Below are 114372 nucleotides of genomic sequence, written 5' to 3' on the forward strand. Positions count from 1 at the left end.
AGGCCCTCGCGGATGTCGTCGCCGGTGAGGTTGTCGTCCTTCTCCCGCAGCAGCTTCTTGTCCCGGGCGTACTTGTTGACCAGCGAGGTCAGCGCAGCCCGGAAACCCTCCTCGTGGGTACCGCCCTCATGCGTGTGGATCGTGTTCGCGAAGGAGTACACCCCCTCGCTGTACTGCGAGTTCCACTGCATCGCGATCTCGACCGAGAGCATCCGCTCCTTGTCCTCGGCCTCGACGTCGATCACCGTCGGGTGGATCAGCTCGCCCTTGCGCGAGTTGAGGTACTTCACGAAGTCGACGATGCCGCCCTCGTAGTGGTACTTCACCGTCCGCGCCCGGCCGTCGTCCGCCTCGTCCGCGGAGTCCGCGCCCACCGTGGCCTTCGCGGACTCCCGCTCGTCGGTCAGCGTCAGGGTGAGGCCCTTGTTGAGGAAGGCCATCTCCTGGAACCGGCGGGAGAGCGTCTCGAAGGAGTACTCGGTGGTCTCGAAGATGTCCGGGTCCGCCCAGAACGTCACCGAGGTCCCGTGCTCCGCGGTCTCCTCGTTGCGCGCCAGGGCCGCCGTGGGGGCGCCCAACTTGTAGTCCTGGGACCAGCGGTAGCCGTCCCGGCGCACCTCGACCGCGACCTTCGTCGACAGCGCGTTCACCACGGACACACCCACACCGTGCAGACCGCCCGACACGGCGTAGCCGCCGCCGCCGAACTTGCCGCCCGCGTGCAGCACCGTCAGCACGACCTCCAGCGCCGGCTTGCCCTCGGAGGGGACGATGTCGACCGGGATACCGCGGCCGTTGTCCACCACCCGCACACCGCCGTCGGCGAGGATCGTGACGTCGATGGTGTCGGCGTGCCCGGCCAGTGCCTCGTCGACCGAGTTGTCGACGACCTCGTACACGAGGTGGTGGAGTCCGCGCTCTCCGGTCGAGCCGATGTACATACCGGGCCGCTTGCGCACGGCATCCAGGCCCTCAAGGACCTGGATGTTGCTGCCGGTGTACTGGTTGTTCTCGTTGGGGTTGCCGGAATCGGCCACGAAGCGCCCTTTCTGGCACAGCACAGGCCGTACTCCGGGCCGGCAGGCATGCAGGCGGGAGCGGCTGCGTCGATCTGCGTTTGGTCGATCTGCGTTTGTCAGCGTGAGTCATCCCGCCAAAGGAGCGGGACTTCCCCCCAGTCTACCGGTAGCGCTGACATGAATGGGGGTTTGCCGGTCCCTGAGTCCGCATGTGCCGCCCTGAACCTCCCTCTCCCGACTCCCCATATTCAGGACGGGGCTCAAAGAGGCTCACACGGGCACCCAGCGCTTCGGGCTGTCAACCTCCGGCTACCGTGAGGGACGCCACTGGCGCGCCGGGGGTTCCTACCCCCAGGTGTCGCCCGGACCCGTGCTCCCGGGCGCCCGCAGCGGCCCGTACGAACGCGGCCGGCCGCCCGGTCCCTGCACCTTGATCAGCCGTACCGTGCCCTGGCCCAGCTCCCGGTTCAGCCGGGCCACCAGCTCCGGGGCCAGCAGCTTCAGCTGCGCCGCCCAGGCCGAGGAGTCGCAGCGCACGCTCAGCTCGCGCTCCTCGTACTTCTCCGGCACACAGTGCGCGGCGATCTCCGGGCCCACGATCTCCGGCCAGCGCTCCATCACCCCGGCCACCGCCATCGGCATCTCCCAGCCGCGCTCCGTGCGCAGCCGGTCCAGGGCCGCCATCAGCGGCATCGGGTCCCGCCCGTCCGCCCTGGCCCCCGACCTCAGCCCCGGCTGGTTCTGCCGCTTCCGGCCGGCCGCGCCCTGGCCCCGGGCCCGGGCCGCCTCTCGGGCCGCCGCCAGCGCCTGCCGCGCCAGGTCCACCCCGGAGGGCTCAGGCGCCCGGCGCCGGTCCGCGCCCGCCCCGCCGCCCGTGCCGGCACCACCCGCACCACGGCCCGTACCGGCGCCGCCCGTACCGGCGCCGGGTTCCGGTTCCCGCTCGGTTCCGCTCACAGCCGGGTCACCTCTCCGCCCGAGACCGCGAACCGGGTCCCGGCCAGCGCCCCCGGCACGTCGTCGTCCACCGCCGCCGTCACCAGCACCTGCTCACCGCCGGCCACCAGCTCCGCCAGCCGCTCCCGGCGCCGGGCGTCCAGCTCCGCGAACACGTCGTCCAGCACCAGCACCGGCTCGTTGCCCTCGGAGCGCAGCAGGTCGTAGGAGGCCAGCCGCAGCGCCAGCGCGTACGACCAGGACTCCCCGTGGCTCGCGTACCCCTTCGCCGGCAGCTCCCCGAGCTTGAGCAGCAGCTCGTCCCGGTGCGGGCCGACCAGGGTCACCCCCCGCTCGATCTCCTGCTTGCGGGCCTCCGCCAGCGCCCCGACCAGCACCTCGTACAGCTCCTCCCGGGACCGCGCCCCGGCCGGCTCCGCACTGCCCCGGTAGGCCAGGCCCAGCGGGCCGCCGCCCGGCGCCAGCTGCTCGTACGCCTTGTCCGCCAGCGGCTGGAGGGTCTCGATCAGGTCCAGCCGCTGCGCCAGCAGCTCCGCGCCCACCCGGGCCAGATGCTGGTCCCACACGTCCAGGGTGGACATGTCCATGGAGCGTCCGCCGTGCCGGCGGGCCATCGCCGCCGACTTCAGCAGGGTGTTCCGCTGCTTCAGGACCCGCTCGTAGTCGGACCGGACCGCCGACATCCGCGGGGACCGCAAGGTGATCAGCTCGTCCAGGAACCGCCGGCGCTCGCCCGGATCGCCCTTGACCAGCGCCAGGTCCTCGGGGGCGAACAGCACCGTCCGCACGATGCCCAGCACGTCCCGCGGCCGCACCTGCGAGGAACGGTTGATCCGCGCCCGGTTCGCCCGCCCCGGGTTCAGCTCCAGCTCCACCAGCTGCTGCCGCTCCCCCTGGCGCACCTGGGCCCGGATCACCGCCCGCTCGGACCCCAGCCGCACCAGCGGGGCGTCCGAGGACACCCGGTGGCTGCCCAGGGTCGCCAGATATCCCACGGCCTCGACCAGATTGGTCTTGCCCTGCCCGTTGGGGCCCACGAACGCGGTGACGCCCGGGTCGAGGGGAACCTCGGCCCGGGCGTACGAGCGGAAGTCGGCGAGCGACAGATGCGATACGTGCATGACGGCGCCGACCTCCCCCGGCTGCTGCGGTACTGCTGTGCTGCTCCGCAGCGGTTGGCGCGGAGTCGTTACTTCTTCTCGACCGCGTGGCCGCCGAACTGGTTGCGCAGCGCGGCGATCATCTTCATCTGCGGGGAGTCCTCCTGGCGGGAGGCGAACCGGGCGAACAGCGAGGCGGTGATCGCCGGCAGCGGCACCGCGTTGTCGATCGCGGCCTCGACGGTCCAGCGGCCCTCGCCGGAGTCCTGCGCGAAACCGCGCAGCTGCTCCAGGTGCTCGTCCTCGTCCAGCGCGTTGACGGCCAGGTCCAGCAGCCAGGAGCGGATGACCGTCCCCTCCTGCCAGGACCGGAACACCTCGCGGACGTCGGTGACCGAGTCCACCTTCTCCAGCAGCTCCCAGCCCTCGGCGTAGGCCTGCATCATGGCGTACTCGATGCCGTTGTGGACCATCTTGGCGAAGTGCCCGGCGCCCACCTTGCCCGCGTGCACCGCGCCGAAGTCGCCGGGCGGCTTGAGGGCGTCGAAGACCGGCTGGACGCGGGCCACGTTGTCGGCCTCGCCGCCGTACATCAGCGCGTAGCCGTTCTCCAGGCCCCAGACACCGCCGGAGACACCGCAGTCCACGAAGCCGATGCCCTTGGCGGCCAGCTCGGCGGCGTGCTTCTCGTCGTCCGTCCAGCGGGAGTTGCCGCCGTCCACGACGATGTCCCCGGGGGACAGGAGTTCCGCGAGTTCGTCGATGGTCGACTGGGTGGCGGCGCCCGCGGGCACCATCACCCACACCACCCGCGGACCCTTCAGCGCATCCACAAGCTCCGCCAGGCTGTGGACATCCGCCAGGTCGGGGTTGCGGTCGTATCCGATGACGGTGTGGCCTGCGCGGCGGATGCGCTCGCGCATGTTGCCGCCCATCTTGCCGAGGCCGACGAGACCGAGCTCCATCAGGTGGTTCCTTACCGTGTGTGTGCAGTTTCGTACCCGCGTCCGAGCCTACGCCCGGACGCGGATGCACACCTGTGGGATCAGCCGGACAGCCGAACGGGCATGATCAGGTACTTGTAGGCCTCGTCGGCCTCCGCGTCCACCGCCGGGCGGCCGGAGAGCAGCGCCGGCTTGGTGGAGGTGGTGAAGCTGAGCTGCGCGGCGGGGGAGTCGATCGCGCTCAGACCGTCCAGCAGGAAGGTCGGATTGAAGGCGATCGAGATGTCGTCGCCCTCCAGCTTGGCGTCGACCCGCTCCACAGCCTGTGCGTCGTCGGAGGAGCCGGCCTCCAGGATCAGCACGCCCTGCTCGAAGCTCAGCCGCACCGGGGTGTTGCGCTCGGCGACCAGGGCCACGCGCTTGACGGCCTCCACGAAGGGGGCGGTCTCGATCACGGCGACGGAGTTGAACTCGGTCGGGAACAGCGTGCGGTACTTGGGCAGGTCGCCTTCGAGGAGGCGGGTGGTGGTGCGGCGGCCGGCGCCCTCGAAACCGATCAGGCCCTCGCCCGCACCGGAGCCGGAGAGCGCCAGGGTGACCGTGTCACCGCTGGTCAGCGACTTGGCGGTGTCGAGGAGGGTCTTGGCGGGGACCAGCGCGACGGCGGAGGCCTCCGGGTTCTCGGGCTTCCACAGGAACTCGCGGACGGCGAACCGGTAGCGGTCGGTGGAGGCCAGGGTGACCCGGTCGCCCTCGATCTCGATGCGGACACCGGTCAGCACCGGGAGGGTGTCGTCGCGGCCGGCGGCGATGGCCACCTGGGCGGCGGCGGAGGCGAAGACCTCGCCGGGCACGGTGCCGGTGGCGGTGGGCATCGTCGGCAGGGCCGGGTACTCCTCCACGGGCAGGGTGTGGAGGGTGAAGCGGGAGGAGCCGCAGACCACGGTCGCCCGTACACCGTCTGTGGAAATCTCCACCGGGCGGTTGGGGAGGGCGCGGCAGATGTCGGCGAGCAGCCGGCCGGAGACCAGGACGGTGCCGTCCTCCTCGACGTCCGCCTCGACGGAGACGCGGGCCGAGACCTCGTAGTCGAAGCCGGAGAGGCTGAGCGTGCCGTCCTCGGCCTTCAGGAGAAGGCCCGCGAGAACGGGCACCGGCGGCCGGGCCGGAAGGCTACGGGCCGCCCAAGCCACCGCCTCCGCGAGTACGTCGCGCTCCACCCGGATCTTCACCGGAAACCGCCTCCTGCTGTTGCTGGCCTTCGTCGTCGGCTCGATGCCGGAGTCCAGTCTGACGTACGGCGCCGACAGTCGGTGCTGCCGGCCGTCAAGTCGGGAGCGAGGCGTCGGGGCGGTCGACCGACGAGTTGTGCACAGGACCCGCTTGAAAACCGAATCCGAGCTAACTGTCTATGGGAGTAGTAGTAGGGCCTGTGGAAACCGTGGATAACGTTGTTATCGCAGGTCAAGGGGCATTTTTTATCCACCGACCCTGTGGGCGACGCCCGTGGATAACCAGGCCTGTCTGTGGAGAACAGAAAGTTCTGCACAGGCCGTCCACAGATGACCCGCCTTGGTCCACAGCTGCGTCCCCAGGTTTCCCCCGGTACTCCACAATCCAAACGTCACCGTTGGTGTGACCGCTTTCACTCGGGGCGGTGAGAGGGGCTGTGCCGTTGCCGAACAGTGGACAAGGATGTGGATGACAGCCTCGCAGCTGTGCACAGCCGACCCAAAGCTGTGGGCAGCCTGGGGACGGAGACGTGGACAGTGCTGTGGACGAAAAGTTTGTCCACAGCCTGTGGATACCCTTCATCAACAATTCCACAGCCCGGTGAGCTGCCCTGATGGTCCCTCACCAGGCTGCCCTGTGGACAAATTGTGGGTAGCGGTGGGAGTCCCCAGGGTGTGGACGGAAAAAAGTTGGGGAATCTGTGGATAACTCAGGCCGCTGGGGGCGTATTCGAACAGGTCACCGGCGCACGCGCTTCGGAGTGCGCCCCCTCGCCCGGTCGGGCGCCCCCTCCCGGGCGACGAAAAGGGGCGTTGCCGGACCCGGCGGTCCGGCAACGCCCCTTCTGGCTCTACGGGTTCAGGCGGTTTCCAGCGGCTTCCCCAGGCGTCCTGCGGGCGTCCTCAGCCGTTCTTGATGCGGTTGGTGAGCTCGGTGACCTGGTTGTAGATGGAGCGGCGCTCCGCCATCAGGGCCCGGATCTTGCGGTCGGCGTGCATCACCGTGGTGTGGTCCCGGCCGCCGAACTGGGCGCCGATCTTCGGCAGCGACAGGTCGGTCAGCTCCCGGCACAGGTACATGGCGATCTGCCGGGCCGTGACCAGCACCCGGCTGCGGGAGGAGCCGCAGAGGTCGTCCACGGTCAGCCCGAAGTAGTCGGCGGTGGCCGCCATGATGTCCGCCGCGGTGATCTCCGGGGCGGAGTCCTCCCCGCCCGGGATCAGGTTCTTCAGCACGTCCTCGGTGAGCCCCAGGTCCACCGGCTGCCGGTTGAGGCTGGCGAAGGCCGTCACCCGGATCAGCGCCCCCTCCAGCTCGCGGATGTTGCGCGAGATCCGGGAGGCGATGAACTCCAATACCTCCGGCGGGGCGTTGAGCTGCTCCTGCACCGCCTTCTTCCGCAGGATCGCGATCCGGGTCTCCAGCTCGGGCGGCTGGACATCGGTGATCAGACCCCACTCGAAGCGGTTGCGGAGCCGGTCCTCCAGGGTCACCAGCTGCTTGGGCGGCCGGTCCGAGGACAGCACGATCTGCTTGTTGGCGTTGTGGAGCGTGTTGAAGGTGTGGAAGAACTCCTCCTGCGTGGACTCCTTGCTCGCCAGGAACTGGATGTCGTCGACCAGGAGGATGTCCATCTCGCGGTACCGCTTGCGGAAGGCGTCGCCCTTGCCGTCGCGGATGGAGTTGATGAACTCGTTGGTGAACTCCTCGGAGCTCACGTACCGCACCCGGGTGCCCGGGTACAGGCTCCGGGCGTAGTGCCCGATGGCGTGCAGCAGATGGGTCTTGCCCAGGCCCGACTCCCCGTAGACGAAAAGGGGGTTGTAGGCCTTGGCCGGCGCCTCGGCCACCGCGACCGCCGCGGCGTGCGCGAACCGGTTGGAGGCACCGATGACGAAGGTGTCGAACAGGTACTTGGGGTTCAGCCGGGCGGTCGGCTCCACCGGGCCGGAGGAACCGCCGGAGGGCGCCGGGGGCGCCGCGGGCCCCGTCCGACCGGGGCCGGTGCGGCCCGGTGCGGGCCGCTGCGAGGGCTGGTCGTAGGCCGACTGGTCGTAGGCCGGCGGCTGCTCGTAGGACTGCGGCTCATAGGACGCGGGCTCGTAGGACTGCTGGTCGTAGCCGGAGTCGTAGGCCGGATCCGGCTGCTGGAGGTACCCCGGCTGCGGGGAGGCGTACGGATCGCGCTCCGGGAACCCGCCCAGCCGGGGCTGCTGCCAGCCCGGCCAGGCACCCGGCTCGGGGCGCGGCTGCTGGTAGTCCGGATAGGCCGGGCGGGCGGCCGGGAGCTGCTCGCCGTACTGCTCGCGCTGGTCCCCGTAGTCCCGCTGGGGTGCCTGCGGCGGCGGGGCGGGCTCGCCGGCCGAGTCGTCGACGGTGATCGCGATCCGGATCGGCCGGCCGCACTCGCGGCTGAGGGCGTCGCTGATCAGCGGGGCCAGCCGGCCCTCCAGGACGCGCTTGCCCCATTCGTTGGGGACGGCCAGGAGTGCGGTGTCGGCGACGAGGGCCAGGGGCTGGCAGCGCTCGATCCACTGCTTGTCCTTGGGCTCGATGCCCTGCTGCCCCTCCCCGAGGAGCTTCTCGATCACTCGTGGCCACACTGCGGCAAGATCGGCAGGTACGTCAGCCACAGAGCACGCTCTCTCACAGGGGGTCCCACGAATGTGTGGTTCTTTGGGACGGTCGGGACAAAAAAATCCAGGGTCAGGCAACGGTAGTCAGGCTGACGGGTAGGGTTCAAGTCGTTGTCCACAGCCTGTGCACAGTGCGGCCCCCGCGCAATGCGGCAAGGGCTCGGTTTGACCGGATGGCGTAGCCGCGCGTACCGTAACGAGGTCGAGTTGTCGATGGCTGCTGCCGCCTGCCTACCGATGGGCGAAGATCACGGAACGTGATCGTTTAGCGGTGTCCACTCGGGCGATCACGTTAATTACCTCGTGGGCGCACGGTGACAGCCAGGCGATGTCACGCCACAACGATTCATTCTCTGGAGCCCCCGAGTGAGCAAGCGCACCTTCCAGCCGAACAACCGTCGCCGCGCCAAGACCCACGGCTTCCGCCTGCGGATGCGGACCCGTGCCGGCCGCGCGATCCTGGCCGCTCGCCGTGGCAAGGGCCGCGCCGCCCTGTCCGCCTGATCGCACAGGGCATGACGTCGTGCTGTCTCCCGAACAACGGCTGAGGCGGCGCGAGGACTTCGCGAACGCGGTACGCCGAGGCCGCCGGGCAGGACGCCCGCTCCTCGTCGTTCACCTACGTACCAGCGGTGCAACGGACCCGCACGAGCCGGGGGAGATCGCTTCCCCGACGCGTGCGGGTTTCGTCGTCAGCAAGGCCGTGGGACCCGCCGTGGTCCGTAACCGGGTGAAGCGCAGACTGCGTCACCTGATGCGGGACCGGCTGGCCGCACTGCCCGCCGGTAGCCTGGTGGTGGTACGGGCGCTGCCCGGAGCGGGCGACGCCGGCGCCGAGGATCTGGCCCGGGACCTGGATGCCGCTTTCACGCGGCTGCTGGGAGGCGTGGCTCGATGAAGTACCCGCTGCTCGCTTTGATCAAGCTGTACCAGTGGACGATCAGTCCGCTGCTCGGGCCGGTGTGCCGTTACTACCCCTCGTGCTCGCACTACGGGTTCACGGCCATCGACCGACATGGTGCGGTGAAGGGGACGGCCCTGACCGCCTGGCGGATCCTGCGGTGCAATCCGTGGTCCCCGGGCGGCGTGGATCACGTCCCACCCCGGAAACGCCCGCGTTGGCACGAGCAGCTGCGCAGTGCGTTGCGTAGACCTCGCAATGCTCAAGGAGCCTGATTAGTGGACACGATCGCCAGTCTGTTCAGCTTTATCACCTATCCCGTCTCGTGGATCATCGTCCAGTTCCACTCGCTGTACGGGGCCGTCTTCGGGGCGGACAGTGGATGGGCCTGGGGCCTGTCCATCGTGTCCCTGGTGATCATCATCCGTATCTGCCTGATCCCGCTCTTCGTGAAGCAGATCAAGGCGACGCGGGGCATGCAGGCGCTCCAGCCGAAGATGAAGGCGATCCAGGAGCGCTACAAGAACGACAAGCAGCGTCAGTCCGAAGAGATGATGAAGCTGTACAAGGAGACGGGTACCAACCCGCTCTCCTCGTGCCTTCCCATCCTGGCGCAGTCCCCGTTCTTCTTCGCGCTGTACCACGTGCTCTCCAGCATCGCCAGCGGCAAGGAGATCGGTGTCATCGACGGGCCGCTGCTGGCCAGCGCCCGTCAGGCCCACATCTTCGGCGCACCGCTCGCCGCCAAGTTCACCGACAGCGCCGAGAAGGTCGCCTCGCTGAACGCCTCGATCACCGATGTCCGCATCGTCACCGCGGTCATGATCGTCCTGATGTCGCTGTCGCAGTTCTACACCCAGCGCCAGCTGATGCAGAAGAACGTGGACCTCTCGGTCAAGACGCCGTTCATGCAGCAGCAGAAGATGCTGATGTACATCTTCCCGGTGATCTTCGCGGTGATGGGCATCAACTTCCCCGTCGGTGTCCTCGTGTACTGGCTGACCACCAACGTCTGGACCATGGGTCAGCAGATGTACGTGATCAACCAGAACCCCACGCCGGGCAGCAAGGCCCAGGACCAGTACCTGACCCGTCTGATCAAGCAGATCAGCTCGCACGGTGAGCTCAAGGGCCGGAGCAAGAAGAAGGTGGTCGCGGCGATCGTGGCCAAGGGCCCGGACCGTAACGACAACGAGCGCAAGTTCATCACCACGCTCACCAAGCAGGGCATGGCCGCTCAGCCGGACGGCTCGGTGATCAAGAGCGTCGAGGCCACCGCGGACTCCGATGCGGCCAGTGGCGGTGTCGCCAAGCGGCAGCAGCCCAAGCGGCAGTCGAAGTCGCAGCGGACCCCGGGCGGCCCGGGCAAGACCTCGCCCAAGAAGTAACAGCAGACCCCGAAAAGCCAGACCCCGAAAAGCAAGAAGGAGTCATCCCGTGACGGAAGGCACCACCTCCGCGCCCGCCGCCGAGGGTGGCGACACCCTGACCCGCCTTGAGCAGGAGGGTGAGATCGCGGCCGACTACCTTGAGGGTCTGCTCGACATCGCCGACCTGGACGGCGACATCGACATGGACGTCGAGGCCGACCGCGCGGCGGTGTCGATCATCAGCGACTCGTCCGCCCGTGAGCTCCAGAAGCTCGTGGGCCGTGACGGCGAGGTGCTGGAGGCCCTTCAGGAGCTGACCCGGCTGGCCGTCCACCGGGAGACCGGGGACCGCAGCCGGCTGATGCTGGACATCGCGGGCTTCCGGGCGAAGAAGCGCGAGGAGCTCGCCGCCCTGGGTGCGCGCACCGCCGCCGAGGTCAAGGCCTCCGGCGAGCCGGTCAAGCTCGCCCCGATGACCCCGTTCGAGCGCAAGGTGGTCCACGACGCGGTGGCGGCCGCCGGACTGCGCAGTGAGTCGGAGGGCGAGGAGCCGCAGCGCTTCGTCGTTGTGCTCCCGGCCTGACCGGAAGCATGAGTGTTCGGCCCCGTCTGTGTCGCAGACGGGGCCGAAGTTTGTCAGCCTGGTACATCAGAGTGCGGTACGGAAGGACGGTTCCCCGTGACGGAGGCAGCAGCAGAGCTTCCCCCGGCTCCTGAAGAGGCGCGTGCGGTATTCGGTGAGCATTTCCCGGAGGCTGTCCGGTACGCCGAGCTGCTGGCCGACGCGGGGGTCAAGCGCGGCCTGATCGGGCCCCGCGAAGTGCCCCGGCTCTGGGAGCGGCACCTGCTGAACTGCGCGGTGCTCTCGGAGGCCGTCCCCGAAGGGGTCACCGTGTGTGATGTGGGCTCGGGGGCCGGGCTCCCGGGCATCCCGCTGGCCCTGGTCCGCCGGGACCTCAAGATCACCCTGCTGGAGCCGCTGCTCCGGCGCACCACCTTCCTCCAGGAAGCGGTGGAGCTGCTGGGGCTGGACCATGTGACCGTGGTCCGCGGCCGGGCGGAGGAGATGCTGGGCAAGCTCCAGCCCGTCCATGTGGTCACCGCGCGTGCGGTGGCCCCGCTGGACCGGCTGGCCGGCTGGGGTGTCCCGCTGCTGCGTCCCTACGGGGAGATGCTGGCGCTGAAGGGTGATACCGCCGAGGAGGAACTGGTGGCGGCCAAGGCGGCGCTCACCAAGCTTGGTGTGGTGAAGACCTCGGTGCTCCAGGTCGGCGAGGGAGTGGTGGACCCGATGTCCACCCTGGTCCGGGTGGAAGTGGGCGAGAGCCCGGGCGGGGTGCGGTTCGCGGCGAAGCGCGCCAAGGCGGCCCGGACCAGCCGGGTCCGCCGGCGCCGTTGATCCCAGTAGGTACGCATTTCGGAGTGTCGTAGCGGGCGGAAGTCTCCGCCCGTGCATCGTGTTTCACGTGAAACGTCGCTCCCTGCTGCACGGAATCATCAGCCGCGGCCGTGCGGCTGCGTCCCCTCGCCACCACAAGCCGGCCGGGGCCCCCGATCCGGTGGATCCGTTGTCCACAACGGTGGATTCATCCACAGGAGTACGGGCCCCGCTGGTTCGCGACCCCGGAGGCATGGCAGGCTCTGTGCATCGCGAGCCTGATGTCGAGGAGAGTGAACCCGTGCGGTCAGACGCCAACCTCGCGGGGCCGATGGCCGATCCGGTCCCCGGCCCCCGTACCGAAGCGGCGGGCGAGGATGTTTCACGTGAAACGCCGCCCCCGCCCCCGGTGGACATTGACACCCCCATCGGCCGTGCCGCCCAGTTGGCGGTAGAGGCGCTGGGCCGTGCGGGGGAAGGCCTTCCCCGACCCGCCCAGACCCGGGTGATGGTGGTCGCCAACCAGAAGGGTGGCGTCGGCAAGACCACGACCACGGTGAACCTGGCGGCCTCCCTGGCCCTGCACGGTGCCAGGGTGCTGGTGATCGACCTCGATCCACAGGGGAACGCGTCCACGGCCCTGGGAATCGACCACCATGCTGAGGTGCCCTCCATCTACGAGGTCCTGGTGGAGAGCCGGCCCCTGATGGAGGTCGTCCAGCCGGTACCGGACGTGGAGGGCCTGTTCTGCGCCCCGGCCACCATCGACCTGGCCGGCGCCGAGATCGAGCTGGTCTCGCTGGTCGCCCGGGAGAGCCGGCTCCAGCGGGCCATTCAGGCGTACGAGCAGCCGCTGGACTACATCCTGATCGACTGCCCGCCCTCCCTGGGGCTGCTGACGGTCAACGCCCTGGTCGCGGGTGCGGAAGTGCTGATCCCCATCCAGTGCGAGTACTACGCACTGGAGGGGCTGGGACAGCTGCTCCGCAACGTCGACCTGGTGCGGGCGCATCTGAACCCCACCCTGCATGTGTCCACCATCCTGCTGACCATGTACGACGGCAGGACCCGGCTGGCCTCGCAGGTAGCGGAGGAGGTGCGCAGTCACTTCGGGAACGAGGTGCTCAGAACGAGCATTCCGCGGTCGGTGCGCATCTCGGAGGCGCCGAGCTACGGACAGACGGTTCTCACCTATGACCCGGGATCGAGTGGTTCCCTCTCCTATCTGGAGGCGGCGCGGGAGATCGCGCTGCGGGGTTCGAACAGCATGCAGAGTGTGGCGGAGGGGATCCAGTGAGCGAGCGACGTAGGGGGCTGGGGCGGGGGCTCGGTGCGCTGATTCCCGCGGCCCCGCAGGAGAAGGCGGCGGTCCAGACGGTGGGGGCGGGCTCGACCTCCCCCTCGGCGGTGCCGGTGCTGGCGGAACGCGGTGTGGCGGCGGCCAAGCTGGCCGCGCTGGCGCAGGCCGACGGTGTTTCACGTGAAACGGAGATGCTGGCGGCCCTGGAGCCGGAGGCTCCGAACACGGTGGCCGGTGCCACGTTCGCCGAGCTCCCCATCGACGCGATCACCCCGAACCCGCGGCAGCCCCGTGAGGTGTTCGACGAAGACGCGCTGGCCGAGCTGGTCACCTCCATCCAGGAGGTGGGTCTGCTCCAGCCGGTGGTGGTGCGGCAGACCGGGACGGACCGCTATGAGCTCATCATGGGCGAGCGGCGCTGGCGGGCCTGCCGGGAGGCCGGTCTGGAGCGGATTCCGGCGATCGTCCGGGCCACGGACGACGAGAAGCTGCTGCTGGACGCCCTGCTGGAGAACCTGCACCGGGCCCAGCTGAATCCCTTGGAAGAGGCGGCGGCCTATGACCAGCTGCTGAGGGACTTCAACTGCACCCATGACCAGCTGGCCGACCGGATCGGGCGTTCGCGTCCCCAGGTCTCGAACACGCTGCGGCTGCTGAAGCTCTCTCCGCCGGTGCAGCGGCGGGTGGCGGCCGGAGTGCTCTCGGCCGGGCACGCCCGGGCGCTGCTGGGGGTCGCGGAGACCGAGGAGCAGGACCGGCTGGCCCACCGGATCGTGGCCGAGGGGCTCTCGGTGCGTGCGGTCGAGGAGATCGTCACCCTGATGGCCTCCGATCCCGCGGGGCCGGCGAAGCCGCGCGGCCCGCGGGCCGGTACCCGGGTGGCTCCCGCGCTGAGCGAGCTGGCCTCGCGGCTCTCGGACCGGTTCGAGACCCGGGTGAAGGTGGACCTGGGCCAGAAGAAGGGCAAGATCACCGTGGAGTTCGCGTCCATGGAGGATCTGGAGCGGATCCTGGGGACGCTGGCGCCGGGCGAGGGCCGGGTGCTGGAACAGGGCGGCACGGGGGAGTAGCTCCCCCGGGTGAGGGCGGGCCATGCCGGTGATCGACCGGTGCGGCCCGCCTTTCGCCTTATACGATGCGGTCATGGGTCGTCGGCTGGTACCGCTCACGCTGGACAACCTGCGGGACCTGCCGTTGCGTTGCCGGTCCTGCGTGTTCTGGGAGCTGGATCCGGTCAGCGGTGAGGCCGCGGTGAAGGCGGAGACCGCGGAGCAGGAGAAGGAAGCTTGGATCTCCGCCGTGCTCCTGGAATGGGGTTCCTGCGGCCGGGTGGTCTATGTGGACGAGGTCCCGGTGGGTTTCGTGCTGTTCGCCCCGCCCGCGTATGTGCCCCGGGCCACGGCCTTCCCGACCAGTCCGGTCTCCCCCGACGCGGTGCAGCTGATCACCGGGTGGATCATGCCGGGGTACCAGGGCCAGGGGCTGGGCCGGGTGATGGTGCAGACGGTCGCCAAGGACCTGCTGAGACGGGGGTTCCGGGCCATCGAGGCTTTCGGGGACGCCCAGTGGGAGCAGCCGGGCTGTCTGCTGCCGGCGGATCATCTGCTGGCGGTGGGCTTCAAGACGGTGCGGCCCCATCCGGTGAACCCCCGGCTGAGGCTGGAGCTGCGCTCCACGTTGTCCTGGAAGGAGGACGTGGAGCTGGCACTGGACCGGCTGCTGGGTGCGGCCCGGAAGAAGGAGCCGGCGCTGCGGCCGCTCTGAGCGGAAACGGGAGGCGGGGCCGCCCCTGAACAGGGGCGGCCCCGCCTTCGTGTGCCGCGGAGGCGGTCAGCGGGTTCAGCTGACCGGCTTGAGCTCCACGAAACCGTCGAGGTCACGCAGGATGGCGGCCTTCGGCTTGGCGCCGACGATGGTCTTGGCGACCTCGCCACCCTGGTAGACGTTCAGGGTCGGGATGGACATGACCCCGTACTTGGCGGCGGTGGCCGGGTTCTCGTCGATGTTGAGCTTGACGATCTCGATCTGGTCGCCGTACTCGGCGGCGATGGCCTCCAGGGACGGGGCGATCTGGCGGCAGGGGCCGCACCAGGCAGCCCAGAAGTCCACCAGGACGGGCTTGTCGCTGTTCAGAACCTCGGTGTCGAAGTCTGCGTCGGTGACGTTCTTCAGGGCCACAGCGGCCTCCTTCTTCTTCCTGCGGGGTGTGTGGGGTGGGGCGGGTGCTGCGGGTGGCTCAGACGGTGGCGGTGGCCTGCTCGGCATCCGTCAGCGAGGCCAGGAAGCGCTCCGCGTCGAGCGCGGCGGAGCAGCCGGTGCCCGAGGCGGTGATGGCCTGGCGGTAGGTGTGGTCGACCACGTCGCCGGCACCGAAGACGCCGGCGAGGTTGGTGCGGGTGGAGGGGGCGTCGACCTTGAGGTACCCCTCTCCGTCGAGCTCCAGCTGGCCCTTGAACAGTTCGGTCCGCGGGTCGTGGCCGACGGCGATGAACAGCCCGGTGACGGGCAGCTCGGAGGTCTCGCCGGTCTTGGTGTTGCGCAGGGTCAGCTTGGCCAGCTTGTTGTCGCCGTGGATCTCGGCGACCTCGCTGTCCCAGGCGAACTTGATCTTCGGGTCGGCGAAGGCGCGGTCCTGCATGGCCTTGGAGGCGCGCAGGCTGTCGCGGCGGTGCACGATGGTGACGGACTTGGCGAACCGCGAGAGGAAGGTCGCCTCCTCCATGGCGGTGTCTCCGCCGCCGACCACGGCGATGTCCTGGTCCTTGAAGAAGAACCCGTCGCAGGTGGCGCACCAGGAGACGCCGCGCCCGGAGAGGGCGTCCTCGTTGGGCAGACCGAGCTTGCGGTGCTGGGAGCCGGTGGTGACGATCACGGCCTTGGCCCGGTGGACCGTTCCGGCGGTGTCGGTGACGGTCTTGATCTCACCGTTGAGGTCCACGGAGACCACGTCGTCCGGCACCAGCTCGGCGCCGAAGCGCTCGGCCTGGGCGCGCATGTTGTCCATGAGGTCCGGCCCCATGATGCCGTCACGGAAGCCGGGGAAGTTCTCGACCTCGGTGGTGTTCATCAGCGCACCGCCGGCGGTCACGGCACCCTCGAAGACCAGGGGCTTGAGCGAGGCGCGTGCGGTGTACAGGGCGGCCGTGTAGCCGGCCGGCCCGGAGCCGATGATGATCACGTTACGAACGTCGCTCACGGGTACTTTCCTCGTCTCTACGGACTTCTGCTGCCTACCGGGGGCCGGTGCGGACTCTCACCCCACCCAACGGATCCTACGGCGCGTGCATTCCCCGGTGTTGCCGGTGACGGTCCGAGAGGCTCAGGGGCGCGGGTAGTCCTTGGTGAGCAGAAGCTGTCCGGGGCCTGATCCCGGGGTGTTTTCGCAGGTCGAGTCGATGAGATAGGCGTCCACCCGGCTGGGTTCGCCGGGGTGCGGGAGGACGAGCAGATAGACGTCGCGGCCCTGGAAGGTCCCTCGTTCGGCGGCCAGCGGGCGTTCGGTGCGGCCGCTGCCGGCCTGGACGCAGGGGGGCACCGGTGCGCGGCCGGCGGAGCGGCCGTCCTGGGGCAGCAGTCCGGGCGACCCGTCCGGGGTGGCCTGGCCCTCGGCGCTCAGCTCGGAGGGGGCGCTCCGGGCGGTGTCGGCTCCCAGCAGCTGTTGGACGCTGTCCTGGAGCCCGGCGGCGGTGTAGCCGGTGGAGCCCCCGGAGTCGGCGGTCACCTGCTTGGTGGCCGCGTCGTGTGCGGTTCCGCCGGGGAGCTGGGCGGTGAGGTAGATCCCGAGGGCGCAGGTGGCCGCCGCGAGGACGGCGCCCAGGGCGCGCATTCGGCGGCGGGACCGGTTGCGGCCGGGGCCGGTGGCGGCCCGAGGGCGTCCGGCGGGGGCGGTGGGCGCTGTTTCACGTGAAACAGGGGCCGGGGTGTGGGCGGCGGTGGTGCCGGTGTTCTCCCGGGGGGAGTCGGGGGCCGGGGGCGCGGTCCGGTCGAGGAGGGCCTCGGCGGCCAGGGCGGCGTCGATCCGGCCGGCGATGTCCACGGGCATCCTGGCCGGTCCGGGCAGGGTGCCCAGCAGTCCGCGGATCTCCTCCAGGGAGGAGAGGACGTCCGCGCACAGGGCGCAGTCGTCGAGGTGGAGGCGGATCTCGGCCGCCCGGGACGGGGGGAGCAGGCCTTCGGTGAGATCGGAGATCTCCGCTACATCCGGGTGCCGGACCGCTCCGGGTGCGCCGGTAGTGGGGCTCACGTTCGTCCACCTCCGCCCTTCACGACCTTGGGATCCCTTGGTTCTGCTGCCGGTGGGACGGGAGTCCCCTGCGTCCGGTTCCTTCCCCGCTCGATGGCGGTGTTATCCACGGGATCCGCGCGCAGATGAGTGAGCATCGGGAGGAGTTTCGCCCGGCCACGGGCACACCGGCTCTTGATCGTGCCAGCGGGCACATCGAGGACGCGGGCGGCCTCGGCGACCGGGTAGCCCTGCATGTCCACCAGGACCAGGGCGGCCCGCTGGTCGGCGGGAAGGGTGCTCAGAGCGGCCAGCAGCTGGCGGTGGAGGTCCTGGCGCTCGGCCGGTGCCTCGGCGGACTCATGGGGCTCCAGAAGGCGTTCCAGACGCTCGGTGTCCTCCAGTGGGGAGGTCCGGCGGGTGGCCGCCTTGCGTGCCCGGTCCAGGCAGGCGTTCACGGTGATCCGGTGGAGCCAGGTGGTGACGGCCGCGTCCCCGCGGAAGGTGTGCGCGGCCCGGTAGGCGGAGACCAGGGCGTCCTGGACGGCGTCGGCCGCTTCCTCCCGGTCCCCCAGGGTGCGCAGGGCGACGGCCCAGAGCCGGTCCCGGTGCCGGCGGACCAGCTCACCGAAGGCATCGGGGTCCCCGGCGACGTGCCGGGCCAGGAGTTCCTGGTCGGTGTCGCCGCCGGGTGTGGCGTGGTCCAACGGTGGGCCCCTCCCCTGCTGTCGTTCAGCCCGAGAACTTCACGTCCGTGATGCCCTGCTTGTATCCGGCCTTGCTGTAGTCGGTGCGTGCGGCCTGTGGCGCGGCCGTCAGCCAGAGCACCACGTACCGGGTCGCCACCGGCTTCGCGGCGGTCAGGCTCATGGTGGCGTCCTCCGTGGTCCCCCCGACGATCTTCTTCATGTCCCCGATCGAGTCCGAGGCCGAGTCCGCCGCGTAGAGGGTGATGGCGGTGTGGTCACCGGTGTTCAGCAGCCCTATCGAGGCGGCCCGGACCTGCTGCTCGGAGCCGAGGTCGAAGACCAGCCCGACGCCCTCCTTGAAGGGGGCGAGGACGGGCCCGTCGTTGTAGCTCTTGGTCCGCCAGAAGGTGGAGGGGTTGCCGTCGATGGTGCTGACGGCGCCTTCCAGGTTCTGCGGCTTGCCGTCCGTGTAGTACTCCTCGACGCCCTTGATGCCGATCGGGACGGGCTCCTTGACCCCGGGCGCCTTGTCGCCTCCGGGGGCCGGCTGGTTGGTCTGTGTGCCGGTGCCGTTGTCCTGGTCGCTGTAGTCGATGAGCCGGTCGGCGAGCTGCCAGCTGCCCAGCCCGAGGGCGGCGATCAGCATGGCGGCGACGGCCCACTTGAGGGCCCTGCCGGTACGGCTCTGCAGCGGGGGCGGCGGCGGGGCCATCGGTACGGCGGTGGTGGGCGCGCCGGGCCGGGGGGCTCCGTAGCTGCCCTGCTGGTAGGTGGTGTGCTGGTATTCGGGCGGAGCGGTGAACGCGGGCTCCGGGGGCCGGATGCGGGGCATCGCGGCCACGGCCTTGGACAGCTCTTCCGGTGTGGTGAAGGCCGGTTCCTGCTTGGAGGCGGTGGCGCCGTCGTTGGCGAGGGCGCGCATGGCGAGCTCGCCGAGGCCCCGGTGGACTCCGGCGCGGACCTGGTCCGGGGAGATCAGACCGACGTCCTTGGGCAGGCCGGTCAGTCCGTAGGCGTCGGTCTCGTAGGGCCAGCGCTGGGTGAGGGCGGCATAGAGCAGGGCGCCGATCGCCTCGGTGTCGGTGCGCTGCGGGCTGTCGCTGGTGATGCCGCGGAGGGCGGCGTTCACGGCGAGTCCGCGGATCCGGTACTGGCCGGTGGAGGTGCGCAGTATGGCGCCGGGGGTCAGCCGCAGGTGCGCCAGGCCTTCCCGGTGCGCGGCGGCCATGGCCTGGGAGACCTGGCTGACGAGCTGGTAGGCCTCGTGCGGTTCCATCGGTCCGGTGGCGAGGACGGCGGTCAGTTCGGTGGCGTCCGGGAGCCATTCGTGGACCACGTAGACCAGGTCGTTCTCCTCGACGGCGTCGAGGACCTGGACGAACCGGGGGTCGCCGAGCAGGGCGGAGGAGCGGGCCGCGGCCAGGACCGAGCGGGCCCTGGGGTGGTCGGCGGGCAGCAGGTGGACGCCCACCGCACGGCGCAGCTTCTCGTCCATCGCGCGCCAACTGCTGAATCCGTCCAGACGGGTGACGCACTCTTCCAGTCGGTAGCGTCTGGCGAGCTTGTGGCCGCTGTGGAGTTCGGGCGCGGCCGTGGGTGCCGCGGTCTTTCGTTCGCCGTCCGATTCGGGCATGGGCTCGTCCGCGGCTTGTCGGGCGTTCTGGGTTTCCACCCCGTCGGCCGTGGCCTGTTCCGCTTGCGCGGCCAGCGGCTCGTCGCCACTGTTGTCGGCCACGTCGACGGCAGCCGTGCTACGTTCCGCCACCGTCGTTCCTGCCTCCCCATCCGTTGCGCGCTGTCGGCCAGTCTGCGAAGCCAAGCCAATTGTGCCCACAGTCCGGCGCTATGCACGACACACGGTCGGCGCCGATGGTTGTGCGCATCAGCGACCCAGGCGTCCGCGCACCATTCCGACCATGGCGTTGAGCTCTTCGATCCGCATCCGCTTGGCCGCGATCAGGAACACGGCCGCCAGGGCGATTCCACCGGCGAGGAGCGCGGACAGGGAACCGAGGACTCCGCTGCCCAGCAGCCGGGTGATCCCCCAGGCCACGGCGCCGGCCACCAGGGCGGCGGGCACGCAGGCCCCGCCGAGCCGGGTGTAGGTGCGCATCACGTGGGCGCCGTCGAGGTCGCCGCCCAGACGGGTCTTCAGCCGGCGCCAGGCGACGCCGACACCGACCGCGTAGCCCAGTCCGTAGGCGGCGGCCATGCCGACCACGGCCCAGCGGGCGGGCAGGACGAAGAAGGCGATCGCGGAGCCCGCCGCGTTGACGCCGGCCACGATCACGGTGTTGTAGAACGGCGTCCGGGTGTCCTCGTAGGCGTAGAACCCGCGCAGGACCACGTACTGCACGGAGTAGGGGATCAGGCCGAGGCCGAAGGCCATCAGGACGTAGCCGATGTTCTGGGCTCCGGATCCGGATCCCGCGTACAGCAGGGTGGCCATGGGCACGCCGAGCGCGAGGAAGGCGAAGGCGCAGGGGACGATCGCCACGGCCGAGGTGCGCAGACCGTAGGAGATGTCGTCGCGCACGGCGGCCGCGTCGCCGTCGTGCGCGGAGCGGGAGATCCGGGGCAGCACGGCCGTCATGACGGAGACGGTGATGATGGCCTGGGGCATCTGCCAGAGCAGCAGGGCGTAGTTGTAGGCGGTGATGCCGGTGCCGGGGTGGCCCTGCTTCTCGGCGACCGAGCCGGCCCAGGTGGCGAGCTGGGTGACGACCACCAGGCCCACCTGGTTGGCGAGGACGAAGAAGAAGGTCCACTTGGCCAGCCGGGCGGCCTTGCCGAGGCCGTGGCCCCGCCAGTCGAAGCGGAGCTTGGGGCGGAAGCCGGCGTCCCGGAGGTAGGGCAGCATCGCCAGGGCCTGGACGGTCAGACCGAGGAGGGTGCCCAGGCCCAGCAGCCGGATGCCGTCCGAGGTGACCGTGGAGGCGTTCACACCGGAGGTGGTGAACCCGCCGAAGGCCCAGATGAAGGCGCCGAAGGTGGTGATGACCACGATGTTGTTGAGGACCGGGGTCCACATCATCGCGCCGAAGCGGCCCCGGGCGTTGAGGATCTGACCGAGGACCACGTGGACGCCCATGAAGAACATGGTGGGCAGGCAGTAGCGGGCGAAGGCGACGGCCACGTCCATCTGCTGCGGGTCCGATGCGATCTTCGGGGACATCATGGTGATGAACAGCGGGGCGGCCAGCACGCAGACGGTGGTGACACCCGCCAGCAGGACCACCACGAGGGTCAGCAGCCGGTTGGCGTAGGCCTGGCCGCCGTCCTCGTCGTTCTTCATGGCCCGCACCAGCTGCGGGATGAAGACGGCGTTCAGGGCGCCGCCACCGACCAGCACGTAGATCATCGTGGGGAGGGTGTTGGCGATCTGGTAGGTGTCGTTGAAGGTGCCGACACCGATGGCGGCGGCGATCACCAGGGTGCGCAGGAAGCCGGTGATACGGGAGACGATCGTGCCCGCGGCCATCAGGGCGCTGGACTTCAGCACGCTGGAGGCGCGTCCGGCCGGCTTGGCCGGGGCGGGCGCGGCGACCGGGGCCTCCTCCACGACGGCCCGGGGGGCGGCCTGCTGGTCGCGGTAGAGGTGCGCGAAGGCGTCGGGCTGGGGCTCGGCGTCCGCGGCCTCGGTGACCAGGGCGTCCACCCCGACGAACTGGGTGGTGGCGGCGTGCTCTCCGTAGGGCATGTTCCGGGACTGGAAGTCCGGCTCGGGCGGCGGGGTCTGGGCCCAGACCCGGGGGTCCGGGGCGTGCTGCGGTGCCATCGGGGCCGCGTAGAGCGGGCCGGTCTCCCGGTAGGTGCCCGGGGGCGGCGGCGGGTGCGCGGCACGGTCGTAGAGGGCCTCGGTCACCGGGTCCTGGGCGGAGAGGTCCTGGGACCGGTACGGGTCGTAGTCGTAGGCGTCCTGGACATACGGGTCGCGGTCGGGCGCGGGGGCGGGCGGTGGGACCTGTCCGGTCACCGGGTTGCCCGGTGCCGTGCCCTGGGCGGGCGCGGGCCCGCCGGCGCCCTGCGCCCGGTCACCGTCGTACGGCGCGTTCATCGAAACCCCACCTCATCGTCCCCAGGCCGAAAGGCCACGGCGTCGCTCAACGGTCCACTGTCTCACTCGACCCGGACGTGCCGGTGCTTTGCCGTCCGGTGTCCGGGGTCTCGTCACTCGGCTGCGTGCTCTGTACGGCGGCCTCACGGGCGGCGACCCGTTTGCGGGCGGTGTACATCCTGATGCCCGCGAGGACGAGGAGCAGTACTCCGCCGGCGATGACGAGCATCACGGTGGAGGTGATCTCGGTGGCCTCGACGGTGAACGTGCGCGGCTTGCCGTAGGGCACGCCGTCCTTGGTGAACAGCTGCGCGGTGACCTCGACGGGGCCGCTCGCGGTGGCGCTGGCGATGAACTTCACGGTCTGGCTGTGGCCGCCCTGGAGGGACACCTCCTGGCGGTCCTCGCCGTGCTCGTCCTCGAACATCAGCCGGGTGGGGTTGGCCGACTTCAGCCGCAGCACCAGTCCCTGGACGTCCTGGACCAGGCCGTTCTGGACGGTGACCGGGATGGTGGCGCTGTGCCCGGAGAGGGTGATGTCGGACTTCCGGATCAGCCGGACCTTCTCGGTGAGGTCCACCAGGTACTGCTGGACCTCGTCGCGGTAGGTCCGTGCCTCCTGGGGCCGGCCGCGCCAGGAGGTGGACATCTCCCGGTTGATGGTGTTGCCGAAGGGGATCGCGACCCGGTCCGGGGCGCTGAGGATCTCCTTGAAGCGGTCCAGCTCGTTCTGGGTGGTGCGGATCTTCTCGAACGCGGCCTGCGGGAGCTCCGAGCGGCGCAGCGACGCCGGGTAGCGGCCGGCGCCGGGCACCTGGCGGTTGGCCCGGGTGTCGGGCTTGGCCTTGGCGGCCGCCTCCAGGTCCAGCGGGTTGGTCCAGCGGCCGCCCTGGAGGCCGCGGAGGGCCTGCGCCATGCTCTGCACCTGGCTGGTGGTGGGCATCCGCTGGGGGGTGACCACGAAGCTGCGCTGGGCCTCGCCGCGCTGGAGGTTCAGGGCCAGGGTCTGGGCGAGGAACTCCTGGACCGCGAGGGTGGAGCTCTCGGCGGTCAGCATGTCGCCCTGGAAGGCGGTGGAGAGCCGGGCGTCGGCGACGACCGCGGTGGTGCCGGCCCCGATGGGCCGGGCCGCCGAGGGGGTGTAGCCGAGGCTGCCGGTCTCCTGGAGGCTGTCACTGCGGGTGAGCACGTTGTGGGCGCCGGCCGAGGTGGCGACGTTCACGATCGAGGGGTCGATCGCGCCTTCCACGGGCCAGGAGAAGTCGGTGGACGGGGTGATGTGCAGCACCGTCTCGACGGCCTGGGCCGCCTTGTCGGTGGCCGGTCTCAGCTGGCCCAGGCTGCCCGACACGTTCCTGCCGCGATGGGCGAGGGAGGCGATGTCGGGGTCGGCGAACGGCAGGGCCACGACCTTCTTGCCCTGGACGGCGGCCTCCAGGGAGTTCAGCCAGCGCTCGGCGATCGCCCGGCTGGGGCCCTGGACCGTCCCGCCGTCCGGGGTGCGCACCCGGTAGCCCTTGGTCATCGCGTCGACCGTGTAGAGCAGGTCGGGGTCGATGACCCAGGTGACGGGGAGGTCCCGGCCCAGCGAGACCATCTGTTCCAGCCTGCCGCCGGTGTCGAGGTCCGCGGCGAGGCTGTCGTCGAGGAACACCGGGGTCTGGGTCTCGTCGGGCAGGGTCTCGGCGGTGAGCCGGGTGGTGGAGATCAGCGGCCAGACGAAGGTGAGCTGGGAGCGCTTGGCGGCGGCCTCCGGCTGCCAGGGCAGGAAGGTCCGCTCGATGCCGAGGACCTGCTTGGAGGGCCGGCTGGCGGTGCCGCCGGAGAGGGAGACGCCGAGCTGGTAGACCCCGTCCTCGTCCAGGTCCAGCTTGTTCACCGGAACCTTGAGGCTGAACTCGTGGGCGACCTTCGAGGGCAGGGACGGCACGGCCACCGCGAACTCGTCGTCGACCTCCGACGGGTCCACACCGGGCCGGTAGCGGGTCCGCTCGGAGACGTTGTCGATGGCGTCCCTGCTGGTCAGCGGGGCACTGCCGACCCGCAGACCGACATGGGCGCCGGTGATCGTCTCCGATCCGGTGTTGGTCACGGTGCCGGTGATGGTGAGAGTGTCGCCCTTCACCGGGGCGGTGGGCGCCATCGACTGGAGCTGTACGTCCACGCTGCCGGAGGCAGCGGGGGCCGCCTCGGCCTCCGGTGCCGGTGCGTACACCAGGCCGGCCAGTACGGGTGTGCCCGCGAGCAGGACGACGGCGCGCCGCAGCCAGCGGCGCCGGGCAGGGGCGGGGGGCCGCCCCTCGGCGGCTCGCGTGTCTCCCGTGTCTGCCGGATCGGCCAACGCGCTCGCCCGTCCCTCGGTGTCAGTGGTCGTCGTTTGTGCGTCCACGCATGGTAACGAGGCCCGCTGTGCGCGAGTGCCGCGCACTGCTCCACATGATCGGTGCGGGCCGGCGGCGCCGGTGCCCCGGGGTACCGGTAAACGGGGGCGCTCCCCGCGGGCGGGGCACGTACCCTTTTCTGTTGTGCCGAACGCCAACGAAGACAACCCCAGCGCCCTGAGTCAGGTGCAGCACCGCGCGGTGGAAGAACTGCTGCGGGTCGCCCCTGTCGCCGACGAGCTCGGACGCCGTTTCCAGGAGGCGGGCTTCCGCCTCGCCCTGGTCGGCGGCTCCGTCCGAGACGCGCTGCTCGGGCGTCTCGGCAACGATCTCGACTTCACCACCGACGCCCGGCCGGAGGACGTCCTGCGGATCGTCCGCCCCTGGGCGGATTCGGTATGGGATGTCGGTATCGCCTTCGGAACCGTGGGCTGCCAGAAGGAGGCCCGGGTCGGGGACACCGACCGGAGCTTCCAGATCGAGGTCACCACCTACCGGTCCGAGGCCTACGACCGGACCTCCCGCAAGCCCGAGGTCTCCTACGGCGACTCCATCGAGGAGGACCTGGTCCGCCGCGACTTCACGGTCAACGCCATGGCCCTGGCCCTTCCCGAGCAGGAGTTCATCGACCCGCACGGTGGCCTGGACGACCTGGCAGGCCGGATCCTGCGGACCCCGGGCACCCCCGAGGACTCCTTCTCCGACGATCCGCTGCGCATGATGCGGGCCGCCCGGTTCGCCGCCCAGCTCGATTTCGAGGTGGCCCCCGAGGTGGTCGCCGCGATGGAGGCCATGTCCGAGCGGATCGAGATCGTCTCGGCCGAGCGGGTCCAGGCCGAGCTGAACAAGCTGCTGCTCTCGGACCACCCCCGCAAGGGCCTGGGCCTGCTGGTGGACAGCGGGCTGGCCGCCCGGGTGCTGCCCGAGCTGCCGGCCCTGCGGCTGGAGAGCGATGAGCACCACCGGCACAAGGACGTCTACGACCACTCGCTGATCGTGCTGGAGCAGGCCATCGCCCTGGAGGAGGACGGCCCCGACCTGGTGCTGAGGCTGGCCGCCCTGCTGCACGACATCGGCAAGCCGCGTACCCGCCGGTTCGAGTCCGACGGCCGGGTCTCCTTCCACCACCACGAGGTGGTGGGCGCCAAGATGACCCGCAAGCGGCTGACCGCGCTGAAGTACTCCAACGAGATGATCAAGGATGTCTCGCGGCTGGTCGAGCTGCACCTGCGCTTCCACGGATACGGCACCGGGGACTGGACCGACTCCGCGGTCCGCCGCTACGTCCGGGACGCCGGCCCGCTGCTGACCCGGCTCCACAAGCTGACCCGGTCCGACTGCACCACCCGGAACAAGCGCAAGGCCAATGCGCTCTCCCGCGCCTACGACGGGCTGGAGGACCGTATCGCGCAGCTCCAGGAGCAGGAGGAGCTCGACTCGATCCGCCCCGACCTGGACGGCAACGAGATCATGAAGGTCCTCGACGTGGGCCCTGGCCCGGTCATCGGACAGGCCTACGCCTTCCTGCTGGACCTCCGACTGGAGAACGGCCCGATGGAGCGGGAGGCCGCGGTGGCCGCACTCAAGGAGTGGTGGGCCGCCCAGGCCTGACCGGCTCGATGTTTCACGTGAAACAGGGCACCGGAAGACGGCGCTGTTTCACGTGAAACGTCGGCCGTGCCGGGCCAGCCCCACCGCGATCCCCGCGTAGACCGCGGCCACGCCCAGCACCAGCGGCACGGACCTCCCGTCGGGCGGAAGGATCAGCGCGGCCACGGCCGCGGCACTCACGAAGGCGACGTTCACCAGGACGTCGTAGACGGAGAACACCCGGCCGCGGAACCCGTCGTCCACCCGGGACTGGACCTCGGTGTCGGTGGCGATCTTCGCTCCCTGGGTGGCCAGCCCCAGGACGAAGGCGGCCACCAGCATCGGTCCCGGGCGGAAGAACAGCCCCAGGGCCGGCACCAGCACCGAGGCGGCCGCCGCGCAGACGACGATCCAGTTCCGGGTGCCCAGCCGACCCGCGGCCCAGGGGGTGATCAGGGCAGCACCGAAGAACCCGGCCCCCGAGACCCCGACGGCCAGCCCCAGCAGGGCCAGCCCCGCCGACTCGTCCTCCGACCAGGAGTACCGGCAGAGCATCAGCAGCATCACGGTCAGCGCGCCGTAGCAGAACCGCATCAGGGTGACCGAGGCCAGTGCCTGGGCCGCCTCCCGCCGCTCGCCCAGATGCCGCAGCCCGGCGGCCATCCCGCGCACGGTGGAAGCCACTGCCTCCGCCACCGAGGGGGCCCGCCGGCCCGGATCCGGATCCGGGCCCAGAAGATCCACCGGCAGCCGCAGGGAGGTGAGGGCGGACCCCAGATAGAGCGCGGCTCCGAAGAGGACCACCACCGCGTCGGACCCGTCGGCCGGCACCCGCAGCAGGAACGCCGCCCCCGCCCCGGCGGTCGCGGCCAGGGTCCCCGCGGTCGGTGAGAGGGAGTTCGCCGTGACCAGCTGTTCCCGCCCGACCACCCGGGGCAGCGAGGCGGACAGCCCGGCCAGGACGAACCGGTTGACGGCGGTGACCGACAGGGCCGAGGCGTAGAACAGCCAGTCCGGTACCCCCGCGACGATCAGCACTCCGGTCACACAGGCCAGGAAGGCCCTCAGCAGATTGCCGTAGAGGAAGACCTGCCGGCGGCTCCACCGGTCCAGCAGGACCCCGGCAAAGGGGCCGACCAGCGAATAGGGAAGCAGGAGCACCGCCATGGCGGAGGCGATGGCGGCGGGTGAGGTCTGCTTCTCCGGGGAGAACACCACATAGGTGGCCAAGGAGACCTGGTACACCCCGTCGGCCGCCTGGGACAGCAGTCGTACCGCGAGCAGACCACGGAAGTACCTCAGGCGCAGCAGCACGCGCAGATCCCGTACGACAGCCATGTGGGCAAGGTTCACACACGCGGAGGGTCCCCGGGCAAGATGCCCGGGGACCCTCCGCGGAAGACATGGCGAACCCTCGGTCCGCCCGGTCCGTCGTGCTTAGCGCTCGACCTCGCCCTTGATGAACTTCTCGACGTTGGCCAGGGCCTCGTCGTCGAAGTACTGGACCGGCGGGGACTTCATGAAGTAGCTGGAGGCCGACAGGATCGGGCCACCGATACCGCGGTCCTTGGCGATCTTCGCGGCGCGCACGGCGTCGATGATGACACCGGCGGAGTTCGGGGAGTCCCAGACCTCGAGCTTGTACTCAAGGTTCAGCGGGACGTCGCCGAAGGCACGGCCTTCGAGGCGGACGTAGGCCCACTTGCGGTCGTCGAGCCACGCCACGTAGTCGGACGGGCCGATGTGGACGTTCTTCTCGCCGAGCTCGCGGTCGGGGATCTGCGAGGTGACGGCCTGGGTCTTGGAGATCTTCTTGGACTCCAGGCGGTCGCGCTCCAGCATGTTCTTGAAGTCCATGTTGCCGCCCACGTTGAGCTGCATGGTGCGCTCAAGACGGACACCGCGGTCCTCGAACAGCTTGGCCATCACGCGGTGCGTGATGGTCGCGCCGACCTGCGACTTGATGTCGTCGCCGACGATCGGGACACCGGCCTCGGTGAACTTGTCCGCCCACTCCTTGGTGCCGGCGATGAAGACCGGGAGGGCGTTGACGAACGCGACCTTGGCGTCGATGGCGGCCTGCGCGTAGAACTTCGCGGCCTCCTCGGAACCCACGGGCAGGTAGCAGACCAGAACGTCGACCTGCTTGTCCTTGAGGACCTGGACGATGTCGACCGGGGCCTCGGCGGACTCCTCGATGGTCAGGCGGTAGTACTTGCCCAGACCGTCCAGGGTGTGGCCGCGCTGCACGGTCACGCCCTTGCGGGGGACGTCGCAGATCTTGATGGTGTTGTTCTCGCTGGCGCCGATGGCGTCCGAGAGGTCGAGGCCGACCTTCTTCGCGTCGACATCGAAGGCGGCGACGAACTCGACGTCACCGACGTGGTAGTCGCCGAACTGCACGTGCATCAGACCCGGGACCTTGGTGGCCGGGTCGGCGTCCTTGTAGTACTCGACGCCCTGCACCAGCGAGGCGGCGCAGTTGCCCACGCCGACGATGGCTACGCGAACCGAACCCATTCCGGTTGCTCCCTGTTTGTTCTCGGTCGAGGCCTGCAAGCTTGCAGGCCTCACTTTTCGGTTTCGTCGGACGGACCGGGACTTCTCTGGTCCCGTCCCGCCCGCTCACTCTCGATGAGCTCGTTCAGCCAGCGCACTTCGCGCTCCACTGACTCCATGCCGTGGCGCTGGAGTTCGAGCGTGTAGTCGTCGAGGCGCTCCCGGGTGCGGGCGATGGAGCCGCGCATCTTCTCCAGGCGCTCCTCCAGCCGGCTTCGACGGCCCTCCAGCACCCGCATCCGCACTTCTCGTTCGGTCTGGCCGAAGAAGGCGAAGCGGGCGGCGAAGGACTCGTCCTCCCAGGTCTCCGGGCCGGTGTGGGAGAGCAGTTCCTCGAAATGCTCCTTGCCCGCGGCCGTCAACCGGTAGACGATCTTGGCCCGCCGTCCTGCGAGTGAAGCGGCGAGTGCGTCCTCCGGAGCGCTTCCGGGTTCTTCTATCAACCAGCCGTTGGCGACCAGCGTCTTGAGGCAGGGGTAGAGCGTCCCGTAGCTGAAGGCCCGGAATATCCCCAGCGAGGTGTTGAGCCGCTTGCGCAGTTCGTACCCGTGCATGGGGGATTCGCGGAGCAGCCCGAGAACGGCGAATTCGAGGATGCCGGAGCGTCGGCTCACCCGCCAGCTCCCTCCCCCGCCTCAGAGTCCCGTATGTCATGTCGGGCCGATGTATCGACTCGATACATCCAGACGATAGAACGGGTGGCCCCCATCGACAAGGGGAGCCATGGTGACCGGTGTCACATCACTGATTTGCGCTAGGCAAGTTGCCTGATTTGGGGTGAACTTCGGCACTGGTTGGGTTTTGAGCGTGCGTAGTCTGTGCGCCATGAGCGAGCACCGCCGCAGAGCGCCGCAGCCGCAGGGGGGCGGCCGCGCAGCTTCCCGTCGAGCCGGCCAGCGCGGCTCCGGCCGCGATGTCCCGACCGCATCACCCAGTGGTTCCTACGGGGACCCGTACGGCGGTCCGCCCTCGGGCGGCCGTGCCGAGGCCCGCCGGGCGGCCGGCCGAGGCCGTGGCAGTGGTGGCGGAAGCGGTGGGAGCGGCGGCCGTGGCCGCGGTGCGGCGGCCGGGGGCGGACGTCCGGACAAGCGGTTCATCAACTACCCGCGGTCCGACAAGCACGGCTGGCAGCGCTTCGTGCCCTCCTGGAAGCTGGTCGGCGGCACCGCCCTCGGCTTCTTCGCGATCGTGACGGCAGGGGCCGGTATCGGTATCGCGATGGTCAACACCCCGGACGCCCATCTGTCGGCCGAGGCGGAGAACAACGTCTACCTCTGGTCCGACAACTCCCAGATGGCGGCCACCGGAGGCAGCACCAACCGGCAGATCGTGAAGATCGAGCAGATCCCGCTGTCCATGCGGAACGCGGTGATCGCGGCCGAGAACGAGTCCTTCGAGACGGACAAGGGCGTGGACCCGATGGGTGTCGGGCGCGCCGTCTACAACATGGCCACCGGCGGCTCCACCCAGGGCGGCTCGACCATCACCCAGCAGTACGTCAAGAACACCTTCCTGACCTCCGAGCAGACCCTCAAGCGGAAGGTCACCGAGCTCTTCATCTCGATCAAGCTCGGCTTCACGGAGGAGAAGGACGAGGTCCTCGCCGGCTACCTGAACACGGCCTACTACGGCCGTGACGCCTATGGCATCCAGGCCGCCGCCCGTGCCTACTTCGGCAAGGACTGCGAGAAGCTCAACCCCGGAGAGACCGCCTTCCTGGCCCAGATCCTCAAGGGCCCCAACCTCTACAACCCGGACGGTGGCATCGGCAGCGCCGCGACCCCCGAGCTCAACGCGAAGCGGGCCGAGGAGCGCTGGAACTGGGTCCTGGACCGTGAGGTCGAGGTCAAGCGGATGACCTCCGAGGAGCGCGACGAGGTCAAGAAGGCCGGCTTCCCCAAGCTCATCGACTCGGCCGAGGCCCGCTCGCTCACCGGGCAGAAGGGCTATCTGGTCGAGACGGCCAAGCAGTACGTCATGAAGACCACCGGCCTCACCGTCGAGCAGCTCGCCAAGGGCGGCTACCGGATCAAGACGACCTTCGACCGGCAGAAGGTCGAGGCCCTCACCAAGGCCGTCGACGACACCCGCAAGGACTTCCTCGACGAGAAGAAGCGCCCGAACCACGACAAGTTCGTGCAGTTCGGCGCGGCCTCCGTGGACGTCAAGTCCGGCGCCATCGTCGCCCTCTACGGCGGCCCCGGCTGGGACAAGAAGTACTTCAACAACAACGCCAACACCTCAGGCGTCCCGGTCGGCTCCACCTGGAAGCCCTATGTGATGGCCGCGGCCATGGAGTACGGCACCCAGAACTCCGACGGCCAGGGCATCTCGGCGGACAGCAAGTACCAGGCCAACGACCTCACCGTGATCAACAACCGGGACGGCGACCCGCTGCGGGACAAGTACGGCAAGCCGTTCCGGCAGAAGAACGAGAGCCCCACGCGCTTCGGCTGGACCACCCTGAACGAGTCGATGGAGAAGTCCATCAACGTCCCGTTCGCCCAGCTCGTCTTCGATGTCGGCCATGACAAGGTCCGCAAGGTGGCGCAGTCCACCGGCATCCTCGAAGAGTCGATGAACCCGAACAACGACGCCTCCTTCGCGCTCGGCACCTCCACGCCCAGCGCCATCCGGATGGCCAACTCGTACGCGGCCTTCGCCTCCTCGGGCACCCACAACGACCCCTACTCGGTCACCCAGGTGCGGTACAAGGGCGAGGACCTGCCCGGGTTCGACAAGCACCAGCAGACGCGCGCGATGGACAACGCCGTCGCCGACAACATCACCAAGATGCTCCAGAACGTGGTCGAGAACGGCACCGCGACCAAGGCCAAGAAGCTCGGCCGGCCGGCCGCCGGCAAGACCGGCACCACCGACAAGAACAAGTCGGCCTGGTTCGTCGGCTACACCCCTCAGCTCTCCACCGCCGTCACCCTCTTCCGCAGCGACCCCGACGCCAAGGTCAAGACCCTGCTGTCGATGAACGGCACCGGCGGGGTCGACTCCATCCACGGTGGTGACATCCCCACCGTGATCTGGACCGACTACATGAAGGCCGCGCTCAAGGGGCAGCCGAGGACGGAGTTCCCGGAGGCCGAGGACATCGGCGTCAAGGCCGACGGCAAGGGCGCGCCCTCGCCGACCCCCTCCCCCTCGCCGTCTCCCTCCCCGTCGGAGTCCGAGGAGGAGCCCGACCCCTCCCCGACCCCCTCGCCCAGCCGCACCAAGGGCCCCAAGCCCACCTGCAAGCCCTGGCAGTGGGACTGCAACTCCGACGCCGGCACCACCGACGGCCAGGACAACGGCGGCGGGGGCAACGACGGCGGCACCGGTGACGGCGGCGCCGACGGAGGACCCAGCGACGATCCCAGCCCCTCGCCGAGCAGGACCGGCAAGCCGGGCCGCCCCGGCGGCACCACCGACGGCGGTACCGGCGGCAACGACGCCGGGGGCACCGACGGCTCGACCATCTGGGGACCCACCGGGGACTCCGATGGCTGAGCCGGGTGCGGCAGGATGACCGCATGACCCAGGTGCACGAGGACCACCCCGTACCGCCCACCCGCCAGGACGAGGTGGCCGCCGCCGGCAGCGAGATCATCGGCGGCCCGCTCGGCCGGCACGCCCTCTTCGGCGGCCACTGGCTGAACCCGGTACGGGTCGTGGTCCTCGTCGCCATCGGCATGTTCGCCCTGGGCATGGTGCAGAAACTGCCCTGCTACAACTGGGCGTGGTTCCAGGGGGCCAGCTCCCAGTACACCCACGCCTGCTACTCCGACATCCCGCACCTGTACGCGGTCCGCGGCTTCGCCGACAACCTCACCCCGTACTTCGACCGGCTGTCCGGGGACATGGAGTACCTGGAGTACCCGGTGCTCACCGGGCTCTTCATGGAGGTCGCCTCCTGGCTGACCCCGGGCAGCGGCACCATGCAGCACCGCGAGCAGATCTACTGGATGGTCAACGCGGGCATGCTGATGGCCTGCGCCGCCGTCATCGCCGTCTGTGTGGCCCGCACCCACCGCCGCCGCCCCTGGGACGCCCTGCTGTTCGCCCTGGCGCCGGCCTTCGCCCTCACCGCCACCATCAACTGGGACCTGCTGGCGATCGCCCTGACGGCCGCCGCGATGCTCGCCTGGTCCCGGGGGCGGGCCCTGGCCTTCGGCATCCTGATCGGTCTCGCCACCGCCGCCAAGCTGTACCCGGTGCTGCTGCTCGGCCCGCTGTTCGTGCTCTGCTGGCGGGCCGGCAAGTGGCGCCCCCTGGGGACCGCCCTGCTGGGCGCGGCGGGCTCCTGGCTGCTGGTGAACCTGCCGGTGATGCTGGGTGCCTGGCAGGGCTGGACGAAGTTCTACACCTTCAGCCAGGAACGGCCCGTGGACTTCGGTTCGGTCTGGCTGCTGATCTCGCAGCGCTCCGGCAACCCCCTGGACGGCGCCAACACGTATGCCACGGGGCTGACCCTGCTGCTGTGCGCCGGGATCGGGCTGCTGGCCCTGACCGCCCCCCGCCGGCCCCGGTTCGCCCAGCTGGCCTTCCTGGTGGTCGCGGTGTTCATCCTGACCAACAAGGTGTACTCGCCGCAGTACGTGCTCTGGCTGATCCCGCTGGCCGCGCTCGCCCGGCCGCGCTGGCGGGACTTCCTGATCTGGCAGGCCTGCGAGGTCGGCTACTTCCTGGGCATCTGGATGTACCTCGCCTACACCACCAGCGGGGACAAGCACCTGGGCCTGCCGGTGGAGGGCTACCAGCTGGCCATCGCCGCCCATCTGCTCGGCACCCTCTACCTGTGCGCCATGGTCCTGCGGGACATCCTGCGCCCGGAGAAGGACCCGGTCCGCAGGGACGGCGTCGACGACCCCTCCGGCGGTGTCCTGGACGGTGCCGAGGACGTGTTCGTGTTCGGGGACGCGGCGAGGGCGCCGCACGGGGCGGCGCCCTCGGAGGGACAGCGGGTGGACTGGGGTCAGATGTCCACGGACCGGTCGAACTGAGTCGTGGTGTGACGCAGGTGGGCGACCAGCTCGTCGCCCACCTTCGGCTCGGCGGCGTCCGAGGGCACGAACAGGATCGACACCTGCATGTGCGGGGGCTCCGCGAACCACCGCTGCTTTCCGTCCCAGACGAACGGCGAAAGGTTCCGGTTCACCGTGGCCAGGCCGGCCCGGGCCACTCCCTTGGCGCGCGGCATCACACCGTGCAGGGCCTTCGGGGCCTCCAGGCCCACCCCGTGGGAGGTGCCGCCCGCGACGACCACCAGCCAGCCGTCCGAGGCGGTCTTCTGCTGCCGGTAGCCGAACCGGTCGCCCTTGGCCACCCGGGTGACGTCCAGGACCGAGCCCCGGTAGCGGGTCGCCTCGTGGTCGCCCAGCCAGAGCCGGGTGCCGATCCGGGCCCGGAAGCGGGTCTGCGGGAACTGCTGCTGGAGCCTGGCCTGCTCCTCCGCGCGGAGGTGGCTGACGAACATGGTGTGCAGCGGCAGCCGGGCCGCCCGCAGCCGGTCCATCCAGCCGATGACCTCCTCCACCGCGTCCGAGCCGTCCGGTCGGTCCAGCGGGAGGTGCAGGGCGAAGCCCTCCAGCCGGACGTCCTCGATGGCCCCGGCCAGCAGGCCCAGGTCCTGCTCGGACACCCCGTGCCGCTTCATCGAGCTCATGCACTCGATGACCACCCGGGCTCCGACCAGCCCGCGGACCCCGTCCACCGAGGACACCGAGCGGATCACCCGGTCCGGCAGCGGCACCGGTTCCTCGCCCCGCCGGAACGGGGTCAGGACCAGCAGGTCCCCGCTGAACATGTCCTTGATCTTCGCGGCCTCGTAGGTCGTGCCGACCGCGAGGACATCGGTGCCCAGCCGGGTCGCCTCCTCGGCGAGCCGGTCGTGACCGAATCCGTAGCCATTGCCCTTGCAGACCGGGATGAGCCCGGGGAACTGGTCGAACACCTGCTTCTGGTGCGCACGCCAGCGCGCGGTGTCGACGTAGAGCGTGAGCGCCATGCCCGTCGGGACCCCTTCTCTCAGCGGCGCGACATGTAGATGTCGAGCGCCTTGTGCAGCATCTTGTTGAGCGGGAAGTCCCACTCGCCGACGTACTCGACGGCCTCGCCGCCGGTGCCCACCTTGAACTGGATCAGACCGAACAGGTGGTCGTTCTCGTCCAGAGTGTCGCTGATGCCGCGCAGGTCGTAGACGCTGGCCCCGAGCGCGTACGCGTCCCGGAGCATCCGCCACTGCATGGCGTTGGAAGGACGCACCTCGCGCTTGTGGTTGGCCGAGGCCCCGTAGGAGTACCAGACGTGCTGACCGACGGTCAGCATGGTGGCGGCCGCCAGCGGCTCGCCCTCGTGCTGCGCGATGTACAGCCGCATCCGGTTGGGGTCCTCGCTGTTGAGGGCCGTCCACTGGCGCTGGAAGTAGCTGAGCGGGCGCGGGCGGAACTTGTCCCGCTCGGCCGTGATCTCGTACAGGTGCTGCCAGGTGGGCAGGTCGTCGTAGCCGCCCTGGACCACCTCGACGCCGGCCTTCTCGGCCTTCTTGATGTTCCGGCGCCACAGCTGGTTGAAGCCCTTGAGGACGTCGTCCAGGGAGCGGTTGGCCAGCGGCACCTGGAACACGTACCGGGGCTGGACGTCACCGAAGCCGGCGCCGCCGTCCTCGGCCTGCTGCCAGCCCATCCGGCGCAGCTTGTCGGACACCTCGAAGGCGCGCGGCTCGATGTGCGAGGCCTCGACGTCGCGCAGCCGCTTGACGTCCGGGTCCTGGATTCCGGCCTTGATGGCCGTGGAGTTCCAGCGGCGGATGACCACCGGCGGGCCCATCTTCACGGTGAACGCGCCCTGGCGCTTGAGGTGGGCCAGCATCGGCTGGAGCCACTCCTCCAGATTGGGGGCGTACCAGTTGATGACCGGGCCCTCCGGGAGGTAGGCCAGGTAGCGCTTCACCTTGGGCAGCTGGCGGTACAACACCAGGGCGGCGCCGACCAGTTCACCGGACGCGTCGAACCATCCGAGGTTCTCGTTCCGCCATTCGTTCTTGACGTCGGCCCACGCCGGGACCTGGCAGTGACTAGCCGAGGGCAGGCTCTGGAGATAGGCCAGATGCTGCTCTCGGCTGATGGTCCTCAGGGACAGGCTCATGCGGGGCGTCTCCTCCGGCGGCTTCGCTGGTATGCCGCGAAGCCTACTGTGACAAGGGCGCCACCCATCCGGGGGACAAGGGGCGCCCTGCCGGAGAGGTGCCCCGGTCAGCCGATCACGCCGCCGAACAGGCCGCCGTGCGCCATGCCGAGGAAGAAGCCGATCGCGGACGCGCCGAGGCCGATGATCAGTGCGAAGCGCTCGCGTGTCGTCTCGGAGATGAACTGTCCATAGCCGCCGGTGAGGATGCCGATCAGCCCCGTCCAGGAGCTGAGCAGATGCAGGTTGTGGAAGAAGGCCGTGACGAACGCCACGGCGCCGAGGACGAGCGTCACCGCGAGCAGGGTGTCCTGCAGGGGGTGGGGCTTGCCGTCGGTGGCGAGCAGGGAGATGGGGGACTGGCTTGCCTGTGCCATCGCAAGGCACCTCCTGGCTGAGGCGGGCATAGCATCGCGCACACCCGATCCCTACAGATTGTGGTCCTCTCCTGCCGGATTTCAACCGGAAGGAGGTGAGCAGGTACGCTGTACGACTGCACTGGTGTCTGTTGGCACCGTGCGCAACGCATCACGACCCTCCTGCCACGGAACGACCGTGGCCGCTGAGTCCAAAGGAGGTGGGTTCCACATGCGTCACTACGAGGTGATGGTCATCCTCGACCCCGATCTCGAGGAGCGCGCTGTCTCCCCGCTGATCGAGAACTTCCTCTCCGTCGTCCGTGAGGGCAACGGAAAGGTCGAGAAGGTCGACACCTGGGGCCGTCGTCGTCTCGCTTACGAGATCAAGAAGAAGCCCGAGGGCATCTACTCGGTCATCGACCTGCAGGCCGAGCCTGCGGTCGTCAAGGAGCTCGACCGCCAGATGAACCTGAACGAGTCGGTCCTCCGGACCAAGGTCCTCCGCCCCGAGACCCACTGAACCTCGGTTCAGCGTAATCGGGTCCGAGTAGCACTAGCAGCCAGCACACCCCGCCGAGAGGTTCATCCATGGCAGGCGAGACCGTCATCACGGTCGTCGGCAATCTCGTCGACGACCCCGAGCTGCGCTTCACCCCCTCGGGTGCGGCGGTCGCGAAGTTCCGTGTCGCGTCCACCCCCCGCACCTTCGACCGCCAGACCAACGAGTGGAAGGACGGCGAGAGCCTGTTCCTGACCTGCTCGGTGTGGCGGCAGGCGGCCGAGAACGTCGCCGAGTCGCTCCAGCGCGGCATGCGCGTCATCGTGCAGGGCCGGCTGAGGCAGCGGTCGTACGAGGACCGTGAGGGTGTCAAGCGCACGGTCTACGAGCTGGACGTCGAGGAAGTCGGCCCCAGCCTGAAGAACGCCACGGCCAAGGTCGCCAAGACCACCGGCCGCGGTGGCCAGGGTGGATACGGCGGCGGCGGTGGCCAGCAAGGCGGTAACGGTGGTGGCGGCGGCTGGGGTGGAGCCCCCGGCGGCCAGCAGGGCGGCGGCGGAGCTTCCTCCGACGACCCCTGGGCCTCCAGCGCACCGGCCGGCGGCGGCCAGCAGCAGGGCGGCGGGGGTGGCTGGGGTGGAAACTCCGGCGGCTCCGGCGGTTCCGGCGGCGGCTACTCGGACGAGCCGCCCTTCTAGGGCAGCCCGTACCCAAACTTCTTGATCACACAGGAGAAACACCATGGCGAAGCCGCCTGTGCGCAAGCCTAAGAAGAAGGTCTGCGCGTTCTGCAAGGACAAGACCGCTTACGTGGACTACAAGGACACGAACATGCTGCGGAAGTTCATTTCCGACCGCGGCAAGATCCGTGCCCGCCGCGTTACCGGCAACTGCACGCAGCACCAGCGTGACGTCGCCACGGCCGTGAAGAACAGCCGTGAGATGGCTCTGCTGCCCTACACGTCCACCGCGCGCTAAGGAAAGGGTGACCGAATAATGAAGATCATCCTGACCCACGAGGTCTCTGGCCTCGGTACCGCCGGCGATGTCGTCGACGTCAAGGACGGCTACGCTCGCAACTACCTGGTCCCGCGTGGTTTCGCGATCCGCTGGACCAAGGGTGGCGAGAAGGACGTGGCGCAGATCCGCCGCGCCCGCAAGATCCACGCGATCGCGACCATCGAGCAGGCCAACGAGGTCAAGGCCAAGCTTGAGGGCACGAAGGTCCGTCTGGCCACCCGCTCGGGTGACGCCGGCCGCCTCTTCGGCTCCGTGACCCCCTCCGACATCGCCTCGGCGATCGAGGCCTCGGGTGGTCCGAAGGTCGACAAGCGCAGCGTCGAGCTCGGTTCGCCGATCAAGACCCTCGGTTCCTACCAGGTCTCCGTGCGTCTGCACGCCGACGTGGTCGCGAACCTGGGCGTCGAGGTCGTCGCCGCCTGATCGCTGTCCCAGCGATCCGCTCTGCAGTGAAGGGCCGCACCCTCCGGGGTGCGGCCCTTCGCCGTGTGCGCGGCTGTTTCACGTGAAACAGGCACCCGAGGACGGCGCTGTTTCACGTGAAACAGCCCTCAGCGGGTGGCTCCGGTGACCAGCCAGCGGCCCGAGCGCGCCCTCAGCTGGAGGGTGACCATCCGGACCGCCATCAGCAGGGTCATGGCCCACCAGAGCATGGTCAGACCGCCGCCGACCACCGGCACCAGCAGGACGGCCGGGGCGAACACGGCCAGGGTGACCAGCATGGCCCAGGCCAGATAGGGCCCGTCGCCCGCACCGATCAGCACCCCGTCGAGGACGAACACGATGCCCGCGATCGGCTGGGAGACGGCGAGCACCAGAAGGGCGGGCAGCAGGGCCGCCTCCACTGCGGGGTCCGAGGTGAACAGTGGGATGAACAGCGGCCGCGTCAGCACGACCAGGAGGCCCAGCACCACCCCGGAGACGATCCCCCACTGCACCATGCGCCGGCCTACGGCCCGGGCCCCCTCGGTGTCCCCCGCGCCCAGATAGCGGCCGATGATCGACTGGCCGGCGATGGCGATGGCGTCCAGGGAGTAGGCGAGCAGGCTCCACAGCGAGATCAGGATCTGGTGGGCGGCGATATCGGTGTCGCCCAGCCGGGCGGCGACCATCGTGGCGAGCAGCAGCGAGGCCCGCAGCGAGAGCGTGCGGACCAGCAGGGGCGCGCTCGCCCGGGCGCAGGCCCGGATGCCGGAGGAGTCGGGGCGGAGCGAGGCCCCGTGCCGCCGGGCGCCGCGGATCACCACGACCAGGTAGACGGCGGCCATGGCCCACTGGGCGAGCACGGTGCCCCAGGCGGAGCCGGCGATGCCCAGGCCGGCGCCGTAGACCAGCCCGATGTTGAGCAGCAGGTTCACGGTGAACCCGCCGATGGCCACGTACAGCGGTGTACGGGTGTCCTGGAGGCCGCGCAGCACCCCGGTGGCGGCCAGGACCATCAGCATGGCGGGCAGGCCCAGGGCGGAGATCCTGAGATAGGTCAGGGCGTAGGGGGTGGCGGTGTCGGAGGCGCCGAAGGCGGAGACCAGCCAGGAGGCCCCGGCCAGTACGGCGACGACGACGAGGGCCCCGAGCAGCAGGGCCAGCCAGATGCCGTCCATGCCCTGCCGGATGGCGGCCTGAAGGTCGCCGGCCCCGACCCGGCGGGCCACCGCGGCGGTGGTGGCGTAGGCGAGGAAGACGAACACGCTGACACCGGTGGTGAGCAGTGCGGCCGCGATGCCGAGACCGGCGAGCTGGGGGGTACCGAGGTGCCCCACGATGGCGCTGTCGGCCATCACGAAGAGGGGCTCGGCGACGAGGGACCCGAAGGCGGGGACGGCGAGCGCGAAGATCTCGCGGTCGTGTCGCCTCGGTCCGGCCTTGGGTATCTCGGGGGCCAGTGTCATGCGCTCAATCTAATCTTCCACAGGTAATGGATGCAAGGCATTTGGAACCCTTACTGACGGCCTGACGTGGGCGTTCCTCGCAGCCCATCCGGGGCGATCTTCAGGCGGTGGGAAATTATTTTCTCGCCCACAGGGCGTGGACAGGGAAAGCGCAGGTCAGGTGGGGTAACGGGGTGGGTCGCGTGATTTTGTCCACAGCGTCGTCCCCCGGTCCGTACACAGGTGGAACCGAGTTACCCACAGCTTGGGGCCCGTCATCCACATCTCATCCACACACCCTGTGGATAACAAGATTGGCTGACGTCGTCCGCGGCCCTACCGTTGTGCGTTGCCCGACGCGCCGAGCGCGGTTTCGGGTGCCCCAAATGTCAGAGCCGTGTCGTAGAAAGAATGACACGGCGAGGTCCGCTCCGCGGACGTGAGGAGGCGGCCCGGTGAGCGTTCCCGAGCCCATGGACGACCCCTGGGCCGACAGTGGTCCTGGAGACCGTCTGCCCGTCTCCCGTTCGCGCCGAGGCGAGGGCCGGGGCCGGGGCGAGGAGCAGCACGACCGGGGCCGCGAGGGCGGTTCCTGGGACGGCGGAGGCGGGTTCGAGCGGGTCCCCCCGCAGGACCTGGACGCCGAGCAGTCGGTGCTGGGCGGCATGCTGCTGTCCAAGGACGCGATCGCCGACGTGGTCGAGGTCCTCAAGGGCCATGACTTCTACCGGCCCTCGCACGAGACGATCTACCAGGCGATCCTCGACCTCTACGCCAAGGGTGAGCCCGCCGACCCCATCACGGTCGGCGCCGAGCTGACCCGGCGCGGCGAGATCTCCAAGGTGGGCGGCGCCGCCTATCTGCACACCCTGGTCCAGTCGGTCCCCACGGCGGCCAACGCCGAGTACTACGCGGAGATCGTCCACGAGCGGGCGGTGCTCCGGCGGCTGGTGGCAGCCGGCACGAAGATCACCCAGATGGGCTATGCCGCCGACGGGGACGTCGACGAGATCGTCAACAGCGCCCAGGCGGAGATCTACGCGGTCACCGAGCAGCGCACCTCCGAGGACTACCTGCCGCTGGGCGACATCATGGAGGGCGCCCTCGACGAGATCGAGGCGATCGGCTCCCGCAGCGGCCAGATGTCCGGGGTGCCCACCGGGTTCACCGACCTGGACTCGCTGACCAACGGTCTGCACCCGGGCCAGATGATCGTGATCGCGGCCCGTCCCGCGATGGGCAAGTCCACCCTGGCGCTGGACTTCGCCCGGGCCTGCTCGATCAAGAGCAATCTGCCGAGCGTGATCTTCTCCCTGGAAATGGGCCGCAACGAGATCGCGATGCGCCTGCTGTCCGCCGAGGCCCGGGTGGCGCTGCACCACATGCGCTCCGGCACGATGACGGACGACGACTGGACCCGGCTGGCCCGGCGGATGCCGGACGTGTCGGCCGCCCCGCTCTACATCGACGATTCGCCGAACCTGTCGATGATGGAGATCCGGGCGAAGTGCCGGCGGCTGAAGCAGCGGGCCGACCTCCAACTGGTGGTCATCGACTACCTCCAGCTGATGCAGTCGGGTGGTTCCCGGCGGCCCGAGAGCCGCCAGCAGGAGGTCTCGGACATGTCCCGGAACCTGAAGCTGCTGGCCAAGGAGCTGGAGGTCCCGGTGATCGCGCTGTCCCAGCTCAACCGTGGCCCCGAGCAGCGCACGGACAAGAAGCCGATGGTCTCGGACCTGCGTGAATCGGGTTCCATCGAGCAGGACGCGGACATGGTGATCCTGCTGCACCGCGAGGACGCCTACGAGAAGGAGTCCCCGCGGGCCGGCGAGGCGGACCTGATCGTGGCCAAGCACCGAAACGGCCCGACGGCGACCATCACGGTGGCCTTCCAGGGCCATTATTCGCGGTTCGTGGACATGGCCAACACGTAGCATCCGGGGCATGACTGACATGCCAGCGGACACAGCGCTGCTTCCCGGCACCCGGCGGTCCCTGCTGCACCGGATCGCGGTGGCGCAGACGGAGGGGCGGTCCCCTTCGCTGGTGGCCGCCGTGGCCCGGGGCGGGGAGGTGGTCTGGGAGGGCTCCCGGACGATGATGCCCGGGCACGGCCCTGACGGCGGGGTCCAGTACCGCATCGGGTCGATCAGCAAGACCTTCACCGCGGTCCTGGTGATGCGGCTGAGGGACGAGGGGCTGCTGGACCTCTCGGACCCGCTGGACAAGCATCTGCCGGGCACCGGGGTCGGTGAGGTCACCATCGCCCAACTGCTTTCGCACACCGGCGGGCTGGCCGCCGAGACCCCCGGCCCGTGGTGGGAGCGGACCCCGGCCGGGCTGCGGCCGGAGCTCTCCGACGTACTGGGCGGGCAGCCGTTCCTGCACCCGCCGGGGCGCCGGCACCACTACTCCAACCCCGGTTACACCCTGCTGGGTTCGCTGGTCGCCGAGCTGCGCGGGCGACCCTGGGAAGAGGCGCTGCGGGAGGAGGTCCTGGAGCCCCTGGGGCTGGACCGCACCGGAGCGCGGCCGAGTCAGCCCCATGCCGGCGGCTGGGCGGTGCACCCCTGGGCGGACGTGATGCTCCCGGAGCCCGCCGAGGACCTGGGGCTGATGGCCGCCGCCGGTCAACTGTGGTCGACCACAAAGGACTTGGCGAGGTTCGCGATGTTCCTGACCGGCGGGGACGAGCGGGTGCTGAGCGCCGGATCGGTGCGCGAGATGCGGACGGCCGCCTCGCCGCCGGAGCCCGGGATCGCCGAATGGGGCTACGGCCTGGGGCTCCAGCTCCAGGAGTCGGCCGGCCGGCGGCTGGCCGGGCACTCCGGCTCCCTGCCCGGGTTCGTGGCGGGGCTCTGGTTCAGCGAAACCGAGGACCTGGCCGCGGTGGTGCTGGCCAACTGCACCTCGGGGGTGCCGGCCTCCTCGGTGGCGATGGACCTGATCGGGATCGTGGCGGATGCCGAACCGAGGATCCCGGAGCCGTGGAGGCCGTTCCGGGAGGCGGATCCGGTCGCCCTGGAACTGGTCGGCCCCTGGTACTGGGGGACCACCCCGTTCGTGCTGCGGCTGACCGCCGACGGGACCCTGGAACTGGGCCCGGTCGGGGCCATGGGCCGGGCGGCCCGCTTCCGGTCCGCCCCGGAGGGCGCCTGGACCGGGCTGAGCGGCTACTACGCGGGGGAGACCCTGCGGGCGGTACGGGCCCCGGACGGTTCGGTACGCCGGCTCGACCTGGGATCCTTCGCGTTCACCCGGCTTCCCTACGACCCGGAGGCCGAGGTGCCCGGCGGGGTGGACCCGCAGGGCTGGCGGGGCATCGGCTGACCGTTCCCCGCCAGGGGCCGGTTCAGAGCTGGAGCTTGAACCCCACGTGCGAGGCGGTGAACCCGAGGCGCTCGTAGAACCGGTGCGCGTCGGTGCGGGTGACGTCCGAGGTGAGCTGGACCAGCTGGCAGCCCTGCCGGCGGGACTCCGCCACCGCCCACTCGATGAGGACCGTCCCCAGACCGCTGCCGCGCTCCTCGGCGTGCACCCGGACCCCCTCGATGAGGGACCGGGTGGCGCCCTGGCGGGAGAGTCCGGGAATCAGGGTCAGCTGCAGGGTGCCGACCACCCGGTCGGCCCGCTCGGCGACCACCAGGTGCTGATGGGGGTCCCCGGCCAGCCGGGCGAACGCGGCACGGTACGGGGCGAGGTCCCCGGGGGACTCCCGGGTGGCGCCGAGCGGGTCGTCGGCGAGCATCGCCACGATGGCCCCGAGATCGTCCTCGGTGGCGGGCCGGATGCTGAGGTCGCTCACGGCAGGTCCTTTCTAGGCGGCGACGGTGAGGGGGGCGAAGCGGCGGGTCCACTGGCCGGGGAGGTCCGCCAGCGAGCGGGCCATCACGGTGTTCCGGGCGACCGGCTCCAGACCGCGTGCGGTCAGCCAGGCCAGCAGTTCACCGTGCCGCAGGTCCACGTCGGTGCGCAGCGGCCGCTCGGTGCCGGCGGCGAGGGCGGTCACCAGGGACCGGGCGGTGGCGGTGTCGGCGGCGATCAGCGGGCCGATCACATCGCTGTCGGTGTTGCGCCAGGCCGCGGCGAAGCCGACCAGGGCGCCGCTCCGGTCCTCGGCGACCAGCAGTTGTTCGGCGAAGGCCGGGAGCCGCATCAGCAGGTGGGTGCGGTCGGTGCCGAGCACCTCCTGGTCGAGGCGGAGGACGGCCGGGAGGTCGGCGGCGGTGGCGGGGCGGACCCCGGAGGTGTCCACTCCGGGCTCGGGGCGGAAGCTGCCGCGGAGCATCTCCGCATGGCCGAGGGTGCTGAACCCGAGCTGTTCGTAGAGGGGCCGGCCCAGCGGGGTCGCGTGCAGGGTCAGCGGGATTCCCCGGAGGGTCTCGTCGCAGACCTGGGTCATCAGATGCCGGCCCAGGCCCTGGCGTGCGTAGCGCTCGGCGACCAGGACCATTCCGATGGCCGCCAGATCGGGCGAGATCCCGTAGCGGGTGACCGTGCAGGCGGCGGCCAGGCCGTTCCCGTCGGGTGCGTCGATCCCGTAGCCGGTGCCGGCGGTCAGCAGCAGCCCCCATTTGTGGTCCTCGCGGTACCAGCCGCGGTCTTCGGAGAGATCGGCGCAGCGGGGCAGATCGCCCACGGTCAGCGGGCGTACCGGCAGCTCGGTGAGGGGTGATGGTGTCACCGGCCCAGACTGGATCATCACCAGGGGGGCGTCCAGAGGATTTGGTGTTTCACGTGAAACACGCTGTTTCACGTGAAACGCACGCACTAGCCTCGTTCCCATGACCCGCCTGCACCTGTTCGATCTCGACGGCACCCTGATGTACGGCACGGCGGCCCCCGTGGAGCTCTCCCGGCAGCTGGGCCTGCTGACCGAGATCGCGGAACTGGAGCGCGCCTTCAGCGCCCGGGAGATCGGCCCGCCGGAGTTCGCGGTGGGGGTGCACTCCCTGTGGTCGGGGCTGACCCGGGCGCATGTGCGGGCGGCCTTCGACGGGGCGCCCTGGCTGGCCGGGATTAGGGAGGTGTGGCAGGAGATCCGGGAGCGCGGGGAGTACTGCGCGGTGATCTCGCTGTCCCCGTCCTTCTTCGTGGAACTGCTGCTGGAGTGGGGCGCGCACGCGGCGCACGGCTCGGTCTTCCCCGAGGTGCCCTTCACCCGGCCCGTGGAACTGGCCGGCCTACTGACCCCGGAGGGGAAGCTGGAGGTCGCGGACCGGCTGTGCGAGCGCTTCGGGCTGACCCGGGCCGACTGCGTGGCCTACGGGGACTCGATGACCGACGCGGTGCTCTTCGGGGCGGTGCCGGTCTCGGTGGCGGTCAACGCCCGGCCGTATCTCGCGGAGCGTGCCACCTGGGTCTATCAGGGGCGGGATCTGCGGGAGGCCTACCGGCTGATCGACGGGGTGCGCAAGGGAGTTGAGGCATCTTAAGGGGAAAGGGGGTTCGAAGCGCTGAATTTGCGCAATTGCCCGCAGCACCGATACCGGGCTGGCATGCTGCGAACTCATGGAGCCCTCCCCCGATGCCGTGCTCATCCGCCGCACCCTTACGGAGATCGCACCCGTCGCCGACAAGGTGACCTCTTTCTTCTACGCGCTCGTGTTCACCGGCCACCCCGAAGTGCGGTCGATGTTCCCGGTGGCGATGGACGTGCAGCGCGACCGGTTGCTGAAGGCCCTGCTGACGGCCGCCGAGCACATCGACGACCCCGAGGTGCTCACGGACTATCTGCGGCGGCTGGGCACCGGCCACCGCAAGTACGGGACCCGCTCCGAGCACTACCCGGTGATCGGTGAGGCGCTGATCGGCGCGCTGTCCCGGTACGCCGAGCGGACCTGGGGCCCGGAGACCGAGGCCGCCTGGGTGCGGACGTACACCGCCATCTCCCAGATCATGATCGACGCGGCCGCCGAGGACGGACAGCACACCCCGCCCTGGTGGCAGGCGGAGGTGGTCGCCCATGATCTGCGGACCCCGGACATCGCGGTGGTGACGGTCCGCCCGGACCAGCCGTACCCCTTCCTGGCCGGGCAGTACACCAGCCTGGAGACCCCCTGGTGGCCCCGGGTGTGGCGGCACTACTCCTTCGCCTCGGCCCCCCGCTCGGACGGGCTGCTGTCCTTCCATGTGAAGGCCGTCCCGGCCGGCTGGGTCTCCAACGCCCTGGTCCGGCACGCCCGGCCCGGGGACGTGCTGCGGCTGGGCCCGCCGGCCGGCTCGATGGTGGTGGACCACAGCACCGACAACGGGATGCTCTGCCTCGGCGGCGGCACCGGGATCGCCCCGATCAAGGCGCTGATCGAGGATGTGGCGGAGCACGGGGAGCGGCGCCCGGTGGAGGTGTTCTTCGGGGCCCGCTCGGACGGGGACCTGTACGACAAGGACACCCTGCTGGGCCTCCAGCGTTCCCATCCCTGGCTGTCGGTGCGGCCGGTGGTGGGGGACGGGCTGGCCGGCCAGCTGCCCCAGGCGGTGGGCGAGAACGGGCCCTGGAGCTCGTACGACGCCTTCATATCCGGGCCGCCCGGGCTGATCAGAACCGGGGTGGACGCGCTGAAGCGGATCGGGATACCGGGGGACCGGATCCGGCACGACGCGGTGGAGGAACTGGCCGGAGCGGGAGTCGCCGGCTGACGGCCGGGGCCGGCGGTCGCGGGCTGAGGGGCCGCGGCGGGCCCCTCAGCGCCGGAGGTCAGCCCAGGTCGGGCGCGTGCATGGCGCGGACGCCCTCGATGTTCCCGTCGAGGTAGTGCCGCAGGGACAGCGGAACCAGATGGACCGCCGCGATGCCGACCCTGCTGAAGGGCACCCGGACGATCTCGTACTCGCCCTCGGGATGGTCGACTTCGGGGCCGTGGCGCAGCCCGGGGTCCATGGATTCCAGTCGGCAGACGAAGAAGTGCTGGACCTTGCAGCCGGTGACGCCTCCGTCGGCGATGTGCTCGACGGTGTCGACGAAGCACGGCACCACATCGGTGATCTTCGCGCCGAGTTCCTCATGGATCTCGCGATGCAGCGCGTGGACGACGGTGGCGTCCGATGGCTCCACTCCCCCGCCGGGGGTCAGCCAGTACGGGTCGATTCCGGGCTTGGTTCGTTTGATCAGGATGAGGTCGTCACCGTCGAGCAGGATCGCGCGGGCGGTGCGTTTGACCACGGGACGTTCGGTCATGGAAGAAGAGTGGCCCGGTCTCGGACTTCTGAAACGCCTCAGGCGCCTCCGGCCGTCCGGTCCAGGGCCCGCAGCACGTCCGCGACCAGGTCCTCGGTGTCCTCGGCACCGGCGGAGAACCGGATGAACCCCTCGGGGACCGCGTCCCCGCCCCAGCGTCCGCGCCGTTCGGCGGTGGAACGGACCCCGCCGAAGCTGGTGGCGTCCTCGACCAGGGTCAGGGCCCGCAGGAAGCGGTCCGCGTGGTCGCGGTCGGCGAGGGTGAAGGAGACCACCGAGCCGTGGCCGCGCATCTGCTGGGCGGCCGTCTTGTGCGAGGGGTCCCCGGGGAGGCCGGGGTAGCGCAGTCCGGTCACCTCCGGCCGTTCGGCCAGGGCCTCGGCGAGGGCCAGGGCGTTGGCCCACTGCCGGTGGGTGCGCAGCTGGATGGTGGCCAGCGAGCGGTGGGCCAGCCAGGCCTCCATCGGCCCGGGAATGGCCCCGACGATCTTGCGCCAGCGCCGGATCCCGGCGGCGAGCTCGGAGTTCCGGCAGCTGACGTAGCCCAGCAGTAGGTCCCCGTGGCCGGTGAGCCCCTTGGTGCCGCTGGCCACGGAGAAGTCCGCGCCCAGTTCCAGGGGCCGCTGCCCGAGCGGGGTGGCCAGGGTGTTGTCCACGGCGACCAGGGTGCCGCCGGCCCGGGCGGCCTCGGCCAGCCGCCGGATGTCGCAGACGTCCAGCCCCGGGTTGGAGGGGGATTCGATCCAGAGCAGCCGGGCCCCGTCCAGCTCGGCGAGCTGGGCCTCCCGCGCGGTGGGCGCGGTCCGCACCCGGATCCCGTACGCCTCCAGCTGTTCGCGGACCAGCGGGAGCACCTGGTAGCCGTCGTCGGGGAGCACCACCGTGTCCCCGGCCCGGGCCTGGGAGAGCAGGACGGCGGAGACCGCGGCCATGCCGGAGGCGAAGACCACGGTCTCCACCCCTTCCTCCCCGGGGGCCTCCAGCTCGCCGATGGCCCGTTCCAGCAGGGTCCAGGTGGGGTTGGTGTCGCGGGCGTAGGTGTACGGGCCGTCCACCTCGCCGGGCAGGTGGAAGTGCGAGGCGAAGACCGGGCCCGGCAGGGTGGGCTGGTTCTTGACGGGCTCGGGGAGGCCGGCGCGGACGGCCCGGGTGCCGTCGCCGAGGGGGGTGCTGGTCATCTGTTCTGCTCCTTGGGATGCTGCTCGGCCGGGGGTGGGGCGAGGGCCATGCGTACGGCGGCCAGCAGGCCGGGGCCCGCGGCCTCGACCAGCTCCAGGCATTCCTCGAACCCGTCGAGCCCGCCGTAGTACGGATCGGGTACGTCCCATTGCCCGTCGGTGCCGGGGCCCGGGCCGGCGGCCGGGTCGTACGAGCGGAGCAGCCGGACCTTGGCGGCGTCGGCCGGGGTGGGGGCGAGGGCGCGGAGCTCGCGCAGGTGCCCGGCGTCCAGGGCCACGACCAGGTCGAGTTCGCCGAACCAGGAGGCCCGGAACTGCCGGGCCCGGTGGTCCTGCGGATAGCCGGCGGACTCCAGGACGCCGACCGTGCGCGGGTCGGCTCCGTCGCCCTCGTGCCAGCCGCCGGTGCCGGCGCTGTCCACCCGGACCCGTCCGGCCAGGCCGGCTTCCGCGACCTGGGCGCGGAAGACGGCCTCGGCCATGGGCGAGCGGCAGATGTTGCCGGTGCAGACGAAGCAGACGCGGTACACGGGCCGGCTCAGTTGTCGGGGAGGGCCATGTTCACGGCCCAGGAGACGATGGAGATGATCAGGCCACCGACCAGGGCGCTGAGGAACCCGTTGACATGGAAGTCGAGGTCGAGCTTGTCGGCCAGCCAGGAGGTCAGCATCAGCATCAGCGCGTTCACCACCAGGGTGAACAGCCCGAGGGTCAGGATGAACAGCGGCAGCGACAGGAGCTTCACCACCGGCTTGACGATGAGGTTGACCAGCCCGAAGACCAGAGCGACCAGAACCAGGGAGAGGGCCTTGTGGCCGGTGTTCTCACCGGTCAGGGTGATCCCGGAGACCAGCCAGATGGCGACGGCCAGGGCGGCCGCGTTGGCGAGCGTCTTGACTACGAAGTTCGTCATGGGTCCGATCGTTGCAGAGAAGCGGAAGAAAGGGTGAAGGGGAACATGAAGGCGTTCCGGCTGGACGAACTGGAGGCGGAGCGGGTCGCGAACGAGGGCGCGTACCTGCAGTTCCTGCGTGAGCGGAACATGTCGGTCGGGCTGTACGCGCTCGATGCCGGACAGAGCGACCCGCAGTCCCCCCACAAGCAGGACGAGGTGTATTTCGTGGTGAGCGGGCGGGCCTCGATCACCGTGGGGGAGGAGACCACCACGGTGGCCCGGGGCAGCGTGGTCTACGTGCCGGCCGGGGTGCCGCACCGCTTCCACCACATCAGCGAGGACCTGAAGGTGCTCGTGGTGTTCTCTCCTCCGGAGGGCTGAGTCCCCGGGGCGTACGGGTCCGAAGCGCCGGCCCCCTAGGGGGCGGTTCAGGGGACGGCGGGGGCCCGGAGCCCCCCTTTCCGGCCGGTCGCCTCCTAGTCTCGAAGACAGGAAGTGACACGGCGGGAAGAGGAGAGAGGTCGAGCCATGGACGGCATCCGGCAGGTGTTCGCAGGCATGCCCTGGTGGGTCAAGTGGGTCGCGGTTCCGGTGCTGGCGCTGTTCGTCTTCGGCGGACTGATCACCAGCATCCTGAGCGCGCTGATCACCTTCGCCCTCCAGGTGCTGCTGTTCGTCGCGCTGGTCGGCGGTCTGGTCTTCGTGGTGAAGCGGTTCGGCGGGGACGGCGCCTCGAAGTCCTCGGGCGGCGGCTGGTAGCCCCGACGGCCCAGCGCATTGGGCCGCCCGGGCGAACGTCGGGCCCCTGGGGACCCGAACCGGCGGTTCCCGGGCCGCCGGCGGATAGGGTCACCATCCGTGCCGTGCCCGGGCACCCGAGCCCCCGCCGTCACGCCTCGGGGGTGAGCTGTGTCTTCGGCTGGCAATGCCGCCGTGCCGACCTTGATCGGTTCGGTGCAGCGGGCGCTGAGGCTCCTCGAAGCGGCGGGATCCCATAGCGGGGGAGCTCCCGCCAAACTGCTGGCGCGCGAGGCCGGGCTCCCGCTCCCCACCGCTTACCACCTGCTGCGCACGCTCACCCACGAGGGATATCTGCGGCGCGAGAACGGGGTGTTCCTGCTCGGCGGCGCGGCTGAGCGGCTGGCCTGCGCCGGAGTGCAGCAGAAACGTCGCAGCATGATCCTCGACTCCTTGCCGCACTTCCGTGAAGTGGTCGGCGCTCCGGTCTACTTCGCGGTCTACCGCGAGGGCGAGATCGAGGTCCTGGGAGTCTGTGACACCGCCACCGACCCCGCCTGCGAGGAGTGGGCGGACTTCCGGGAGACCGGCCACGCGCACGCCATCGGCCAGTGCCTGCTCGGCCAACTCGACCCGGAGGCCCGTCGGGACCACTACGACCGCCATCCGGTCGGCGCCATCACCCCTTACACCGTCCGGGACATGAAGGGAATGGAACGGCGAATTTCCGCCATGGGTCGGACGGGTCCGGTTACGGAGCGTCAGGAGTACGTGCTGGGCACGGTATGCGGCGCGATTCCGATCGCGACCGGTGATGCGGCGGCAACCCTGGCGATTTCGCTGCCTTTGCACCAAGAAGACCGGTTGCTCTATGCACTCGATCGACTACGGAATGAAGTAGGCGCGCTGTTGAGCACGCTCTCCTTCTCTATCAGTATCTGAAAACTCACTCCTTGTGATCTGCTAGCGCGTCCACCACGATTGTCAAGACGGCCTTGGGGGACCATTCCTGGCCACTTCCCAACATTGCGGGGTAGGCATGCGCGAGTCGGTACAGGCAGAGGTCATGATGAGCTTCCTCGTTTCCGAGGAGCTCTCGTTCCGGATCCCGGTGGAGCTCCGGTACGAGGCCCGCGATCCCTACGCGGTGCGCCTGACCTTCCACCTCCCCGGAGACGCGCCCGTGACCTGGGCGTTCGGCCGGGAGCTGCTCCTCGACGGCATCAACAAGCCGTGCGGGGACGGCGATGTGCACATCGCCCCCAGTGACCCCGAGGAGCTGTCCGACGTCCACATCCGGCTCCAGGTCGGCAGCGACCGGGCCCTGTTCCGGGCCGGCGCGGCACCCCTGGTGGCCTTCCTCGACCGGACCGACCGACTGGTGCCGCTCGGCCGGGAGCGCGACCTCGGCGACTTCGAGGAGAACCTGGACGACGCGCTCGTCAGGATCCTGGAAGGCGCCGGGCAGAACGGGCGCAACGCGGGCTGAGCAGCGGCCGACACGAGCCGGGCACCGGTCGGGCACCGGCTGCCCACCGACCGGACGCGGGCCGGACGCGGGCCGGGCGCCCGCCGTCAGCGCTTGCGGCGACGGCCACGACCGCCGCGCACCGGCCCCGAACCGGCCGGTGCGGCGGCCGGGGACCCCGGCCGGTCCGCCGAAACCACCAGCGCCGCAAGGGCCGTTGTCACCGGAACCGAGGCGACCAGCCCGATCGAGCCCACCAGGGTCCGGACGATCTCCTCGGCCACCAGCTCGCTGTTGGCCACCGAACCCATGCTGCTGTTGGCGATCGAGAAGAGCAGCAGCAGCGGCAGGGCGGCACCCGCGTAGGCCAGCACCAGGGTGTTGACCACCGAGGCGATGTGGTCGCGGCCGATCCGGATGCCCGCCCGGTACAGGGCCCTCGGCCCCATCGCCGGGTCCGCCGCGTGCAGTTCCCACACCGCCGAGGTCTGGGTGACCGTCACGTCGTCCAGCACACCGAGCGATCCGATGATCACGCCCGCCAGCAGCAGACCGCTCATGTCGATCTCCGGGTACAGCCCGTGGATCAGACCGGTGTTGTCGTCGGTGTTGCCGCTGAGGAACGCCCAGTCGATGAAGAACGAGCCGAGCAGCCCGATCAGCAGCAGCGAGACCAGGGTGCCGAGCACGGCCACCGAGGTCCGGGCGGTCAGCCCGTGGCACATGTAGAGCGCGATGAGCATGATCGCGCTGGCCCCGACCACCGCCACCACCAGGGGGTTGGAGCCCTGCAGGATGGCGGGGAGGATGAACAGGGTCAGCACCCCGAAGCTCACGGCCAGGGCGATCAGGGCGAACAGCCCGCGCAGCCGCCCGACCGCGACCACCGCGATCGCGAAGATCGCGGCCAGCAGGGCCATCGGCAGCTTCCGGTTCACGTCGATGACGGAGTACTGGAGGTCGCGCGGGGCGTCCGGCGCGTAGGCCACCACCACCTCCTGCCCGTCGGCGAGTTGCCGCGGGGCGCCCGGCTGGACGATCTCGACGAAGGTGCGGCCCTTGTCGGGCCCGCCGCTGACCTCGACGGTGGCCTTCTTGCAGGTGCCGTTCGCCGCGGCCAGCGCCTCGCGCCCCTCCGGGGTGGAGCTGTCGCCGGTGGGCGGGACCTGCCCCGCGTTCACCGACTTGCAGTCCACCGTCTCCAGCGCCACCACCTTGGCGGCCCGGGTCTGCCGGTCGAAGCCGACCCCGGTCCGCTCGTGGCCGGGGGCCCCGCCGGGCCACAGCACCACCAGCCCGACCAGGACGGCGGTGGCGAACGGGATCAGCACCGCGGCGATGACCTTGCGCAGATGCCGGGAGACCGGAGCGGCCGGCCCGTGCCCGTGGCTGTGCCCATGGCTGTGCCCGCCATGGCCACCATGGCCGTGCCCGCCGTGCCCGCCGTCATCGTGCCCGTCGTGGTCGTGGCCGCCAGGGCCGTGCCCGCCGTGGCTGTCGTGGCCGGGTGCTGGGCGGCCGGGACCGCCCGTGCTACCCGTGGGTTCGGTGGGGCCGGTGGGGGGCTGCGGCGAGGACGTCACCGGCTGATCATCGCAAGAGATGAGGGGGCCCACTGTTCAGCACGCCACACATGACGCTAGCGTGGGGGCTACTTTGCACAACGCGGGAGCTCGGAGCACCGGGCTGAGAGGGCGCTGATCACCGTACGCAGGTACGGGAGGAGGCTGCGTCGACCGCCGAACCTGTTACCGGGTAATGCCGGCGTAGGGAGATCAGGTCTCATGACCATTCAGGATGCACACACGCCTGCCGTCAGCCAGGAAGGCGCGGAGCGCAAGCCGGGCTGGCACAAGGGATACGTCGCGGGCTCCCGCCCCGACATCCGGGTGCCGGTCCGCCAGGTCCACCTGACCAACGGCAAGGACGTCACCCTGTACGACACGTCCGGCCCGTACACCGACCCGCAGATCGAGACGGACGTCCGGCGTGGACTCGCCCCGCTGCGCGAGAACTGGATCATCGCCCGGGGGGACACCGAGGAGTACGCCGGCCGTCCGGCCCGCCCCGAGGACGACGGCATCCGGCACACCTCGCCGCGCGGCGGCCTCAAGAACCTCGACGCGGTCTTCCCGGGCCGTCCGCGGCTCCCCCGCCGGGGCCGCGGGGGCCAGGCCGTCACCCAGCTCGCGTACGCCCGCCGCGGCGAGATCACCCCGGAGATGGAGTACGTCGCGATCCGCGAGAACGTCTCCCCCGAGGTGGTCCGCGAGGAGATCGCCGCCGGCCGCGCGGTGCTCCCGGCGAACGTCAACCACCCCGAGATCGAACCGATGATCATCGGCAAGCGGTTCCTGGTGAAGGTCAACGCCAACATCGGCAACTCCGCCGTCACCTCCTCCATCGAGGAGGAGGTCGACAAGATGACCTGGGCCACCAAGTGGGGCGCCGACACGGTCATGGACCTCTCCACCGGCCGCAACATCCACACCACCCGCGAGTGGGTGCTGCGCAACTCCCCCGTCCCGATCGGCACCGTCCCGCTCTACCAGGCACTGGAGAAGGTCGACGGCCGCGCCGAGGACCTCACCTGGGAGATCTACAAGGACACCGTCATCGAGCAGGCCGAGCAGGGCGTGGACTACATGACGGTGCACGCCGGCGTGCTCCTGCCGTACGTCCCGCTGACCGCCCGTCGCAAGACCGGCATCGTCTCCCGCGGCGGCTCGATCATGGCCGCCTGGTGCCTGGCGCACCACCAGGAGAACTTCCTCTACACCCACTTCGAGGAGCTCTGCGAGATCCTCGCGGCGTACGACGTCACGTACTCCCTCGGCGACGGCCTGCGCCCCGGCTCCATCGCGGACGCCAACGACGAGGCGCAGTTCGCCGAACTGAGGACGCTGGGCGAGCTCAACACCATCGCCAAGCGGCACAACGTCCAGACGATGATCGAGGGCCCGGGCCATGTCCCGATGCACAAGATCAAGGAGAACATCGACCTCCAGCAGGAGATCTGCGAGGAGGCCCCGTTCTACACCCTGGGCCCGCTCACCACCGACGTCGCGCCCGCCTACGACCACATCACCTCGGGCATCGGCGCCGCGATGATCGCCTGGTGGGGCACCGCGATGCTCTGCTACGTCACGCCCAAGGAGCACCTGGGCCTGCCCAACCGGGACGACGTCAAGACCGGTGTGATCACCTACAAGATCTCGGCGCACGCCGCCGACCTCGCCAAGGGCCACCCCGGCGCCCAGGAATGGGACGACGCGCTGTCCGACGCCCGTTTCGAGTTCCGCTGGGAGGACCAGTTCAACCTGGCCCTGGACCCGGACACGGCGCGCGAGTTCCACGACGAGACGCTGCCCGCCGAGCCGGCCAAGACCGCGCACTTCTGCTCCATGTGCGGTCCGAAGTTCTGCTCCATGAAGATCTCCCAGGACATCCGCCGGCAGCACGGCGGGGACCTGAGGGCGGAGGAGATCGAGGCCGGGATGGCGGAGAAGTCCGCCGAGTTCGCGGCCTCCGGCGGCCGGGTCTATCTGCCGCTGGCCGACTGACCGGGAGGCCGGACCGGCGGGCCGGCCCACCGACCGGGGGAATCCGAGGGCCCGAGGGGGGGACCTGGGATCGGCGCCGCCCGTGAGAGGACGACCACTCTCGCGGGCGGCGTCCCGCCGCGGCGGAAACGCCTTGCCCTGGAGCGCGCTCCAACTCGTAGGGTCCCCGGTCATGACCATGCGATACAGGTTCCTGGGCGGGACCGGACTCGAAGTGAGCGTGCAGTGCCTCGGCACCATGATGTTCGGGGCGGTCGGCAACCCGGATCACGAGGACTGCGTGCGGATCGTGCACGCGGCCCTGGACGCAGGCATCAACTTCGTGGACACCGCCGACATGTACTCGGCCGGGGAGTCCGAGACGATCGTCGGCAAGGCGCTCCGGGGGGCGCGCCGGGACGAGGTGGTGCTCGCCACCAAGGGGCACTTCCCGATGGGCGAGGGCCGCAACCGGAGCGGCAACTCCCGGCGCTGGCTGACCCGGGCGGTGGAGGACAGCCTGACCCGGCTCGGCACCGAGGTGATCGACCTCTACCAGGTGCACCGGGTGGACCCGCGGACGGACATCGAGGAGACCCTCGGGGTCCTCGGCGACCTGGTGACGGCCGGCAAGATCCGCGCCTTCGGCTGCTCCACCTTCCCGGCCGAGGAGATCGTGCAGGCACACCACGTGGCCGAGCGGCGCGGGCTGCGGCGGTTCCGGACCGAGCAGCCGCCGTACTCGATCCTCGCGCGGGGCGTGGAGCGGGCCGTGCTGCCGGTGGCCCAGCGGACCGGCATGGGGGTGCTGACCTGGAGTCCGCTGGCCTCCGGGTTCCTCAGCGGCCGCTACCGGGCCGGCCGGGAGGTCGACATGAACCGCGGCCGGGCGGCGCTGACCCCGGCGCGTTTCGATCCGTCCATACCCGGGAACCAGGCCAAGCTGGAGGCCGCCGGGGAACTGATCGAGGTGGCCGAGGCCTTCGGCTGCACCCTGCCGGAGCTGGCGGTGGCCTTCCCGCTGGTGCACCCGGCGGTGACCTCGGTGATCATCGGGCCGCGGACCATGGAGCAGCTCCAGTCCCTGCTGAAGGGGGTGTCGGTGGTGCCGGACGACGCGACCCTGGACCGGATCGACGAGATCGTGCCGCCGGGCACCGATCTGTACCGGCCCGACGGCGTCTGGCAGCCCGCCGCGCTGACCGAGCCCGGCCTGCGGCGGCGGGCCGTCGGGGACCGCTGACCGGCGGACCTGAAGCCCGGCCCGGCCCGGGCCCGGTCCGGCCCAGGTCTGGTCCAGGTCTGGTCCGGGCTTCAGGCCTGGGCCGGGACTCCCCCCAGCCGGTCCAGGGCGAAACCCCGGTTGAGGAGGGTCTGCCGGCGGTGGGCGGCCGGCAGGTCGGGCAGCTCCAGCAGCCGCTCGCAGGCCCGCAGGGACGCGGCGTGGTCACCGACCCAGTAGGCGGTGATCGAGTACTCGAAGAGCAGCCCCCACCGGTACACCCAGGGCTGGGTGAACAGGATGTCGTCCGGCGCGGGCCGGTCCAGTACGGCGCCGAGGACGGCGTGCGCGGCCCGGTGCCGGTGGCGCAGCCGGAGCCTGGAGGCCAGCTCGTAGCAGGCCTCCAGGCGTTCCGGGCGGGCCTCCCAGGCGCGGGTGAGGGCGTCCATGCCGCCGGGCCAGTCCCCGGAGTCGGCGCGCAGCACACCGGACTGGAGGAGGGAGCAGTACACCTCCTCGGCCCAGCCGCCCATGGCGGCGCGCAGCTCGTAGAGCCGGACGGCCTCGGCGGTGTCGCCCATGTCCCGCATGGTCTGGGCGAGGTAGAAGACGGTGCGGGTGTTCTCCGGGTCCCGTTCGTGTTCGGCGGTCAGCAGGCGGGCGTCGCGTTCGAACTTGTCGTGCTTGGAGCCGCCGTCCCCGTGGTCCTCGATGGTCAGGGCGTCCAGCGGGCCCTCGGTCTCGGCCCGGTCGCAGGTCAGGTACTCGTGGGTGGCGCCCTCGTAGCGCCAGGGCAGGGCGGCGCGGACCAGCCGTTTGATCCGGTACTCGGTCGGCCCCTCGTGCCGCAGCAGATAGGAGTCGCCGGTCAGCGGGGGCAGCGGGGCGTCCTGGCGGAGCACCAGGTCGGCGTCGAGCAGCAGCAGCCAGTCGGCGCGGCCGCGGGCCAGGGTCCGGGCGTCGGCGAGGTTCCGGCTCCGGTTGTGCCCGAAGTTCACCCAGGGCTCCTCGACGAGCTCGCCGGGGATGCCGTCCAGGGCCTGGCGGATCAGTTGCTGGGTGCCGTCGGTGGAGCCGGTGTCGGTGATCACCCAGGTGTCGACCAGGTGCCGCACGGAGGCCAGACAGCGCTCGATGACGGCGGATTCGTTCTTGACGATCATGCAGAGGCAGAGGGTCGGCCGGGTCGGCCGGGTCGTTCGATCGAGTTTCACGGCCGGAGACCCTAGGGACGGGCGGCCGGGCACGGGGTGCGGCACGCCGGGCCGGGACGGGCGGCCGTCCGGTACGCACCCGAGTGGGGGTAGCGGCGGTGCGGCCTCCGGCCCGGCCCCTATGCGGGCCCGGGGCGGCCGGAGTCCGGGCCGTCGGGGTCGCGGCCGCCGAGTTCCGGGCCGGTGTAGTCGGGTCCGCTGAAGTCCGGGCTGCTGAAGTCCGGGGCGGTGTAGCCGGGCCGGGGGCCCTGTGAGGGGGCTCCCGGACTGGTGAAGTCGGGCCGGGTGTAGCCCAGGTCGGGGATCCGCCCGGCCTTCGGGGTCCGCGGCACCGGCACCCCGGCCGGGCCGGGTCCGGACAGCGCCTCCCGGAGGAAGGGCAGGATGCCCCGCTCCAGCAGGGCCGCCCGCCAGGCCTCCCGGGCCCGCAGGACCTCGTCCGGCACAGTCTCCTCGGATCCGGCGAGCACCTCGGTGGCGCGGTTGCGGACGGCCGTGACCAGCAGGGCGACCGCCGCGAACAGCAGGGACAGGACGGTCAGCGCGCCGAACAGCCAGCCGGTGGTCAGGATGGTGTCGGCGAGCGCCGGCTCGGGCTCGAACATCCGCAGGATCCAGCCCACCAGCAGGAAGACCACCATGGCGGTGCCCGCCAGGACCGGGGCCAGTACGGCGATCATCGCGCTGATCCCGGCGCCGACCGGACCGTCCGCCGCGGTGATCTCGGCGGTGGCGGCCGCCTGCGCGGCCAGGGCCGCCTCGCGGAGTTCGCCGCGCACCTTCACGTAGTGCTCGTACTCGGTGGCGGCCGCGGTGGCCAGCAGGACGGTGGCGCCGCGGGCCATGGTGCGCAGCTGTTCGGCGTTCAGGCGTTCGCCCAGGGCGGCGAGTTCGGGCCGCTCGGGTGCGGTGCGCAGTACGTCGTCGAGGATTCGGTCGAACTCGGGGCGGTCTTCGGCCTGCAGGTGCCCGGCATTGGTCATGTGCACCCCCGATGCTCCGTGGGGGCCGGTTTACCCGCGTGGACACCGGGCGGCCGACACAAACGGAGGAGAGCCTGCTACGGATAGAGCGATGGTAGAGCGACGGGCCCGCCCTCTGACAGGGGCTTTCAGGAATTAGCCGGTCCGCGGGCCGCTCGGGGGTATCCTCGCGGCCCGCGCGGGGCGGGGGTCAGTCCTGGAGCGGGAGCCGGACCACCAACAGCTTTCCGGCCATCGTCACCCCGCCGTCCATCGCGATGGCCAGGCCGTCGGCGTAGACGTGCGGGCCGTCGACGGCCTCGGGTCCGCGGCTGTCGTCCCCGTCCTCGGTGCCGACCTCGCCCAGCAGGTAGGGGATGGGGCTGTGGCCGTGGACCACGCGGCCGCCGCCGTAGGTGTCCAGGAGCTCGCGGACCGCGACCGGTCCGGTCTCCTGGTCGCGGAAGGCGAACCGCTTGGTGAACTTGCGGAACAGGTCCCAGGTCTCGTCCGCGTCGTTGAGGTTGAGCAGCTCGTGGATGCGGTCGTTGACGTCCTCGATGGAGCTGCCGTAGTCGAGGTAGGCGGTGGTGTCGGAGTGCAGCAGCAGATGGCCGTCCTCCAGGACGGCGGCGTCCAGCCGGGACATCCACTGCAGGTGGACGTCCTCCAGGCGCTCCATGTCGGTGCGCTGGCCGCCGTTGAGCAGCCAGGCGGCCTGGAAGGTGGCGGTGCCGGCGCCGGATGAGACGGGGGTGTCGCCGAAGCGCTTGGCGCCGATCAGCAGGAGTTCGTGGTTGCCCATCAGGGCCTTGCAGTAGCCGCCGGCGGCGGCGGCCTCGGCGGAGAGCCGCATCACGAGGTCGATCACCCCGATGCCGTCGGGGCCGCGGTCGGTGAAGTCGCCGAGGAACCAGAGGCGGGCGGTGCCGGCCGACCAGTGGCCGTCGGCGTCGATCAGGCCCTGGGCGTGGAGTTCGGTGACCAGCTCGTCGAGGTAGCCGTGGACGTCGCCGACCACGTAGAGCGGGCCGGGGCCGGCGGTGCGGTCCGGTTCCTGCTGGGGCACGAGCTGGACGGTGTCCCCCGGGCCGCCGGTGCCGGCTTCGGGGGCCGTGCCGCGGCCGATGACCGGGAGGTCCCGCTGGGTGGGGGTGTAGCCCTCGGGGTCCTCGTACTCCTCGTAGTACGCGGGGTACTCGCCGTACACCGGCGCTTCGGAGGCGGCCGGGGCGGCGGGGACCTGGAAGTCCCGCAGCGTGTCCGTCCGCGTCGCGGGTCCCTGACCGGCCCCCTGAGTCATCGACCCCTCCACCACCGTCGCGCTGCCGTACACCTGCGGACCCTCCTGCCCTCCTCGGCGGAGGGTCCGTGATGTCGTGCGCCCATCATAGGAATGCGGCTCGCGCTCTGTGACGCACCAGGGGTGGTGAATCCTGGGCGGAACCAGCTCTTCCGCCTGATTTGGGGGTAATTGATTCAGTCTCGTGCCGGAGAGCGGGGCGGGCTGACGGTGGTGCGGGGCTGCCTGCGCTGCGAAGAGGTGCGGACGATCAGCTCGGTCGGGACCACCTGCTCCACCGGGCGGCCGGTGTCGACCCCCTCGATCGCGTCGATCAGGAGCTGCACGACGGCGGTCCCGATCCGGCGCGGTTTGAGGGAGAGGGTGGTGATCGGCGGCTCGGTGTTGGCGTAGACGGTGGACTCGCTGCAGCACACCAGCAGCAGGTCCTCGGGGACCCGCAGCCCGTAGCGGCGGGCGGCGGCCAGCAGATCGGTGCCGTTGGGGTCGAAGAGCCCGTAGACGGCGTCGGGCCGGTCGGGGCGGGCGAGCAGCCGGTCGGCCGCGACCGCTCCGGCGCAGGGGTCGTGGGCGGGGTAGGACTCGTAGACGGGATCCTGGCCGACCCGGTCGCACCAGCTGAGGTAGGCGGTGGTGGAGAGCCGGGTGTAGGTGTCGGTGGTGGTGCCGGTGAGCAGGCCGATCCGGCGGGCGCCGGCGGCGGCGAGGTGGTCGAGGAGGTTGAGGACGGCGGCCTCGTGGTCGTTGTCGACCCAGGCGGTGACGGGGACCGCGCCGGCCGGGCGTCCGTCGGAGACGACCGGGAGGCCTTGGCGGACCAGTTCGGTGACCACGGGGTCGTGGTCGGAGGGGTCGATCACCACGGTGCCGTCGAGGGCCACGTTGGACCAGACGTCGTGGCGGGAGGTGGCGGGCAGGATGACCAGGGCGTAGCCGCGGGCGAGCGCGGCGGAGGTGGCGGCCCGGGCCATCTCGGCGAAGTAGGCGAATTCGGTGAAGGTGAAAGGTTCATCCCCGTAGGTGGTCACGGTCAGGCCGATCAGGCCCGACTTGCCGGTACGGAGGGTGCGGGCGGCCGCGGAGGGGCGGTAGCCCAGCCGGTCGGCGACCTCGCGGACATGGCGGCGGGTGGCGTCCGGGAGCCGCCCCTTGCCATTGAGCGCGTCGGAGACGGTCGTGATCGAGACGCCGGCCGCGGCCGCGACGTCCCTGATCCCCGCGCGGCCCGGCCGGCCGGCGGCACGCCGGGTGGTCTCGGTCCGGCTCACCTGATGCTTCCCTGCTGCTGTCATGGCGAGCCGATAGTAGGGCTCGGTGGGGTGGCTGGTCCGTATGCATATGCACGCGTTGACAGGCACGTTTCTGCATGGTTCGCCACCCCCAATGACCTTGGAAACAAAGGGGTTTGGCGGGTACTGATGCCGAGGCGGCTTGTCGTCGGGTAGGGGCATGCCAAATCGGAACGGTCGGTGGCCCGCACCAACTCACCCCTACGAGGGACGCGCGCCACGGCGCAGGCCACCGGCGCGTGCATATATGTACGCGCTCCCCCTCTTTCCCGGCGCCCGCCGTATCCGCCCGGACGGAATCCTCATAAGGTGAGCAGTATTGAGTCGTACGGGAAGGTCGAGGAGGACCTGCGGTGAGCGAGAAGAGCCCGAGGCTGCGCGCCGAGCTGGATGGCATCCCCACCTACAAGCCCGGGAAGCCCGCCGCCGCCGGCGGGCCCGTGGCGTACAAGCTGTCCTCCAACGAGAACCCCTACCCCCCGCTGCCGGGGGTGCTGGAGCAGGCGGTCGCGGCGGCCGCGAACTTCAACCGCTACCCGGACATGGCGTGCACCGGGCTGGTCAACGAGCTGGCCGACCGGTTCGGCGTCCCGGTGGAGCACATCGCCACCGGCACCGGCTCGGTGGGCGTGGCCCAGTCGCTGATCCAGTCCACGGCCGGCCCCGGCGACGAGGTCATGTACGCCTGGCGGTCCTTCGAGGCGTACCCGATCATCACGCGGATCTCCGGGGCCACCCCGGTGCAGGTCCCGCTGACCGCGGGCGATGTGCACGATCTGGACGCGATGGCGGAGGCGATCACCGAGCGGACCCGGCTGATCTTCATCTGCAACCCCAACAACCCCACCGGCACCGTGGTCCGCCGGGCGGAGCTGGAGCGGTTCCTGGACCGGGTGCCCTCCGACGTCCTGGTGGTCCTGGACGAGGCGTACCGGGAGTTCATCCGGGACACCGAGGTGCCGGACGGCATCGAGCTCTACCGGGACCGCCCCAACGTGGCGGTGCTGCGCACCTTCTCCAAGGCCTACGGGCTGGCGGGCCTGCGGGTGGGCTTCGCGGTGGCGCACGAGCCGGTGGCCTCGGCCCTGCGCAAGACGGCGGTGCCGTTCGGGGTGAGCCAGCTGGCCCAGGACGCGGCGGTGGCCTCGTTGCGCGCCGAGGACGAGCTGCTGGGCCGGGTCGGGTCGCTGGTCTGCGAGCGGAACCGGGTGTACGGGACCCTGCTGGAGCAGGGCTGGACCGTGGTGCCGGAGACCCAGGCCAACTTCGTGTGGATGCGGCTGGGGGAGCGGACCGCCGAGTTCGCGGCGGCCTGCGAGGAGGCCGGTGTGGTGGTCCGGCCCTTCGCGGGCGAGGGCCTGCGGGTCACGATCGGTGAGACCGAGGCGAACGACCTCTTCCTGCACACGGCGGAGGCCTTCTTCAAGCAGCTGTAGCAGCTGTAGCGGCCGTCGGGCGGTCGGCGGGGGCGGTCGCGTCGGTCAGACCAGTTCCACGCGGACGGGGTCGCCGTCACGGACGGTGGCCAGCAGGCGGGGGTCGCCGTCGAAGGAGCCGAGCACGTTGCACGGGCTCGCCAGGCGGCTCTCGCCTCCGCGCGAGATGGGAGTGGGGCCGTAGGGGAGCGCGAGGGCGTCCCCCTCGGTCCAGAAGGCCACCGTGCCGGGATCCACGACCTGGCGGGCGTCGTGCTCCAGGGCCACCGAGACCCCGGTGTCGAAGTAGACCTCCTCGCCCCAGGTGTTCGCCGTGGCGGAAATCGGCAGGGCCCGGACGAGGGCCTTGGCGGTCGGGGTGTCGTCGAGGGTCGCGGTGAGCAGGCCGGCGGGCCAGGAGATTCGAATCTGCATGGGCCGTATTCAACAATCTGTTGAATTACTTGGCTAGAGGGGACCCCCCTGGAAGATCCGAAAAGACCGTAGGACATAATGCTTGTGAATGTGAACGCGTTCACAAGCGTGTCCTGTTCATCCCGGGTTGTGAGGGACATAACAGGCAGACTGCGGCTGTGACCACGGCGAAAAAGGAGAAGACGACGTGGACCTGGCTCTGGCGCCGGAGACCCTGGCGCGATGGCAGTTCGGCATCACCACCGTCTACCACTTCCTGTTCGTACCGCTCACGATCTCCCTCGCGGCGCTGGTCGCCGGACTGCAGACCGCCTGGGTGCGCACCGAGAAGCAGAAGTACCTCAGGGCCACCAAGTTCTGGGGCAAGCTCTTCCTGATCAACATCGCGATGGGCGTGGTCACCGGCATCGTCCAGGAGTTCCAGTTCGGCATGAACTGGTCCGACTACTCGCGGTTCGTCGGCGACATCTTCGGCGCCCCGCTCGCCTTCGAAGCCCTGATCGCCTTCTTCTTCGAATCCACCTTCATCGGATTGTGGATCTTCGGCTGGGACAAGCTCCCCAAGAAGATCCACCTCGCCTGCATATGGATGGTCTCCATCGGGACCGTCCTCTCCGCCTACTTCATCCTGGCGGCGAACTCCTGGATGCAGCACCCGGTCGGCTACCGGATCAACGAGGAGCGCGGCCGCGCGGAGCTCACCGACTTCTGGCTGGTGCTCACCCAGAACACCGCCCTCACCCAGTTCTTCCACACCATCACCGCCGCCTTCCTGGTCGGCGGGGCCTTCATGGTCGGCATCGCCGCCTTCCACCTGGCCCGCAAGAAGCACATCCCGGTGATGCGCACCTCGCTGCGGCTCGGCCTGGTGGTCATGATCATCGCCGGACTGGGCACCGCCATCAGCGGTGACCTCCTCGGCAAGGTGATGTTCAAGCAGCAGCCGATGAAGATGGCCGCCGCCGAGGCCCTCTGGGACGGGGAGGCCCCCGCCCCCTTCTCCGTGTTCGCCTACGGAGACGTGGACAAGGGCCACAACAAGGTGGCGATAGAGATCCCCGGCCTGCTGTCCTTCCTGGCCAACGACGACTTCACCTCCTACGTCCCCGGCATCAACGACATCAACAAGGCCGAGCAGGAGAAGTTCGGGCCCGGCGACTACCGCCCCAACATCCCGGTCGCCTACTGGGGCTTCCGCTGGATGATCGGGTTCGGCATGACCTCCCTGGCGCTCGGCATGGCCGGCCTGTGGCTCACCCGCCGGAAGTTCATGCTGGCACCGGGACTGCGCACCGGTGAGGACGAGGTCCCCCACCTGGTGCTCTTCAAGAACACCGCGCTGAACCCCAAGTTCACCCGGTGGTACTGGCTGCTGGCCCTCTGGACCATGGGCTTCCCGCTGATCGCCAACTCCTGGGGCTGGATCTTCACCGAGATGGGCCGCCAGCCCTGGGTGGTCTACGGAGTCCTCCGCACCCGGGACGCGGTCTCCCCCGGCGTCTCCCAGGCCGAGGTGCTCACCTCGATGATCGGCTTCACCCTGCTCTACGCGGTGCTCGCGGTGATCGAGGTCCGGCTGCTGGTCAAGTACGTCAAGGCCGGCCCGCCCGAGCTCACCGAATCCGACCTCAACCCCCCCACCAGGATCGGCGGCGACGACAAGAACGCCGACCGTCCGATGGCCTTCTCCTACTGACCGAGGCTGAGGACCCACAGCATGCAACTCCACGACGTCTGGTTCGTGCTCATCGCCGTCCTGTGGATCGGCTACTTCTTCCTGGAGGGCTTCGACTTCGGAGTCGGGGTCCTCACCAAACTGCTGGCCCGTGACCGCACCGAGAAGCGGGTCCTGATCAACACCATCGGGCCGGTCTGGGACGGAAACGAGGTGTGGCTGCTCACCGCCGGCGGCGCCACCTTCGCCGCCTTCCCGGAGTGGTACGCCACCCTCTTCTCCGGGTTCTACCTCCCGCTGCTGCTGATCCTGGTCTGCCTGATCATCCGCGGGGTGGCCTTCGAGTACCGGGCCAAACGGCCCGAGGACACCTGGCAGCGGAACTGGGAGCAGGCCATCTTCTGGACCTCCCTGATCCCCGCCTTCCTGTGGGGCGTGGCCTTCGCCAACATCGTCCGGGGCGTGAAGATCGACTCCGAGATGGAGTACGTCGGCACCTTCCTGGACCTGCTCAACCCCTACGCCCTGCTCGGCGGCCTGGTCACCCTGACCCTCTTCACCTTCCACGGGGCGGTCTTCACCTCGCTGAAGACCGTGGGCGAGATCCGCGAGCGCTCGCGGCGGCTCGCCACCCGGCTGGGCGTGGTCACCGCGGTGCTGGCCCTGGTCTTCCTGATCTGGACCCAGGTCTCCCGGGGCGACACCAAGAGCCTGGTCGCGATGGTCGTGGCGGTGCTGGCCCTGGTGGGCGCGCTGGGAGCCAATCTGGCCGGACGGGAGGGATGGTCCTTCGGACTGTCCGGGGTCACCATCGCGGCGGCCGTGGCCATGCTGTTCCTGACGCTCTTCCCGAACGTGATGCCCTCCTCGCTGAACGAGGCCTGGAACCTGACGGTCACCAACGCCTCCTCCAGCCCCTACACGCTGAAGATCATGACCTGGTGCGCGGCCATCGCCACCCCGGTGGTGCTCCTCTACCAGGGCTGGACCTACTGGGTGTTCCGCAAGCGGATCGGCACCCAGCACATCGCCGAAGCCGCTCACTGACCCGGAACCCGCCGCACTCACGAGGGGCATGTTTCACGTGAAACCGATCGACCCGCGCCTGCTCCGGTACGCCCGCACCACCCGCCTGTTCCTGGGCGCGGTGGTGGCACTCGGCCTCGCCGGGGCGGGGCTGGTCGTCGCCCAGGCGATGCTCCTCGCCGAGATCGTGGTCGGGGCCTTCGAGAAGGGCCTCGACGGGGAGGCGCTCCGGACCCCCCTGCTGCTGCTCGCCGCCGTCGCGCTGGGGCGCGGACTGGTGGCCTGGCTGACCGAACTGGCCGCGCACCGGGCCAGTGCGGCGGTCAAGTCGGAGCTCCGGGGGCGGCTGCTGGACCGGGCCGCCGATCTGGGCCCCGGCTGGCTGAGCGGGCAGCGGGCCGGTTCGCTGGTGACCCTGGCCACCCGCGGGGTGGACGCCCTCGACGACTACTTCGCCCGCTATCTGCCCCAACTGGGGCTGGCCGTGGTGGTCCCGGTGGCGGTGCTCGCCCGGATCGTCACCGAGGACTGGGTCTCGGCGGCCATCATCGTGGTCACCCTGCCGCTGATCCCGCTGTTCATGGTCATGATCGGCTGGGCCACCCAGGCCAGGATGGACCGCCAGTGGCGGCTGCTGTCCCGGCTCTCCGGGCACTTCCTGGACGTGGTGGCCGGACTGCCCACCCTCAAGGTCTTCGGCCGGGCCAAGGCCCAGGCCGAGGCCATCCGCTCCATCACCGCCGACTACCGCCGGGCCACCCTGCGCACCCTGCGGATCGCCTTCCTCTCCTCCTTCGCCCTGGAACTGCTGGCCACCCTGTCGGTGGCACTGGTGGCCGTGACCATCGGGATGCGGCTGGTCCACGGGGACCTCGACCTCTACACCGGCCTGGTGATCCTGATCCTGGCCCCGGAGGCCTATCTGCCGCTCCGGCAGGTGGGCGCGCAGTACCACGCGGCCGCCGAGGGGCTGGCGGCCGCCGAAGAGATCTTCGAGGTCCTCCAGACCCCGCTGCCGGAGCGCACCGGGACCCGCCGGGTCCCGGCCGGTCCGGTCCGGCTGACCGTGCAGGAGTTGGCCGTCCGTCACCCGGGCCGTGCCGAGGACTCCCCGGGGGCGGTGGCCCTGGAGGCCGGGCCCGGGGAGTGCGTGGCGATCACCGGGCCCAGCGGGGTGGGCAAGTCCACCCTGCTGTCGGTGCTGCTCGGCTTCGTGGAACCCACCGCGGGCCGGGTGCTGGCCTCCGGCACCGATCTGGCGGAGCTCTCCCCGGCCGGGCTGGAGGAGTGGCGGTCGCGGATCGCCTGGGTCCCGCAGCGACCGCACCTGTTCGCCGGGACCATCGCGGAGAACGTCCGGATGGCCCGCCCCGCCGCCCCCGACGAGGCCGTGGAGACGGCCCTGAAGGACGCCGGGGCCTGGGAGTTCGTGTCGGCGCTGCCGCGCGGCGCGGAGACCGCGCTGGGCGAGGGCGGGCTCGGGCTCTCGGCCGGCCAGCGGCAACGGCTGGCACTGGCCCGGGCCTTCCTGGCGGACCGCCCGGTGCTGCTGCTGGACGAGCCCACGGCGGCACTGGACGGGGAGACCGAGGCCGCCGTGGTGGAGGCGGTACGCCGGCTCGCCGTGGGCCGCACCGTGCTCCTGGTGGTCCACCGGCCGGCCCTGCTGGCCGTCGCGGACCGGGTGGTCCGGCTGAGCCCGCCGACGGCCGGTTCGGATGCGGCCGCGGCCGCGGACGCGTCCGGCGCGGCCCCGGTCGGCGCGGACGCGGTGGGCGTCGAGGTGCCGGGCCTCCCGGCCGGGGGAGCGGCTCCGGCCGTCCGGGCGGAGGTCTCGGACCCCGGGTCCTGGATCCTCGGCCCGGGCACCGACACCGCTCACCCCGCCGGCGAGGCCGGAGCGGACGCCGATGCCGGAGAGGCCGGAGCGGCCGTCATGGCCCCGGACCGGCCCGCGCCGGGCGGGCGGAGCGTCCTCGCGCGGGTGCGGGACGCGGCCCGTGAGTCGCGCGGCCGGTTCGCGCTCGGACTGTTCCTCGGCGCGCTGGCCGTCGGCTGCGGGGTCGGCCTGATGGCCGTGTCCGGCTGGCTGATCTCCCGGGCCTCCGAACAGCCCCCGGTGCTCTATCTGATGATGGCCGTCACGGCCACCCGCGCCTTCGGCATCGGCCGGGCCGTGTTCCGCTACGCCGAACGCCTGGTCTCCCACGACGCGGTCCTCAGGATGCTGGCCGAGCTCCGGGTCTCCGTCTACCGACGGCTGGAACGGATCGCCCCGGCCGGACTGCGCGAACACCGCCGAGGGGACCTGCTGGCCCGGCTGGTCGCCGACGCCGACACCCTCCAGGACTACTGGCTGCGCTGGCTGCTGCCGGCCGGGACCGGCCTGCTGGTCTCCGTCGCCTCGGTGGGCTTCACCGGCTGGCTGCTCCCCGAGGCGGGCGCCGTGCTCGCCGCCGGACTGCTCGCCGCCGGGGTGGGCGTCCCGCTGGTCGGCGCGGCCGTCTCCCGCCGTGCCGAGCGCCGGCTCGCCCCCGCCCGGGGGGAGCTCGCCACCCGGGTGGCGGAACTGCTCACCGGGACGGCCGAACTGACCGTCGCCGGGGCACTGCCCGACCGCAAGGCCGCCGCCCGCACGGTGGACCGTACGCTCACCCGGATCGCCGGCCGGGGGGCCGCGGCCACCGGACTGGGCAGTGGACTGTCCGCCCTGGTCTGCGGGCTCACCGTGGTGCTCGCGGCCGCCGCCGGAGCGGGTGCGGTGGCCTCCGGCCGACTGTCCGGGGTGGCCATGGCGGTGGTCGTCCTCACCCCGCTGGCCGCCTTCGAGGCGGTGGCCGGGCTGCCGCTGGCCGTCCAGTACCGCCAGCGGGTCCGGCGCAGCGCCGAGCGGGTGTACGAGGTCCTCGACGCCCCCGAGCCGGTCCTGGAACCGGTGAGCCCCGAACAGCCCCCGGCCTCCCCCTTCCCACTGCGGCTCACCGGGCTCACCGCCCGCCACGGCGGCCAGGAGCGGGACGCGGTGCACGGGATCGACCTCACCCTGGAAGCCGGCCGGCGGATCGCCGTGGTCGGCCCCTCCGGCTCCGGCAAGACCACCCTGGCCCAGCTGCTGCTGCGCTTCCTGGAGCCGTCCGGCGGCGAGTACACCCTGGGCGGCACCCCCGCCCGGGCGCTGGACGGCGACCAGGTGCGGCGGTTCGTCGGGCTGTGCGCCCAGGACGCCCACACCTTCGACAGCTCGGTCCGGGAGAACCTGCGGCTGGCCCGGACCACCGCCACCGAGCGGGAACTGCGCGCGGCGCTGGCCGGCGCCCGGCTGCTGGACTGGGCCGATGCCCTCCCGGACGGCCTGGACACCCTGGTCGGCGAGCACGGGGAGCGGATCTCCGGCGGGCAGCGGCAGCGGCTGGCGCTGGCCCGGGCGCTGCTCGCGGACTTCCCGGTGCTGGTCCTGGACGAGCCCGCCGAGCACCTGGACACCGCGACCGCGGACGCCCTGACGGCGGATCTGCTGGCCGCCACCGAGGGCCGGACCACCGTACTGATCACGCACCGGCTGGCCGGACTGGACCGGGTGGACGAGGTGGTGGTGCTGGAGGCCGGCCGGATCGTCCAGCGCGGCGGCTACCGGGAGCTGGCGGAGGCGGAGGGGCCGCTGCGGCGGCTGCTGGAGCGGGAGCGGGAGGCGGACCTGGCGGCGGCCGGAGCGCTGCCCGCCCCGACCCGGTGAGCCGTCCGGTCCCGCCCGGTGGGCTGCCCGCCCCGACCCGGTGAGCGGTGCCCGACTTTCCTCAGTAAAAGGGACTAATTAGTCTCAAGGGCATGTCAGTCCAGGAGTCGCAGGAATCCCCGGACCCGATGGAGGCCGCCACCCAGGCCACCCGGAGTCTGCAGGGCCTGTCCACCGAGCTCACCGCCCGTGTACCGCAACTGCTGGAGGCGATGCGCTCGGTCGGCACCGGCCTGGAGCTGCACTCCACCCTGGACCGGATCTGCGAGACCGCGGCCGAGCTCGCGGACGCCCGCTACGCGGCCATCGGGGTGGTGGACACCGAGGGCCGCGGACTGTCCGACTTCGTCACCCACGGGATCGGGGCCGAGACGGCCGCCCGGATCGGACACCGTCCGGACGGCAAGCGGGGCCTGCTGGGGGCGCTGATCCGGCATCCCGATCCGGTGGTGCTGGCCGATCTGACCAAGGACCCGCGGTCGGCCGGTTTCCCGCCGGAGCATCCCCCGATGAAGACCTTCCTCGGGGTGCCGATCCGGGTCCAGGGGGAGATCTTCGGCAATCTGTACCTGGCCGAGAAGCGGGGCGGCGGCGAGTTCAACGACTACGACGTGCACATGGTCCGGGTGCTGGCCACCGAGGCCGGGATCGCCATCGGCAACGCCCGGCTCTACGAGGCGGCCACCCAGCGGGAGCGCTGGATCGACGGCTCGGTGGCGGTGACCACCGCCCTGCTGTCGGGCGGTGACGCGGACGACGCGCTGGCCGTGGTCGCCGAACAGGCGCGCCATCTGGCGGACTCGGCGGCCGGGATCGTGATGCTGCCCGCAGGGGAGGGCGGCATGGAGATCGTCGCGGTCTCCGCCGACAACCCGGCCACCTCGCTCGGGGTGATCATTCCGCCGGAGAGCCCGGTGGTGGAGCAGTTGCTCCGGGGCGAGCCGGTGTTCGTGGACGACGCCTCCAGCGATCCGCGCATGATCAGCCGGCTGACCGGCCAGTACGGGCCGTGCATGCTGCTGCCGCTGCAGAGCGGCGGCCGGGTGCTGGGCGCCCTGGTGACCCCCAGGGGCCGGGGGAAGCGTCCGTTCAGCGAGGCCGAGCGGACCCTGGCCAGCCAGTTCGCCTCACAGGCGGCACTGGCGCTGATGATGGCGGAGGCCCAGCGGGACCGGGAGCGGCTCGCGGTCTTCGAGGACCGCGACCGGATCGCCCGCGACCTGCACGATCTGGTCATCCAGCGGCTGTTCGCCACCGGGATGATGCTGGAGGGGGCGCAGCGGCGGTCGGTGGTGCCCGAGGTGCGGGACGGGGTCGGCAAGGCCGTGGACGAGCTGGACGTGACCATCCAGGAGATCCGTACGGCGATCTTCGCCCTTCAGCAGGGTCCGGCCGAGGCGCCGTCCGGGCTGCGGACCCGGGTGCTGCGGGAGATCAACATGGCGGCGGTGCCGCTGGGCTTCAAGCCGGCCCACCGCTTCCTCGGACCGGTCGACGCGGTGGTCGGCGAGCTGGTCGGCAAGAACCTGATCGCGGCGCTGCGGGAGGCGCTGTCGAATGCCTTCCGGCATGCCGAGGCCTCACGGATCGAGGTGGTCCTCGACTGCACGGTCACCCTGCCGGACGGCCGGGCGGGCGTCCGGCTGGAGGTGGCCGACGACGGGGTGGGGATCCCGGACGGCGGCCGGCGCAGCGGGCTCCGCAACCTGCGCAGGCGCGCGGAGTCGCTGGGCGGCTCCAGCTCGTACGGTCCGGGGCTCGGGGAGGACGGCGGCGGGACCACCCTGGTGTGGGAGGCCCCGCTCTAGGTGTGCTGTCCGGGCAGCTTGGTGACGCGGTCGGCGAGGATGCGCTCGATGACCACGGCCACCCCGTCCTCGTTGTTGGCGACGGTGCGGCCGGAGGCCGCCGCGATCACGTCCGGGTGCGCGTTGCCCATGGCGTAGGAGGTGCCGGCCCAGCGGAGCATCTCCACGTCGTTGGGCATGTCCCCGAAGGCCACCACCTCGGCCGGGGAGATCCCGCGTTCGGCGCAGCACAGCTCCAGGGTGCTGGCCTTGGAGACCCCGGGTCCGCTGATCTCCAGCAGGGCGGTCGGGCTGGACCGGGTGATCGAGCCGAGCTCGCCGGCCGTGGAGCGGGCCAGCTCCAGGAAGGCGTCCGGGGCCAGTTCGGCATGGTGCGCGAGCAGCTTGATCACCGGCGCCTGGTGGGTGCCGGGCTCCTCCCGCAGCAGCTTCTCGGCGGTGGCCACGGTGGCGCCCGGGTCCTGGAAGAACGGCGGGTAGTGGGGTTCGTAGTGGATCCCGGTGGTCAGCTCCACCGCGAACGAGGTGCCGGGGGCGGCGGCGCGCAGGGCGTGCACCACGGCCAGCGCGGCGGACCGGGCCAGCGGTCGCACCTCCACGATCCTGCCGTCGTCGTGCAGGTCGACCACGGCGGCGCCGTTGGCGCAGATGGCGAGCCCGTGGCCGTGGACGTGGTCGCTGACCACCCCCATCCAGCGGGCCGGCCGGCCGGTGACGAAGAACACCTCGATCCCGGCGGCCTCCGCCGCGGCGAGCGCGGCGACGGTCCGCTCGGACACGGACTGGTCGTCCCGCAGCAGGGTTCCGTCCAGGTCGGTGGCGATCAGGCGGGTCACGGGGCCAGGCCCGTCGGGGAGGTGGGAAGCCGAGGTCACGGGTCCATCTTCACCCATGGCGGTGGCGGCCGGAGACGGATCGCCCGTGGTCGTGGCCGCGCCGGCCGCCCGGGCCGCCGTAGGCTCGGCGCCATGAGTCTGCGTCTGAGCACGGTGATCCTTCCGGTACGTCGTTGGCAGGAGGGCGGCCGCGAGGAGTGGGTGCGGGCCGAGGAGCTCGGCTTCCACGCCGCGTACACCTACGACCACCTGGCCTGGCGGTCCTTCCGCGACGGCCCCTGGTTCGGGGCGCTGCCCACGCTGGCCGCCGCGGCCGGGGTGACCGGGCGGCTGCGTCTGGGCACGCTGGTGACCTCGCCGAACTTCCGGCACCCGGTGACCCTGGCGAAGGAGCTCATCTCGCTGGAGGACCTGTCCGGTGGGCGGATCACCCTGGGCATCGGGGCCGGCAGCAACGGGTTCGACGCGACCACCCTGGGACGGGAGCCGTGGACCCCGAGGGAGCGGGCGGACCACTTCGAGGAGTTCGTCGGGCTGCTGGACCGGCTGCTGACCGAGGACACGGTCAGCCAGCAGGGCCGGTTCTACTCGGCGGAGGAGGCGCGGAACATTCCCGGCTGTGTGCAGCGGCCCCGGCTGCCGTTCGCGGTGGCGGCCACGGGTCCGCGCGGACTGAGGCTGGCGGCCCGCCACGGGCAGGCCTGGGTGACCACGGGCGACCCCAAGCTGTACGAGACCGGCACCCCGGAGGAGTCGGTGCGGGCCGTCCGGGGCCAGCTGGAGAAGCTGGGCGCCGCCTGCGCGGAGCTGGGACGGGAGCCGGCCGGGATGGGCCGGATCCTGCTCACCGGGTTCACCCCGGAGCAGAACACCGTGCTGGACTCGCTGGACGCGTTCGTGGACTTCGCGGGCCGCTACCGGGAGCTGGGCATCGACGAGATCGTGGTGCACTCCCCGATCCCCGGCTCGGTGTTCGCGGCCGACGGGAAGGTCTTCGAGAGGATCGCCACCGAGGCGCTGTCCCAGCTGAACGGATAGCCGTCACCCGCGCCCGGGCCGGTCCGGGCCGACGGCCGGGCGGCCGTGTGGCGGTTCGCTGGTCCGGCGGTCCGGCGGTCCGGCGGTCCGGCGGTCCGGCGGTCCGGCGGTCCGGCGGTCCGGCGGGATCAGGGCAGGCGGAGGAACTCCGGGGGGACGGCCGCGGTCAGCCAGACGCCGTTGGCGCTGAGGTGGAAGACGTGTCCGGCGGCGTGCATGGCCGGCGCGTCCACCGGGAGCACCACCGGGCGGCCGCGGCGGGCCCCGACCCGGGTGGCGGTCTCCCGGTCGGCGGAGAGATGGACGTGGTGGCGGCGCATCGGGCGCAGGCCCTCGGCGCGGATGGCGTCCAGGGCCGCCGCCACGGTGCCGTGGTAGAGGTACCCGGGGGGTTCGGCCGGGGGGAGTTCGAGGTCCACCCCGCTGACGGTGTGGCCCTGGCTGGCCCGGATCCGGGTGCCCTCGACGGCGAACCTCCGCTTGTCGTTGTGGGCGACGACATGGTCGAGCTCTTCGCGGGTGAAGGGGAAGCGGTGCAGGGCGGCCGCCCGGAGGAGCTCGTCGATCTCCACCCAGCCCTGTGGATCGAGCACCAGTCCGATGCGTTCCGGCTGATGCCGCAGGTGTTTCGAGACGAATTTGGACACCTTCACGGTGCGTCTGTCATCCATGGCCCACAGCGTGCCTGGTCGGCGCGCCGGTGCGGGCGGATTTTCCGGCGCGGGGGCTGCGCGCGGTCCGGTGCCGCCGTGGACACCCTCTATCGCACTTCCAAGATACGGAATACATTTTCCACTCAACCCCCGCCTGTTCCGTGTCTGCCACGAGGGAGACCCCCATGACCGCCCCCGCCTCGCTCGCCCGCCGCGCGGCCGCCGAATTCATCGGTACGGCCGCCCTGCTCCTCGTGGTGATCGGCTCCGGAATCCAGGCCGCCGCGCTCAGCGCCGACATCGGGGTCGCCCTGATGGCCAACTCGCTGGCCTCCGCCATCGGGCTCGGACTGATCATCACCCTGCTCGGGCCGGTCTCCGGGGCGCACCTCAACCCGGTGGTCACCCTGGTCTCCTGGTGGAGCCGGCGGACCGGCGACCCGGAGGGCCTCAGCGGCCGGCAGGCCGTGCTCTACACCGGTGCGCAGACGGGCGGCGCCGTCGCCGGGGCACTGCTGGCCGAGGCCATGTTCGGACGGACCCCGGGCACCCTGGCCACCCAGGTCCGCGAGGGCGGCCATCTGCTGATCGGCGAGATCGTGGCCACCGCCGGGCTGGTGGTGGTCATCCAGGGGCTCGGCCGGATCGGCCGGGCCCGGCTGATCCCCGCCGCGGTCGCCTGCTACATCGGGGCCGCGATCTGGTTCACCTCCTCCGGCTCCTTCGCCAACCCGGCCGGCACCCTCGGGCGGGCCTTCAGCGACTCCTTCACCGGGATCGCCCCCGCCTCGCTGCCCGGATTCATGGCGGCTCAGCTGGTCGGCGGCGCCCTGGGCCTGGCCCTGGCCGCGGTGCTGTACGGCCGACGGCCCGCCGCCGACCGGGCCGACACCGCTCCGGTCAATCCGGCGTACGAAGCGGTCAGTTGACGTCCTCCCCGGGCAGACGGTTGAACCGTCCACAGGTGGAGGGGAGTTGTCCACAGACGATTGGGTGGAAATGATCCGAAACGAGCGATCCGCCCTGTGGACGGGCGGCCCTGCGCGCCGCCGCTACTCGCCGCCCGCCCGCCGGGCCAGCTCGTTCATCGTCCGGGCCTGGACCTCCCGCTCGGTCGCGGCCCGGACGAACGCCGCCACATGCTCGGCACCCACCAGCTCCTGCACCGCCCGGACCGTCTCGGCCGGCAGGGACACCGGGGACGGACCGCTCGGGGGCGGCGGACCCGAGGTCCCCAGATGGCGCTGGAGATGGCGGGTGGCGAACAGCCGCATCGCCCGGGCCAGCTCGGCGTCCACCGTCTGCTGCGCCAGCGGCCGCAGCCGGCGCACCATCGTCGCCGCCTCCGTCGCATCCGCGTCGGTGGGCGGGACGTGCCCCAGATAGCGGGCGAAGACATGCTCCGTGGTGAACTCCAGGAACCGCGAGGCGATGTGCTCCACATGCCCGCGCAGTTCCCGCAGATGACCGGTGATCGCGGGCAGCGGTACCCCCGCCGCATACAGCTCGGCGGCCACCGCCAGCTCCTGCGGAGAGGGCACCAGGAACTGGTCCTGGCAGCCGGGGACCCGCTCCAGCACCCCCAGATCACAGGCCTCGTCCACCGCCCGGTCGTCCGGCACCCCGCCGAACCGGTCGTTGAGGTCCTCCCGGGAGATCCGGGCCGCCTCCTCGTCCGTCCACGGCCCGTGCACCTCCGCGACCAGACCCAGCACCCCGCCCAGCCCACGCCCCGCGTCCCAGGCCTCCAGCAGCTCCTTGATGGAGGCCAGGGTGTACCCGCGGTCGAGCAGGTCCGCGATCTGCCGGAGCCGCGCCAGATGCGTGTCCCGGTAGACGTTGGACCGGCCCCGCCGCTCCGGTTTCGGCAGCAGCCCCCGGTCCTGGTAGGCGCGGATGGTCCGCACCGTCGCCCCGCTGTGCTGCGCCAGATCCTCGATCCGGTACTCGGCTACCGCCTGCTCGGACAATGCCCGCTCCCTACGACACGGCGGTTCGGCCGATGGCCCCCGCCTCGGCCCGGGCGGCGGGCGAAACCGCCAGGTGCTCGACCGCCCTGCGCAGCGAGCCCTCCTGCGAGGGATGGTACGACCGCGGGAAGGAGCGGGATATGGCCGCGCCGGGCCCACTCCTCCCCGCCGGCGGCCCCCCGGCCCGCGCCCGGGGCCCGGTCACAGCTTCGGCTCCACTCTCGCCAGCCGCCGGAGCACCCCCGGGGTGAACCGGGACAGGAACAGGGCGCCCTTGGACTCGGGGGTCACCGGGACCACCGCCCGGTTGTGGACCACCGCCTCCAGGACGGCCGCGGCGACCTTCTCCGGCGGGAAGTTGCGGAGTCCGTAGAGCCGGGCGGAGCGCTCCTGCCGGCGCTTCTCCTCCGTCGGGTCCACTCCGGCGAACCGGGCCGTGGAAGTGATGTTGGTGTTGACGATGCCGGGGCAGATCGCGGACACCCCGATCGACCGGCCCGCCAGCTCCGCGCGCAGGCACTCGGACAGCATCAGCACCGCGGCCTTGGAGGTGGAGTAGGCGGGGAGGGTCCGGGACGGCAGATAGGCGGCCGCCGACGCGGTGTTGACGATGTGCCCGCCCTGACCCCGGTCGGCCATCTGCCGGCCGAAGATCCGGCAGCCGTGGATGACCCCCCACAGATTGACGTCCAGGACCTTCTTCCAGTCCTCGGAACTCGTGTCCAGGAAGGCCCCGGAGAGCCCGATCCCGGCGTTGTTGACCAGGACGTCCACCACCCCGTGCTCCTCGGCCACCCTGGCGGCGAGCTTCTCCATCGCCGACTCGTCGGAGACGTCCACGCACTCGGCCCAGGCCCCGGCCGCACCGATCAGCCGGGCCATCTCCGCGGTCCGGGCGGCCCCTTCGGCATCGCGGTCCACGGCCACCACCCGGGCCCCGGCCTCCGCGAACGCGAAGACGGTGGCCCGGCCGATCCCGCTGGCCGCGCCGGTCACCAGCACCAGCTGCCCGCCGAACCGGTCGGCGTACCGCCCGGGGGCGCGACGCTCCGGCGACGGACCGGGCGCCTCCTCCCGGGAGCCGACGAACTCGGAGATCCAGGAGGCCAGCTGGTCCGGCCGGGTCCGCGGCACCCAGTGCTTGGCCGGCAGGGTCCGGCGCACCAGCTCCGGGGCCCACAGCTCCAGGTCGTCGTACAGCCGCTCCGACAGGAACGCGTCCTCGGTCGGGACGATCAGCTGGACCGGTACGTGCGCGTAGGCGTCGGGCCGGGGCCGGCGCATCCGGGCCCGGACGTTGTCCCGGTAGAGCCAGGCGCCGTGCGCCGCGTCCGAGGACAGGGAGGCCGTCGGATAGCCCTCCGCCGGGATCCGCTCCATCCGCTGGAGGATCTTCGGCCACCGCTTGCCGAGCGGGCCGCGCCAGGCCAGCTCCGGGAGCACCGGGGTGTGCAGGGCGTACACGTACCAGGACTTGGCGCCCTGCCCCAGCAGCTGGACGGTCCGGCGCGGGGTGGGCCGCGCCATCCGCTTCTTGACCCAGTGCCCGAAGTGGTCCAGCGAGGGCCCCGACATCGAGGTGAAGGACGCGATCCGGCCCTCGGTCCGCTTGACCGTGGCGAACTCCCAGCCCTGGACGGACCCCCAGTCGTGCCCGACCAGGTGCACCGGCCGGTCCGGGCTGACCGCGTCCGCCACCGCGAGGAAGTCGTCGGTCAGCTTCTCCAGCGTGAACCCGCCGCGCAGCGGCTGCGGGGCGGTCGACCTGCCGTGCCCGCGCACGTCGTAGAGCACCACGTGGAACTCGGCGGCCAGCCGCTCGGCGACCTCCGACCAGACCTCCTTGCTGTCCGGATAGCCGTGCACCAGCACCACGGTGGGGCGGTCCGGCTCGCCGAGTTCGAGGACGCACAGCTCCACACCGCCCGTGCTCACCCAGCGCTCGCGTGCCCCCGCCGGCCCTGTCCCGCTCATGCCACCTTCTCCTCGGTCTCGGCCCAGCGCCGCACATGCGGCAGGTCGTCGTCCAGCCAGAACGCGCTCTCCAGGGGATCCCGGGAGTCGGTCACGACCAGGATCTCCTCGAACTTGGCACCGGTGCCCCGGAACCCCAGATGGGGCTCCACCGCCCACAGCCCCGGCTGCGGCGGATGGTCGGAGAACCTGTACGGACTCCACAGCGGGGACCACCCGTCACGGTGCCCGTGCAGGGCGTCGGAGGCCAGCCCCCGGAGGGACTGGGTGCCGAACCCGAAGGCGGTCGGCGACCAACGCCGCTCCCTGACCCGGTCCACCTTGTGCGCGATCACCCCGAACGGATACGCCCGGTGCCGGTTCTCGTACCCCTGCCGGACCATCAGCCGGTCGACGTCCTCGTAGATCTCCCGCAGCGAGCGCCGCTCCCGGACCTCGGCCAGGATCAGCTCCCGGTGCGCCCGGAGGTCGTCCATCAGCCGGTCCTGCACCGGGTTCAGACCCAGGCTGCCCGAATACCCGATGTCGGCGGTGAACCCCTCCAGGACCGGGGCGGCGTCCAGGATGAACGGCATCCCGGGCTCCAGCCGCCGGTTGGTGGGGAAGAACTGCAGCGGAATCCGGAAGCCCGCGAACGCCGTGCGGTCCCCGAACCAGGCGAAGGGCAGATGGAACCAGTCCCGCACCCCCCGCTCCCGCAGCCAGTCGCGCTGCATCCGGGCGGCCTCCCGCTCGGTGACACCCGCCTTGAGCTGCCCCGCCACCGCTTCGGCGCACTCGTAGGCGAGCCGCTGCACCTTCCTGAACCCCTGGAGCCCGTCCCCTGCCATGCCAGCCGTCCGTCCCGTAGCCGTACGCGTCCGTAAGTTGACACTGATGAATGTGACAATGCCCGGAGTGCACGTCAAGGCCTGTGCACAACCCTGTGCGCAACCCGGCCGGAACCGGCATTCGGACCGGCCCGCATCAGCCTCCCGTACGGGCATGTAGTCCTGAAGGCGGAGACAGGGTCCCGCTCCAGGTCTGACGATCCGCGCCCGGACCACCACTAACGTCGGTCCCGTGACTGTCATCGCGACCGAAAGCCTGAGCAAGCGGTACCCCCGAGTGACCGCCCTCGACCGGCTCTCCCTGGACATCGGGCCCGGCGTTACCGGACTCGTGGGCGCCAACGGAGCCGGCAAGTCCACGCTGATCAAGATCCTGCTGGGACTGTCCCCCGCCACCGAGGGCCGTGCCGCCGTGCTCGGACTCGACGTCGCCACGCATGGCAGCGCCATCCGTGAACGCGTCGGCTACATGCCCGAACACGACTGCCTGCCGCCCGACGTCTCGGCCACCGAGTTCGTCGTCCACATGGCGCGGATGTCCGGGCTGCCCCCGACCGCCGCCCGCGAGCGCACCGCCGACACCCTCCGCCACGTCGGCCTCTACGAGGAGCGCTACCGCCCCATCGGGGGCTACTCCACCGGTATGAAACAGCGGGTCAAGCTGGCCCAGGCGCTGGTCCACGACCCGCAGCTGGTCCTCCTCGACGAGCCCACCAACGGCCTGGACCCGGTCGGCCGGGACGAGATGCTCGGCCTGATCCGCCGGATCCACACCGACTTCGGCATCTCGGTGCTGGTCACCTCGCACCTCCTCGGCGAACTGGAGCGCACCTGCGACCACGTGGTGGTCGTCGACGGCGGCACCCTGCTGCGCTCCAGCTCCACCAGCGACTTCACCCAGACCACCGCCACCCTGGCGGTCGAGGTCACCGACTCCGACACCCACCCCGACGGCACCGCCGCCCTGCGGCGCGCCCTGGAGGCGGCCGGGGTCACCCTGCACGCCGGTGAGGAACAGGGACTCCCCGGAGCCGGCCACATCCTGCTCATCGAGTCCACCGGCGACCACACCCACGACACCGTCCGCGACACGGTCGCCGACCTCGGCCTCGGCCTGGTCCGCATGGAACAGCGCCGCCACCACATCGCCGAGGTCTTCAAGGACCCGAAGGGAGCCGGCTCCGATGGCAACTGACACCTCCACCCAGATCCACAACATCGGCTACCGGTCCTACGACGGCCCCCGGCTCGGCCGCGCCTACGCCCGCACCTCGCTCTTCTCGCAGTCCCTGCGCGGCGCCTACGGACTGGGCCGGTCCGCCAAGTCGAAGATCCTCCCGATGATCCTCTTCGCGGTGATGTGCGTCCCCGCCCTGATCATCGTCGCGGTGGCCATCGCGGTCCCCGGCTCCACCGACCTGCCGATCAAGTACACGACGTACGCCCTCACCACCCAGGTGGTGATCGGCCTCTACCTCGCCTCCCAGGCACCCCAGTCGGTCTCCCGGGACCTCCGCTTCAAGACCGTGCCGCTGTACTTCTCCCGGCCGATCGAACGCGTCGACTACGTCCTCGCCAAGTTCGCGGCCATGGCCTCGGCCCTGTTCATCCTCACCGCCACCCCGCTGCTGATCATGTACATCGGCTCGCTGCTGGCGAAATTCGACTTCGCGGACCAGAGCAAGGGGTTCGCCCAGGGACTGGTCTCCGTGCTGCTCCTCTCGGTCTTCTTCGCCGGTCTGGGCCTGGTCATGGCCGCCCTCACCCCGCGCCGCGGCTTCGGCGTCGCCGCCGTGATCGCCCTGCTGCTGATCCCCTACGGCGCCGTCTCCACCATCCAGGTCGTCGCCCACGAGACCGGCAACCCCGGTGCCATCGACTGGATGGGCCTGTTCTCCCCGATCACCCTGATCGACGGGGTGCAGACCGCCTTCCTCGGCGCCGACTCCGCCTTCCCCGGCGGCGAAGGCCCGACGGCCGCTGTCGGCATCGTCTACCTGCTCGTCGTCCTCGCCCTCATCGCCGCCTCCTACGCCGCGCTGATGGCCCGCTACCGGAAGGCCGGGCTGTGACCGTCATCGACATCGACCACACCTCCCGTTGGTTCGGCAATGTCGTCGCCGTCAACGACGTGACCATGCGGGTGGGGCCCGGGGTCACCGGACTCCTCGGCCCCAACGGCGCCGGCAAGTCCACCCTGATCAACATGATGGGCGGCTTCCTCGCCCCCTCCACCGGCACCGTCACCCTCGACGGCGCCCCGATCTGGCGCAACGAGACGGTCTACCGCCAGATCGGCGTGGTCCCCGAGCGGGAGTCCATGTACGACTTCCTGACCGGCCGCGAGTTCGTCGTCGCCAACGCCGAACTCCACGGCCTGGACGACGCGGCCGCCCAGCGGGCCCTGGCCACCGTCGAGATGGAGTACGCCCAGGACCGCAAGATCGCGACCTACTCCAAGGGCATGCGGCAGCGCGTCAAGATGGCCTCCGCCCTGGTCCACGACCCCTCCGTGCTGCTGCTCGACGAGCCCTTCAACGGCATGGACCCGCGGCAGCGCATGCAGCTGATGGACCTGCTCCGCCGGATGGGCGCCGAGGGCCGGACCGTCCTGTTCTCCTCCCACATCCTCGAAGAGGTGGAACAGCTCGCCTCCCACATCGAGGTGATCGTCGCCGGCCGGCACGCCGCCTCCGGGGACTTCCGCCGGATCCGCCGCCTGATGACGGACCGCCCGCACCGCTACCTCGTACGCTCCTCCGACGACCGGGCGCTCGCCGCTGCCCTGATCGCCGACCCCTCCACCGCCGGCATCGAGGTCGACACCAAGGAGGGCGCCCTGCGCGTCCAGGCCGTCGACTTCGGACGCTTCACCGAGCTGCTGCCGCGGATCGCCCGCGCGCACGGCATCCGACTGCTGACGGTCTCCCCCTCCGACGAGTCCCTTGAGTCGGTCTTCTCCTACCTCGTAGCGGCCTGAAGGAGCTGGCACCGATGTACAACCCCACCGTGGCCCGGCTCACCTACCGGGCCCTGCTCGGCCGCCGCCGCGCGCTGATCCTGTTCGCGCTGCCCGCCCTGCTGATCGCCATCTCCCTCGCCGTCCGCGCCTTCACCGGCGTCGACGACCAGGTGGCCGCCGACCTCCTCGGCGGCTTCGCCCTGGCCACCATGGTCCCGCTGATCGGCGTGATCGCCGGCACCGGCGCCATCGGCCCCGAGATCGACGACGGCTCGATCGTCTACCTGCTCGCCAAGCCGGTGAAGCGCCCGACGATCATCATGACCAAGCTGATCGTCGCCATCGCCGTCACCATGGCCTTCTCGGCCATCCCCACCCTGATCGCCGGGTTCATCCTCAACGGCAACGGTCAGCAGATCGCCGTGGCCTACACCGTGGCGGCCCTGATCGCCTCGGTCGCCTACAGCGCGCTCTTCCTGCTGCTGGGCACGGTCAGCCGGCACGCCGTGGTCTTCGGCCTGGTCTACGCGCTGATCTGGGAGTCCCTCTTCGGCAGCCTGGTCTCCGGGGCGAAGACCCTCAGCGTCCAGCAGTGGGCCCTCTCGCTGGCCGAGAAGATCGCCGGTGAAGGCTATGTGGACGCCGCCGTGGGCCTGCCCACCGCGGTCACCCTGCTCCTCGTGGTCACCGTCGGCGCCACCTACTACGCGGGCCAGAAGCTCCGCCGCCTCACCCTGGCCGGCGAGGAGTGAGCCACCCCCCGACCGGGACCCCGTCCCGGCCGTGACCTCTGCCCCGCCCGGCCCATGTGCCGGGCGGGGCTTCGTGTTCCGGGCCATGATCGGGACATGATGCCGCACACCGAGCCCGAGCCCTCCCGGCCTCTGCGGTCCTGGATACGGTCCTCGCCCGGGACCCATGTCTGGCTGCTGATCATCGCGATCACCAGCATCATCGTGGCCATCGCGCCCAAGGAAACCGAGACCGTGCTGCTGCACCGCAACAGCAGCAATCTGCACGAGCTGGTCCACTACCCCGTCCGGTCCCTGCTCAGCAGCGCCTTCTGGATCGAGAACCCGGCCTCACTGGCCCTCTACGTGGTGCTCTTCGAACTCTTCCAGGCTCCCGTGGAACGCTGGCTGGGCACCCTGCGCTGGCTGGTGATCGTCGCCACCGCCCATATCGCCGCCACCCTGGCCAGCCAGCGGCTGGTGCTGATGGCCATCGAGAACAACGAGGCCCCGCGGAGCATGGCGCATGTGGTCGACATCGGGGTCAGCTACGGGCTCGCCGCGGCCGTCGGGGTCCTCACCTACCGGCTCCCGCACCCCTGGCGCTGGTGCTATCTGGCCGGGGTCGTGGCCTTCTTCGGCATCCCCCTGCTGACCGGGGCCACCTTCACCGACTTCGGCCATGCCATCGCCCTGGCCGTGGGACTGCTGGCCTGGCCGCTCACCCTGCACCCCCACGGCTTCGCTGTTTCACGTGAAACATGACCGGCACCGGCACCGGCACCGGAACTGCTACCAGGGCTGCCCGGCGCCGCCGGATTCACGGCTGATGCGCGGAAATTCACTGGTACGGCCGGACCCGCGGGGGCAGAGTGGGTCTCGCGGGGAGCAACAAAAGGTCCGGGGCAGCCACTTCGAGCGCGCCTGACGGCGCGGGCCGCCCCGGACCTCCTCACACTTCGCTACCGCCGGCCCTCCGCTACGCGGCACCCAGCAGGCGTTCCAGCACCACCGCGATGCCGTCCTCGTCGTTGGAGGTGCTCACCTCGTCGGCCACCGCCTTCAGCTCCGGATGGGCGTTGGCCATCGCCACCCCGTGCGCGGCCCAGCCGAACATCGGGAGGTCGTTGGGCATGTCACCGAAGGCGATCGTGTCCGCCGCCTTCATCCCCAGTCGTCGGGCGGCCAGCGACAGCCCGGTGGCCTTGCTCAGCCCCAGCGGCAGGATCTCCACCACGCCCGGACCGGCCATCACGATGTCGACCAGACTGCCCACGGTCGCCCGGGCCGCCCGGACCAGGGCGTCGTCGTCCAGCCCCGGATGCTGGATGTACAGCTTGTTCAGCGGGGCCGCCCACACCTCGGCGGTGTCCTTGAGGTACACGGCGGGAAGCCCCTCCTGCACCTCGAACCCGGGACCGAACAGCACGTCGCCGTCCACTCCGTCCCGGCTCGCGGCCAGGGCCAGCGGGCCCACCTCCGCCTCGATCTTGGACAGGGCGAGCCCGGCCAGCTGCCGGTCCAGGGTCACCGAGGTGAGCAGCCGGTGCGACCCGGCGTCGTACACCTGGGCCCCCTGGCCGCAGACGGCGATCCCCTTGTAGCCGAGGTCGTCCAGTACGTGCCGGGTCCAGGGCACCGCCCGGCCGGTCACGACGATGTGCACGGCACCGGCCGCGCAGGCGGCCACCAGGGCCTCGCGGGTGCGCTCCGAGACCGTGTCGTCGCTCCGCAGCAGCGTGCCGTCGAGATCGGTCGCGACCAGCTTGTAGGGGAACGGGGCGGCGCTCACCTGGCGACCGGCTCCAGCAGCTCGCGGCCGCCGAGGTAGGGACGGAGCACCTCGGGCACCCGCACCGAGCCGTCGGCCTGCTGGTGGTTCTCCAGCAGCGCCACGATGGTCCGCGGTACGGCGCACAGGGTGCCGTTCAGCGTGGCCAGCGGCTGGGTCTTCTTGCCGTCCCGGTAGCGCACCGACAGCCGGCGGGCCTGGAAGCCGTCGCAGTTGGAGGCGGAGGTGAGCTCGCGGTACTTGCCCTGGGTGGGGATCCACGCCTCGCAGTCGAACTTGCGGGAGGCGGAGGCGCCGAGGTCACCGGTGGCCACGTCGATCACCTGGAAGGGCAGCCCGAGGGAGGTCAGCCACTGCTTCTCCCAGTCCAGCAGGCGCTGGTGCTCGGCCTCGGCCTCCTCCGGCGCGACGTAGGAGAACATCTCCACCTTGTCGAACTGGTGGACGCGGAAGATGCCGCGGGTGTCCTTGCCGTAGGTGCCGGCCTCGCGGCGGAAGCAGGGGGAGAACCCGGCGTACCGCAGCGGCAGCTTGTCGCCGTCGATGATCTCGTCCATGTGGTACGCGGCGAGCGGTACCTCGGAGGTGCCGACCAGGTAGTAGTCGTCCTTCTCCAGGTGGTAGACGTTCTCCGCGGCCTGGCCGAGGAACCCGGTGCCCTCCATGGCCCTCGGACGCACCAGCGCCGGGGTCAGCATGGGGATGAACCCGGCCTCCGTGGCCTGCGCGATGGCGGCGTTGACCAGGGCCAGCTCCAGCAGGGCGCCGACACCGGTGAGGTAGTAGAACCGGGAGCCCGAGACCTTGGCCCCGCGCTCCATGTCGATGGCACCGAGCAGCTCGCCGAGCTCCAGGTGGTCCTTGGGCTCGAAGCCCTCGGCGGCGAAGTCGCGGACCGTGCCGTGGGTCTCCAGGACGACGAAGTCCTCCTCGCCGCCGACCGGCACGTCCGGGTGGACGATGTTGCCCAGCCGGAGCAGCAGCGCACGGGCGGCGTCATCCGCCTCGTTCTGCTCGGCCTCGGCCGACTTCACGTCGGTCTTGAGCTGCTCGGCCTTCTTCAGCAGCTCCGCCCGCTCCTCCGGGGAGGCCTTGGGGATCAGCTTGCCGAGGGACTTCTGCTCGTTGCGCAGATCGTCGAATCGGACGCCCGAGGACCTGCGGCGCTCATCGGCGGAGAGCAGCGCGTCGACGAGTTCGACGTCCTCTCCACGGGCGCGCTGCGAGGCGCGGACACGGTCAGGGTCTTCACGGAGCAGCCGGAGGTCAATCACCCCTCCAGGCTACCGGGCGGGGCCGGGAGGGATCACACCGATATCACGCTGCGTGGCACTTTGTCCCAATTGCCGAGAATGCAAAACGGGTGGCGCGCGGCCGGAACCGATCGGCGTCCAAGTGTCGATAAATGGGCTTCGATTCCCCGAAAGGGGACACATCGTCGAGCTCGGCCGAGCTCTGTCCACGGTCTGAGCAGCCAGCTTGTCCACAGGAATGAGCACAGCGGCCGGGTTTTCCACAGGCTGTGGTCGGTATCTGTGGATAGGGATAAGGGGCATTCCCCGAGGTCGCCCCGGCGAGCCGAATCAGGGTTCAAACCACCCTCACACACTCATTCGGGTGGGAATGACTCGCCCCAACGAGTTGATCGGTGATGCGGGGGTGACGTCGTTCACCTGCCGCTCGCTCATGCGAAACCTGAGCCCCTGGGCCGATTTGTCGACCCTGTGGCCCACAACTGTCGACTAGTCCACAGGCTGCGGGTCCAGCCTGTGGATAACCCGGTGGATAACCGTGGACGATCAGGCGCGGCCGTCGAGGCAACGGGTCAGCCAGTCCGAGGCGGCGGTGAACTCGCCATCCGTGGTCCCCGGACGGACGGGGCCGATGTCACCCTGCGCTACCCCCGCTCGCGGATAGGAGCCCAGGAAGCGGACCTGCGGGCAGGTCCGCTTCAGCCCCATCAGCGCCTCGCCCACCCGGCGGTCCGAGACATGGCCCTCGGCGTCCACGGCGAAGCAGTAGTTGCCGATGCCCGCACCGGTGGGCCGGGACTGGATGAGCATCAGGTTCACCCCGCGCACCGCGAACTCCTGGAGCAGCTCCAGCAGCGCACCGGGGTGGTCCTCGCCCATCCACAGGACCACGGAGGTCTTGTCCGCCCCGGTGGGCGCGGCGGGCCGGGCCGGCCGCCCGACCAGGACGAACCGGGTCTCGGCGTTCTCGGCGTCGTGGATCTCGGTGACCAGCGCCTCCAGCCCGTAGGTGGCAGCCGCGAACTCGCCGGCGAACGCGGCGTCGTACCGGCCCTCCTGCACCAGCCGGGCGCCGTCGGCGTTGGAGGCGGCGGACTCCCAGACCGCGTCGGGCAGATGGGCGCGCAGCCACTTCCGGACCTGCGGCTGGGCCACCGGATGCCCGGTGACCGTCTTGATCGCGCTGAGCGGGGTCCCGGGCCGGACGAGCAGGGCGAAGGCGATGGGCAGCAGCACTTCGCGGTAGATCATCAGTGGTTCGCCGGAGGCCAGCTCGTCGAGGGTGGCGGTGACCCCGCCCTCCACGGAGTTCTCGATCGGCACCAGTGCCGCCGCCGCCTCCCCGTTGCGAACGGCGTCCAGGGCCGCCGGGACCGACACCATCGGGACGAGCTCCCGGGTGGCGGCTTCCGGCAGGGTGCGCAGGGCGGCTTCGGTGAAGGTGCCCTCGGGTCCGAGATAGGTGAAGCGCGTGGCCGACATGCCGTCAGCCTAATGCCGGGGCGGTACCGGGCGCGGTGCCGTTCACCCTTCGAGCAGGCGCTGCCCCACGTACTCGCCGGGCCCGGCGCCGCCCGGTACCGCGTACAGCCCGCTGGACTCGTGGCGGATGAACACGGACAGGGCGTCGCCGCGGTCGAGCTTGCGCTGGACCGGGACGAACCCGCGCAGCGGATCCGCCTGCCAGCAGATGAACAGCAGCCCGGCGTCCGGGGTGCCGTCCGCCGCGATCCCGTCGTGGAAGGAGAAGGGGCGCCGGAGCATGGCGGCGCCGCCGTTCTGCTCCGGGGCGGAGATCCGGGCATGGGCGTTCGAGGGGATGACCGGCTTCCCGTCGGCGCCGAAGGCGGCGAGATCGGGTTCGGTGGTCTCCTCCCCTCCGGTCAGCGGGGCGCCGTCGGCCTTGCGGCGGCCGATGACCAGCTCCTGCCGGTCCAGCGGCTCCTTCTCCCAGGCGTCGAGGAGCATCCGGATCCGGCGGACGACGGCATAGGAGCCGCCGGCCATCCAGGCGTGCTCGGCCGGGCCGGGCCCCGCCGCCGGGACGAAGATCCGCTTCTCGAAGTCGGGCTCGGCGGGCTTGGGATTGCCGGTCCCGTCGACCTGGCCCATCAGGTTCCGGGCGGTCATGGGACTGCCGGTGGCCCCGGGAGACCGGTTGAATCCGTTCATCTGCCAGCGGATCCGGGCGGCGTCCCCGGCGTCCTTCTGGAGGGCCCGCAGGGCGTGGAAGGCGACCAGACCGTCATCGGAACCGATCTGGATCCACAGGTCGCCCTCGCCGCGTCTCGGGTCCAGCCGGTCCGCGGAGAAGGCGGGGAGCGGGTCCAGGGCCACGGGCCGGCGGGCCGTCAGCCCGGTGCGGTCGAAGAAGGAGTGTCCGAACCCGAAGGTGACGGTGAGCGAGCAGGGTCCGGCGTCGAGGGCGATCCCGGTGTCCGCGCTCGGTGCCGGCTCCCCGGCCATCAGCCGGCGGGCGGTCTCGGACCAGCGCCGCAGCAGGGCCGCGGCCTCCTTGCGGCCGGCCCCCGGGGCCAGGTCCAGGGCGAGCACATGGCCCTTGGCCTGGAGCGGGGTGGTGATCCCGGCCTGCCGGGCGCCGTGGAAGGGGACCTCGGTACTGCCCAGGGAGGCGAGTGCGCCGGGCCGGCCGGTGGCCGTACCGCCCTCCTCGGCGAGCGCGGCGTGCCCCAGGGCCCCGGCGGTCGTGCCGAGTGCGAGTCCCGCGGCCCCGGCCGCGCCGACGGTACCCAGCAGGCGCCGGCGGGAGATCTCGATGTCGGTGGTGCTCTCGGTCACGCTGCTCAGCCGATCTTCACGTTCTTGTTGACGGTCGCTTGGTCGAAGTCGGAGGTCCGCACGGTCACGTCGATGCGCCATTCGCCGCCCAGCGGGAGCTGGACCCCGCTCGCGATCCAGTGTCCGGGAGCGGACCGGTCCGGGGCGAGCGGCAGCGGGCCGATGTCCTTGGCGGGGAGGGTGAAGGCGACCTTGACCTCGGGGGCGTCCAGCGGCAGTCCGGCCGCGTCGTCGATCCAGAGGTGCAGGGTGTTGGCTCCGGTGCGGCCCGGGTCGAGCTCCAGCCGGGCGGTGCCCTTGCCGTTCGCGCCGCCGGTGTCGAAGGGCAGCGTGATCTTGATCGGGCGGTTGGGGACCGCGGTGGAGGCGCCGGGGTTCCGGCTCGCCTCCAGCTCGGCCGCCCGCCCGGGCTCGGTGCTGGTCAGCAGGGTGGTGATGGCGAGCAGCACGGTGGCCACGGCGGCCTCGGCGAGCACCGAGCGGCGGAGTCCGGCCCGCTCCGGGTCGGCGTCGAGGATCCGGCGGGTGCGGGCCTTGGTCCTGGCGGCCTGTTGGCGGGCGAGCTGGGCGGCCCGTTCGGGATCGGCGGGCACGGTGACCGGCTCGGCCGCCGGCTCCGCCTCGGAGTCTGCCTCCGCGTCCGTGTCGATGTCCGCGTCGGTGGCCGTTGTTTCACGTGAAACAGCGCTGCCGTCGGCCAGCCGGGCGGTCCAACGGCGGGACACCGAGGCCACCCCGACCAGTACGGCCACCAGGCCGATCTTGACGAGCAGCAGCTGCCCGTAGCCGGTGCCGGTCAGCGCGGACCAGCTGCCGACCTGGCGCCAGGCCTGGTACAGCCCGGTGGCGGCGAGGACCAGCACGCTGATGAAGGCGATCCGGGAGAACCGCTGCACGGTTTCCCGGGGGAGGCCCGGGCTGGTGCGCAGGGAGATCAGCAGGGCGGTGAGCCCGCCCAGCCAGGTGGCGACGGCCAGCAGGTGGAGGATGTCGACCGGCATGGCCAGCGCGGGCTGGATCCCGGTGGAGGCGTGCTCGGAGAGGGCCCAGGTGGCGGCGATCCCGGCGGCCACCACGGTGCCGCCGATGGCGAGCCCGAAGGTGAGGTCGCCGGTGTCGTCATCGTCCTCGCCGCCGGCGCGGCCGTCCTCGATCCGGCTGCCGTTCTTGCCGTCCGGGTCGGCCGATGACCCGTTCTCGGCGTCCGTCCGGTGGCGTCGGGCGTAGGCCCCGAAGAGTACGGCGATGAAGAGCGCGGCGGCGCCGAGCAGCAGCAGCCGGGACACCAGGGAGGCACCGGTCTTGGTCTCCAGCACCGCCTGGAGCCCGTCGAGGTCGAAGACGTCGGCGAACTTCCCGGACCCCGTGTAGGGGGAGCGCAGGACCAGCAGGACCAGGGTGGCGGTGGTGAGGGTCAGCCAGCCGCGGACGACGAGCTTCTGGAGCGGGCGCTCGGCGGAACCCTCCCGCCGGCAGAGCAGGATGAAGGCGGCGCCGCCGATCATGACCGTGAACCCGCCGTAGGCGGCGTACCGGGCGATGTCGTAGGCGATTCCCACCGGACCGTCGCCCGCCTGCCGGCTGGGCAGGGTGACGTTGGTGGCGGAGGGGGCGCCGATGGAGAAGGTGAAGGCCCCGGAGATGGGGTGGCTGTCCGCCGAGACGGCCTGCCAGGCGACGGTGAAGGTGCCGTTGGGCAGCCCGCTGTGCAGGGCGGTGCCGTAGCGGATGATCGATCCGCTGCACATGTCCCGGAGCTCACCGGTGTCCACCCGCTTGCCCTGCGGGTCCATGACCCGGATGGAGTCCTCGCCCATGGCCACCTTCTCCGAGAAGGACAGGGTGACCTGGGTGGGGGCGGTGGCGAGCACCGCCCCGTCCTTGGGGTCGCTCGCGGTGAGTGCGGCGTGTGCCGTGGCCGGGGCGGCCGCGGTGAACAGGGTTGCCAGCAGGGCTGCGAGGACCAGCACCAGCCGCGGCAGGAGTGCCGGTGCGCTGGTGCGGGCCAGGGATGGGGCGGTGGCCGTCATGGCGAGTCAGTCCCTCGGTCCGTCGGTCCGTCAGTGGGATTCTTCGTTGCTCGGGTTGTGGGTCCGTTCCTTCACATCGAGTTCGACCTTCACCGGACCGGCCTTCTCGAAGAGGAGCTCGACGGCGATCTTGTCGCCGACCTTCGGCTTGTTCTTCAGGCCCATGAACATGACGTGGCTGCCGCCGCGTTCCAGCTTCAGCTCCCCGTTCGCCGGAACGTCCAGCGAGGGGACCTGTCGCATCTTCTGGTCCTTGGTCTCGTGGACCTGGACGTCGTCGGACAGCGGGCTGGTGACGCCGGTGAGCTTGTCGGCGGAGTCCGAGCCGTTCTTGATGACCATGAACCCGCCGGCCATCTCGCTGTTGACCGGCTCGGGCATGAAGGCGCCCTGGACCGTGAGGGAGCCCTTCCCGCCGGATCCGGGGGCGGAGTCCGAGCCGCCGTCGGAGGAGCAGGCGGATATGGCGAGGGCGGCCGTCAGGGAGAGGGCGGCGGCGAGGGTGCGGGTGGTGCGGCGGTTCACGGGTTCTCTCCCTTGACGATCTTCGGCAGGTCCTTGGTGTAGTCCTCGGCGCTGGTGTCCTCCCCGTAGAGGACATAGCCCTCGTCGGTCTTCGGGGAGAAGGCGATGACCTGGGCGCCGTGCATGGAGACGACGCTGCCGTCCGGCTCCTTCTTGGCGGGGTCGATGCCGATGCCGAGGCTGCGGGCGCCTGCCTGGATGGTCTTGAAGTCACCGGTGAGACCGATGAAGGAGGGGTCCTGGGCCTTGAGCCACGCACCGAGCGAGGCGGGGGTGTCCCGCTCCGGGTCGGTGGTGACGAAGACGATCCGGAGGTCGTCCTGGTCGGCCTTGGGCAGGGCCTTCCTGGCCACGGCGATGTTGCTCATGGTGAGCGGGCACACGTCGGGGCAGTGGGTGTAGCCGAAGTAGATGAGGGTGGGCTTGCCCTTGGTCTGCTCGCGCAGGCTCCAGGGCTTTCCGGTGGTGTCGGTGAGGACCAGGTCCGGCTTGTCGAAGGGCCGGTCCAGGACGGTGCCCGGCTTGTTCTTGGCGGGGGCGTTCACCTGGGCCACCGAGCCGTCGGCGGGCTTGTCGCCGCCGCAGGCGGACAGGGCGAGCGCGGCCGCCGCCACCAGGGCGGCGACCGTCACACGTGTGGTGCGCATGGAGAGATGTCCCTGAGATCGGGGATGTACGGGCGGTCTGGGGAAGCGGTTCAGGAGCTGCGGCGGCGCGAGGCGACACCGAAGGCGACCCCGCCGAGACCGATGACGATGCCGGCGACGCCCAGGGTGCGGGCGGTGGTGTCGGAAGCGCTGTCGGAGGCCTTGTCGTGGCCGCCGTCCTCGGCGTCCTTGCCGTGCGCGTCCTGCTTGTCGGCCTGCTTGTCGTCCTTGGGCTCAGGGCTCTTGGCGCCGCCGTCGTGGTGGTCGTCGGCCTTGGCCGGGGTCAGCTTGAGGACCGGGGCCGGGTTCTGGGGCTCCTCGGCGCCCTCCTTGGCCTCCTCGATCCAGCGCACGACCTCGTTGTTGTCGTAGGACTGGATGGCCTTGAATACCAGGCTGTCGGTGTCCTCGGGCAGCTTGCCGACGGAGACCGGGAACTGCTGGAACTTGCCGGGACCGATCTTCCCGCCGGTCCAGGTGATCTTGGAGACGGCCTCGTCGATCTGCTTGCCGTGCACCGTGAGGGGCTTGGCGAGCTTGGTCTTCTCCACGGTCACCACCCAGCCCGGGACGTCCTGCGGCATGGCCGAGGTCAGCGGGTGGTCGGTCGGGAAGCTGACTTCCAGCTTGCTGGTCGAGGCGTTGTCGCGCTCGTTCGGCACCTTGAAGTTGATGGTGGCGTAGCCGCCCTGGGCGGCCTCTCCTTCGGGCTGCACCCCGACGTGGGCGAAGGCGGTGCCGGAGAGGAGGAGGACGGAGCCGGCGGCGAGGGCGGCGGCGAAGGAGACACGAGAGGTCTTCATGGCGGGAACTCCACGGAAGCAGGGATGACGGTCGCTCCGTGCGCGGGCGCGCGCGGAGTGCGCGGCACCGGTGCTCCCTCCCCGTGTCCGGGGTGGCGTGGCGGGGCCGCGTCAGGCTGCGAGGACGTGGACGCCGGGCGGGCCGCGCCGGATGACCGTGTGCTGGAGTGCCTCCCGGCCGGGGGTCCCGGACCGGTCGGGTCCGGGCCCGGCCGCCCGGGTGGCGGCGGGGGCGGTACGGCCGGAGAGCCCGGCGCACAGCACCCGTACGAAGGCCAGCGCGGTCCGCAGGGCCCGTACGGGGGTGGCTTCGGTGGTGCGCCGGGAGAGCCGGACGATCCGGAAGAGGGCGGCGTCCCCGCGTCCCAGCAGCCAGCCGGCGGCGACCGCGGCCAGCAGGTGGCCGAGCAGCATGGGCAGGCTGAACAGTCCGGTGGCGGGCTCGGCGGCGCTGCCGAGCATCTGGGCGGTGTGCCCGTGCGCGGCGTGGGCGCTCTGCCCGGCGAGGTCGGCGGCCGGTCCGTCGGGGTCGATCCCGGCGGTCTCCAGGACCCGGCGGGCCTGGGCGGCGCTGAGCGGTATCGAGTTCCCGCCGCAGACCAGTTTGGCGGCCAGGGCGGCGAGCGAGGTCTCGGTGGAGCCCGGGGCCGCTCCGGTGCCGACGGCCGCCGGCACCGCGCCGTGCTGGCCGAGGCCGAAGAGGGCGTGCAGGGCGAGCTGGCCGACGGAGAGGGAGGCGGCGATGCCGGGGAGGCTGCGGCGGCGTCCGGCGAGCGGTGCCGCACAGCAGAGGACGAGGAGGAATCCGAGGCCGACCGTCCACCAGGGGACGGTGGCGCAGGAGGCGAGGGCGTGCCCGGCCGCGGACAGCACGACGCAGACCGCGGTGAACACCGCGGCCCTCAGGAGCCGGAGACCGGCTCCGGCGCGTGCCGTCTGGGGGGCAGTCATGGCCGGGTCATCATCGCACTGACCTCACACGGCCCATACGGCAGGTCCGGAAGATCCCTTGAGTCCCTCTGGTGACATCGGCCGAATGAGGGCTCTGCCGGGACAGGTGGGCTTACGGGCCGCCGCGGGCGGCAATAGGTACGGGTATGAGCATCTGGTGGTCGCTCCACTTGAGGCGCGAAGCCGCGAGCGTGCCGCTCGCCAGGCGGTTGCTGCTCGGTGCGATGGAGACCGCGGGGGTGGACCCGGACATCTCCTTCGACCTGTCGCTGGCCCTGAGCGAGGCGTGCGCGAACGCGGTGGAACACGGCGGCCGGGATCCCGGGGCGGAGGGCGGCGCGTACCGCGTGACCGCCTATCTGGACGGGGACCGCTGCCGGATCGAGGTGACGGATTCGGGGCCCGGGTTCCCGGCGCACACGGTGGGGCGGCGCAGACGGTCCCCCTCGGGGGCGGAGCTGCGGGAGCACGGCCGGGGGCTCTGCCTGATCGAGGAGCTGGCGGACCACGTCCGGTTCCGCAACCGGCCGGGCCGGGGGGCGGTGGTCAGCTTCGACAAGATGCTGAAGTTCCGGGACCGGGCCCTGCTGACCGCCTCCTGATCCCGGGCGGGGTGTCCCGGTCCGGCGAGGGGGTCCCGGTTCGCCGAAGGGGCGGGACCCGTGCGGGTCCCGCCCCTTCCGTGCGCCGGTGTCAGCCCTTGAGGCGGGCCATCCAGGCCTCGACCTCGTCGGCCTGCCGGGGCAGTCCGGCCGACAGGTTCCGGTTGCCGTCCTCGGTGACGAGGATGTCGTCCTCGATCCGGACGCCGATGCCGCGGTACTCCTCGGGCACGGTCAGGTCGTCGGCCTGGAAGTAGAGGCCCGGCTCGACGGTGAGGCAGACGCCCGGCTCCAGGGTGCCGTCCACATAGGCCTCGGTGCGGGCGGCCGCGCAGTCGTGCACGTCCATGCCGAGCATGTGGCCGGTGCCGTGCAGGGTCCAGCGGCGCTGCAGGCCCAGCTCCAGGACGCGCTCCACCGGCCCTTCGAGCAGGCCCCATTCGACGAGCTTCTCGGCGAGCACGTGCTGGGAGGCGTCGTGGAAGTCGCGGAACTTGGCGCCCGGCTTGACCGCGGCGATGCCGGCTTCCTGGGACTCGTACACCGCGTCGTAGATCTTGCGCTGGATCTCGGTGTAGGTGCCGTTGATGGGCAGGGTGCGGGTGACGTCGGCGGTGTAGAGGGAGTGGGTCTCCACACCGGCGTCGAGGAGCAGCAGGTCGCCGGAGCGGACGGCGCCGTCGTTGCGGACCCAGTGCAGGGTGCAGGCGTGGGAGCCGGCCGCGCAGATGGAGCCGTAGCCGACGTCGTTGCCCTCGACCCGGGCGCGCAGGAAGAAGGTGCCCTCGATGTAGCGCTCGGAGGTGGCCTCCGCCTTGTCGAGGACCTTCACCACGTCCTCGAAGCCGCGGACGGTGGAGTCCACCGCCTTCTGCAGCTCGCCGATCTCGAACTCGTCCTTCACCGCGCGGGCCTCGGAGAGGTAGACGCGCAGTTCCTCGTCGAGTTCCTTGGTGACCTTGTCGGCGAGGGCGGCCTCGATGACGGTGTCGTGGCCGCGGACGGCGCGGACCGGGCCGGTGGCCTCGGCGAGCTCCTCGGGGAGCTTGCGGACGTCCCGGGCCGGGATGCCGAGGAGCTGCTCGGCCTCGGCGAGGGAGTGGCGGCGGCCGACCCACAGCTCGCCCTGGCCGGAGAGCCAGAACTCGCCGTTCTCCCGGTCGGAGCGGGGCAGCAGGTAGACGGTGGCCGTGTGGCCCTCGGCGGAGGGCTCCAGGACCAGGACGCCGTTCTCGGTCTGGTCGCCGGTCAGGTAGGCGTATTCGGTGGAGGCGCGGAAGGGGTACTCGGTGTCGTTCGAGCGGACCTTCAGCCGGCCGGCCGGGACGACCAGGCGGTCGCCGGGGAAGCGCGCGGACAGCGCGGCGCGGCGGGCGGCGGTGTGGCCGGCCTGGGCGATGGGCTCCAGCCCGTGCAGCTCGGTGTCGGCCCAGCCGCTGCGCATGCTCTCGGCGAGCTCGTCGCTGACGCCCGGGTAGAGGCCGTTCTTGCGCTGCTTGTGCGTCTTCTTGGGCTGCTCTTCTTCCGGGGTCTCCGGGGTGAGCTCGTCAGCCACGTCTTCTCCTCCGCATACGTCGGCTCCGTCGGCGACGCCGGTGTTACCGGCCTCGACACCGTGTCCATCGTATGTGCGAGGGGCAAGCGGCTGTCCGGGCTTGTCCGGGATGTGACATATCAGTCAAACCGTGCGGCCAGCAGGACGACATCCTCGTCCTCGGCCGTGCCGGTGCGGCCGCCGCCCTCCGGCAGGACGGTCTTCAGCACGTGCTCGCAGAGGGCGTCGGGGTCCTCGCGGAGCGCGCGGGGAACCCCGGCGGCGGCCGCGTGCAGCCGGGCGTAGGCCCGGTCCATCGGGTCACCGGTCCGGCGGAGCAGACCCTCCGTGTAGAGCAGCACCGTTTCTCCGGCGGCCGGCTCGATCTCCACGCTGGGGGCCTCCCAGCAGGCGAGCATGCCGAGCGGGGCGGACAGCGAGGTCTCCACGTACTCGGCGCGACGGTCCCCGATCAGCAGCGGCGGGGCGTGCCCGGCCCCGGCCAGGACGATCTTCCGGCGGGCCGGCTCGCAGTACGCGAACAGCGCGGTGGCCGAGCGGGCCGGTTCGGTGAGCCGGAGCAGCAGCTCCAGATCGGAGAGGACGGCGACCGGGTCCTCGCCCTCCATCACGGCGTACGCCCGCAGGGAGGCCCGCAGCCGTCCCATCGCGGCCACGGCGCTGGGGCCGGAGCCGGTGACCGAGCCGACGGCCAGCCCGAGGGCGCCCTCCGGGAGCGGCAGCGCGTCGTACCAGTCGCCGCCGCCGGCCGGGCCGGTGCGGTGCCGGGCGGCCAGCCGCACCCCGGGGATCCGGGGCAGCCTGCTGGGCAGCAGTTCCTCGGAGATGGTGCTCAGCCGGGTGCGGGCGCGGTCCACCTCCAGCATCCGGGCCAGGTGCTCGGCGCCGTGCCGGACGTAGAGGGCGGCCAGGTCGCGCTGGCGGTCGTCGGGTTCGGCGGGCTCGTCGTACAGCCAGACGGCGGCGCCGAGCCGGCCGGTGCTCTCGGCGGTCAGCGGCAGGGCGTAGCTGGCGGCGAAGCCGAGCCGGGCGGCGACCTCGCGGTGCCGGGGGTCGACCGGTGTGGGGTATCCGGCGGCCTCGGCCTTGCCCTTGCCCTTCGCCCTGGTCCCGGCCCTGGAGCCGGTGGGGGCGGCGGCGGTCGGGGGCTCGGGTTCGGGGAGGACCTCGGAGCCGCCGTGGGCGTCCGGGAGCCCGTCCAGGATCCGGCCGTAGGAGGTGGCGCTGCGGGGGACGGTCTCGATGTGCCCGAGGTCGGCGTGGCCGAGTCCGAGGCCGATGGTGGTGGCGGGGCCGAGTCCGTCGGAGGGTTCCAGGACCACCAGGCCGCGGCGGGCGCCGACCAGAGTGGCGCCGGCCCGCAGGAACTCCTGGAGGGAGGCGGCGAGGTCGGTGGCCCGGGCGAGCCGCTCGGTGAGTTCGTTGAGGGTGGTGAGGTCCGAGACCATGCCCGCGAGCCGGTCCTGGACCACGCTGCTCGGGGCGGCCTGGGCAGGTGGCACCGGGGAGGGGAGCGTGGGCGCCGGGGCCACAGTGTGAGGGGAGGCCGTAACTGCCGGATCGATTCCGGCCACTTTCGGCAGATGCGGGGCGCTCATGGCATCCGCCTTTCCACCTGGTGCGATTCGCCATAATGCATTGCAAACCCCCAGATCATGCTGTGCCGCAATCAATGGATCCACATCTACACGCACAGGTGGATCGATGTCCAGCATCGTCCGGCTGGGAATCCTGGTGTCCGTGCGAAGACAACTCCCCGTCCGATCAAGGCTCAAACTTGGCTGGAAAAAGTCTGAAGCGGACCCTTTTTGCGGTCGACTGAGCGGGCGCTGGAACGGCTCCGGGTACGTAACCCGTGTTGACCGGGGAGAGTTGACGGCGGCCGGGCCCCGCCCGGTGCGGGTGCGCCCCGCCCCCGCCGGACGTTTCATGGATCCGTGAGAGAACTGCACGAACCGTGTGAACCTGCTTCAGGCGGACAGTGACGCGAAAACGTGCACGTGTGGTGAAGCACCGCATACATGGTGTGATGTGGCCCTCGACGTTCAACGGAAAGGAACGAGCGCTGATGCGCGAGATCCTCGGAAGGCGTCTCCAGCGGCTCCGCAGCTCCCTGCAGTCCGTACGGGCCCGGGCCGGGGCGGCCGGCCGGGCCGGATCCCGCCCCGGTTCCCTTGCCCGGCCCGGAGGTTCGCCGGATCTGCTCGACGGGGCGCTGCGGTGCGCCACCGTCTGGCAGTGGCCGGTGCTGCCCGGGGTGGGACGAGCGGGAACCGGCCCGGACGGCGGACGCTGCGCCTGCCCCGACCCCGACTGCCCGGTGCCCGGCGGGCACCCCTTCGATCCCGGCCTGCTGGCCGCCACCACCGAGGTCCGGATGGTCCGCTGGTGGTGGACCAACCGCCCGGCGGCGCCGGTGATCCTGGCCACCGGCGGGCGCGGCCCCTGCGCCGTCAGCCTGCCGGCCGGGGCGGCCGCGCTGGCGCTGGCCCGGCTGGACGCGCTCGGCCTCCGGGTGGGTCCGGTGGTCGCCGGCCCGACCCGGTGGGCCCTGCTGGTCGCCCCGTACTCGCTGGAGCGGCTCGGTGAACTGCTCTACGCCAAGGACCATGTGCCCGGCACCCTGCGCTTCCACGGGGACGGCGGGTATCTCCAGCTGCCGGCGCCCGGTGCCTCCGGCGCGTCCGGGGCCGGGCGGATCCGCTGGGAGCGGGAGCCGGTGCTCGCGCCTGTGCCCGGCCGGGGCCGGGTGCGACTGCCGGACGTCGCCGAGGTGGTGGACGTACTCGTGGAAGCGGCTTCACTCGAACGGGTGCCACCGGCGTGAGTTTCCAGGGGAATTGGGCGCGGGGATCTTCGTAGCCCTTTCCGGCGTCGCTATCTTCGGCGAATGAATCTCCGCCTGACCGCTATCGGCGCCGGTGTACTGATCATCTTGTCGCTACCGCTCGCCGGGGCGATTGCGGGCCCGGAGTTCCGCGGTCAGGGCGACGGAAAGGGTGGCGGTCTGCTCGGACGGCTGGGGCTCGGTGAGGATCCGGTCGGCCCGGCCGGTGCCGCTCCGGGGGCGGGACCCGCCCCCGCTACGGCCCCGGGGCCGGCCGAGGCGCCCCGTACGGAGAGCCGTTGCGGGCCCGAACTCACCTCGCCCCAGGGGCTGGAGGCACAGACCTGTGTGCTGAGCGGAGCGGATCGGACCTGGGGGCGGAGCTACTACCGGAACACCGGCGGTCGCGCGCTGGACGCGGTGCTGACCCTGATGGGTCCGGCGGGCCGGACCGTGCAGATCCACTGTGTGGTGGGGGCGGGCGACGAACCCGGATGGTGCGAGACCCCGCACGAGCGGTCGGCCGGAGTGCCGGGGGACTACACGGCAGTTGCGGAATTTGCAGTTCCGGATGATGAAGGGCAGCTGCTGCTGCGCTCCGGGAGCAACGTGCCCGACCCGGCCGCCCGTTGAGCCGTGGCGGAAATGGAAGGGCCCGGTCGCTGGCGACGGGGGATGCACCAGCGACCGGGCTACAAGAACGGTAACAAGAGATCGCGTGTTCGCAAATTCGATCTCTGATATTCAGACACCGATTTGCAGGCGATTAACGGGAGTTGTGACTCCGGTCACCGGTCCTGCGGGCCCCTCGGGTCAGCTCAGGGTCACCTGGCGGTTGGTGAGCCCGCCACGGGCCCGGCGCTCCTCCGAGGTGAGCGGCGCCTCCTCGGCGAGGGCCTTGGCCAGCCGCTCGGCGAAGGCCTCGGCGGGCTGCTGGATCTCCTCGGCACCGACGCCGACGGGCAGGTCCCAGACCGGCACCATCAGGCCGTGGGCGCGGAACGACCCGACCAGACGGGTGCCTTCGCCCAGCGAGGACTCACCGGCGGCGTGCAGCCGGGCCAGCGCGTCGAGCAGCTTCTCCTCCGGGTGCGGCATGACCCAGCGCAGGTGGTTCTTGTCCGGGGTCTCGCACCAGTAGGCCGCGTCCAGACCGTCGAGCTTCACGGTCGGGATGGCCGCCGCGTTGGCGCGTTCCAGCGAGGCCGCGATCTCCGGGGAGGAGCTCTGGGCGCTCTGCGCATCCGGAATCCAGAATTCGAACCCACTGTGCACAACCGGCTCGAAAACGCCGTCCGCCGCGAGGAGGTCCTGGAGGCGGGTTCCCTCGGCGGGCACCTTGCGGGCCGGAACCGGATTGCCCGGCTCGGTGGCCAGCGCGCGCTCCAGGGTGTCGGCCATGTCCCGGGCCAGGTTGCCGCTGGAGGTGTCGTTCTGCAGGCCGAGGAGGACCGAACCGTCCTCGCGGCGCAGGGCCGGCCAGGCCATCGGGAGCACCGTCGCCAGGGTCACCGAGGGCACGCCCTCGGGCAGCCCGTCCTTGAGGGTCAGCTCCACGGTGGCGGCGGGCACCAGCTCGCGCAGCGCCACCCAGTCGCATTCACCGGGCAGCCCCTCGAACGGACGCTGCACCAGGTCGCTGCCGGCCTGGGCGGCGCTCCGGCCGTGGCAGGCCTTGTAGCGGCGGCCGGATCCGCAGGGGCAGGGCTCGCGGGCGCCCACCACCGGGATCTCCCCGTCCTTGAGCTGCGGCTTGGCAGTCGTTGCTGCGGGGCGCTTCTTGGCCATGGTTCGGTGTCTCCCGGATACGGCGGTACGTGACGGCGCGAGCCTAACTCCTCGCGCGGTCCGCACCGCCGACCCGCTCCGCGGAACCGGGTCCGGTCGGAAGCACGGTCGGCGTGCGCTCCCGGTGGGCCGGTCAGGGGAGTTCGGAGGGATCCAGGTCGTCGAAGGGGGCCGTGAGGGCGATCGCGGGCGCCGCAACGCGCGTAGCGAAATCCTCGTGCCGGGCCCCGGACGCGACGGTGACCCAGACGGTGACCTCGCCGCCCGCCCCGTCGCGCACCCCCCAGTCCTGGGCCAGCGCGCTGATGATGTTCAGCCCGCGGCCGCCGCGCGCGGTGACCGAGGGCGTGGCCGGAACCGGGCGGGTGGGACCGCCCCCGTCCGTGACCTCGACCGTCAGCCGCCCCGCCTTGTCGACGCGCCACGCGGCGCGTATGTCCCCGTCGCCGATCACCTGGGTGCCCAGTGGCCTGCCGTGCCGGCAGGCGTTGCTGAGCAGTTCGGAAAGGATCAGGACGGCGTCGTCCACGACCGATTCGGACACCCCGCCGATCCGCAGCTGCTCGCGCATGCGGTGCCTCGCCTGGCCCACGCCGGCAGGACCATGGGGTACGGCCATGCACGACGACGTGGGCACTTCCTGTGCCATCACCAATGCCACCCCCGGAACCTCCTTAGCCCCACGCATGGTCTGGATGCCCCAATGGCCTGGACCGGAAACCGACGGACCGGGGGCCTCTGACGCATTCATGACGAGTGGAAACGGGCCGGATGCGCCGGAGCACGCCGTGGGAGCCGGGTGACGGCTGTGACAGGTGGGAGGAAAGGGTTCTTACCGTCCGAGTTGGGACAGAACCTGGCGCGGCCGGTTGGTGATGATCGCTTCTACACCCAGATCAGCGCAGAGCTGAACGTCTTCCGGCTCGTTCACGGTCCATACGTGGACCGCGTGCCCGGCGGCCTGAAGCTTGCGGATGAAACCGGGATGGTTCCGGACGATCCGGATGCCCGGTCCGGCGATGCCCACCCCGGCGGGCAGCCGCCCGTCCCGCATCCTCGGCGTGATGAACTGCATCAGATAGACGGTGGGCACGGTCGGGGCGGCGGCCCGCACCCGGTGCAGGGACCGCGCCGAGAAGCTCATGATCCGCACCGGGTGGGGTCCCCCGGCCGGCGGTGCGTCCAGACCGAACCGCTTCAGCAGGAACAGCAGCCGCTCCTCCACCTGTCCGGCCCAGCGGGTCGGATGCTTCGTCTCGATCGCCAGCTCCACCGTCCGGCCGGCGTCCGCGACCAGCTCCAGCAGCCTCTCCAGGGTCAGCACGGAGGTGCGGTCCGGGTCGCCGCCGTCCCAGTCCGGAGACTCCTCGCGGTCCTTCCAGGACCCGAAGTCCAGGGCCGCGAGATCGGCCAGCTCCAGGGCGGAAACGGCCCCGCGCCCGTTGGACGTACGGTTCACCCGCCGGTCGTGCACCAGGACCAGATGCCCGTCGGCGGTCAGCCGGACATCGCATTCGAGGGCGTCGGCACCGTCCTCGATGGCCCTGCGATAGGCGGCCAGGGTGTGCTCGGGGGCGTCCTCCGAGGCTCCGCGGTGGGCGACGACCTGGATGCGGCGCGGCGTTGCGTGGGTCACCGGGTCCATGGTGCCACCGACCGGGGCGGGCGTGCCGGGCCGGGCGAGGACGCACAGGTCCGGCTTACAGTGCTCTGACAGCCCATGGGAAAGGCTTTGCCCAGGAACTTGTACGGCCGGTCGAACGTTCAGTCGGACCGATATCCGTTGTCTTTCGATATCCGAGAGCCGTATTGCGACGAGGAGAGATCGCTGTGAGCACCGAGAACGAGGGCACCGCGGCCCCTACGCCCCCCGCGGGTCCGCCCGTCCCTCCTGTGCCGGTGGCCCCTCCCGCGCCCGTGAGCGACGCCGCCACCCCGGCCGAGCCCCCGGCTGCGGTCCCGCCCGCGCCCGCCGCGGCACCGGCCCCGGCCGAGGGCCGTGCCCCGGCCGAGCCGCCCACCCAGCAGATTCCCCCGGCGCCCGAGCCCGGCCCCGTACCGGTCGGGGCACCCGTCCCGGGCCCGGCCCCGGCCGCGCACGGTGCCGCCGGCTGGCCGCCGCCCCCGCCCGCGGTTCCCGCGTACGGCGTACCCGACGGCCACGGATACGGCCAGGGCGGCGGCGGAGGCGGCTGGGGAGCCCCGCCCTTCGGCGACGGAACCCCGCCCGCCAAGCCCAAGGGCCGCGGCGGCCTGGTCGCCGGAGTGCTCGTGGCTGCCCTGCTCGCCGGAGGCATCGGCGGAGGGATCGGCTACTGGGCCGCCGAGCGCGGCGACGAGGCCTCCGGATCGACCACCGTCAGCGCCGGCATCCCCCGGGACCTCAAGCGGGACCCGGCCTCCATCGCGGGCCTGGCCGCCAAGGCCCTGCCCAGCGTGGTCACCATCCAGGCGCAGGGCGGCGACGGCGAGGCGGGCACCGGCACCGGGTTCGTCTACGACCAGCAGGGCCACATCCTCACCAACAACCACGTGGTGGCCTCCGCCGCCGACGGCGGAAAGCTTTCCGCGACCTTCTCCAACGGCAAGAAGTACGACGCCGAGGTCGTCGGCCGGGCCCAGGGCTACGACGTGGCCGTCCTCAAGCTGAAGACCCCGCCGACCGGACTCTCCCCGCTGCCCCTCGGCGACTCCGAGCGGGTGGCCGTCGGCGACCCGACCATCGCGATCGGCGCGCCCTTCGGGCTGTCGAACACCGTCACCACCGGAATCGTCAGCGCCAAGAACCGCCCGGTGGCCTCCGGCGACGGCGCCAGCAACAAGAGCTCGTACATGAGCGCCCTCCAGACGGACGCCTCCATCAACCCCGGCAACTCGGGCGGCCCGCTGCTCGACGGCCGCGGCGCGGTCATCGGCATCAACTCGGCGATCCAGTCCACCGGCAACGGCGGCTTCGGCGGCGGCCAGGCCGGCTCGATCGGCCTCGGCTTCGCCATCCCGATCAACCAGGCCAAGACCGTCGCCGACCAGCTGATCAAGACCGGCAAGCCGGTCTACCCGGTGATCGGCGTCTCGGTGGACCTCCAGGCCAAGGACAACGGCGCCACCATCTCCGAGAAGGGCGCCAACCCCACCGAACTGGTGGACCCCGCCGGACCGGCGGGCAAGGCGGGCCTGAAGCCCGGAGACGTGATCACCCAGCTCGGTGACAAGCCGATCGACAGCGGCCCGACCCTGATCAGCGAGATCTGGACGCACAAGCCCGGCGAGACCCTCAAGCTGACCTATCTCCGGGACGGGAAGCCCACCACCGTCGACATCACCCTCGGCTCCCGCATCGGCGACAAGTAGCGGCACCAGGGATCGCAGCAGCGGCACCAGGGATCGGAGAGGGGCCGTGGACGGGAATCCGCCCACGGCCCCTCCCAACGTCCGCTTATGCTTCACGGGTGTTCGACTCGCGGCACATACGGACGTTCCACGAAGTGGTCCTCTCCGGGTCCTACTCGGCGGCCGCCCGCGTCCTGGGCTACACCCAGCCCGCGATCACCCAGCAGATGAAGGCCCTCGAACGGGCCGTCGGCACACCCCTGTTCACCCGGGTGGGCCGCAGGATGCAGCTCACCGAGGCCGGCCGCTCCCTGGCCCGGCACGCCGAGCAGATACTCACCCAACTCACCACCGCCCAGCAGCAGATGAATGCCTACGCCCGGCTGCGCGCCGGCCGGGTCCGGCTGTGCGGGTTCCCCAGCGCCAACGCCACCCTGGTCCCGGAGGCCCTCAGCGCGCTGGCCGCCGACCATCCGGGGGTGCAGGTGGAGCTGCTGGAGGGGGAGCCCCCGGAGTCCCTGCACCGGCTGCGCCGGGGCGAATGCGACATCACCCTGGCGTTCACCTACCCCGGACTGCACGAGGAGGTCCCGGAGGAGGTGGCCGAGGTGAGACTGCTGGAGGACCAGCTGACCGTGCTGCTGCCGCTGGGCCATCCGCTGGCCCGGCGCCGGGCGGTGCACCTGGCGGACCTGGCGGAGGAGCGTTGGATAGCGGGCTGCCCGCGCTGCCGGGCCAATCTGCTGCACGAGTGCGCCGAGCTGGGCTTCGTCCCGGACATCCGGTTCGCCACCGATGACAACCTGGTCGTCCAGTCCCTGGTGGCGCAGGGGCTCGGGGTGGCGATGATGCCGGCCCTGGTGCTTCCCTCGCTGGCGCTGAGCCGGGTCTGCGGACGCCCGCTGCTGCCTCCCGCCCGCCGCCATATCTCCGCGTACGTCTATCAGGACCACCGGCGGATCCCGGCGACGGCCGTGGTGCTGGAGAAGCTCCGGCGGGTGGCCGCCAACCGGGTCGGCTGCTGAGCTCCGAACCGGTCCAGCGGGCCTCGACCCATAAGCGCCGCTTGGGATTTCGGGTCGAAACTGTCGTTGGACGTGATGGCGGCCCGGGCGGACGCTGCGGCTATGACCACCACCCTGCCGGCCCGCACCACCGCGAGGATGGCCGCCCTCGTCCGTGAGATACGCACGGTCGTCGACCGGGGGCTGGCCCCGGACCTGACCGCCTATCTGGTCGGTGAGCTCCTGGGACCCCATCTGGGGGCGCGGGACCTGCTCGCCCCGCAGCAGCGGGAGGGCTCGCCGGACCACTACCGGCAGCATCTGCTGCACGCCGAGCCGGACGGCGGGTTCTCGGTGGTCGCCCTGGTCTGGCTCCCGGGCCAGGGCACCTCCATCCACGACCATGTCGCCTGGTGCGTGGCGGGAGTGCACGAGGGCGAGGAGAGCGAGCGCCGGTACCGGCTGGCCCCGGGCCCGTCCGGGGCGGCCCATCTGGTGCCCACCGAGGACCTGGTCAACGGTCCGGGGGAGGTCTGCGGCTTCGCACCCCCGGGGGACATCCACCGGGTCGCCAACTCCGGTCTCGGCAAGGCGATATCCATCCACGTCTACGGGGCGGACGTCTCCCGGCTCGGCACCAGCATCCGTCGGGTCTACCGCCTCCCGGCCGAGTGATGGCCCTCCTCAACCGGTCGCAGACCAAGGCCGTTCACGTTGTTTCACGTGAAACAGCCTCCTCCTGGCCGGGGTTGCTGATGGCCGTCTCGGGTGCGCTGCTGGCCTGGGGGGTGCACCGGCTGCTGCCCGGGATCCCGCTGCTGACCGCCGCGGTGGTGCTGGGCATCGGGGTGGCGCACCTGCCCCGGGTGCGGGAGTACGTCCGGGGGCCGGCCCGTCCCGGTCTGTCGCTGGCCGGGCGGCGGCTGATGCGGATCGGCATCGTGCTGCTCGGGCTGGGGCTGGGGCTGACGGAGGTGCTCGGGCTGGGCTGGGCGACGGTGGCCATGGTGGTCGCGGTGGTGGCCGCGACCTTTCTGGGAACCCTCTGGCTGGGCCGCCGGCTCGGTCTGCGCGGGGACCAGCCCCTGCTGATCGCCACCGGGTACTCGATCTGCGGGGCCTCGGCCATCGGCGCGGTGGGCCAGGTCTCCGGCAGCGACGAGGAGGACATGGCCGCCTCGGTGGCCCTGGTGACCCTCTGCGGCACCCTGGCCATCCTGGTACTGCCCCTGCTCCAGGGCCTATTGGGGCTGGACGCCCAGGCCTTCGGCCGCTGGGTCGGGGCGAGCGTGCACGATGTCGGCCAGGTGGTGGCCACCGCCCAGACCGCCGGCCCGGCGGCCCTGACCGAGGCGGTGCTGGTCAAGCTGATGCGGGTGGCCCTGCTGGCTCCCTTGGTGGCCGCGGTGGCCTTCTCCCTGCGGGCCCGGCGGCGCGGTGAACGGACGGCCTCCGGTCGCCGGCCCGCCCCGGTGCCGCTGTTCGTGGCCGGGTTCCTGCTGGCGGTGGCGGTCCGCACCACCGGCCTGCTGCCGGACGAGGCCCTGGAATGGGCGCGCACCGCCCAGGAGGCGCTGCTTGCGGCGGCCCTCTTCGGGCTGGGGAGCGCGGTCCATCTCCCCACCCTGGCCCGCACGGGCGGCCGGGCCGCACTGCTCGGGCTGGGGGCCTGGGTCGTGGTGGCCGGAGCCTCGTACGCGGGCGTGCTGCTGACCGTATGAGGGTGGCATGGGGCCCTCGTCCTCCGGGTCTCGGCCATTCCCTGGCCGGAACCGACCGAACGTTCTGACGAGCTCATGACAATGTGACCGTGGCGTGCCACGCTGCCCCCGCAAGCCACTCGATCCGCACCGACAGCACTTCACCCCACCCTGCCCGGGCCCCACGGGCGCCGGGCACGGCAGAAGGAGTCATGCGTGAATCGCACTCGCACGGCCGCCTCCGTCCTCCTCTCCGCGGCCGCCCTGTTCGCCGGAGCCCTGACCGCCGCCTCCCCCGCGTCGGCGGCCCCCGCCCCGGACGGGGCCTCCGCCGGGCCGGCGGCCTCCTCCGCACCACGGCAGACCCAGGGCTTCTGGACCGCCGACCGGATGCGGTCGGCCACCCCGCTGGACCTGACGGCGGCCCCCGGCGCCACCGGCCGGACGGCGGTCGCCACCTCCACCGCGCCCACCCGGATCGCCCCCACCCCCGCCACCGGCCCGGCCGCCGCCCCCACGGCGGTCACCCCCGCCGCCTTCCCGCAGCCCGGCGGCGCCTGGACCGCCGGCGGAGCGGTGGTGAAGACCTCCGGCCGGGTCTTCTTCACCATGGGCGACCGCACGGCCTCCTGCTCCGGCGACTCCGTCACCAGTGCCAACGGCAGCACCGTCATCACGGCCGGGCACTGCGTGAAGTACCAGGGCGCCTGGCACACCAACTGGGTGTTCGTCCCCGCCTACGCCAACGGCAGCGCGCCGTACGGCCAGTGGTCGGCGACCAAGACCTTCGCCACCGACCAGTGGGCGGCCAGCGAGGACATGAACCACGACGTGGGCTTCGCGGTCCTGGCCCCGCTGAACGGCCAGAAGCTCAGCCAGGCGGTCGGCGCCCAGGGACTGCTCTTCAACGGCGGCTACAACAAGCGGATGTACTCCTTCGGGTTCCCGGCCGCGGCGCCCTACGACGGCACCAAGCTGGTCTACTGCAGCGCCAACAGCGGCAAGGACTTCCTGCTGACCAAGGACCACAGCCTGGCCTGCAACATGACCGGCGGCTCCAGCGGCGGCCCCTGGTTCCAGGACTTCAACGAGGCCACCGGCCTCGGCACCCAGGTCTCGGTGAACAGCTTCGGCTACACCTTCCTGCCGAACCGGATGTACGGCCCGTACCTCGGCAACGAGGCGAAGGCCGCCTACGACAAGGCCCAGACCGGCTGACCCGGACCACCCCCAGGACCCGCCCCGCACCCCCCGGCAGCCGGTACTCTGTACCGGCCAGGTGGGTTGCCCGAGCGGCCTAAGGGAACGGTCTTGAAAACCGTCGTGGCAGCGATGTCACCGTGGGTTCAAATCCCACACCCACCGCGCGAGGTCGGCGAACACGCCGGTCGGAAGGGGTGCCACCGAGTCGGTGGCGCCCCTTTTTCCTTGTGTTTCCCGGGGTGCGGCGGGGGCGGTTGATCCGACCGAGTGGTGTTTGTCGGAAGATCGGCGCGGGTCGAGGCGCCCGTGCGGTTGCGTCCGCATCATGACGAATGTATTCAGATCCGCCCGTCGGAACATCTGGCACATCCGGCATATTCGGGAAATGAGGGGCCGTCATGGCTGGCAGCAGCAAGGTCGCGTCGATCCGTACCGCAGTCACCGCCGTTCTCGCGGCGCTGGTGGCGTTCTTCACCTCGATCGGCCTCGGCGGCCGTGCGGCCACCGCCGCCGTCGCCCCGGCCGCTGCCCCGGCCACCGGCGCCACCGTCCCGGCGACCGGAGCCACGGCCGCCGCCACCGGAGTCGCCCCCGTACCGGGCGGGGGTGGTACGACGGCCCCCGGGGCAGGGTCCGTGACCGGGGCAGGGTCCGTGACCGGGTCAGTGACCGTGCCGGCCCAGGCCTCGGCGGTGCAGGGGCGGCGGAGCCGGCGGGCCATGCTGCGCGGCGGGGCGCTGCCGCCGACCATCGCCCAGCGGATCCGCGCCGAAGCCCATGGTTCCTCCCCCTCGGTCCGCCGCTCCACCACCGCCGCGGCGCTCACCGGCAGCCTGCCCCGCCGTGCCGTGGAACGCGACGAGGTCGAGCTCGCCGCCTAGCCGGAGTGTGGTTGCCGCGCTGGGCGCGGCGTCGGAGCGGCCGGATCGGCTCGGATGGCCGGATCGGCCCGGTGGGCCCGGGACGGGCCCGGAGGGATCGTCACGGAGGGACCGCCGCGAGTGCGGCGAGGATGGGTGCCCCGGCGTGCGCCGGGGTGGTGCGGGGGCGCGAGGCTTGGGACAGCAGGGTCGCAGACCCGGGAGACGACGGTCTCCCGTGTGGTCGCGGCCCTTTTCGGCATTTCCGGTTCGGGCGGGTTTGCCGTAACGCTTCAGCTGTTGCGGGACACGGGTTTCGACCGTGTGGAAGAGGCTGACCTGCGGCTCCGGGGGCGCGAATGAGGTTTATCCGATGTTGCTCATGCTTGCGGGGGAATCGCGGACTCCGGGGTGGTTCGCCGGGGATTCGGTGGGCAACTCTGATCTCGCGACGTCGTAGCAACGACCGAGGCGGTCGGCCAACTGCCTTGGAACCACCCCCACTTCGGGTCCCTGGAGGATTCACACATGGCAAGCATCCGTACCGCCCGCGTCTTCGCCGCCGTCGCCGCGCTCCCCCTCGCCTTCGCCCTCTTCGGCGGGGTCGCCCAGGCCGACAACGGCTCGTTCGCGAACGACGGATCGAATGCGAGCGTCGCCAGCATCATCGGCAGCGGGGTCGGCGGGAACAACAACGGGAACTCCAGCACCTCGCAGCAGGTCGCCACCGGCTCCGGTGCGTCCAACCAGAACAACACCGCGCAGGTCAACGGCTCGGCCTTCACGGCCATCAACCAGTCGAACTCCAATGTGTCGGTGAACTTCCACCCCTGGTGGTAGCCCCCTGTCCGATAGCTCCGACAGTGCTGTGGGCGCCCGTGCGACCGGACCGGCTGGGGTCCGGTAGCGCGGGCGCCCCCGCGCGTTTCCCGGGCCCTCCCCGACCTTGACATCCCGAGGCGATCTGACGGACAGTCAGATCCATTCGACGATGCGATGCCGGGAGGCCAGCACCGTGCACCTCGCCCCGACCGACGCCCAGTTGAGGCTGCGCGCCGAACTGCGCGCCTACTTCCGGGACCTCATGCCCGACGGACCGCCCCAGGACCCGGCCGCCCAGCGCGCCCTCCTGCGCCGGATCGGCGCCGACGGCCTGCTGGGCCTCGGCTGGCCCACCGAGTACGGAGGCCAGGGCCGCGGCCCCGACGAGCAGTTCGTGTTCTTCGACGAGGCCTACCGGGCGGGCGCCCCGGTCTCCATGGTCACGCTCAACACGGTCGGCCCGACCCTGATGAAGTACGGCACCCCCGAGCAGAAGGCCGCCTTCCTGCCCCGGATCCTCCGGGGCGAGCTGGTCTTCGCGATCGGCTACTCCGAGCCCGAGGCCGGCACCGACCTCGCCTCGCTGCGCACCAGGGCCGTCCGGGACGGCGACGACTGGCTGATCGACGGGCAGAAGATCTTCACCTCCAACGCCCAGAACGCCGACTGGATCTGGCTGGCCTGCCGCACCGACCCCGAGGCCCCCAAGCACAAGGGCATCTCGATCATCCTGGTGCCGACCGAGGACCCCGGATTCTCCTGGACCCCCATCGACACCGTGGGCGGCCTCACCACCACCGCCACCTACTACGACTCGATCCGGGTGCCCGCCGGCAACCTGGTCGGCCCCGAGCACGGCGGCTGGGGCCTGATCACCAACCAGCTCAACCACGAACGGGTCGCCCTCGCCGCCATCGGCATGCAGGCCGAGGACTTCTACGAGGCCGTGCTCGGCCACGCCCGCACCCCCGCCCCGGACACCGGGGAGCGCCCCGCCGACCTGCCCTGGGTGCGGTCCGGGCTGGCCGAGGCGCACGCCCGGCTGGCTGCCGTACGGCTGCTCAACTGGCGGCTGGTCCAGGACGTGGGCGCCGACACCCTGGCACCCGGCGACGCCAGCGGGGTCAAGTTCCTCGGCACCGAGAGCACCGTCGAGGTCTACCGGATCTGCCAGCGGATCCTCGGCGAGGAGGGCCTGGTCCGCGGCCCGGACGGCTTCCACGGCGGCGAACTGGAGCGGATGAACCGGGCCGCCCAGATCAACACCTTCGGCGGCGGGGTCAGCGAGGTCCAACGGGAGATCGTCGCGATGATGCGGCTGGGGATGAAGGGACGCAAGCGGTGACCGAGGACGAGCTGTACGCCCGGTTGAAGGCCTTCGAGGGCCGGCCGGCCGCGACCGCGGCCCGGGGGAAGGACCCGGTCAACGAGCCCATGATCCGCCACTGGTGCGAGGCCATGGGGGACACCTCCCCCGCCTACACCGGACCGGACGCCGTCGCCCCGCCCACCATGCTCCAGGCCTGGACGATGGGCGGGCTCTCCGGCCACACCGACGGCTCCGGCCGCTCGAACGCCTACGACGAGCTGTTCGCCCTCCTGGACGGGGCCGGCTGCACCTCGGTGGTCGCCACCGACTGCGAGCAGGAGTACCTGCGGCCGCTTCGCCCCGGGGACACGATCACCTTCGACGCCGTCATCGAGTCGGTCTCCCCGCGCAAGACCACCCGGCTCGGCACCGGCCACTTCGTGACCACCCGGATGGACGTCCGGGCCGACGGCGAACCCGCCGGCACCCACCGCTTCCGGATCCTCAAGTACGCCCCGGCGGCCCGGCCGGCACCGGCCGCCCCCGCCCCCCGCCGTCCCCGCCCGGTGGTCAACCGCGACAACCAGGGGTTCTGGGACGGGGTCCGCGAGCACCGGCTGCTCATCCAGCGCTGCACCGACTGCGCGACCCCCCGGTTCCCCTGGCTGCCGGGCTGCAACGTCTGCTCCGGCACCGGCTGGGACACCATCGAGGCCTCCGGCGCCGGCACCGTCTACAGCTACGTGGTCATGCACCACCCCCCGTTCCCGGCCTTCGACCCGCCCTACGCCGTGGCCCTGGTCGAACTCGCCGAAGGGGTCCGCATGATCAGCAACATCACCGGCGTCCCCTACGACAAGGTGCGCATCGGCATGCCCGTCCGGCTGGAGTTCCTCCGGGTCGACGAGGACCTCGAACTGCCCGTCTTCCGGGGGAGCGAGGCCTGATGGACTTCCACCCCACCGAGGAGCAGACCGCGGCCGCCGGGCTCGCCGCCCGGATCTTCCGCGACCTCGCCACCCATGAACGGCTGGCCGCGGCCGGCACCGGCACCGACGCCGAACTCTGGAAGGCCCTCACCACCGCCGGGCTGACCGCCGCCGTCGCCGACATCGGCCTGCTCGGGCTGGTGCTGCTGCTGGAGGAACAGGGGCGCACCACCGCCCAGGTCCCGCTCGCCGCCACCTGCGCGTACGGGATCGGGCCGGTCGCGGCCCATGGCACCGAGGAGCAGCGGGCCCGACTGCTGCCCGCCCTGGGCGAGGGCAGCGCGGTGGCCACCGGGGCGTTCCCGGCCGGCGCCCGGGTCCGTTCCGAGGACGGCCGGCTCACCGGCGCCCTGCCCGCCGTGCCCTGGCTCCGGGACGCCACCCACGTCCTGGTCCCGGACGCCCGCCGCACCCTGTGGCTGGTACGGACGGACGCGCCCGGGGTCCGTACCGAGCCGGTGGAGACCACCGCCCCCTGGTCGGCCGGCCGGCTGACCCTGACCGGCGCCGAGGCCGAACTCCTCGGGGACGGCACCGGTCACGACAGCGTGCTGGCGGCCGCGCGGACCGCCTTTGCCGGGCTCCAGGCCGGGGTCTGCGCCGGATCGCTGGCCCGGGCCGTGGCCCACACCTCCACCCGCGAGCAGTTCGGCCGCCCGCTCTCCACCAACCAGGGGGTGATGCTGCGGGCCGCCGACGCCCATATGGACACCGAGGCGATCCGGGTCACCGCCTACGAGGCGGCCTGGCGGATCGACGAGGGCCTGCCCGCCCGGGAACACGCGCTGACCGCCGCCTGGTGGGCGGCCGAGGCCGGCACCCGGGTGGTGCACACCGGCCAGCACCTGCACGGCGGCACCGGTGCCGACCTCGACCACCCCGTCCACCGGCACTTCCTCTGGGGCCGGCAGCTGGACGCCTATCTGGGCTCCGGCCCCGGACTGCTGGCCGAACTGGGCGACCTACTGGCAGCCGACGTCATGGCAAAGGAGCAGGCGTGAAGACCGGAGACACCCTCCCGCCGCTGGAGATACCCATCACCCGCACGCTGATCGTCGCGGGTGCGCTGGCCTCCCGCGACTACCAGGACGTGCACCACGACGCGGAGCTCGCCCGGCACAAGGGCTCCCCCGACATCTTCATGAACATCCTGACCACCAACGGGCTGGTGGGCCGGTACGTGACCGACCGGCTGGGTCCTTCGGCCGTCCTGCGCAAGGTGGCGATCCGGCTCGGCGCCCCCAACTACCCGGGGGACACCATGGTGCTCACCGGAACGGTCACCGCGGTGGACGGGGACACCGTGGAGATCCGGGTCACCGGAGCCAACGGCCTCGGCCACCACGTCACGGGAACCGTCACCGCCACCGTGGCCGGACCCCTGCCCGGCGCCGGCACCGCCACCGGCTCCGGCACCGCCGCCGGGTCCGAGGAGGTGGCCGCCGCATGAGCGTCCGTACCCGTGACTCGCTCGGCGGCCGAGCCGCCATCGCCGGCATCGGCGCCACCGAGTTCTCCAAGGACTCCGGCCGCAGCGAGCTGAAACTGGCCGTGGAGGCCGTGCACGCGGCCCTCGACGACGCCGGGCTGACCCCCGCCGACGTGGACGGCATGGTCACCTTCACCATGGACACCAGCCCCGAGATCACCGTGGCCCAGGCGGCCGGGATCGGGGACCTCTCCTTCTTCTCCCGGATCCACTACGGCGGCGGCGCCGCCTGCGCCACCGTCCAGCAGGCCGCCCTGGCCGTCGCCGCCGGGATCGCCGAGGTCGTGGTCTGCTACCGCGCCTTCAACGAGCGGTCCGGCCGCCGCTTCGGCTCCGGCGTCCAGCAGCGCGAACCCTCGGCTGAGGGCGCCGCACTGGGCTGGTCCCTGCCCTGGGGACTGCTCACCCCGGCCTCCTGGGTGGCCATGACCGCCCAGCGCTATCTGCACACCTACGGGCTGACCCCGGAGGCCTTCGGCCATGTCGCCGTCACCGGCCGCCGCCATGCCGCCACCAACCCGGCCGCCTGGTTCCACGGCAAGCCCATCACCCTCGCCGACCACGCCGCCTCGCGCTGGATCGTCGAACCGCTGCGGCTGCTGGACTGCTGCCAGGAGACCGACGGAGGACAGGCGATCGTCGTCACCTCGGTGGAACGCGCCCGGGACCTCCGGCGGGCGCCCGCGGTGATCACCGCGGCGGCCCAGGGAGCGGGCCGCAACCAGGAGGGCATGACCTCCTTCTACCGGGACGACATGACCGGGCTGGCCGAGATGGGGGTGGTGGCCCGACAGCTGTGGCGGACCTCGGGACTGCGGCCCTCGGACATCGACGTCGGGATCCTCTACGACCACTTCACCCCGTTCGTCCTGATGCAGCTGGAGGAGTTCGGGTTCTGCGGGCCCGGCGAGGCCGCCGATTTCACCGCGGCCGGGGCGCTCGCCCTGAACACCCACGGCGGTCAGCTCGGCGAGGCCTATCTGCACGGGATGAACGGCATCGCCGAAGCGGTCCGGCAGCTCCGCGGTAGCTCGGTGAACCAGGTCTCCCAGGTGGAACACACCCTGGTCACGGCCGGTACCGGAGTACCCACCTCCGGGCTGGTGCTGTCCGCCGACGGACTGGGCGGCAGCTGACGGAACCGCCGGACCGGAGCCGGCCCCCTCCACCTTCAGGAGGTCGGGCCGGCGCCGCGCCTACAACCTGAGACGGATCCCGCTTCGGCACCTGGGGGCGATCCCCGGGGCGTCCCGCCCTCCTAGCGTGGAGCCATGACCACGCTTGTGTGCACGGAGGCCTCCCTCCCGTCGACGCGCCCGACCTACCCGTCGTTCTCCTCGTACGTGCGGACCCGGGGGCCCGTCCTGATGCGCACCGCCCGCTCGCTGACCGCGAACCCGTGCGATGCCGAGGACCTGCTGCAGACGGCCCTGGCCAAGACCTATGCCGCCTGGGACCGGATCGAGGACCACCGGGCCCTCGACGGCTATGTCCGCCGGGCCCTGGTGAACACCCGGACCTCGCAGTGGCGCAAGCGCAAGGTCGACGAGTTCGCCTGCGAGGAGGTCCCCGAGACCGAGGTCCCGCGGGCCGCCGACCCCGCGGAGATCCAGGCCCTGCGGGACGCCATGTGGCAGGCGGTCACCCGGCTGCCCGACCGGCAGCGGGCCATGGTGGTGCTCCGCTACTACGAGGACCTGAGCGAGGCGCAGACCGCCGAGGTGCTCGGGGTCTCGATCGGCACCGTGAAGAGCGCCGTCTCCCGTGCCCTGGTCAAGCTCCGCCAGGACCCCGCGCTGAGCCCGGAGCTCTGCCCCGCCTCCTGACCCCGGGATCCGGGCCGCCTGTTTCACGTGAAACAGCCGTCCCCGCCTCGTGTTTCACGTGAAACAGTGCATCGCGCACACGAGGCGCACCCCGGCCGCTGTGCACGGAACCACAGATGACCACGGCCGTCGCTCTCTACTCCCGGGTAGTGACATGCCGACCGGTATGCGAGCAGAATCTCCAGCAAAGAGCCGCGCCGCCGCAGAGCCGCAGCGCCCCCGGGAGGACGCTTTGCTGAGCACCATGCAGGACGTACCACTGCTCGTCAGCCGCATACTGCAGCACGGTATGACGATCCATGGAAAGTCCCAGGTCACCACCTGGACCGGGGAACCCGAACCGCACCGCCGGAGCTTCGCGGAGATCGGCACCCGGAGCCACCAGCTGGCCCATGCCCTCCGTGACGAGCTCGGAGTCCGGCCGGACGAGCGGGTCGCCACCCTGATGTGGAACAACGCCGAGCACGTCGAGGCGTACTTCGCGATCCCCTCCATGGGCGCCGTCCTGCACACCCTGAACCTGCGGCTGCCCCCCGAGCAACTTGTCTTCATCGTGCACCACGCCGCGGACCGGGTGGTCCTGGTCAACGGCAGCCTGCTCCCGCTGCTGGTCCCCCTGCTGCCGCACCTGTCCACGGTGGAGCACGTGGTGGTCTCCGGCCCCGGCGACCGCTCCGGACTCGCCGCCCTGCCCGTCCAGGTCCACGAGTACGAGGAACTGATCGCGGACCGCCCCGCCGTCTTCGACTGGCCCGAGCTGGACGAACGCCAGGCCGCCGCCATGTGCTACACCTCCGGCACCACCGGGGACCCCAAGGGGGTCGTCTACTCGCACCGCTCGATCTACCTGCACTCCATGCAGGTCAACATGGCGGAGTCGATGGCCCTCACGGACCAGGACACCACCCTGATCGTGGTGCCCCAGTTCCACGT

At 71.3% G+C, this 114372-nt stretch carries 105 protein-coding genes, 1 tRNA gene and 1 pseudogene (1 of these 107 only partly in view); 56 read left to right on the forward strand and 51 right to left on the reverse strand.

The genetic code is table 11. The features are described from left to right. The 6 genes from ACZ50K_RS25695 to dnaA form a co-directional block, all read right to left on the reverse strand. On the reverse strand, positions 1 to 1061 hold a 1061-nt coding region (locus ACZ50K_RS25695), incomplete at its 3' end, for an ATP-binding protein (RefSeq protein ID WP_468907281.1). Between the two features lie 303 nt (positions 1062 to 1364). Continuing rightward, positions 1365 to 1976, reverse strand: a complete 612-nt coding sequence (locus ACZ50K_RS25700; protein WP_468907283.1) for a DciA family protein — start codon at positions 1974 to 1976, stop codon at positions 1365 to 1367. Continuing rightward, positions 1973 to 3097 (reverse strand): DNA replication/repair protein RecF, encoded by a 1125-nt coding sequence (gene recF / locus ACZ50K_RS25705; RefSeq protein ID WP_468907284.1) that lies wholly within the window; start codon positions 3095 to 3097, stop codon positions 1973 to 1975. Before recF ends, ACZ50K_RS25700 begins: the two co-directional genes overlap by 4 nt. A 68-nt stretch (positions 3098 to 3165) precedes the next feature. Next, positions 3166 to 4041 (reverse strand): phosphogluconate dehydrogenase (NAD(+)-dependent, decarboxylating), encoded by an 876-nt coding sequence (gene gnd, locus ACZ50K_RS25710; RefSeq protein WP_468907285.1) that lies wholly within the window; start codon positions 4039 to 4041, stop codon positions 3166 to 3168. A gap of 80 nt (positions 4042 to 4121) precedes the next feature. Further along, positions 4122 to 5252 carry a DNA polymerase III subunit beta gene (dnaN, locus tag ACZ50K_RS25715; protein WP_468907287.1) on the reverse strand — a complete coding sequence of 377 codons (1131 nt, stop codon included), beginning with the start codon at positions 5250 to 5252 and terminating at the stop codon, positions 4122 to 4124. A 903-nt stretch (positions 5253 to 6155) separates the two neighbouring features. After that, complete coding sequence (gene dnaA / locus ACZ50K_RS25720; RefSeq protein ID WP_468907288.1) at positions 6156 to 7886, reverse strand: chromosomal replication initiator protein DnaA; 1731 nt, start codon at positions 7884 to 7886, stop codon at positions 6156 to 6158. 369 nt (positions 7887 to 8255) lie between these two features. On the opposite strand from dnaA, the gene rpmH reads away from it, so the two are divergent. The 9 genes from rpmH to ACZ50K_RS25765 all read left to right on the forward strand — a co-directional run bounded on the left by rpmH (position 8256) and on the right by ACZ50K_RS25765 (position 14602). Next, positions 8256 to 8393 (forward strand): 50S ribosomal protein L34, encoded by a 138-nt coding sequence (gene rpmH / locus ACZ50K_RS25725; protein ID WP_031067783.1) that lies wholly within the window; start codon positions 8256 to 8258, stop codon positions 8391 to 8393. Between the two features lie 19 nt (positions 8394 to 8412). Then, on the forward strand, positions 8413 to 8787 hold the full coding sequence (rnpA, locus tag ACZ50K_RS25730; protein ID WP_468907290.1) for a ribonuclease P protein component: 375 nt from the start codon (positions 8413 to 8415) through the stop codon (positions 8785 to 8787). Continuing rightward, complete coding sequence (yidD, locus tag ACZ50K_RS25735; RefSeq protein ID WP_468907291.1) at positions 8784 to 9065, forward strand: membrane protein insertion efficiency factor YidD; 282 nt, start codon at positions 8784 to 8786, stop codon at positions 9063 to 9065. The genes rnpA and yidD overlap by 4 nt, the downstream gene beginning before the upstream one ends. Positions 9066 to 9068: 3 nt before the next feature. Then, a complete protein-coding gene (gene yidC / locus ACZ50K_RS25740; RefSeq protein WP_468907292.1) occupies positions 9069 to 10178 on the forward strand; it encodes a membrane protein insertase YidC in 1110 nt (369 codons plus the stop codon). Positions 10179 to 10227: 49 nt separating this feature from the next. Then, positions 10228 to 10743, forward strand: a complete 516-nt coding sequence (locus ACZ50K_RS25745; RefSeq protein ID WP_468907294.1) for a Jag family protein — start codon at positions 10228 to 10230, stop codon at positions 10741 to 10743. A gap of 96 nt (positions 10744 to 10839) precedes the next feature. Further along, positions 10840 to 11559: a 16S rRNA (guanine(527)-N(7))-methyltransferase RsmG gene (gene rsmG, locus ACZ50K_RS25750; RefSeq protein ID WP_468907296.1), complete on the forward strand. Its 720-nt coding sequence runs from the start codon at positions 10840 to 10842 to the stop codon at positions 11557 to 11559. Positions 11560 to 11791: 232 nt separating this feature from the next. Then, positions 11792 to 12835 carry a ParA family protein gene (locus tag ACZ50K_RS25755; protein WP_468907297.1) on the forward strand — a complete coding sequence of 348 codons (1044 nt, stop codon included), beginning with the start codon at positions 11792 to 11794 and terminating at the stop codon, positions 12833 to 12835. After that, positions 12832 to 13908, forward strand: coding sequence for a ParB/RepB/Spo0J family partition protein (locus ACZ50K_RS25760; RefSeq protein WP_468907298.1), 1077 nt, complete (start codon positions 12832 to 12834; stop codon positions 13906 to 13908). Before ACZ50K_RS25755 ends, ACZ50K_RS25760 begins: the two co-directional genes overlap by 4 nt. Before the next feature lie 73 nt (positions 13909 to 13981). After that, positions 13982 to 14602, forward strand: coding sequence for a GNAT family N-acetyltransferase (locus ACZ50K_RS25765; RefSeq protein ID WP_468907301.1), 621 nt, complete (start codon positions 13982 to 13984; stop codon positions 14600 to 14602). Positions 14603 to 14677: 75 nt separating this feature from the next. Here the strand turns inward: ACZ50K_RS25765 and trxA are convergent, their stop codons facing one another. From trxA to ACZ50K_RS25800, 7 genes are all read right to left on the reverse strand, one after another. Continuing rightward, complete coding sequence (trxA, locus tag ACZ50K_RS25770; RefSeq protein WP_468907303.1) at positions 14678 to 15016, reverse strand: thioredoxin; 339 nt, start codon at positions 15014 to 15016, stop codon at positions 14678 to 14680. Between the two features lie 58 nt (positions 15017 to 15074). Continuing rightward, positions 15075 to 16034 carry a thioredoxin-disulfide reductase gene (trxB, locus tag ACZ50K_RS25775; RefSeq protein WP_468907305.1) on the reverse strand — a complete coding sequence of 320 codons (960 nt, stop codon included), beginning with the start codon at positions 16032 to 16034 and terminating at the stop codon, positions 15075 to 15077. 123 nt (positions 16035 to 16157) lie between these two features. Then, a complete protein-coding gene (locus ACZ50K_RS25780; protein ID WP_468907307.1) occupies positions 16158 to 17081 on the reverse strand; it encodes an anti-sigma factor family protein in 924 nt (307 codons plus the stop codon). Beyond that, on the reverse strand, positions 17078 to 17767 hold the full coding sequence (gene sigM / locus ACZ50K_RS25785) for an RNA polymerase sigma factor SigM (RefSeq protein WP_468907308.1): 690 nt from the start codon (positions 17765 to 17767) through the stop codon (positions 17078 to 17080). Before sigM ends, ACZ50K_RS25780 begins: the two co-directional genes overlap by 4 nt. Before the next feature lie 25 nt (positions 17768 to 17792). Beyond that, positions 17793 to 19514 carry a protein kinase family protein gene (locus ACZ50K_RS25790; RefSeq protein WP_468907310.1) on the reverse strand — a complete coding sequence of 574 codons (1722 nt, stop codon included), beginning with the start codon at positions 19512 to 19514 and terminating at the stop codon, positions 17793 to 17795. A 117-nt stretch (positions 19515 to 19631) separates the two neighbouring features. Continuing rightward, positions 19632 to 21806, reverse strand: a complete 2175-nt coding sequence (murJ, locus tag ACZ50K_RS25795) for a murein biosynthesis integral membrane protein MurJ (protein WP_468907311.1) — start codon at positions 21804 to 21806, stop codon at positions 19632 to 19634. A gap of 46 nt (positions 21807 to 21852) precedes the next feature. Next, the gene (locus ACZ50K_RS25800; protein ID WP_468907312.1) at positions 21853 to 24147 is read right to left on the reverse strand and encodes a DUF6049 family protein; all 2295 of its coding nucleotides are present in this window, start codon (positions 24145 to 24147) and stop codon (positions 21853 to 21855) included. A gap of 184 nt (positions 24148 to 24331) precedes the next feature. On the opposite strand from ACZ50K_RS25800, the gene ACZ50K_RS25805 reads away from it, so the two are divergent. After that, complete coding sequence (locus ACZ50K_RS25805; protein WP_468907314.1) at positions 24332 to 25798, forward strand: CCA tRNA nucleotidyltransferase; 1467 nt, start codon at positions 24332 to 24334, stop codon at positions 25796 to 25798. A gap of 48 nt (positions 25799 to 25846) precedes the next feature. Here ACZ50K_RS25805 and ACZ50K_RS25810 read toward each other — a convergent pair whose 3' ends face one another. From ACZ50K_RS25810 to ACZ50K_RS25820, 3 genes are all read right to left on the reverse strand, one after another. After that, complete coding sequence (locus tag ACZ50K_RS25810) at positions 25847 to 27115, reverse strand: MFS transporter (protein ID WP_468907316.1); 1269 nt, start codon at positions 27113 to 27115, stop codon at positions 25847 to 25849. Between the two features lie 99 nt (positions 27116 to 27214). Then, complete coding sequence (locus ACZ50K_RS25815) at positions 27215 to 28297, reverse strand: inositol-3-phosphate synthase (protein WP_468907318.1); 1083 nt, start codon at positions 28295 to 28297, stop codon at positions 27215 to 27217. Between the two features lie 50 nt (positions 28298 to 28347). Next, the gene (locus tag ACZ50K_RS25820; protein ID WP_468907319.1) at positions 28348 to 28950 is read right to left on the reverse strand and encodes a PadR family transcriptional regulator; all 603 of its coding nucleotides are present in this window, start codon (positions 28948 to 28950) and stop codon (positions 28348 to 28350) included. A 211-nt stretch (positions 28951 to 29161) separates the two neighbouring features. Here ACZ50K_RS25820 and ACZ50K_RS25825 point away from each other — a divergent pair, with 211 nt between their 5' ends. Beyond that, the gene (locus ACZ50K_RS25825; RefSeq protein WP_468907321.1) at positions 29162 to 31840 is read left to right on the forward strand and encodes a transglycosylase domain-containing protein; all 2679 of its coding nucleotides are present in this window, start codon (positions 29162 to 29164) and stop codon (positions 31838 to 31840) included. Positions 31841 to 31863: 23 nt separating this feature from the next. Beyond that, positions 31864 to 33333 carry a glycosyltransferase family 87 protein gene (locus tag ACZ50K_RS25830; RefSeq protein ID WP_468907322.1) on the forward strand — a complete coding sequence of 490 codons (1470 nt, stop codon included), beginning with the start codon at positions 31864 to 31866 and terminating at the stop codon, positions 33331 to 33333. Here the strand turns inward: ACZ50K_RS25830 and ACZ50K_RS25835 are convergent. The 3 genes from ACZ50K_RS25835 to ACZ50K_RS25845 form a co-directional block, all read right to left on the reverse strand. After that, positions 33306 to 34337, reverse strand: coding sequence for an alanine racemase (locus ACZ50K_RS25835; protein WP_468907323.1), 1032 nt, complete (start codon positions 34335 to 34337; stop codon positions 33306 to 33308). The two genes, ACZ50K_RS25830 and ACZ50K_RS25835, sit on opposite strands and share 28 nt — an antisense overlap. Before the next feature lie 20 nt (positions 34338 to 34357). Beyond that, positions 34358 to 35476 carry a lipid II:glycine glycyltransferase FemX gene (locus ACZ50K_RS25840; protein WP_468907325.1) on the reverse strand — a complete coding sequence of 373 codons (1119 nt, stop codon included), beginning with the start codon at positions 35474 to 35476 and terminating at the stop codon, positions 34358 to 34360. A 107-nt stretch (positions 35477 to 35583) separates the two neighbouring features. Next, a complete protein-coding gene (locus ACZ50K_RS25845; RefSeq protein WP_468907326.1) occupies positions 35584 to 35892 on the reverse strand; it encodes a hypothetical protein in 309 nt (102 codons plus the stop codon). Positions 35893 to 36103: 211 nt separating this feature from the next. Here ACZ50K_RS25845 and rpsF point away from each other — a divergent pair, with 211 nt between their 5' ends. The 4 genes from rpsF to rplI all read left to right on the forward strand — a co-directional run bounded on the left by rpsF (position 36104) and on the right by rplI (position 37816). Then, positions 36104 to 36394, forward strand: a complete 291-nt coding sequence (gene rpsF / locus ACZ50K_RS25850; RefSeq protein WP_004950685.1) for a 30S ribosomal protein S6 — start codon at positions 36104 to 36106, stop codon at positions 36392 to 36394. 68 nt (positions 36395 to 36462) lie between these two features. After that, positions 36463 to 37071 carry a single-stranded DNA-binding protein gene (locus tag ACZ50K_RS25855; protein WP_468907327.1) on the forward strand — a complete coding sequence of 203 codons (609 nt, stop codon included), beginning with the start codon at positions 36463 to 36465 and terminating at the stop codon, positions 37069 to 37071. 43 nt (positions 37072 to 37114) lie between these two features. Then, the gene (rpsR, locus tag ACZ50K_RS25860) at positions 37115 to 37351 is read left to right on the forward strand and encodes a 30S ribosomal protein S18 (protein WP_005315025.1); all 237 of its coding nucleotides are present in this window, start codon (positions 37115 to 37117) and stop codon (positions 37349 to 37351) included. A gap of 18 nt (positions 37352 to 37369) precedes the next feature. Then, positions 37370 to 37816 carry a 50S ribosomal protein L9 gene (rplI, locus tag ACZ50K_RS25865; protein ID WP_468907329.1) on the forward strand — a complete coding sequence of 149 codons (447 nt, stop codon included), beginning with the start codon at positions 37370 to 37372 and terminating at the stop codon, positions 37814 to 37816. 128 nt (positions 37817 to 37944) lie between these two features. Here rplI and ACZ50K_RS25870 read toward each other — a convergent pair whose 3' ends face one another. Next, positions 37945 to 39282 carry an MATE family efflux transporter gene (locus tag ACZ50K_RS25870; protein ID WP_468907331.1) on the reverse strand — a complete coding sequence of 446 codons (1338 nt, stop codon included), beginning with the start codon at positions 39280 to 39282 and terminating at the stop codon, positions 37945 to 37947. 434 nt (positions 39283 to 39716) lie between these two features. Here ACZ50K_RS25870 and dnaB point away from each other — a divergent pair, with 434 nt between their 5' ends. Continuing rightward, the gene (gene dnaB / locus ACZ50K_RS25875; protein ID WP_468907333.1) at positions 39717 to 41195 is read left to right on the forward strand and encodes a replicative DNA helicase; all 1479 of its coding nucleotides are present in this window, start codon (positions 39717 to 39719) and stop codon (positions 41193 to 41195) included. 19 nt (positions 41196 to 41214) lie between these two features. Further along, positions 41215 to 42591 (forward strand): serine hydrolase domain-containing protein, encoded by a 1377-nt coding sequence (locus ACZ50K_RS25880; RefSeq protein ID WP_468907560.1) that lies wholly within the window; start codon positions 41215 to 41217, stop codon positions 42589 to 42591. A gap of 22 nt (positions 42592 to 42613) precedes the next feature. Here ACZ50K_RS25880 and ACZ50K_RS25885 read toward each other — a convergent pair whose 3' ends face one another. Both ACZ50K_RS25885 and ACZ50K_RS25890 read right to left on the reverse strand, forming a co-directional pair. Continuing rightward, positions 42614 to 43066: a GNAT family N-acetyltransferase gene (locus ACZ50K_RS25885; RefSeq protein WP_468907335.1), complete on the reverse strand. Its 453-nt coding sequence runs from the start codon at positions 43064 to 43066 to the stop codon at positions 42614 to 42616. A gap of 12 nt (positions 43067 to 43078) precedes the next feature. After that, positions 43079 to 43963, reverse strand: coding sequence for a GNAT family N-acetyltransferase (locus tag ACZ50K_RS25890; RefSeq protein ID WP_468907561.1), 885 nt, complete (start codon positions 43961 to 43963; stop codon positions 43079 to 43081). 82 nt (positions 43964 to 44045) lie between these two features. On the opposite strand from ACZ50K_RS25890, the gene ACZ50K_RS25895 reads away from it, so the two are divergent. Continuing rightward, the gene (locus ACZ50K_RS25895; protein WP_468907336.1) at positions 44046 to 44696 is read left to right on the forward strand and encodes an HAD family hydrolase; all 651 of its coding nucleotides are present in this window, start codon (positions 44046 to 44048) and stop codon (positions 44694 to 44696) included. 76 nt (positions 44697 to 44772) lie between these two features. Continuing rightward, positions 44773 to 45900, forward strand: coding sequence for a globin domain-containing protein (locus ACZ50K_RS25900; protein ID WP_468907338.1), 1128 nt, complete (start codon positions 44773 to 44775; stop codon positions 45898 to 45900). A 58-nt stretch (positions 45901 to 45958) separates the two neighbouring features. On the opposite strand, the gene ACZ50K_RS25905 is transcribed toward ACZ50K_RS25900, so the two are convergent. From ACZ50K_RS25905 to ACZ50K_RS25920, 4 genes are read right to left on the reverse strand one after another with little or no spacing between them, the layout of a single operon-like run. Beyond that, positions 45959 to 46438, reverse strand: coding sequence for an NUDIX domain-containing protein (locus ACZ50K_RS25905; RefSeq protein ID WP_468907340.1), 480 nt, complete (start codon positions 46436 to 46438; stop codon positions 45959 to 45961). A 38-nt stretch (positions 46439 to 46476) separates the two neighbouring features. Continuing rightward, entirely contained in the window at positions 46477 to 47616 is a 1140-nt protein-coding gene (locus ACZ50K_RS25910) for a cystathionine gamma-lyase (RefSeq protein ID WP_468907342.1), read from the reverse strand. Continuing rightward, on the reverse strand, positions 47613 to 48146 hold the full coding sequence (locus ACZ50K_RS25915) for a low molecular weight protein-tyrosine-phosphatase (RefSeq protein WP_468907344.1): 534 nt from the start codon (positions 48144 to 48146) through the stop codon (positions 47613 to 47615). The genes ACZ50K_RS25910 and ACZ50K_RS25915 overlap by 4 nt, the downstream gene beginning before the upstream one ends. 8 nt (positions 48147 to 48154) lie before the next feature. Beyond that, the gene (locus ACZ50K_RS25920; protein ID WP_468907345.1) at positions 48155 to 48529 is read right to left on the reverse strand and encodes a phage holin family protein; all 375 of its coding nucleotides are present in this window, start codon (positions 48527 to 48529) and stop codon (positions 48155 to 48157) included. 45 nt (positions 48530 to 48574) lie between these two features. Between ACZ50K_RS25920 and ACZ50K_RS25925 the strand changes: the two genes are divergently transcribed. The 4 genes from ACZ50K_RS25925 to ACZ50K_RS25940 all read left to right on the forward strand — a co-directional run bounded on the left by ACZ50K_RS25925 (position 48575) and on the right by ACZ50K_RS25940 (position 50738). Further along, a complete protein-coding gene (locus ACZ50K_RS25925) occupies positions 48575 to 48892 on the forward strand; it encodes a cupin domain-containing protein (RefSeq protein ID WP_468907562.1) in 318 nt (105 codons plus the stop codon). Between the two features lie 147 nt (positions 48893 to 49039). After that, positions 49040 to 49270, forward strand: a complete 231-nt coding sequence (locus ACZ50K_RS25930) for a DUF5326 family protein (protein WP_468907347.1) — start codon at positions 49040 to 49042, stop codon at positions 49268 to 49270. 183 nt (positions 49271 to 49453) lie between these two features. Further along, positions 49454 to 50191, forward strand: a complete 738-nt coding sequence (locus tag ACZ50K_RS25935; protein WP_468907563.1) for an IclR family transcriptional regulator — start codon at positions 49454 to 49456, stop codon at positions 50189 to 50191. 97 nt (positions 50192 to 50288) lie between these two features. Continuing rightward, on the forward strand, positions 50289 to 50738 hold the full coding sequence (locus ACZ50K_RS25940; protein WP_468907349.1) for an SsgA family sporulation/cell division regulator: 450 nt from the start codon (positions 50289 to 50291) through the stop codon (positions 50736 to 50738). Positions 50739 to 50824: 86 nt separating this feature from the next. On the opposite strand, the gene ACZ50K_RS25945 is transcribed toward ACZ50K_RS25940, so the two are convergent. Further along, the gene (locus tag ACZ50K_RS25945) at positions 50825 to 52300 is read right to left on the reverse strand and encodes a YibE/F family protein (RefSeq protein WP_468907351.1); all 1476 of its coding nucleotides are present in this window, start codon (positions 52298 to 52300) and stop codon (positions 50825 to 50827) included. 201 nt (positions 52301 to 52501) lie between these two features. Here ACZ50K_RS25945 and thiC point away from each other — a divergent pair, with 201 nt between their 5' ends. Together thiC and ACZ50K_RS25955 are read left to right on the forward strand one after the other, a co-directional pair. Next, the gene (thiC, locus tag ACZ50K_RS25950) at positions 52502 to 54280 is read left to right on the forward strand and encodes a phosphomethylpyrimidine synthase ThiC (RefSeq protein WP_468907352.1); all 1779 of its coding nucleotides are present in this window, start codon (positions 52502 to 52504) and stop codon (positions 54278 to 54280) included. 178 nt (positions 54281 to 54458) lie between these two features. Then, entirely contained in the window at positions 54459 to 55502 is a 1044-nt protein-coding gene (locus tag ACZ50K_RS25955) for an aldo/keto reductase (RefSeq protein WP_468907564.1), read from the forward strand. A gap of 71 nt (positions 55503 to 55573) precedes the next feature. Here the strand turns inward: ACZ50K_RS25955 and ACZ50K_RS25960 are convergent, their stop codons facing one another. From ACZ50K_RS25960 to ACZ50K_RS25975, 4 genes are all read right to left on the reverse strand, one after another. Then, a complete protein-coding gene (locus tag ACZ50K_RS25960) occupies positions 55574 to 56644 on the reverse strand; it encodes a glycosyltransferase (RefSeq protein WP_468907354.1) in 1071 nt (356 codons plus the stop codon). Positions 56645 to 56814: 170 nt separating this feature from the next. Then, positions 56815 to 57684 carry a hypothetical protein gene (locus ACZ50K_RS25965; protein WP_468907356.1) on the reverse strand — a complete coding sequence of 290 codons (870 nt, stop codon included), beginning with the start codon at positions 57682 to 57684 and terminating at the stop codon, positions 56815 to 56817. A 184-nt stretch (positions 57685 to 57868) separates the two neighbouring features. After that, positions 57869 to 58975 carry a metallophosphoesterase gene (locus ACZ50K_RS25970; protein ID WP_468907566.1) on the reverse strand — a complete coding sequence of 369 codons (1107 nt, stop codon included), beginning with the start codon at positions 58973 to 58975 and terminating at the stop codon, positions 57869 to 57871. A gap of 161 nt (positions 58976 to 59136) precedes the next feature. Continuing rightward, positions 59137 to 60252, reverse strand: coding sequence for a LacI family DNA-binding transcriptional regulator (locus ACZ50K_RS25975; RefSeq protein WP_468907357.1), 1116 nt, complete (start codon positions 60250 to 60252; stop codon positions 59137 to 59139). A 350-nt stretch (positions 60253 to 60602) separates the two neighbouring features. On the opposite strand from ACZ50K_RS25975, the gene hisC reads away from it, so the two are divergent. Further along, complete coding sequence (gene hisC, locus ACZ50K_RS25980) at positions 60603 to 61685, forward strand: histidinol-phosphate transaminase (RefSeq protein ID WP_468907358.1); 1083 nt, start codon at positions 60603 to 60605, stop codon at positions 61683 to 61685. 45 nt (positions 61686 to 61730) lie between these two features. On the opposite strand, the gene ACZ50K_RS25985 is transcribed toward hisC, so the two are convergent. Then, a complete protein-coding gene (locus ACZ50K_RS25985) occupies positions 61731 to 62099 on the reverse strand; it encodes a cyclophilin-like fold protein (RefSeq protein WP_468907360.1) in 369 nt (122 codons plus the stop codon). A 187-nt stretch (positions 62100 to 62286) separates the two neighbouring features. On the opposite strand from ACZ50K_RS25985, the gene ACZ50K_RS25990 reads away from it, so the two are divergent. The 4 genes from ACZ50K_RS25990 to ACZ50K_RS26005 all read left to right on the forward strand — a co-directional run bounded on the left by ACZ50K_RS25990 (position 62287) and on the right by ACZ50K_RS26005 (position 70341). Beyond that, entirely contained in the window at positions 62287 to 63795 is a 1509-nt protein-coding gene (locus ACZ50K_RS25990; protein ID WP_468907362.1) for a cytochrome ubiquinol oxidase subunit I, read from the forward strand. Between the two features lie 21 nt (positions 63796 to 63816). Continuing rightward, positions 63817 to 64821, forward strand: coding sequence for a cytochrome d ubiquinol oxidase subunit II (gene cydB, locus ACZ50K_RS25995; protein WP_468907364.1), 1005 nt, complete (start codon positions 63817 to 63819; stop codon positions 64819 to 64821). Positions 64822 to 64858: 37 nt separating this feature from the next. Then, the gene (cydD, locus tag ACZ50K_RS26000; protein WP_468907365.1) at positions 64859 to 68533 is read left to right on the forward strand and encodes a thiol reductant ABC exporter subunit CydD; all 3675 of its coding nucleotides are present in this window, start codon (positions 64859 to 64861) and stop codon (positions 68531 to 68533) included. 92 nt (positions 68534 to 68625) lie between these two features. Beyond that, a complete protein-coding gene (locus tag ACZ50K_RS26005; protein WP_468907367.1) occupies positions 68626 to 70341 on the forward strand; it encodes a sensor histidine kinase in 1716 nt (571 codons plus the stop codon). On the opposite strand, the gene ACZ50K_RS26010 is transcribed toward ACZ50K_RS26005, so the two are convergent. Further along, positions 70338 to 71234 (reverse strand): Cof-type HAD-IIB family hydrolase, encoded by an 897-nt coding sequence (locus tag ACZ50K_RS26010; RefSeq protein WP_468907368.1) that lies wholly within the window; start codon positions 71232 to 71234, stop codon positions 70338 to 70340. The two genes, ACZ50K_RS26005 and ACZ50K_RS26010, sit on opposite strands and share 4 nt — an antisense overlap. Positions 71235 to 71309: 75 nt before the next feature. On the opposite strand from ACZ50K_RS26010, the gene ACZ50K_RS26015 reads away from it, so the two are divergent. Beyond that, positions 71310 to 72215: an LLM class flavin-dependent oxidoreductase gene (locus ACZ50K_RS26015; protein ID WP_468907370.1), complete on the forward strand. Its 906-nt coding sequence runs from the start codon at positions 71310 to 71312 to the stop codon at positions 72213 to 72215. Between the two features lie 128 nt (positions 72216 to 72343). Here the strand turns inward: ACZ50K_RS26015 and ACZ50K_RS26020 are convergent, their stop codons facing one another. Next, complete coding sequence (locus ACZ50K_RS26020) at positions 72344 to 72886, reverse strand: RNA 2'-phosphotransferase (RefSeq protein ID WP_468907371.1); 543 nt, start codon at positions 72884 to 72886, stop codon at positions 72344 to 72346. Between the two features lie 167 nt (positions 72887 to 73053). On the opposite strand from ACZ50K_RS26020, the gene ACZ50K_RS26025 reads away from it, so the two are divergent. Next, on the forward strand, positions 73054 to 73797 hold the full coding sequence (locus ACZ50K_RS26025; RefSeq protein WP_468907374.1) for an aquaporin: 744 nt from the start codon (positions 73054 to 73056) through the stop codon (positions 73795 to 73797). 123 nt (positions 73798 to 73920) lie between these two features. On the opposite strand, the gene ACZ50K_RS26030 is transcribed toward ACZ50K_RS26025, so the two are convergent. The 3 genes from ACZ50K_RS26030 to ACZ50K_RS26040 all read right to left on the reverse strand — a co-directional run bounded on the left by ACZ50K_RS26030 (position 73921) and on the right by ACZ50K_RS26040 (position 77642). Further along, positions 73921 to 74838, reverse strand: a complete 918-nt coding sequence (locus ACZ50K_RS26030; protein ID WP_468907376.1) for a MerR family transcriptional regulator — start codon at positions 74836 to 74838, stop codon at positions 73921 to 73923. 201 nt (positions 74839 to 75039) lie between these two features. After that, positions 75040 to 76812: an SDR family oxidoreductase gene (locus ACZ50K_RS26035; protein WP_468907378.1), complete on the reverse strand. Its 1773-nt coding sequence runs from the start codon at positions 76810 to 76812 to the stop codon at positions 75040 to 75042. After that, positions 76809 to 77642, reverse strand: a complete 834-nt coding sequence (locus tag ACZ50K_RS26040; RefSeq protein ID WP_468907380.1) for a M24 family metallopeptidase — start codon at positions 77640 to 77642, stop codon at positions 76809 to 76811. Before ACZ50K_RS26040 ends, ACZ50K_RS26035 begins: the two co-directional genes overlap by 4 nt. A 232-nt stretch (positions 77643 to 77874) precedes the next feature. Between ACZ50K_RS26040 and ACZ50K_RS26045 the strand changes: the two genes are divergently transcribed. The 5 genes from ACZ50K_RS26045 to ACZ50K_RS26065 all read left to right on the forward strand — a co-directional run bounded on the left by ACZ50K_RS26045 (position 77875) and on the right by ACZ50K_RS26065 (position 82100). Next, complete coding sequence (locus ACZ50K_RS26045) at positions 77875 to 78837, forward strand: ABC transporter ATP-binding protein (RefSeq protein WP_468907382.1); 963 nt, start codon at positions 77875 to 77877, stop codon at positions 78835 to 78837. Then, positions 78827 to 79714 (forward strand): ABC transporter permease, encoded by an 888-nt coding sequence (locus ACZ50K_RS26050; protein ID WP_468907384.1) that lies wholly within the window; start codon positions 78827 to 78829, stop codon positions 79712 to 79714. The genes ACZ50K_RS26045 and ACZ50K_RS26050 overlap by 11 nt, the downstream gene beginning before the upstream one ends. After that, positions 79711 to 80622, forward strand: a complete 912-nt coding sequence (locus ACZ50K_RS26055) for an ABC transporter ATP-binding protein (protein WP_468907386.1) — start codon at positions 79711 to 79713, stop codon at positions 80620 to 80622. The genes ACZ50K_RS26050 and ACZ50K_RS26055 overlap by 4 nt, the downstream gene beginning before the upstream one ends. A gap of 14 nt (positions 80623 to 80636) precedes the next feature. Continuing rightward, positions 80637 to 81356 carry an ABC transporter permease gene (locus tag ACZ50K_RS26060; RefSeq protein ID WP_468907387.1) on the forward strand — a complete coding sequence of 240 codons (720 nt, stop codon included), beginning with the start codon at positions 80637 to 80639 and terminating at the stop codon, positions 81354 to 81356. Between the two features lie 96 nt (positions 81357 to 81452). After that, the gene (locus ACZ50K_RS26065) at positions 81453 to 82100 is read left to right on the forward strand and encodes a rhomboid-like protein (protein WP_468907388.1); all 648 of its coding nucleotides are present in this window, start codon (positions 81453 to 81455) and stop codon (positions 82098 to 82100) included. A 214-nt stretch (positions 82101 to 82314) separates the two neighbouring features. Here ACZ50K_RS26065 and ACZ50K_RS26070 read toward each other — a convergent pair whose 3' ends face one another. The 9 genes from ACZ50K_RS26070 to ACZ50K_RS26110 form a co-directional block, all read right to left on the reverse strand. Continuing rightward, positions 82315 to 83127: an HAD family hydrolase gene (locus tag ACZ50K_RS26070; RefSeq protein ID WP_468907390.1), complete on the reverse strand. Its 813-nt coding sequence runs from the start codon at positions 83125 to 83127 to the stop codon at positions 82315 to 82317. Further along, positions 83124 to 84401, reverse strand: coding sequence for a serine--tRNA ligase (serS, locus tag ACZ50K_RS26075; RefSeq protein ID WP_468907391.1), 1278 nt, complete (start codon positions 84399 to 84401; stop codon positions 83124 to 83126). The genes ACZ50K_RS26070 and serS overlap by 4 nt, the downstream gene beginning before the upstream one ends. 525 nt (positions 84402 to 84926) lie before the next feature. Next, positions 84927 to 85862 carry a prephenate dehydratase gene (gene pheA / locus ACZ50K_RS26080; protein WP_468907393.1) on the reverse strand — a complete coding sequence of 312 codons (936 nt, stop codon included), beginning with the start codon at positions 85860 to 85862 and terminating at the stop codon, positions 84927 to 84929. Between the two features lie 42 nt (positions 85863 to 85904). Next, complete coding sequence (gene efeB, locus ACZ50K_RS26085; RefSeq protein WP_468907395.1) at positions 85905 to 87179, reverse strand: iron uptake transporter deferrochelatase/peroxidase subunit; 1275 nt, start codon at positions 87177 to 87179, stop codon at positions 85905 to 85907. Between the two features lie 5 nt (positions 87180 to 87184). Next, complete coding sequence (locus ACZ50K_RS26090) at positions 87185 to 89209, reverse strand: copper resistance CopC/CopD family protein (RefSeq protein ID WP_468907396.1); 2025 nt, start codon at positions 89207 to 89209, stop codon at positions 87185 to 87187. Positions 89210 to 89239: 30 nt separating this feature from the next. Continuing rightward, positions 89240 to 89734, reverse strand: coding sequence for a copper chaperone PCu(A)C (locus ACZ50K_RS26095; protein WP_468907397.1), 495 nt, complete (start codon positions 89732 to 89734; stop codon positions 89240 to 89242). After that, positions 89731 to 90381 carry an SCO family protein gene (locus ACZ50K_RS26100; RefSeq protein WP_468907399.1) on the reverse strand — a complete coding sequence of 217 codons (651 nt, stop codon included), beginning with the start codon at positions 90379 to 90381 and terminating at the stop codon, positions 89731 to 89733. The genes ACZ50K_RS26095 and ACZ50K_RS26100 overlap by 4 nt, the downstream gene beginning before the upstream one ends. 50 nt (positions 90382 to 90431) lie before the next feature. After that, positions 90432 to 91184, reverse strand: coding sequence for a YcnI family copper-binding membrane protein (locus tag ACZ50K_RS26105; RefSeq protein ID WP_468907400.1), 753 nt, complete (start codon positions 91182 to 91184; stop codon positions 90432 to 90434). A gap of 111 nt (positions 91185 to 91295) precedes the next feature. Continuing rightward, a complete protein-coding gene (locus tag ACZ50K_RS26110; RefSeq protein WP_468907402.1) occupies positions 91296 to 92135 on the reverse strand; it encodes a hypothetical protein in 840 nt (279 codons plus the stop codon). A 146-nt stretch (positions 92136 to 92281) separates the two neighbouring features. Between ACZ50K_RS26110 and ACZ50K_RS26115 the strand changes: the two genes are divergently transcribed. Further along, the gene (locus tag ACZ50K_RS26115) at positions 92282 to 92737 is read left to right on the forward strand and encodes an ATP-binding protein (RefSeq protein ID WP_468907403.1); all 456 of its coding nucleotides are present in this window, start codon (positions 92282 to 92284) and stop codon (positions 92735 to 92737) included. Positions 92738 to 92828: 91 nt separating this feature from the next. On the opposite strand, the gene ACZ50K_RS26120 is transcribed toward ACZ50K_RS26115, so the two are convergent. Continuing rightward, positions 92829 to 94292, reverse strand: coding sequence for an aminopeptidase P family protein (locus ACZ50K_RS26120; RefSeq protein ID WP_468907405.1), 1464 nt, complete (start codon positions 94290 to 94292; stop codon positions 92829 to 92831). A gap of 119 nt (positions 94293 to 94411) precedes the next feature. Then, the gene (locus tag ACZ50K_RS26125) at positions 94412 to 96007 is read right to left on the reverse strand and encodes a PP2C family protein-serine/threonine phosphatase (protein ID WP_468907407.1); all 1596 of its coding nucleotides are present in this window, start codon (positions 96005 to 96007) and stop codon (positions 94412 to 94414) included. Positions 96008 to 96360: 353 nt separating this feature from the next. Between ACZ50K_RS26125 and ACZ50K_RS26130 the strand changes: the two genes are divergently transcribed. Both ACZ50K_RS26130 and ACZ50K_RS26135 read left to right on the forward strand, forming a co-directional pair. After that, positions 96361 to 97119, forward strand: coding sequence for a bifunctional DNA primase/polymerase (locus tag ACZ50K_RS26130; RefSeq protein WP_468907409.1), 759 nt, complete (start codon positions 96361 to 96363; stop codon positions 97117 to 97119). 63 nt (positions 97120 to 97182) lie between these two features. Continuing rightward, positions 97183 to 97752, forward strand: a complete 570-nt coding sequence (locus tag ACZ50K_RS26135; RefSeq protein WP_468907410.1) for a hypothetical protein — start codon at positions 97183 to 97185, stop codon at positions 97750 to 97752. A gap of 180 nt (positions 97753 to 97932) precedes the next feature. Here ACZ50K_RS26135 and ACZ50K_RS26140 read toward each other — a convergent pair whose 3' ends face one another. From ACZ50K_RS26140 to ACZ50K_RS26150, 3 genes and pseudogenes are all read right to left on the reverse strand, one after another. Continuing rightward, entirely contained in the window at positions 97933 to 98907 is a 975-nt protein-coding gene (locus ACZ50K_RS26140) for a DUF5926 family protein (RefSeq protein ID WP_468907412.1), read from the reverse strand. 133 nt (positions 98908 to 99040) lie between these two features. Beyond that, a pseudogene (locus tag ACZ50K_RS26145) lies at positions 99041 to 99654 on the reverse strand (ATP-binding protein). 85 nt (positions 99655 to 99739) lie between these two features. Next, positions 99740 to 100552: a glycerophosphodiester phosphodiesterase gene (locus tag ACZ50K_RS26150; protein ID WP_468907414.1), complete on the reverse strand. Its 813-nt coding sequence runs from the start codon at positions 100550 to 100552 to the stop codon at positions 99740 to 99742. Between the two features lie 185 nt (positions 100553 to 100737). On the opposite strand from ACZ50K_RS26150, the gene ACZ50K_RS26155 reads away from it, so the two are divergent. The 15 genes from ACZ50K_RS26155 to ACZ50K_RS26225 all read left to right on the forward strand — a co-directional run. Beyond that, positions 100738 to 102258, forward strand: a complete 1521-nt coding sequence (locus tag ACZ50K_RS26155) for a S1C family serine protease (RefSeq protein WP_468907416.1) — start codon at positions 100738 to 100740, stop codon at positions 102256 to 102258. Between the two features lie 98 nt (positions 102259 to 102356). Further along, positions 102357 to 103262, forward strand: a complete 906-nt coding sequence (locus tag ACZ50K_RS26160; protein WP_468907418.1) for a LysR family transcriptional regulator — start codon at positions 102357 to 102359, stop codon at positions 103260 to 103262. A 102-nt stretch (positions 103263 to 103364) separates the two neighbouring features. After that, entirely contained in the window at positions 103365 to 103916 is a 552-nt protein-coding gene (locus tag ACZ50K_RS26165; RefSeq protein WP_468907420.1) for a cysteine dioxygenase family protein, read from the forward strand. Beyond that, complete coding sequence (locus ACZ50K_RS26170; protein WP_468907421.1) at positions 103916 to 104962, forward strand: YeiH family protein; 1047 nt, start codon at positions 103916 to 103918, stop codon at positions 104960 to 104962. Before ACZ50K_RS26165 ends, ACZ50K_RS26170 begins: the two co-directional genes overlap by 1 nt. A 195-nt stretch (positions 104963 to 105157) precedes the next feature. Then, positions 105158 to 106159 (forward strand): trypsin-like serine peptidase, encoded by a 1002-nt coding sequence (locus ACZ50K_RS26175; RefSeq protein WP_468907422.1) that lies wholly within the window; start codon positions 105158 to 105160, stop codon positions 106157 to 106159. Positions 106160 to 106219: 60 nt separating this feature from the next. Then, positions 106220 to 106306: transfer RNA gene (locus tag ACZ50K_RS26180), tRNA-Ser, on the forward strand. Positions 106307 to 106542: 236 nt separating this feature from the next. Next, the gene (locus ACZ50K_RS26185) at positions 106543 to 107025 is read left to right on the forward strand and encodes a DUF6344 domain-containing protein (RefSeq protein ID WP_468907423.1); all 483 of its coding nucleotides are present in this window, start codon (positions 106543 to 106545) and stop codon (positions 107023 to 107025) included. Positions 107026 to 107532: 507 nt separating this feature from the next. Further along, positions 107533 to 107844, forward strand: a complete 312-nt coding sequence (locus ACZ50K_RS26190; RefSeq protein WP_468907425.1) for a hypothetical protein — start codon at positions 107533 to 107535, stop codon at positions 107842 to 107844. A 175-nt stretch (positions 107845 to 108019) separates the two neighbouring features. Continuing rightward, complete coding sequence (locus ACZ50K_RS26195) at positions 108020 to 109171, forward strand: acyl-CoA dehydrogenase family protein (protein WP_468907427.1); 1152 nt, start codon at positions 108020 to 108022, stop codon at positions 109169 to 109171. Further along, a complete protein-coding gene (locus tag ACZ50K_RS26200; RefSeq protein WP_468907429.1) occupies positions 109168 to 110082 on the forward strand; it encodes a bifunctional MaoC family dehydratase N-terminal/OB-fold nucleic acid binding domain-containing protein in 915 nt (304 codons plus the stop codon). Before ACZ50K_RS26195 ends, ACZ50K_RS26200 begins: the two co-directional genes overlap by 4 nt. Beyond that, the gene (locus ACZ50K_RS26205) at positions 110082 to 111125 is read left to right on the forward strand and encodes an acyl-CoA dehydrogenase family protein (protein WP_468907430.1); all 1044 of its coding nucleotides are present in this window, start codon (positions 110082 to 110084) and stop codon (positions 111123 to 111125) included. Before ACZ50K_RS26200 ends, ACZ50K_RS26205 begins: the two co-directional genes overlap by 1 nt. Beyond that, positions 111122 to 111574, forward strand: coding sequence for a MaoC family dehydratase (locus tag ACZ50K_RS26210; RefSeq protein ID WP_468907431.1), 453 nt, complete (start codon positions 111122 to 111124; stop codon positions 111572 to 111574). The genes ACZ50K_RS26205 and ACZ50K_RS26210 overlap by 4 nt, the downstream gene beginning before the upstream one ends. Continuing rightward, positions 111571 to 112749 carry a lipid-transfer protein gene (locus tag ACZ50K_RS26215; RefSeq protein ID WP_468907432.1) on the forward strand — a complete coding sequence of 393 codons (1179 nt, stop codon included), beginning with the start codon at positions 111571 to 111573 and terminating at the stop codon, positions 112747 to 112749. Before ACZ50K_RS26210 ends, ACZ50K_RS26215 begins: the two co-directional genes overlap by 4 nt. 135 nt (positions 112750 to 112884) lie before the next feature. Continuing rightward, positions 112885 to 113439 carry a SigE family RNA polymerase sigma factor gene (locus ACZ50K_RS26220; protein ID WP_468907433.1) on the forward strand — a complete coding sequence of 185 codons (555 nt, stop codon included), beginning with the start codon at positions 112885 to 112887 and terminating at the stop codon, positions 113437 to 113439. Between the two features lie 232 nt (positions 113440 to 113671). Beyond that, positions 113672 to 114372, forward strand: the beginning of a protein-coding gene (locus tag ACZ50K_RS26225) for a long-chain fatty acid--CoA ligase (protein ID WP_468907435.1). 949 nt of this gene lie beyond the right edge of the window; only the first 701 of its 1650 coding nucleotides appear in the window; the start codon lies at positions 113672 to 113674; its stop codon lies off the right edge, out of view.

Source organism: Streptomyces sp. NPDC033845 (assembly GCF_055576225.1).

Coding starts and splice junctions, on each gene's coding strand:
- ACZ50K_RS25975 (WP_468907357.1), bottom strand. CDS start 60,252: ATGACAGCAGCAGGGAAGCATCAGGTGAGCCGGACCGAGACCACCCGG.
- ACZ50K_RS26015 (WP_468907370.1), top strand. CDS start 71,310: ATGAGTCTGCGTCTGAGCACGGTGATCCTTCCGGTACGTCGTTGGCAG.
- ACZ50K_RS25845 (WP_468907326.1), bottom strand. CDS start 35,892: ATGGCACAGGCAAGCCAGTCCCCCATCTCCCTGCTCGCCACCGACGGC.
- rplI (WP_468907329.1), top strand. CDS start 37,370: ATGAAGATCATCCTGACCCACGAGGTCTCTGGCCTCGGTACCGCCGGC.
- ACZ50K_RS25960 (WP_468907354.1), bottom strand. CDS start 56,644: ATGATCGTCAAGAACGAATCCGCCGTCATCGAGCGCTGTCTGGCCTCC.
- ACZ50K_RS26065 (WP_468907388.1), top strand. CDS start 81,453: ATGATGCCGCACACCGAGCCCGAGCCCTCCCGGCCTCTGCGGTCCTGG.
- murJ (WP_468907311.1), bottom strand. CDS start 21,806: ATGAACGCGCCGTACGACGGTGACCGGGCGCAGGGCGCCGGCGGGCCC.
- ACZ50K_RS26090 (WP_468907396.1), bottom strand. CDS start 89,209: ATGACGGCCACCGCCCCATCCCTGGCCCGCACCAGCGCACCGGCACTC.
- ACZ50K_RS26100 (WP_468907399.1), bottom strand. CDS start 90,381: ATGCGCACCACACGTGTGACGGTCGCCGCCCTGGTGGCGGCGGCCGCG.
- ACZ50K_RS26010 (WP_468907368.1), bottom strand. CDS start 71,234: ATGGGTGAAGATGGACCCGTGACCTCGGCTTCCCACCTCCCCGACGGG.
- ACZ50K_RS25955 (WP_468907564.1), top strand. CDS start 54,459: ATGCGATACAGGTTCCTGGGCGGGACCGGACTCGAAGTGAGCGTGCAG.
- ACZ50K_RS26220 (WP_468907433.1), top strand. CDS start 112,885: ATGACCACGCTTGTGTGCACGGAGGCCTCCCTCCCGTCGACGCGCCCG.
- ACZ50K_RS25840 (WP_468907325.1), bottom strand. CDS start 35,476: ATGAGCCTGTCCCTGAGGACCATCAGCCGAGAGCAGCATCTGGCCTAT.
- ACZ50K_RS26140 (WP_468907412.1), bottom strand. CDS start 98,907: ATGGCCAAGAAGCGCCCCGCAGCAACGACTGCCAAGCCGCAGCTCAAG.
- ACZ50K_RS25870 (WP_468907331.1), bottom strand. CDS start 39,282: ATGACACTGGCCCCCGAGATACCCAAGGCCGGACCGAGGCGACACGAC.
- ACZ50K_RS26050 (WP_468907384.1), top strand. CDS start 78,827: ATGGCAACTGACACCTCCACCCAGATCCACAACATCGGCTACCGGTCC.
- ACZ50K_RS25925 (WP_468907562.1), top strand. CDS start 48,575: ATGAAGGCGTTCCGGCTGGACGAACTGGAGGCGGAGCGGGTCGCGAAC.
- ACZ50K_RS25985 (WP_468907360.1), bottom strand. CDS start 62,099: ATGCAGATTCGAATCTCCTGGCCCGCCGGCCTGCTCACCGCGACCCTC.
- ACZ50K_RS25765 (WP_468907301.1), top strand. CDS start 13,982: ATGGGTCGTCGGCTGGTACCGCTCACGCTGGACAACCTGCGGGACCTG.
- ACZ50K_RS25880 (WP_468907560.1), top strand. CDS start 41,215: ATGCCAGCGGACACAGCGCTGCTTCCCGGCACCCGGCGGTCCCTGCTG.
- ACZ50K_RS25755 (WP_468907297.1), top strand. CDS start 11,792: ATGGCAGGCTCTGTGCATCGCGAGCCTGATGTCGAGGAGAGTGAACCC.
- ACZ50K_RS26035 (WP_468907378.1), bottom strand. CDS start 76,812: ATGAGCGGGACAGGGCCGGCGGGGGCACGCGAGCGCTGGGTGAGCACG.
- ACZ50K_RS25815 (WP_468907318.1), bottom strand. CDS start 28,297: ATGGGTTCGGTTCGCGTAGCCATCGTCGGCGTGGGCAACTGCGCCGCC.
- ACZ50K_RS26150 (WP_468907414.1), bottom strand. CDS start 100,552: ATGGACCCGGTGACCCACGCAACGCCGCGCCGCATCCAGGTCGTCGCC.
- ACZ50K_RS26165 (WP_468907420.1), top strand. CDS start 103,365: ATGACCACCACCCTGCCGGCCCGCACCACCGCGAGGATGGCCGCCCTC.
- ACZ50K_RS26105 (WP_468907400.1), bottom strand. CDS start 91,184: ATGAAGACCTCTCGTGTCTCCTTCGCCGCCGCCCTCGCCGCCGGCTCC.
- recF (WP_468907284.1), bottom strand. CDS start 3,097: ATGCACGTATCGCATCTGTCGCTCGCCGACTTCCGCTCGTACGCCCGG.
- ACZ50K_RS25940 (WP_468907349.1), top strand. CDS start 50,289: ATGCGCGAGTCGGTACAGGCAGAGGTCATGATGAGCTTCCTCGTTTCC.
- ACZ50K_RS25890 (WP_468907561.1), bottom strand. CDS start 43,963: ATGATCCAGTCTGGGCCGGTGACACCATCACCCCTCACCGAGCTGCCG.
- ACZ50K_RS25835 (WP_468907323.1), bottom strand. CDS start 34,337: ATGGCGCTCACGCTCTACGTCGACACCGCGCGCTGGCGTGCGCACCAG.
- yidD (WP_468907291.1), top strand. CDS start 8,784: ATGAAGTACCCGCTGCTCGCTTTGATCAAGCTGTACCAGTGGACGATC.
- ACZ50K_RS25855 (WP_468907327.1), top strand. CDS start 36,463: ATGGCAGGCGAGACCGTCATCACGGTCGTCGGCAATCTCGTCGACGAC.
- ACZ50K_RS26115 (WP_468907403.1), top strand. CDS start 92,282: ATGAGCATCTGGTGGTCGCTCCACTTGAGGCGCGAAGCCGCGAGCGTG.
- ACZ50K_RS26130 (WP_468907409.1), top strand. CDS start 96,361: ATGCGCGAGATCCTCGGAAGGCGTCTCCAGCGGCTCCGCAGCTCCCTG.
- ACZ50K_RS25910 (WP_468907342.1), bottom strand. CDS start 47,616: ATGACCAGCACCCCCCTCGGCGACGGCACCCGGGCCGTCCGCGCCGGC.
- ACZ50K_RS26170 (WP_468907421.1), top strand. CDS start 103,916: ATGGCCCTCCTCAACCGGTCGCAGACCAAGGCCGTTCACGTTGTTTCA.
- rpsR (WP_005315025.1), top strand. CDS start 37,115: ATGGCGAAGCCGCCTGTGCGCAAGCCTAAGAAGAAGGTCTGCGCGTTC.
- ACZ50K_RS25810 (WP_468907316.1), bottom strand. CDS start 27,115: ATGGCTGTCGTACGGGATCTGCGCGTGCTGCTGCGCCTGAGGTACTTC.
- ACZ50K_RS26125 (WP_468907407.1), bottom strand. CDS start 96,007: ATGCTGGACATCGATCCACCTGTGCGTGTAGATGTGGATCCATTGATT.
- gnd (WP_468907285.1), bottom strand. CDS start 4,041: ATGGAGCTCGGTCTCGTCGGCCTCGGCAAGATGGGCGGCAACATGCGC.
- ACZ50K_RS26110 (WP_468907402.1), bottom strand. CDS start 92,135: ATGACTGCCCCCCAGACGGCACGCGCCGGAGCCGGTCTCCGGCTCCTG.
- cydB (WP_468907364.1), top strand. CDS start 63,817: ATGCAACTCCACGACGTCTGGTTCGTGCTCATCGCCGTCCTGTGGATC.
- ACZ50K_RS26025 (WP_468907374.1), top strand. CDS start 73,054: ATGACCGCCCCCGCCTCGCTCGCCCGCCGCGCGGCCGCCGAATTCATC.
- ACZ50K_RS26060 (WP_468907387.1), top strand. CDS start 80,637: ATGTACAACCCCACCGTGGCCCGGCTCACCTACCGGGCCCTGCTCGGC.
- ACZ50K_RS26020 (WP_468907371.1), bottom strand. CDS start 72,886: ATGGATGACAGACGCACCGTGAAGGTGTCCAAATTCGTCTCGAAACAC.
- ACZ50K_RS26215 (WP_468907432.1), top strand. CDS start 111,571: ATGAGCGTCCGTACCCGTGACTCGCTCGGCGGCCGAGCCGCCATCGCC.
- ACZ50K_RS25825 (WP_468907321.1), top strand. CDS start 29,162: ATGAGCGAGCACCGCCGCAGAGCGCCGCAGCCGCAGGGGGGCGGCCGC.
- pheA (WP_468907393.1), bottom strand. CDS start 85,862: ATGTCGGCCACGCGCTTCACCTATCTCGGACCCGAGGGCACCTTCACC.
- ACZ50K_RS26185 (WP_468907423.1), top strand. CDS start 106,543: ATGGCTGGCAGCAGCAAGGTCGCGTCGATCCGTACCGCAGTCACCGCC.
- ACZ50K_RS26135 (WP_468907410.1), top strand. CDS start 97,183: ATGAATCTCCGCCTGACCGCTATCGGCGCCGGTGTACTGATCATCTTG.
- ACZ50K_RS25920 (WP_468907345.1), bottom strand. CDS start 48,529: ATGACGAACTTCGTAGTCAAGACGCTCGCCAACGCGGCCGCCCTGGCC.
- rpsF (WP_004950685.1), top strand. CDS start 36,104: ATGCGTCACTACGAGGTGATGGTCATCCTCGACCCCGATCTCGAGGAG.
- ACZ50K_RS25830 (WP_468907322.1), top strand. CDS start 31,864: ATGACCCAGGTGCACGAGGACCACCCCGTACCGCCCACCCGCCAGGAC.
- ACZ50K_RS26190 (WP_468907425.1), top strand. CDS start 107,533: ATGGCAAGCATCCGTACCGCCCGCGTCTTCGCCGCCGTCGCCGCGCTC.
- ACZ50K_RS25905 (WP_468907340.1), bottom strand. CDS start 46,438: ATGACCGAACGTCCCGTGGTCAAACGCACCGCCCGCGCGATCCTGCTC.
- ACZ50K_RS25900 (WP_468907338.1), top strand. CDS start 44,773: ATGGAGCCCTCCCCCGATGCCGTGCTCATCCGCCGCACCCTTACGGAG.
- ACZ50K_RS25930 (WP_468907347.1), top strand. CDS start 49,040: ATGGACGGCATCCGGCAGGTGTTCGCAGGCATGCCCTGGTGGGTCAAG.
- ACZ50K_RS26005 (WP_468907367.1), top strand. CDS start 68,626: ATGTCAGTCCAGGAGTCGCAGGAATCCCCGGACCCGATGGAGGCCGCC.
- ACZ50K_RS25895 (WP_468907336.1), top strand. CDS start 44,046: ATGACCCGCCTGCACCTGTTCGATCTCGACGGCACCCTGATGTACGGC.
- ACZ50K_RS26040 (WP_468907380.1), bottom strand. CDS start 77,642: ATGGCAGGGGACGGGCTCCAGGGGTTCAGGAAGGTGCAGCGGCTCGCC.
- thiC (WP_468907352.1), top strand. CDS start 52,502: ATGACCATTCAGGATGCACACACGCCTGCCGTCAGCCAGGAAGGCGCG.
- ACZ50K_RS26205 (WP_468907430.1), top strand. CDS start 110,082: ATGGACTTCCACCCCACCGAGGAGCAGACCGCGGCCGCCGGGCTCGCC.